Source organism: Promicromonospora sp. NPDC023987 (assembly GCF_040639055.1).
Taxonomy (GTDB): domain Bacteria; phylum Actinomycetota; class Actinomycetes; order Actinomycetales; family Cellulomonadaceae; genus Promicromonospora.
The window spans coordinates 1-114,490 of sequence record NZ_JBEZZF010000004.1; the positions used below are offsets into that span (position 1 = coordinate 1).

General features: G+C 70.9%; 99 protein-coding genes (1 of these 99 cut by a window edge). 48 read left to right on the top strand and 51 right to left on the bottom strand.

What is annotated here, in order from left to right; all coding sequences use genetic code 11:
• The first annotated feature begins 228 nt into the window (after positions 1–228).
• A complete protein-coding gene (locus tag AB0F40_RS03190) occupies positions 229–693 on the top strand; it encodes an NfeD family protein (protein WP_357464071.1) in 465 nt (154 codons plus the stop codon).
• A gap of 95 nt (positions 694–788) precedes the next feature.
• The gene (locus tag AB0F40_RS03195; RefSeq protein ID WP_357464074.1) at positions 789–2,258 is read left to right on the top strand and encodes an SPFH domain-containing protein; all 1,470 of its coding nucleotides are present in this window, start codon (positions 789–791) and stop codon (positions 2,256–2,258) included.
• Between the two features lie 133 nt (positions 2,259–2,391).
• Here AB0F40_RS03195 and AB0F40_RS03200 read toward each other — a convergent pair whose 3' ends face one another.
• The 4 genes from AB0F40_RS03200 to AB0F40_RS03215 form a co-directional block, all read right to left on the bottom strand.
• A complete protein-coding gene (locus AB0F40_RS03200; RefSeq protein WP_357464077.1) occupies positions 2,392–3,702 on the bottom strand; it encodes an MFS transporter in 1,311 nt (436 codons plus the stop codon).
• Positions 3,703–3,988: 286 nt separating this feature from the next.
• Entirely contained in the window at positions 3,989–5,167 is a 1,179-nt protein-coding gene (locus tag AB0F40_RS03205; RefSeq protein ID WP_357464080.1) for a hypothetical protein, read from the bottom strand.
• A gap of 81 nt (positions 5,168–5,248) precedes the next feature.
• Positions 5,249–6,742 carry a hypothetical protein gene (locus AB0F40_RS03210; protein ID WP_357464083.1) on the bottom strand — a complete coding sequence of 498 codons (1,494 nt, stop codon included), beginning with the start codon at positions 6,740–6,742 and terminating at the stop codon, positions 5,249–5,251.
• Positions 6,743–6,981: 239 nt separating this feature from the next.
• Positions 6,982–8,109, bottom strand: coding sequence for a VIT1/CCC1 family protein (locus AB0F40_RS03215; protein WP_357464395.1), 1,128 nt, complete (start codon positions 8,107–8,109; stop codon positions 6,982–6,984).
• A gap of 231 nt (positions 8,110–8,340) precedes the next feature.
• Here AB0F40_RS03215 and AB0F40_RS03220 point away from each other — a divergent pair, with 231 nt between their 5' ends.
• Positions 8,341–8,943 (top strand): ribonuclease H, encoded by a 603-nt coding sequence (locus AB0F40_RS03220; RefSeq protein WP_357464086.1) that lies wholly within the window; start codon positions 8,341–8,343, stop codon positions 8,941–8,943.
• 80 nt (positions 8,944–9,023) lie between these two features.
• On the opposite strand, the gene AB0F40_RS03225 is transcribed toward AB0F40_RS03220, so the two are convergent.
• The 10 genes from AB0F40_RS03225 to AB0F40_RS03270 all read right to left on the bottom strand — a co-directional run bounded on the left by AB0F40_RS03225 (position 9,024) and on the right by AB0F40_RS03270 (position 20,061).
• Positions 9,024–10,478 carry an adenylosuccinate lyase family protein gene (locus AB0F40_RS03225; RefSeq protein WP_357464089.1) on the bottom strand — a complete coding sequence of 485 codons (1,455 nt, stop codon included), beginning with the start codon at positions 10,476–10,478 and terminating at the stop codon, positions 9,024–9,026.
• A gap of 529 nt (positions 10,479–11,007) precedes the next feature.
• Positions 11,008–11,148, bottom strand: a complete 141-nt coding sequence (locus tag AB0F40_RS03230; RefSeq protein WP_357464092.1) for a hypothetical protein — start codon at positions 11,146–11,148, stop codon at positions 11,008–11,010.
• A gap of 163 nt (positions 11,149–11,311) precedes the next feature.
• The gene (locus AB0F40_RS03235) at positions 11,312–12,367 is read right to left on the bottom strand and encodes a branched-chain amino acid ABC transporter permease (RefSeq protein WP_357464095.1); all 1,056 of its coding nucleotides are present in this window, start codon (positions 12,365–12,367) and stop codon (positions 11,312–11,314) included.
• Complete coding sequence (locus AB0F40_RS03240; RefSeq protein ID WP_357464098.1) at positions 12,364–13,287, bottom strand: branched-chain amino acid ABC transporter permease; 924 nt, start codon at positions 13,285–13,287, stop codon at positions 12,364–12,366. Before AB0F40_RS03240 ends, AB0F40_RS03235 begins: the two co-directional genes overlap by 4 nt.
• The gene (locus AB0F40_RS03245; protein WP_357464101.1) at positions 13,287–14,018 is read right to left on the bottom strand and encodes an ABC transporter ATP-binding protein; all 732 of its coding nucleotides are present in this window, start codon (positions 14,016–14,018) and stop codon (positions 13,287–13,289) included. Before AB0F40_RS03245 ends, AB0F40_RS03240 begins: the two co-directional genes overlap by 1 nt.
• A complete protein-coding gene (locus AB0F40_RS03250; protein ID WP_357464104.1) occupies positions 14,015–14,824 on the bottom strand; it encodes an ABC transporter ATP-binding protein in 810 nt (269 codons plus the stop codon). The genes AB0F40_RS03245 and AB0F40_RS03250 overlap by 4 nt, the downstream gene beginning before the upstream one ends.
• Positions 14,821–16,128, bottom strand: coding sequence for an ABC transporter substrate-binding protein (locus AB0F40_RS03255; protein WP_357464107.1), 1,308 nt, complete (start codon positions 16,126–16,128; stop codon positions 14,821–14,823). The genes AB0F40_RS03250 and AB0F40_RS03255 overlap by 4 nt, the downstream gene beginning before the upstream one ends.
• Before the next feature lie 112 nt (positions 16,129–16,240).
• Positions 16,241–17,149, bottom strand: a complete 909-nt coding sequence (locus AB0F40_RS03260) for an intradiol ring-cleavage dioxygenase (RefSeq protein WP_357464110.1) — start codon at positions 17,147–17,149, stop codon at positions 16,241–16,243.
• A complete protein-coding gene (locus tag AB0F40_RS03265; RefSeq protein WP_357464113.1) occupies positions 17,142–19,001 on the bottom strand; it encodes an FAD-dependent monooxygenase in 1,860 nt (619 codons plus the stop codon). The genes AB0F40_RS03260 and AB0F40_RS03265 overlap by 8 nt, the downstream gene beginning before the upstream one ends.
• 64 nt (positions 19,002–19,065) lie before the next feature.
• Entirely contained in the window at positions 19,066–20,061 is a 996-nt protein-coding gene (locus AB0F40_RS03270) for an AraC family transcriptional regulator (protein ID WP_357464116.1), read from the bottom strand.
• Between the two features lie 349 nt (positions 20,062–20,410).
• On the opposite strand from AB0F40_RS03270, the gene AB0F40_RS03275 reads away from it, so the two are divergent.
• The 3 genes from AB0F40_RS03275 to AB0F40_RS03285 all read left to right on the top strand — a co-directional run bounded on the left by AB0F40_RS03275 (position 20,411) and on the right by AB0F40_RS03285 (position 22,319).
• Positions 20,411–20,986, top strand: a complete 576-nt coding sequence (locus AB0F40_RS03275) for a GrpB family protein (RefSeq protein WP_357464119.1) — start codon at positions 20,411–20,413, stop codon at positions 20,984–20,986.
• A gap of 72 nt (positions 20,987–21,058) precedes the next feature.
• Positions 21,059–21,793, top strand: coding sequence for a histidine phosphatase family protein (locus AB0F40_RS03280; RefSeq protein WP_357464122.1), 735 nt, complete (start codon positions 21,059–21,061; stop codon positions 21,791–21,793).
• Positions 21,794–21,827: 34 nt separating this feature from the next.
• The gene (locus tag AB0F40_RS03285) at positions 21,828–22,319 is read left to right on the top strand and encodes a PH domain-containing protein (protein WP_357464125.1); all 492 of its coding nucleotides are present in this window, start codon (positions 21,828–21,830) and stop codon (positions 22,317–22,319) included.
• Here the strand turns inward: AB0F40_RS03285 and AB0F40_RS03290 are convergent.
• A complete protein-coding gene (locus AB0F40_RS03290) occupies positions 22,306–23,127 on the bottom strand; it encodes a MerR family transcriptional regulator (protein WP_357464128.1) in 822 nt (273 codons plus the stop codon). The two genes, AB0F40_RS03285 and AB0F40_RS03290, sit on opposite strands and share 14 nt — an antisense overlap.
• Before the next feature lie 42 nt (positions 23,128–23,169).
• Between AB0F40_RS03290 and AB0F40_RS03295 the strand changes: the two genes are divergently transcribed.
• Positions 23,170–23,661 (top strand): DUF6194 family protein, encoded by a 492-nt coding sequence (locus AB0F40_RS03295; RefSeq protein WP_357464131.1) that lies wholly within the window; start codon positions 23,170–23,172, stop codon positions 23,659–23,661.
• A 78-nt stretch (positions 23,662–23,739) separates the two neighbouring features.
• On the opposite strand, the gene AB0F40_RS03300 is transcribed toward AB0F40_RS03295, so the two are convergent.
• The 4 genes from AB0F40_RS03300 to AB0F40_RS03315 form a co-directional block, all read right to left on the bottom strand.
• A complete protein-coding gene (locus AB0F40_RS03300; protein WP_357464134.1) occupies positions 23,740–24,432 on the bottom strand; it encodes an MOSC domain-containing protein in 693 nt (230 codons plus the stop codon).
• Positions 24,433–24,514: 82 nt separating this feature from the next.
• On the bottom strand, positions 24,515–25,282 hold the full coding sequence (locus AB0F40_RS03305; RefSeq protein WP_357464137.1) for a nucleotidyl transferase AbiEii/AbiGii toxin family protein: 768 nt from the start codon (positions 25,280–25,282) through the stop codon (positions 24,515–24,517).
• Positions 25,221–26,030: a type IV toxin-antitoxin system AbiEi family antitoxin gene (locus AB0F40_RS03310; RefSeq protein ID WP_357464140.1), complete on the bottom strand. Its 810-nt coding sequence runs from the start codon at positions 26,028–26,030 to the stop codon at positions 25,221–25,223. Before AB0F40_RS03310 ends, AB0F40_RS03305 begins: the two co-directional genes overlap by 62 nt.
• 141 nt (positions 26,031–26,171) lie before the next feature.
• A complete protein-coding gene (locus tag AB0F40_RS03315) occupies positions 26,172–27,404 on the bottom strand; it encodes a metallophosphoesterase family protein (RefSeq protein WP_357464143.1) in 1,233 nt (410 codons plus the stop codon).
• 547 nt (positions 27,405–27,951) lie between these two features.
• On the opposite strand from AB0F40_RS03315, the gene AB0F40_RS03320 reads away from it, so the two are divergent.
• From AB0F40_RS03320 to AB0F40_RS03330, 3 genes are all read left to right on the top strand, one after another.
• Positions 27,952–28,680, top strand: a complete 729-nt coding sequence (locus AB0F40_RS03320; protein ID WP_357464146.1) for an ABC transporter ATP-binding protein — start codon at positions 27,952–27,954, stop codon at positions 28,678–28,680.
• Positions 28,677–30,044 (top strand): FtsX-like permease family protein, encoded by a 1,368-nt coding sequence (locus tag AB0F40_RS03325; protein ID WP_357464149.1) that lies wholly within the window; start codon positions 28,677–28,679, stop codon positions 30,042–30,044. Before AB0F40_RS03320 ends, AB0F40_RS03325 begins: the two co-directional genes overlap by 4 nt.
• A gap of 96 nt (positions 30,045–30,140) precedes the next feature.
• The gene (locus tag AB0F40_RS03330) at positions 30,141–30,611 is read left to right on the top strand and encodes a hypothetical protein (RefSeq protein ID WP_357464151.1); all 471 of its coding nucleotides are present in this window, start codon (positions 30,141–30,143) and stop codon (positions 30,609–30,611) included.
• Between the two features lie 31 nt (positions 30,612–30,642).
• Here AB0F40_RS03330 and AB0F40_RS03335 read toward each other — a convergent pair whose 3' ends face one another.
• A complete protein-coding gene (locus AB0F40_RS03335) occupies positions 30,643–32,022 on the bottom strand; it encodes an amino acid permease (RefSeq protein WP_357464154.1) in 1,380 nt (459 codons plus the stop codon).
• Between the two features lie 82 nt (positions 32,023–32,104).
• Here AB0F40_RS03335 and AB0F40_RS03340 point away from each other — a divergent pair, with 82 nt between their 5' ends.
• The 4 genes from AB0F40_RS03340 (at position 32,105) to AB0F40_RS03355 (ending at position 35,954) form a co-directional block, all read left to right on the top strand.
• Positions 32,105–33,475 carry an FAD-dependent oxidoreductase gene (locus AB0F40_RS03340; RefSeq protein ID WP_357464158.1) on the top strand — a complete coding sequence of 457 codons (1,371 nt, stop codon included), beginning with the start codon at positions 32,105–32,107 and terminating at the stop codon, positions 33,473–33,475.
• Between the two features lie 86 nt (positions 33,476–33,561).
• Entirely contained in the window at positions 33,562–34,620 is a 1,059-nt protein-coding gene (locus AB0F40_RS03345) for a metalloregulator ArsR/SmtB family transcription factor (protein ID WP_357464161.1), read from the top strand.
• Positions 34,621–34,674: 54 nt separating this feature from the next.
• A complete protein-coding gene (locus AB0F40_RS03350) occupies positions 34,675–35,103 on the top strand; it encodes an arsenate reductase ArsC (protein WP_357464164.1) in 429 nt (142 codons plus the stop codon).
• Entirely contained in the window at positions 35,100–35,954 is an 855-nt protein-coding gene (locus AB0F40_RS03355) for an MIP/aquaporin family protein (protein ID WP_357464167.1), read from the top strand. The genes AB0F40_RS03350 and AB0F40_RS03355 overlap by 4 nt, the downstream gene beginning before the upstream one ends.
• A gap of 345 nt (positions 35,955–36,299) precedes the next feature.
• Here the strand turns inward: AB0F40_RS03355 and AB0F40_RS03360 are convergent, their stop codons facing one another.
• Positions 36,300–37,886, bottom strand: a complete 1,587-nt coding sequence (locus tag AB0F40_RS03360; RefSeq protein ID WP_357464170.1) for an FAD-dependent oxidoreductase — start codon at positions 37,884–37,886, stop codon at positions 36,300–36,302.
• Positions 37,887–38,027: 141 nt separating this feature from the next.
• On the opposite strand from AB0F40_RS03360, the gene AB0F40_RS03365 reads away from it, so the two are divergent.
• From AB0F40_RS03365 to AB0F40_RS03375, 3 genes are all read left to right on the top strand, one after another.
• On the top strand, positions 38,028–38,390 hold the full coding sequence (locus AB0F40_RS03365; RefSeq protein ID WP_357464173.1) for a metalloregulator ArsR/SmtB family transcription factor: 363 nt from the start codon (positions 38,028–38,030) through the stop codon (positions 38,388–38,390).
• A gap of 48 nt (positions 38,391–38,438) precedes the next feature.
• The gene (locus AB0F40_RS03370) at positions 38,439–39,524 is read left to right on the top strand and encodes a low molecular weight phosphatase family protein (protein WP_357464176.1); all 1,086 of its coding nucleotides are present in this window, start codon (positions 38,439–38,441) and stop codon (positions 39,522–39,524) included.
• A gap of 109 nt (positions 39,525–39,633) precedes the next feature.
• Positions 39,634–40,380 carry a VOC family protein gene (locus AB0F40_RS03375; RefSeq protein ID WP_357464179.1) on the top strand — a complete coding sequence of 249 codons (747 nt, stop codon included), beginning with the start codon at positions 39,634–39,636 and terminating at the stop codon, positions 40,378–40,380.
• Positions 40,381–40,387: 7 nt separating this feature from the next.
• Here the strand turns inward: AB0F40_RS03375 and AB0F40_RS03380 are convergent, their stop codons facing one another.
• Positions 40,388–41,059 carry a uridine kinase gene (locus AB0F40_RS03380; RefSeq protein WP_357464182.1) on the bottom strand — a complete coding sequence of 224 codons (672 nt, stop codon included), beginning with the start codon at positions 41,057–41,059 and terminating at the stop codon, positions 40,388–40,390.
• A gap of 189 nt (positions 41,060–41,248) precedes the next feature.
• Between AB0F40_RS03380 and AB0F40_RS03385 the strand changes: the two genes are divergently transcribed.
• Both AB0F40_RS03385 and AB0F40_RS03390 read left to right on the top strand, forming a co-directional pair.
• Entirely contained in the window at positions 41,249–41,956 is a 708-nt protein-coding gene (locus AB0F40_RS03385) for a hypothetical protein (protein ID WP_357464185.1), read from the top strand.
• A gap of 95 nt (positions 41,957–42,051) precedes the next feature.
• Entirely contained in the window at positions 42,052–45,531 is a 3,480-nt protein-coding gene (locus AB0F40_RS03390) for a S41 family peptidase (protein WP_357464188.1), read from the top strand.
• 33 nt (positions 45,532–45,564) lie between these two features.
• Here AB0F40_RS03390 and AB0F40_RS03395 read toward each other — a convergent pair whose 3' ends face one another.
• Entirely contained in the window at positions 45,565–46,308 is a 744-nt protein-coding gene (locus AB0F40_RS03395; protein ID WP_357464191.1) for a class I SAM-dependent methyltransferase, read from the bottom strand.
• 137 nt (positions 46,309–46,445) lie between these two features.
• A complete protein-coding gene (locus AB0F40_RS03400; RefSeq protein ID WP_357464194.1) occupies positions 46,446–47,450 on the bottom strand; it encodes a sugar-binding domain-containing protein in 1,005 nt (334 codons plus the stop codon).
• A gap of 134 nt (positions 47,451–47,584) precedes the next feature.
• Here AB0F40_RS03400 and AB0F40_RS03405 point away from each other — a divergent pair, with 134 nt between their 5' ends.
• The 13 genes from AB0F40_RS03405 to AB0F40_RS03465 all read left to right on the top strand — a co-directional run bounded on the left by AB0F40_RS03405 (position 47,585) and on the right by AB0F40_RS03465 (position 61,315).
• Positions 47,585–48,682: an alcohol dehydrogenase catalytic domain-containing protein gene (locus AB0F40_RS03405; protein WP_357464197.1), complete on the top strand. Its 1,098-nt coding sequence runs from the start codon at positions 47,585–47,587 to the stop codon at positions 48,680–48,682.
• A 5-nt stretch (positions 48,683–48,687) separates the two neighbouring features.
• Positions 48,688–49,521, top strand: coding sequence for a triose-phosphate isomerase family protein (locus AB0F40_RS03410; RefSeq protein WP_357464200.1), 834 nt, complete (start codon positions 48,688–48,690; stop codon positions 49,519–49,521).
• Positions 49,521–50,192, top strand: coding sequence for a DUF2291 family protein (locus AB0F40_RS03415; protein ID WP_357464203.1), 672 nt, complete (start codon positions 49,521–49,523; stop codon positions 50,190–50,192). Before AB0F40_RS03410 ends, AB0F40_RS03415 begins: the two co-directional genes overlap by 1 nt.
• Positions 50,189–51,829, top strand: a complete 1,641-nt coding sequence (locus AB0F40_RS03420) for a sugar ABC transporter ATP-binding protein (RefSeq protein ID WP_357464206.1) — start codon at positions 50,189–50,191, stop codon at positions 51,827–51,829. The genes AB0F40_RS03415 and AB0F40_RS03420 overlap by 4 nt, the downstream gene beginning before the upstream one ends.
• Positions 51,826–52,965 (top strand): ABC transporter permease, encoded by a 1,140-nt coding sequence (locus AB0F40_RS03425; RefSeq protein WP_357464209.1) that lies wholly within the window; start codon positions 51,826–51,828, stop codon positions 52,963–52,965. The genes AB0F40_RS03420 and AB0F40_RS03425 overlap by 4 nt, the downstream gene beginning before the upstream one ends.
• Before the next feature lie 74 nt (positions 52,966–53,039).
• Positions 53,040–54,014 carry a D-ribose ABC transporter substrate-binding protein gene (locus AB0F40_RS03430; RefSeq protein WP_357464212.1) on the top strand — a complete coding sequence of 325 codons (975 nt, stop codon included), beginning with the start codon at positions 53,040–53,042 and terminating at the stop codon, positions 54,012–54,014.
• 4 nt (positions 54,015–54,018) lie between these two features.
• Entirely contained in the window at positions 54,019–55,767 is a 1,749-nt protein-coding gene (locus AB0F40_RS03435; RefSeq protein ID WP_357464215.1) for a dihydroxyacetone kinase family protein, read from the top strand.
• Positions 55,767–56,306, top strand: a complete 540-nt coding sequence (locus tag AB0F40_RS03440; protein ID WP_357464218.1) for a ribose-5-phosphate isomerase — start codon at positions 55,767–55,769, stop codon at positions 56,304–56,306. The genes AB0F40_RS03435 and AB0F40_RS03440 overlap by 1 nt, the downstream gene beginning before the upstream one ends.
• Before the next feature lie 101 nt (positions 56,307–56,407).
• Entirely contained in the window at positions 56,408–57,979 is a 1,572-nt protein-coding gene (locus AB0F40_RS03445) for an FGGY-family carbohydrate kinase (protein ID WP_357464221.1), read from the top strand.
• Positions 57,980–57,983: 4 nt separating this feature from the next.
• On the top strand, positions 57,984–58,910 hold the full coding sequence (locus tag AB0F40_RS03450) for an AraC family transcriptional regulator (protein WP_357464224.1): 927 nt from the start codon (positions 57,984–57,986) through the stop codon (positions 58,908–58,910).
• 77 nt (positions 58,911–58,987) lie between these two features.
• Positions 58,988–59,785: an amino acid ABC transporter substrate-binding protein gene (locus AB0F40_RS03455; protein WP_357464227.1), complete on the top strand. Its 798-nt coding sequence runs from the start codon at positions 58,988–58,990 to the stop codon at positions 59,783–59,785.
• A 44-nt stretch (positions 59,786–59,829) separates the two neighbouring features.
• A complete protein-coding gene (locus tag AB0F40_RS03460) occupies positions 59,830–60,489 on the top strand; it encodes an amino acid ABC transporter permease (RefSeq protein ID WP_357464230.1) in 660 nt (219 codons plus the stop codon).
• Positions 60,476–61,315, top strand: a complete 840-nt coding sequence (locus AB0F40_RS03465; protein WP_357464233.1) for an amino acid ABC transporter ATP-binding protein — start codon at positions 60,476–60,478, stop codon at positions 61,313–61,315. The genes AB0F40_RS03460 and AB0F40_RS03465 overlap by 14 nt, the downstream gene beginning before the upstream one ends.
• Positions 61,316–61,430: 115 nt before the next feature.
• Here the strand turns inward: AB0F40_RS03465 and AB0F40_RS03470 are convergent, their stop codons facing one another.
• Both AB0F40_RS03470 and AB0F40_RS03475 read right to left on the bottom strand, forming a co-directional pair.
• Positions 61,431–62,411 carry a Gfo/Idh/MocA family oxidoreductase gene (locus AB0F40_RS03470; RefSeq protein ID WP_357464236.1) on the bottom strand — a complete coding sequence of 327 codons (981 nt, stop codon included), beginning with the start codon at positions 62,409–62,411 and terminating at the stop codon, positions 61,431–61,433.
• A 124-nt stretch (positions 62,412–62,535) separates the two neighbouring features.
• Positions 62,536–64,845 carry an immune inhibitor A domain-containing protein gene (locus AB0F40_RS03475; protein WP_357464238.1) on the bottom strand — a complete coding sequence of 770 codons (2,310 nt, stop codon included), beginning with the start codon at positions 64,843–64,845 and terminating at the stop codon, positions 62,536–62,538.
• 256 nt (positions 64,846–65,101) lie between these two features.
• Between AB0F40_RS03475 and AB0F40_RS03480 the strand changes: the two genes are divergently transcribed.
• On the top strand, positions 65,102–66,319 hold the full coding sequence (locus AB0F40_RS03480; protein WP_357464240.1) for an MFS transporter: 1,218 nt from the start codon (positions 65,102–65,104) through the stop codon (positions 66,317–66,319).
• Here AB0F40_RS03480 and AB0F40_RS03485 read toward each other — a convergent pair.
• Positions 66,300–66,920, bottom strand: coding sequence for a septum formation family protein (locus AB0F40_RS03485; protein ID WP_357464242.1), 621 nt, complete (start codon positions 66,918–66,920; stop codon positions 66,300–66,302). The two genes, AB0F40_RS03480 and AB0F40_RS03485, sit on opposite strands and share 20 nt — an antisense overlap.
• A 303-nt stretch (positions 66,921–67,223) precedes the next feature.
• Between AB0F40_RS03485 and AB0F40_RS03490 the strand changes: the two genes are divergently transcribed.
• Positions 67,224–68,558 carry an endonuclease/exonuclease/phosphatase family protein gene (locus tag AB0F40_RS03490; protein ID WP_357464244.1) on the top strand — a complete coding sequence of 445 codons (1,335 nt, stop codon included), beginning with the start codon at positions 67,224–67,226 and terminating at the stop codon, positions 68,556–68,558.
• Positions 68,559–68,650: 92 nt separating this feature from the next.
• Positions 68,651–70,951 (top strand): S9 family peptidase, encoded by a 2,301-nt coding sequence (locus AB0F40_RS03495; protein WP_357464246.1) that lies wholly within the window; start codon positions 68,651–68,653, stop codon positions 70,949–70,951.
• A gap of 30 nt (positions 70,952–70,981) precedes the next feature.
• On the opposite strand, the gene AB0F40_RS03500 is transcribed toward AB0F40_RS03495, so the two are convergent.
• From AB0F40_RS03500 to AB0F40_RS03530, 7 genes are all read right to left on the bottom strand, one after another.
• Entirely contained in the window at positions 70,982–72,097 is a 1,116-nt protein-coding gene (locus AB0F40_RS03500) for a beta-eliminating lyase-related protein (protein ID WP_357464248.1), read from the bottom strand.
• Between the two features lie 99 nt (positions 72,098–72,196).
• A complete protein-coding gene (locus AB0F40_RS03505) occupies positions 72,197–72,982 on the bottom strand; it encodes an ABC transporter ATP-binding protein (RefSeq protein WP_357464250.1) in 786 nt (261 codons plus the stop codon).
• The gene (locus tag AB0F40_RS03510) at positions 72,979–73,980 is read right to left on the bottom strand and encodes an ABC transporter ATP-binding protein (RefSeq protein ID WP_357464252.1); all 1,002 of its coding nucleotides are present in this window, start codon (positions 73,978–73,980) and stop codon (positions 72,979–72,981) included. Before AB0F40_RS03510 ends, AB0F40_RS03505 begins: the two co-directional genes overlap by 4 nt.
• A complete protein-coding gene (locus AB0F40_RS03515) occupies positions 73,970–74,956 on the bottom strand; it encodes a branched-chain amino acid ABC transporter permease (protein ID WP_357464254.1) in 987 nt (328 codons plus the stop codon). Before AB0F40_RS03515 ends, AB0F40_RS03510 begins: the two co-directional genes overlap by 11 nt.
• 13 nt (positions 74,957–74,969) lie before the next feature.
• Positions 74,970–76,406: a branched-chain amino acid ABC transporter permease gene (locus tag AB0F40_RS03520; RefSeq protein WP_357464256.1), complete on the bottom strand. Its 1,437-nt coding sequence runs from the start codon at positions 76,404–76,406 to the stop codon at positions 74,970–74,972.
• Between the two features lie 319 nt (positions 76,407–76,725).
• The gene (locus AB0F40_RS03525; RefSeq protein ID WP_357464258.1) at positions 76,726–78,009 is read right to left on the bottom strand and encodes an ABC transporter substrate-binding protein; all 1,284 of its coding nucleotides are present in this window, start codon (positions 78,007–78,009) and stop codon (positions 76,726–76,728) included.
• Positions 78,010–78,267: 258 nt separating this feature from the next.
• Positions 78,268–79,122 carry an aldo/keto reductase gene (locus AB0F40_RS03530; protein WP_357464260.1) on the bottom strand — a complete coding sequence of 285 codons (855 nt, stop codon included), beginning with the start codon at positions 79,120–79,122 and terminating at the stop codon, positions 78,268–78,270.
• Between the two features lie 226 nt (positions 79,123–79,348).
• On the opposite strand from AB0F40_RS03530, the gene AB0F40_RS03535 reads away from it, so the two are divergent.
• Together AB0F40_RS03535 and AB0F40_RS03540 are read left to right on the top strand one after the other, a co-directional pair.
• Positions 79,349–79,552: a cold-shock protein gene (locus AB0F40_RS03535; protein ID WP_036971009.1), complete on the top strand. Its 204-nt coding sequence runs from the start codon at positions 79,349–79,351 to the stop codon at positions 79,550–79,552.
• Positions 79,553–79,744: 192 nt separating this feature from the next.
• Positions 79,745–80,509: a hypothetical protein gene (locus AB0F40_RS03540; protein WP_357464263.1), complete on the top strand. Its 765-nt coding sequence runs from the start codon at positions 79,745–79,747 to the stop codon at positions 80,507–80,509.
• A gap of 5 nt (positions 80,510–80,514) precedes the next feature.
• On the opposite strand, the gene AB0F40_RS03545 is transcribed toward AB0F40_RS03540, so the two are convergent.
• The gene (locus AB0F40_RS03545) at positions 80,515–84,603 is read right to left on the bottom strand and encodes a TM0106 family RecB-like putative nuclease (protein WP_357464265.1); all 4,089 of its coding nucleotides are present in this window, start codon (positions 84,601–84,603) and stop codon (positions 80,515–80,517) included.
• Between the two features lie 144 nt (positions 84,604–84,747).
• Between AB0F40_RS03545 and AB0F40_RS03550 the strand changes: the two genes are divergently transcribed.
• Positions 84,748–85,950 (top strand): excalibur calcium-binding domain-containing protein, encoded by a 1,203-nt coding sequence (locus AB0F40_RS03550; protein ID WP_357464267.1) that lies wholly within the window; start codon positions 84,748–84,750, stop codon positions 85,948–85,950.
• A 122-nt stretch (positions 85,951–86,072) separates the two neighbouring features.
• Here the strand turns inward: AB0F40_RS03550 and AB0F40_RS03555 are convergent, their stop codons facing one another.
• The 4 genes from AB0F40_RS03555 to AB0F40_RS03570 form a co-directional block, all read right to left on the bottom strand.
• Positions 86,073–87,410, bottom strand: coding sequence for a hypothetical protein (locus tag AB0F40_RS03555; protein WP_357464269.1), 1,338 nt, complete (start codon positions 87,408–87,410; stop codon positions 86,073–86,075).
• 2 nt (positions 87,411–87,412) lie between these two features.
• Positions 87,413–88,249 (bottom strand): SigE family RNA polymerase sigma factor, encoded by an 837-nt coding sequence (locus AB0F40_RS03560; RefSeq protein ID WP_357464271.1) that lies wholly within the window; start codon positions 88,247–88,249, stop codon positions 87,413–87,415.
• A gap of 167 nt (positions 88,250–88,416) precedes the next feature.
• Positions 88,417–89,829: a hypothetical protein gene (locus AB0F40_RS03565; protein ID WP_357464273.1), complete on the bottom strand. Its 1,413-nt coding sequence runs from the start codon at positions 89,827–89,829 to the stop codon at positions 88,417–88,419.
• Positions 89,826–90,401, bottom strand: a complete 576-nt coding sequence (locus tag AB0F40_RS03570) for a SigE family RNA polymerase sigma factor (protein WP_357464275.1) — start codon at positions 90,399–90,401, stop codon at positions 89,826–89,828. The genes AB0F40_RS03565 and AB0F40_RS03570 overlap by 4 nt, the downstream gene beginning before the upstream one ends.
• Positions 90,402–90,605: 204 nt before the next feature.
• On the opposite strand from AB0F40_RS03570, the gene AB0F40_RS03575 reads away from it, so the two are divergent.
• The gene (locus AB0F40_RS03575) at positions 90,606–91,418 is read left to right on the top strand and encodes a response regulator transcription factor (RefSeq protein WP_357464277.1); all 813 of its coding nucleotides are present in this window, start codon (positions 90,606–90,608) and stop codon (positions 91,416–91,418) included.
• Entirely contained in the window at positions 91,415–92,452 is a 1,038-nt protein-coding gene (locus AB0F40_RS03580; protein ID WP_357464279.1) for a HAMP domain-containing sensor histidine kinase, read from the top strand. The genes AB0F40_RS03575 and AB0F40_RS03580 overlap by 4 nt, the downstream gene beginning before the upstream one ends.
• A gap of 64 nt (positions 92,453–92,516) precedes the next feature.
• On the opposite strand, the gene AB0F40_RS03585 is transcribed toward AB0F40_RS03580, so the two are convergent.
• From AB0F40_RS03585 to AB0F40_RS03630, 10 genes are all read right to left on the bottom strand, one after another.
• Positions 92,517–93,332: an amino acid ABC transporter ATP-binding protein gene (locus AB0F40_RS03585; RefSeq protein ID WP_357464281.1), complete on the bottom strand. Its 816-nt coding sequence runs from the start codon at positions 93,330–93,332 to the stop codon at positions 92,517–92,519.
• Positions 93,329–94,306 (bottom strand): amino acid ABC transporter permease, encoded by a 978-nt coding sequence (locus AB0F40_RS03590; RefSeq protein WP_357464283.1) that lies wholly within the window; start codon positions 94,304–94,306, stop codon positions 93,329–93,331. Before AB0F40_RS03590 ends, AB0F40_RS03585 begins: the two co-directional genes overlap by 4 nt.
• Positions 94,307–94,337: 31 nt before the next feature.
• Positions 94,338–95,264, bottom strand: a complete 927-nt coding sequence (locus AB0F40_RS03595) for an ABC transporter substrate-binding protein (RefSeq protein WP_357464285.1) — start codon at positions 95,262–95,264, stop codon at positions 94,338–94,340.
• A 279-nt stretch (positions 95,265–95,543) separates the two neighbouring features.
• Positions 95,544–95,720, bottom strand: coding sequence for a methionine/alanine import family NSS transporter small subunit (locus tag AB0F40_RS03600; protein ID WP_357464287.1), 177 nt, complete (start codon positions 95,718–95,720; stop codon positions 95,544–95,546).
• A complete protein-coding gene (locus AB0F40_RS03605) occupies positions 95,717–97,279 on the bottom strand; it encodes a sodium-dependent transporter (RefSeq protein ID WP_357464289.1) in 1,563 nt (520 codons plus the stop codon). The genes AB0F40_RS03600 and AB0F40_RS03605 overlap by 4 nt, the downstream gene beginning before the upstream one ends.
• Before the next feature lie 76 nt (positions 97,280–97,355).
• Positions 97,356–98,651 carry an FAD-binding protein gene (locus AB0F40_RS03610; protein ID WP_357464291.1) on the bottom strand — a complete coding sequence of 432 codons (1,296 nt, stop codon included), beginning with the start codon at positions 98,649–98,651 and terminating at the stop codon, positions 97,356–97,358.
• Between the two features lie 43 nt (positions 98,652–98,694).
• The gene (locus AB0F40_RS03615) at positions 98,695–99,075 is read right to left on the bottom strand and encodes an STAS domain-containing protein (RefSeq protein ID WP_253878273.1); all 381 of its coding nucleotides are present in this window, start codon (positions 99,073–99,075) and stop codon (positions 98,695–98,697) included.
• A 264-nt stretch (positions 99,076–99,339) separates the two neighbouring features.
• Positions 99,340–99,807, bottom strand: coding sequence for a YbaK/EbsC family protein (locus AB0F40_RS03620; protein ID WP_357464293.1), 468 nt, complete (start codon positions 99,805–99,807; stop codon positions 99,340–99,342).
• Between the two features lie 71 nt (positions 99,808–99,878).
• Positions 99,879–100,223: a DUF2087 domain-containing protein gene (locus AB0F40_RS03625; protein ID WP_357464295.1), complete on the bottom strand. Its 345-nt coding sequence runs from the start codon at positions 100,221–100,223 to the stop codon at positions 99,879–99,881.
• Positions 100,224–100,233: 10 nt separating this feature from the next.
• Positions 100,234–102,246 carry a D-alanyl-D-alanine carboxypeptidase family protein gene (locus AB0F40_RS03630; RefSeq protein WP_357464297.1) on the bottom strand — a complete coding sequence of 671 codons (2,013 nt, stop codon included), beginning with the start codon at positions 102,244–102,246 and terminating at the stop codon, positions 100,234–100,236.
• A gap of 315 nt (positions 102,247–102,561) precedes the next feature.
• Here AB0F40_RS03630 and AB0F40_RS03635 point away from each other — a divergent pair, with 315 nt between their 5' ends.
• The 3 genes from AB0F40_RS03635 (at position 102,562) to AB0F40_RS03645 (ending at position 104,428) form a co-directional block, all read left to right on the top strand.
• Positions 102,562–102,831 (top strand): hypothetical protein, encoded by a 270-nt coding sequence (locus AB0F40_RS03635; RefSeq protein WP_357464299.1) that lies wholly within the window; start codon positions 102,562–102,564, stop codon positions 102,829–102,831.
• Positions 102,832–103,008: 177 nt separating this feature from the next.
• A complete protein-coding gene (locus AB0F40_RS03640) occupies positions 103,009–103,536 on the top strand; it encodes a hypothetical protein (RefSeq protein ID WP_357464301.1) in 528 nt (175 codons plus the stop codon).
• 268 nt (positions 103,537–103,804) lie between these two features.
• Positions 103,805–104,428 carry an HNH endonuclease family protein gene (locus tag AB0F40_RS03645; protein WP_357464303.1) on the top strand — a complete coding sequence of 208 codons (624 nt, stop codon included), beginning with the start codon at positions 103,805–103,807 and terminating at the stop codon, positions 104,426–104,428.
• A 24-nt stretch (positions 104,429–104,452) separates the two neighbouring features.
• Here AB0F40_RS03645 and AB0F40_RS03650 read toward each other — a convergent pair whose 3' ends face one another.
• The gene (locus AB0F40_RS03650; protein WP_357464304.1) at positions 104,453–104,995 is read right to left on the bottom strand and encodes a hypothetical protein; all 543 of its coding nucleotides are present in this window, start codon (positions 104,993–104,995) and stop codon (positions 104,453–104,455) included.
• Between the two features lie 241 nt (positions 104,996–105,236).
• Between AB0F40_RS03650 and AB0F40_RS03655 the strand changes: the two genes are divergently transcribed.
• From AB0F40_RS03655 to AB0F40_RS03675, 5 genes are all read left to right on the top strand, one after another.
• Complete coding sequence (locus tag AB0F40_RS03655; protein ID WP_357464306.1) at positions 105,237–106,817, top strand: glycoside hydrolase family 76 protein; 1,581 nt, start codon at positions 105,237–105,239, stop codon at positions 106,815–106,817.
• 122 nt (positions 106,818–106,939) lie between these two features.
• On the top strand, positions 106,940–111,772 hold the full coding sequence (locus tag AB0F40_RS03660; protein WP_357464308.1) for a DUF3418 domain-containing protein: 4,833 nt from the start codon (positions 106,940–106,942) through the stop codon (positions 111,770–111,772).
• Positions 111,773–111,897: 125 nt separating this feature from the next.
• Complete coding sequence (locus tag AB0F40_RS03665) at positions 111,898–112,092, top strand: PspC domain-containing protein (protein WP_357464310.1); 195 nt, start codon at positions 111,898–111,900, stop codon at positions 112,090–112,092.
• 130 nt (positions 112,093–112,222) lie between these two features.
• A complete protein-coding gene (locus AB0F40_RS03670) occupies positions 112,223–112,414 on the top strand; it encodes a PspC domain-containing protein (RefSeq protein WP_357464312.1) in 192 nt (63 codons plus the stop codon).
• Between the two features lie 157 nt (positions 112,415–112,571).
• Entirely contained in the window at positions 112,572–114,020 is a 1,449-nt protein-coding gene (locus AB0F40_RS03675; protein WP_357464314.1) for an alpha-amylase family protein, read from the top strand.
• Positions 114,021–114,137: 117 nt separating this feature from the next.
• Here the strand turns inward: AB0F40_RS03675 and AB0F40_RS03680 are convergent, their stop codons facing one another.
• Positions 114,138–114,490: the final stretch of an esterase-like activity of phytase family protein gene (locus tag AB0F40_RS03680; RefSeq protein WP_357464316.1), read on the bottom strand. Its footprint extends 2,065 nt past the window's final position; only the last 353 of its 2,418 coding nucleotides appear in the window; the start codon falls outside the window, past its right edge; the stop codon is at positions 114,138–114,140.

Sequence of the window (114,490 nt, forward strand, 5' to 3'; positions counted from 1 at the left end):
CTCGCCGGGGCCCGCGTCGAGGTGGCGGGTGCCGATGCGGGCTTCCTCGTCACCGTGGGAGCGGCCTGGTTCGCGACCCTGCTGACCCTCGCCGCCAGCCGTACCCTCCGGCGCCAGTCGGCTGCACGGTAGCCGGCACGGAACTTTCACCCCTTTGACACCCGGATGGCAAGCGGCCGCCTGATACGTTGCATCCGACTTTTCAAAATCTTCACGAACGGACGCGGGATGCTCGTCTTCATCATCATCGGACTTCTCGGGCTCGCGCTCGCCGTCACCTCGCTCGTCCTCGGCGACTTCCTGGAGCTGGCCGACGGGGCGCTCTCGGGCACCTCGCTGGGCGCCGGCGGGATGCTGTTCGGCGCGACCGGGATGGTGGTGCTGTCCTCCGGGCTGGAGCCGTGGGTCGCCTACCCGGCGGGCCTCGTGGTCGCGATCCTGGTGATCCTCCTCGTCAACGTCATGCTCAAGCGCCTCAAGGCAGGTGACGACGGCGCCCCCGTCTCGCTCGTCGGCGCACAGGGCTCCGTCACGTCCGACGTCGACACGGGCCACGGCGAGGTGTCGCTCGACGCCGTCACGGAGCTCGAGACCCGGCTCGCGTTCTCCGACGAGCCCATCGGTCAGGGCACGCGGATCGTCGTCGTCGAGCAGCACGGCGCGCGCGTGAAGGTCGAGCCCGTGCCGCGCTGAGACGCGTCCCGACGTCAGCAGTCCCCCACCCCGCACCACCACTTGTCCGGCCGGGACCGTCCGCGTGCCTGGCCACCCCTACCCCAGGAGCCGACATGGAAATGACTGGTCAACTAGTAGGCGTCATCGCCGTCGTGGTCATCGCGCTGGCGATCTTCCTCGTCCTCGCGTTCGTCGCGAGCCGTATCCGCCGCGTGCCGCCGAACGAGGCCCTGATCATCGTGGGCCGCGGCGCAGGAAGGTCCGAGGCCCAGCTGTCGAGCCAGCGCGTCGTCGTCGGCGGCCGGGCCTTCGTGTGGCCGGTGCTGCAACAGGGCTTCGCGATCTCTCTGGAGCAGCGGCAGATCGGCATCACCGTCGAGGGTGTCGACAAGAACCGCATCAAGATCGCGATCAAGGCGTCGATCAACTTCAAGGTGCGCGGCGACGAGGAGGGCGTGCGGCGGGCGGCCCAGCGCTTCCTGTCCCAGCAGCACCTGCTGACCGAGATCATCAAGGAGTCCCTCGAGGGCTCGCTGCGGTCGATCGTCGGTGACATGACGATCGAGCAGATCATCTCGGACCGCAAGGGCCTGTCCGACCGCGTGGTCCAGTCCACGAAGACCGACCTCTCCGAGCAGGGCCTCCAGGTCGACCTCCTCAACATCTCCGACATCTCGACGCCGGGATCGGACTACCTCGCGAACCTCGGTCGCGCCGAGGCCGCCAACGCCCGCCAGCTCGCGGAGGTCTCGGAGGCGGAGGCCAACCGGGCGTCCGAGTTCGCCGTGATCGAGGCGGCCGAGCAGATCGCCGAGCGCAAGAAGGCGCTCGACCTGAAGCAGGCCACCATCAAGGCCGTGACGGACAAGGCGAACGCCGAGGCCGAGGCCGCCGGCCAGCTCGCCCGTGCCGAGCAGGACCGGCTCGTTGCCCAGCAGGAGCGCGAGGCCATGGCCGAGAAGGCACGCGTGGAGCAGGAGCGGCTCGACATCGAGGTCCGCAAGCCTGCCGAGGCCCAGGCCTACGCGGAGGTGCAGAACGCCAACGCCCGTCGTGACGCCGAGAACGCGGCCACCGAGGCCGAGGCGTTCAAGCGCACCACCATCGCCCAGGCGAACAAGACGGCGGCACTGCAGGACGCGGAGGCGTCCGCCGAGTCGGTGCGCCGCGCCGGTGAGGCGGAGCGGGACAAGCAGGTGGCGCTCGCCGCAGGTATCGAGGCAGAGGGCCGCGCGCGGGCAGCCGCCGTCGAGGCGGAGGGCCTCGCCGAGGCCGCCACCATCGACGCCAAGGCCGAGGCGCTGCGCAAGTACGGCGAGGCCGCCCTGGTGCAGGAGCTCATCGAGCGGATGCCGGACATCGTCCGCGCCGCCGCCGAGCCCATGGCCTCGATCCAGGGGATGACCGTGATCTCGACGGACGGCGCCTCCGCCATCACGAAGAACGTGGCCTCCGTGATCGGCGAGGGCCAGGGCGTCATCAAGCAGCTCACCGGCGTGGACATCAACCAGCTCATCTCAAACCTGGCCGGGCCGACCAACGGCGTCGCCCCCACTCCGCCGGCCCCCGTCGAGGAGAACTGACCCACGACCCTGACCGTTGAGTGCTGCCTCGTCGGTCGAGCCGGTCCTCGTTGGTCGAGCCTGCCGAGACCTGTTGCGAGCTCTCGACAGGCTCGACCAACGGGGCGGCACTCGACGGGGCGCCACTCAACGGTCAGGGGGTCGGGTGGTGAGCGTCGTAGCGCCAGAAGCGGGGGGTCAGGCGGACGACCAACCAGAGCAGCACCAGGCACGTGAGACCGCCGACGACGGCGGCCCAGCCCTCACCGAACCACGTCGCCTCGACGCCGAGGACCATCTCGCCGAGGCGCGGCCCGCCGGCCACCACCACGATGAACACGCCCTGCAGGCGCCCGCGCATGTGGTCCGGCGTAGCGGTCTGCAGGATGCTCTGCCGGAACACCGACGAGATGCTGTCGGACCCGCCGGCGAACGCGAGCGCGACCCCCGCCGCGACGACGGCCCAGACGATCGGCCCGTCCGGTGCGCCCCGGCCCACGAGCACGAGGACGAGCCCGAAGGCGGCGATCGACACGCCCCACGCCGTGATCGCCCAGATGATCACCTGCCCCTGCATGCGCAGGCGCGTCAGCCCGCCGGAGAACACGCTCGCGAGGATGCCGCCGACGGCGAAGGCGGCCGCGAGCACCCCCGTCGTCGTCTCTCCGCCGCCGAGGTAGATGACGCCGGCCGCTGGCCACAGGACGCGCGGGAAGGACAGGACCATGGCGCAGATGTCGACGAGGAACGTGGTGCGCACGTTGGGCTGGGTGGCCAGGTAGCGCAGGCCGTCCAGGACCGATCGCAGCCCGACGGCCCGCACCCGGCCCCGCTTGTTCAGCACGACGCCGACGGCGGCATCGCGCTCGGGCGGCACGGGCGGCAGCCGGAACACTGACCAGAGCGCCGCGAGGAACAGCACCATGTCCAGCGTGTACGCCCAGGCGTAGCCGAGCTGAGCCACCAGCACGGCACCGATCAGCGGCCCTCCGGTCAGCGCGACGTTCATGGAGAGCGTCGCCAGCGCGTTGGCCGCGGGCAGGAGCTCCTTGGGGAGCAGGCGCGGGATGATCGCCGACCGGGCCGGGTTGTTGATGGCGAACGCCGCGCTCTGCAGGGCGACGAGCCCGTAGAGCAGGTGCACCGACTCGACCTCGAGCCAGGCCTGTGCCGCGATGCCTGCTACGACTACCCACAGCACGGACGAGGACAGGAGCGAGACCTTGCGCCGGTCGTAGTGGTCCACGAGCGCCCCGCCGTACAGGCCGAGCGCCACGAGCGGGACCAGCGAGAACAGGCCCAGCAGACCCACCGCGAGGGTCGATCCGGTCAGGGCGTAGATCTGCAGGCCCACCGCCACGATGGTCACCTGCGTGCCGATGTTCGAGATCGACAGCCCGAACCACAGACGCCGGTAGTCCGGTGACACCTTCAGCGGGGTGGTGTCGGCGAGCAGATGGCGCATGGTGCCCCGATCGTAGGCCTCGTCCGGTACCTGGCGGGCTGCGCCGGAGTGCGAGGTTCCTCCCGGACATGACAGAGCGGGCGCTCAGGACACCCCCCGATGTCCCGAGCTCCCGCTCTGTACTGTCCTGGTCCGCGGGCCGGGGCGCCCCCCAGCGGCGCCCCGACCCTCGAACCTGCCGACCCGGGCCTGGATCGGTCCTCGGTCGTGAGTCACCTTGATGGCTCACGAACGAGGGCCGGACCCGGATCGTTTGTCGACCGGCAAAGCGTGGTCAAGCCACGCTCTACCGGCGACGCATTCGGAGCGCCGCGATCCCCAGCCCCAGAAGGAGCGAGACCAGCGAGAGCTGCCCCGTGATCATGTGGCCCGTCTCAGCGAGGGTTGCATCGGGCACGACCTGCTGTGCCGGCTCCGCCTCCGCCTCGGGCTCGGTCGAGATGGCGCGCCGGCGCCGGTCCAGGTCGTCGCTCGCCAGCATGGTCCCGCTGCTGGACGTCGGGACAGGACCGGCCGTGCCGCCCCACGCGAGGTCGACTCCCTCGGCGGGGAGGTACTCGCCCGGACGGGGCGCGGCAGCGGGCGTGCCATGGTTTTCCTGGGCACCCGGCACGGAGTCGGGCGTCCCCGGGGTGCCGGAGCTGCCCGGGTCGCCTGCACCATGGCCGACGGCGATCGGCTCGGCCGACGCCCCGCTGGGCAGCTCGCCGCCGGAGTGCCCGGTGCGCGGCTCAGTGGTGCGCGGTTCGGTGGTGCGCGATTCGGTGGTGCGCGATTCGGTGGTGCGCGGTTCGGTGGCGTCCTGTCGGTCGGTCCCCGGCTTGCCGGTGCCCGGACGGTCGGCGCGAGGTCCGGCGTCGTAACCGCCGGAACCTGGCCGCTCTGCTCCAGAGCCATCCGTTCCAGGCTCGTCCGTTCCAGGCTCGTCCGTTCCAGGCTCGTCCGTTCCAGGCTCGTCCGTTCCAGGCGGGTCGACGATCCCGGGGCTGCCAGTAGCGGGGTCAGTGCCCGGCTCCTCAGTATCCGGCTCGACGGTGCCCGGCTGACCCGTGTCAGGCCCCTCCGGCAGCGGTCCCTCGACGCCGCCCGGCGTGTCACCCGTGACGAGGTCGTCGACCAGGCCCTCGTCGCCCAGCGTTCCATCGACCACCGCTGCGACGTCGGCGCTCAGGAGCGACCGGACGATGCCCTCCGGCCCGACGAGCTCGTCCACCACGCCTGCCTCGCCGTTCGTGCCGACGGCGTCGGCCCCTGCCGCATCGGCTCGCGCGCCCGCTTGAGACACGCCGTCGGCCGCGTCGAGGCCACCGCGCGCAGCGGGTGCTTCCTCGGTCGTGCCGGTGGTCTCCTGAGTGACTGGATCCAACAGGCCGTCCCCTGCGGCGTACGCGGAGGAAGCGCCGACGACCACGAGGCCGCCCGCAACAAGTGCCGTGTACAGCACCCGCCGGATGTTTCTGTCCATGGGTCTCTCCTTGCCTGGCGTGGAGCCGACGACAGATTCGCCGTCGGGAGGTGCCGCACGCGAAGGCGCGGCCCAGCCAGGTCAGGCAGGAGAGACAGGAATATCCGTGTAGCTGCTCGACAGCTTGCCGCGCGACTCGTCGGTCGCCACGCGCCAGGAACGCGCCCGGAAGACGAGCAGCGCGGAGAGCACCGCGAGGACCTCGCCGCCCAGCACCTTGAGCTGCGGCGCGCCGCCGCCGAGGAGGCCGCCCGCACTCGCGACGACCGCGTTTCCGGCACCCCCTGCGGCGAGCGGGAGGCCAGCACCGAGGGAGGCAGCGCCACCCGCGTGGACGACACCCGCCGTCGCGACACGCAGGGCGAGCGCGGTGTCCGCCGCGGTGGCGCCCCGGGGCACGTTCGTGCGCATCAGGTCGAACGTCGCGGGCTGGGCTCCGGTGGAGGTCCAGACCACGACCCCGACGTCACCGGGAGCCTGCAGCGCTCCCGGGTACGTCGACCCGGCGTTCGCGACCTGCTTGGCCGGGACCACCGTGCTGAACCCACCGGGGACCAAGGGCTGGGCGGAAGGCTCCGGCACCAGGACACCGGGCACCGGGGCAAGCGGCTCGACGACCGGTGCGAGCACCTCACCGACGGGCGTGAGGGCGGGGGCGAGCGTGTCCGCGACAGGAGCCGTCGCGGGTTCGAGCGCCCCCACGATCGGTGTGGTCACGTCGCCCACGACGTCGGTCACCGGGGAGACCAGGCCGACGACGGGCTTGAGCAGGCCGTCTGTCACAGGTGCGAGGGGCCCGGTCACCGAGCCGAGCACCGGGGCAAGAGGTGAGACGACCTGCCCGACCAGACCCGTAACCGGCGCCAGCAGCCCGCCCAGCAACCCGGTCACCGGCTTGGCGACCTCGCCGGCCTGCTCGGTGACGGGCTTGATGACCGGGTCGGAGACCTGCTCGACGACCTCGGCGGTGTGCGCGACGGGCTTCTCGGTGAGCTGCGTGACAGCCTCGCCCACCGGCTCGGTCACCCTCGTGCGGACCTGGTCTGTCACCGGCTTCAGCAGGCCGTCGGTGATCGGCGTCAGCGTGTCCACGACCGGCTTGGTCGCCGGCTCTGCCACGGTCCCTGCCGGCTCGGCGGCCGGCTCGGCGGCCGGCTCTGCGGCGGGCTTCGGCGGAGCGGCCGGCTCCGGCGTGGCTTCCGTCGGCTCGGCTCCCGTCGTGGCCTCCGGCACGGCCCCCGTCGGCTGTGTCGGCGCCGACTGTGTCGGCGCCGGCGGCGTCGGCGGCGTCGGCACCGCAGCGGACTCCCGGGCGGGCTGCTCCGACACCGCCGGACCGGCGGCCTGGTCGGCCCCATCGGCCGCGGACCCGGTCAGCCCGAGCATGTCGGTGGTTCCCGTGACGGCCTGCGCCGTCGCCTCCACCGTGTCGCCGAGAGCAGAGCCGAGCGGGCCGCGCTCCGCCGCGCCCGAGGGGGCGGCGAGCGTGACTCCGAGGGCGAGGCCCGCCGCACCGAGGGCGACGGTTCCGACGGCGCGCGCGACGGCGCGACGGAGGTGGTCCCCCGTGCTCATCAGCGCGTCCTTCGACATCGGTCTCCCGCTCTCCAGCCCGAAGCGGGCCAGCAGACATGCATTCACATTTAATCTGCTTGGGGTTCCGGAGTTCGGCAACCGCACACCTGCGGTTTGCGGATCGGGAATTTTGTGCTCAGGAACAGCGACATGTCCGAAGACACCCGCTATCTCGCTTATTCCGTACCAATCAGCACGATCACCGCCGGGGTCTCACGCCTGGGGTGAACTGTCAGGCGTCAGCCGACAGTAGCCCCGAAGACGAGCCCGAGCACGTACGTGACGCCCGCCGCGCCGAGGCCGATGGCGACCTGGCGCAGCGCCCTCGTGAGCGGCGAGGTCCCCGACAGCAGGCCGACGACGGCGCCCGTCACCAGCAGCGCGAGCCCGACGAGAGCTGTCGCGACGACCACCGCGACGAGCCCGTCGAGGCCGAACAGATAGGGCAGCACAGGAACCACCGCGCCCGAGGCGAAGAAGCAGAAGGACGAGATGGCAGCGCCCCACGCGGTCCCGTGCGTCTCGAGCTCGTCCTCGGTGGCGCCGTCCGCAGGGCGGTCCTGGACCGGCGCCTCCTGCACCCGCAGGAGCGGCCCCTGGTGCTCGACGGGCGTGACCGCGAGCCGGGCGAGCACCGCGTCGGCGTGTGCCGTCGCGTCCTCGATGGTCATCCCCCTGGCGCGGTACACGAGCGCGAGCTCGTTCGCGTCGACGTCCAGGTGCGGCAGTGCCGCGCCCGCCGCGGGTGACGGCGACGACGCCTCGAGCAGCTCCCGCTGCGACCGCACGGACACGAATTCCCCAGCGCCCATCGAGAGCGCGCCCGCGAGGAGGCCCGCGAGCCCGGACAGCAGCACGGTGCTCGTCGCCACACCGGAAGCGCCGATGCCGAGCACGAGAGCGAGGTTCGACACCAGCCCGTCGTTCGCACCGAACACCGCGGCACGGAAGGTGCCGGACAGCCGGTTGCGGCCTCTGGTGGCCAGCGCACGCACCACCTCTTCGTGGATCTGCTCGTCGGCCGCCATGGTCACGGTGGCGTCGGCGTCGTGCGCGTACGACGACCTGGCCTCGGCACGCTGGGCGAGCGCCAGCACGAAGACACCGCCGAAGCGGCGGGCGAGGAACCCGAGTGCCCGGGTGCGGAGATCGCCACGCACGGGCGCACCGACGTCGGTGCCGAGGAGCGCGAGCCAGTGCGACTCGTGTCTCTTCTCCGCGCGCGCGAGCGCGAGCAGGATGTCGCGCTCCTCACCGGTACGCCGGCCGGCCAGGTCGCGGTAGACCGCCGCCTCGGCCCGCTCGTCCGCGAGCAGCCTGCGCCACCGCCGGATGTCGGCCCGTGTCCGACGGCGGGCCGGGTGCAGCTCCTGCGCCCGCTCGGCGGGCGTGGGCGTGCGGCGGGACGAGCGTCGGGCCGGGTCGGACGGCGAGTCGGCGGATGGCTGAGGCACTACGCCATCATGCCCACGGATCGCGGGCCGTGGGTTTCGTGGCTCCAGGGCTCGGGGTTCGACCTGCCGAACTCTCTGCCGGCCCGGGGCCGAACGTGCCGTTCCCCGGCCTGCCGTACGGATTCACGAGCGGAAGGATGCACAATGGACGCCGTGATCATCGTCAGCACGCACGGGTCGGCCGCACCCGGCGGCGCGATCGGATGGGCGTGGATCAACCACGCGGGTGGCCAGTTCGACTCGGGCGGCGCTGCCCGGGGAAACGACCAGGTAGCCGCGCTCTCCGCGTTGCTGCGCGCGGTCGAGGCCCACCCCGGGGACGAGCCCCTGCTCGTCGAGTCCGGCTCGCAGTACGCCATCCGGTCGGTGTCCGAGTGGTCCGACGGATGGAAGCGCAACGGCTGGCGCTCCCCGTCCGGCGACCCGGTCCCGAATCTCGACCTGGTACAGGGCATCGACGCCGCCGTCACGGAACGTACCGGGCCGGTCCGGTTCCATTGGGTGCGGGGGCACGTGGGCAACCCGTACAACGAGCGGGTCGACCAGCTCGCCGGCTTCGCCGCCGAGGAGTGGGACGCGGGGCGCGGCGGCGTCGGCGAGATGCTGGTGCCCGACGCCGGGATGATCCCCGACGCCGAGCTGCGCGGCAGCGTCCTCGTCGCCGGACCACGGGAGCCCGAGGCTCCCAAGCCGTCCCCGGCACCGGCGGTAGCCGGCGCGACGTGGGAGTCGGGCACCCTCTTCTGATCGGCTGACAAAGGCCTGCGGCCCTGACGCGGCGTACCTGGTACGCCGGGTCAGGGCCGCAGGCCTCGTTCTGGGACGCCTCAGCGGCCGACGAGGAGCAGATCCTCCGTGGCGTCGCGACCGGCGGTGACCGGGTCGTCGTCGACGTCGTCGTCCCCCGTCGCGGCCGCCCGCACGAAGAGCGGGACGGGCGGCGCCGTGCGGGCGCTGAACTCGAGCCGGTCGGCGACGGCACGAGCGTGCTGCGCCATCTCGTGCGCGATGGTGATGCTCTCGCCCAGGTAGGCGCTCGGGTCGATCAGGCGACGGATCTCGTCGCGGTCGAAGTACGCACTGACCGTCGTGTTCCGCACCAGCAGGTCGAGGAACTGCGCGTCGCCGACCGCCGACTCCTGCGCCACCTCGTACACGACCTCGTGCGCTTTCTGCCGGCCGATGCGCTCCCCTAGCTCCATCATGAGCGACTCCGAACCGATGAGCCCCTCGCTCAGCGCGAGGTTGGCGCGCATGCGCTGCTCGTCCAGCTCGAGACCGTCGAGGATGACGTCGAGCCGGGTCAGGATGTCGCCGCCGAGCACGGTGGCGCGCTTGGCCGTCTCCTCCAGGAGGTCGGTCATGCCCCCGTTGGCCTCGTGGTCGTGCTGCATCGACTCGAGCGCCGGTGCGGCGAGGGCACGGAGCTGAGCGCTCATCGACAGCAGGTCGAGGGCGAGCTGCGGGTTGCGCTTGTGCGGCATGGTCGAGCTGCCGACCGTTCCGTCGGGAATGGGCTCGAACGCCTCGCCGAACTCCGGCTGCATCATCGAGTAGATGTCCTTGCCGATCTTGCCGGCGGTCCCGGCGACCGAGGCGAGGACGAGCACCAGCTCGACGATGCCGTCGTTGATCGCGCGTGACGGCACCGGCATGGTGCCCAGCCCGAGATGCTTGGCGACGCGGCACTCGACCTCACGCCCGGCAGGTCCGAACGACGCGAACGTACCGACGGCGCCGCCCATGAGGACCCGGAACAGCCGGTCCTCGAGGCGCTCCAGCCGGTCGGTGTGGGCCGTCAGCTCGTCGATCCAGACCGCCACCTTGAACCCGAACGTGACCGGCACCGCGTGCTGGCTGTGCGTGCGGCCGGCCATCGGCACGGCCGCGGAAGCGTCCGCCAGCTTGGACATGCCGCGCAGCACCTTGGCTAGGAGGTCCTTGACGGCACGGTGCGCGTCCCGCAGCACGAGCACGTCGGCCGTCTGGGTGATGTTCTGCGTCGTGGCGCCCCAGTGCACCCAGCCGCCGTGCTCGCGCCCGACCACCCGCGCGAACTCCTCGATGAGCGGCATCAGGGGGTGGCTCGCCGACACCGTCTCGGCCGCCACCCGCACGAGGTCGAGCTTCTCGATCTGCGCCGCCTGCGCGATGGCCTCGCCTGCCGGCTCCGGGATCAGGCCGACCTCTGCCTCGGCCAGAGCGAGCGCGGCCTCGACGTCGAGCCTCGCCTGGAATCGGTTCTCGACACTGAAGAGGTGCGCGATCCCGGCGTCGGGCACGCGTCCGTCAGTAAAGTGTCGAATCGATTCGCTGTGCATTGCTGGTTCCCCACTCGGTTTTGTCGCCGTACGTGACCGGACGTGTTCTGGCAGACCAGTCCCTGATGCGGGGTAGACCTGCCGGCGAGTTCCTTCTCCACCGTGCACCGGCCGCCGCGGGGCCTTGCCCGCCTGCCTGCCGTGCTGAACGCGCTGTGCCGACTGCTGGAGGCACAGGCCTGCTGTTCCGAATCGTGGAAGAAGCCGCCTCCTCCAGATTAGCGGAACTGTTTCGGGAATGTAACGCGGGTGAGGTCCGTCACAGGGCCTCGCGGCGCCAGGATCGTCCTGACCTGCTGAGCCACACCAGGACACCACGTTCGGGTGAACTTTCGCGGTCCACGTTCCGTCTTGCATCGTGGACGATCCACCCGGGCCTGCTCAGGCCGGCCGGGCGGGTCGCACGCGAGAGCCCGGCCGCACGTGCCGCTTGGGGCGTGCGGCCGGGCTCCGGCCGAGGCACGAGCCGCTCGGGGCGAGTGCCGCGGAATCAGCCCGCAGCGGCTTCGTCCGCCGGGGCTTCGTGTTCCTCGTGCTGGGACACGTAGGTGTCGGCGACGCTCCGATGCAGGAGCGTGGTCCGGCGAGGGTTGGCGATGGAGTGGTACTGGGCGTCGTTGGCGTCCGTCATGATCCTCCTCCGGTGCAGGCGTACGGGCTACGGTGCACGTGGTTCACCGCTGATGTGCGGATCAACCATTTTGGTTGATACCGAGTCGCGCCGTCGACTGAAGCGGCTGTGATATGGGCCTCACCGCCCCGTCAGAACTTTGTCGTGGGCGCGATCGTTGCTGCTACCTGCCCGTGACAGGCGGAGCGGTCGCGCCCACAGCAGGGCGGCGGACGTGGTGGGTCAGGGGGAAGAGCTCGAACCGGGCCGGTGCCAGGCCCCAGAGGCCGCGCGGCGCGAGGAGCACCACGGCCACCGCCACCGCACCCAGCACCACCAGGTACCAGGTGCCGAGCGGCGCGAGAGCCTGCTGGAGCACCCAGTACAGGACCGCCCCGACGATCGGGCCCTCTATGGTCCCGATACCGCCGACCACCACGATGAAGATCATCGCGGCGGTCCAGTTCACGGAGTAGATCGACCCCGGGGTCACGCCCAGCGTGCTCAGTGCGATCAGGGCGCCCGCGAGCGCGGCACCGGCCGACCCGGCGACGTACACGAGGCGGCGTCCGCGGTCCACGGCCACGCCGAGACTGCTCGCGGCGACACGGTCGTCGCGGATCGCCGTGAGCCCGAGTCCCACCCGGGAGCGCATGAGCAGGCACGTCCCGAGCACGACGGCGACCATGAGGGCCAGCGCGAACCAGTAGACGAAGGCCACGCGCTCCACCGGGTCGGTGCCCCGGAACGCGCTGAGGGACAGGCCAGCACCGCCGCCCAGCCCGTCGATCTGCATGGTGACCAGCCGAAACACCTCGGCCACCACCCAGGTCCCTATCGCGAAGTACCCGCCGGCCAGGCGGAACACGAGGTAGCTCGTCGGCAGCGCGATGGCGGCGCCGACCAGGCCGGCAGCGAGGACCGCTGCCCAGGGCGGGGCGCCGACGGCATCGGCGAGCTGGATCAGGGCGTAACCGCCCACGCCGACGTAGGCCTGCTGGCCGACGCTCACCATCCCGCCGTACCCGGCGAGCAGATTCCAGGTGGTACCGAGTATCACGAGGGCGAAGAGCATCACCAGGCTGGACAACGCGCCGAGGGTCACCGCATACGGCACGACGGCGGCGAGCAGCACGACCACGAGCAGCATGGCTCCGCCGCCGGCCCAGGATCCACGGCCGCCCCGCGTGACGGTCGGGGCCGTGGTCGGCGGGGTCGCGGGCGGGGTGGGGCCCGTCATGCCGGCACGCTCCTCGGCATCAGGCCGCCCGGCCGGACCACCAGGACGGCGAGGAAGACGAGGTGCCCGGCGAGCACCCCGGACTGCGGGTCGATCTGCGCGCCGATCGTCTGGGCCAGGCCGAGGACCACGCCACCCGCGAGCGTGCCCCACAGCGAGCCGAGCCCGCCGATGATCACTGCCTCGAACGCGAACAGCAGCACCAGCTCCCCGTAGCCCGGCGAGAACTGTGTGCTCATCCCGACGAACACGCCCGCCAGCGCGAGGGTCGCGAACGCGAGGGCGGTCGCGACGGCGTACATGTGCTTCGGGTCGACGCCCATCATGGCCGCGGCCCCCGCGTCGTCGGCGACGGCACGCATGGCACGGCCTGTCGCGGTGCGCGCCAGGAAGAGCTGGACCAGCGCGATGACCGCCACCGCCACCGCAAGGGTGATCAGCGGCAGCACGCCGACCGAGAGCTCACCGAGGGGCACGCCCGCCGATGCGAGGCCGCCCGTGGGGATCTTGCGGGTGTCCGCGCTGAAGACCTCCTGGAGCAGGTTGGTGAGGGCGACGGCGACGCCGAACGAGACGAGCAGCGGCGCGAGCTCGCCCGCGCTGCGTGAGGCGCTGCGTGAGGCGCTGCGTGAGGTGCTGCGGTCACTCCCGCCCACCTGCGCGAGGGCGGGGTTGAACAGACCGCGCTGCATCGCGTAGCCGAGGGCCGCGAACACCGGGACCACCACCACGACCGCGAGCCAGAGCGGCAGCCCACGCTGCACCAGGACCAGCGAGAGGTACGCGGCCAGTACCGCGAGCACACCGTGCGCCAGGTTGACGATGCGCATCACGCCGAAGATCAGCGACAGGCCGCACGCCAGGAGCGCGTACTGCCCGCCGAGCAGCACGCCCTGCACGCCGGCGTTGAGCCAGTCCATCACGCCTCCGTGGGGTCCGGCCGAGGGCTCCGGGTGATCCCGAAGTAGGCGTCCGCGACGGTGTCCCGGTCGAGGCCGGCAGCCGGCGCCTCCAGCACCGTCCGTCCGCCGAGCAGGCACTGGACGCGGTCCGCCACGCTCAGCGCCTGGTCGAGGTCCTGTTCGACGACGAGCGCGGTGGTGCCCTCCGCCGTGATGCGCCGCACTGCGTCGTAGAGCTGTGCCACCACGGTCGGCGCGAGCCCGAGCGACACCTCGTCGAGCAGCAGCACACGCGGGTTCGCCAGGAGGGCCCTGCCGATCGCCACGGCCTGCTGCTGCCCGCCGGACAGGACGCCGCCTCGCCGGTCCTTCATCTCCGCCACCAGCGGGAACATGTCGTAGACGGCACGCAGGTCCCACGGGCCGTCGCGCTTGGGGAAGCGGCCCATGAGCAGGTTCTCCTCGACGCTGAGCGACCCGAAGATGCGCCGCCCCTCCGGGACGAGCGCGATCCCGCGCCGCACCCGCCGGTGGGCGGGCAGCCGGGTGACGGGCTCGCCGTCGAGCAGCACCTGGCCCGACGCCGGCAGGTGGGTGCCTGCGAGCGCCGCCAGCAGCGTGGACTTGCCCGCGCCGTTGGCGCCGAGCACTGCGAGCGTCTCCCCCTCCGCGAGCGACAGGGCCACGCCGTCGACGGCCGTCAGGTCGCCGTACCGGACCTCCAGGCCGGCCACCTCGAGGACGCTCATCTGGTCTCCCGGGCGGGCGTCGTCGTCGGGTCCGGAGGCGGGTCGGTCGCCGCGTCCGCCGCCGCGTCGACGGTCGAGCCCAGGTAGACCTCGACCACCTCGGGACTGCGGATCACGTCGTGCGGGTCGCCCTGCGCGATCACCTCACCGGCGGCGAGGCACATCAGCCGGTCCACGACGTCGAGCAGGGCGTGCAGCACGTGCTCGATCCAGACGACCGCCACGCCGTCGTCCCGCAGGCGGCGGACCAGGCGCACGACCTGGGGCAGCTCGCTGTCGGTGAGTCCGCCGGCGATCTCGTCCAGCAGGAGCAGCCGCGGACCGGTCGCGAGGGCCCGGGCGACCTCCAGCCGTTTGCGGTCCAGCAGGCGCAGGCTGCCCGACGGCGTGTTGGCCGCCTCGGTCATGCCGGTCACCTCGAGCGCATGCCAGGCGTGGGTGCGAGCGTCGCCCGCCGGTCCGGTCGTGGTGTGCCGCTGACCCGCGAACGACGCCCCGACCAGCACGTTCTCGTACACGGTGAGGCCGCCGAAGGGCCGTGGCACCTGGTACGACCGCGCGATGCCCCGGTCGGCGCGCGCGGCGGCGCCGAGCCGGGTGACGTCCCGGCCGTCGAGCACCACGGTCCCGGCGTCGGCCCGCTGTGTGCCCGCGACGATGTCGAGCAGCGTGGTCTTGCCCGCGCCGTTCGGGCCGACGAGGCCGAGGGCCTCGCCGGCCGCCACCTCGAACGTCACGTCGCGGGCTGTGACCACGTGTCCGAAGCGCTTGGCGATGCCGGACACCCGCAGCAGGGAATCGCTCACCGGAGCGGCTCGACCTCGCCGCCCGTCGGGATCTCCGGGGCGAGCTCGTTGGAGACCACCACGAGCTCGTAGGGGTTCTCCTCCTCGCCCTGACCCTCGTCCAGCCGCCACTGGCCGCCGACCAGCGGCGTCTTCGCCACGTACGGCGGGACGCTGTCGTCGACGCCCCAGGCGATGTCGCCGACCACGGTGGAGACCTCGAGCGTGGACAGCGCCTCGGTGATCGCGTCCGGCTCGGTGGAGCCGGCCTGTTCGACGGCGGCGACCGTGATCTCGAACAGTGCCTCCGCGAAGCCGAGCGGCTGGGTCCACTGCTTACCGGTGTCGGCCTCGTACTGGTCGGCCAGCTCCTGCGCGGTCTGTCCCGTCAGCGAGGATGTGAACGGCGCGGTCGGGTGCCACCACACCTCGGAGGTGAGGCCGTCCCCCGCGTTGCCCAGCGCCTCGACCGCCGACGGGAACAGCAGCGCCTTGCCGATCGTCGCGATCTTGGGCTGATAACCCTGCTGGCCGGCCTGCTGCCAGAACGTGGTGAAGTCCGGCGGGATCGGCACGCCGACCAGGATGTCGTGGCCCTTGAACGCGGAGAGCTGTGCCGAGAAGTCCTGGGTTCCGTTGGGGTACAGCCCGGGGTCGTCGATGGTGACGCCGGTGTCCGCCGTGAGGGCGGGGAAGTTCGCGCTCCACGCCTGGCCGTCCGGGTCGTTCGGGAACAGGCCCGCGGCCTTCTGGTTCGTGTCGACCTGGCTCCACATGTCCGCGTACACCGCGGACACGTCCTCCAGGCCCCAGAACGCGTGATAGCTGTACTGGAGGTCGGCGGGCTCGTCACCCTCCCGGATGGCGAACGGCTGCCACGGCGCGACCGTCGAGATGCACGGCACCGAGTTGGCCTCGCACTGCTCAGAGACCGGGTTGGTGATGTCCGGCGTGGACGAGGTCAGCACCAGGTCGACGCCGTCGCTGTTGATCAGCTCGGCCGCTACCTCGCCGGCGCGCGCCGAGCTGGACTGCGAGTCCTTCGCGATGATCTCGACGGTGTGCTCCACGCCGTCGATGGTCACCGGGTTCCCGGCGAACCACTGCTCCATGGCCTCGATCACGTAGGTGTTGGCCTCGCCGAACGGCGCCGACGGGCCGGTCTCGGTCGACACGAAGCCGATCTTGAGGACGTCGTCGTCCCCACTCCCGCCGACCGTGCCGCCGCCGACCTCGCCGCAGCCCGCGAGGGCTCCGGCCAGTGCCGCCGTCGACGCCCAGGCCACTGCTGCTCGTGCCGTGCGGGACCGTCCGTTGCGAACCATCGTCGTCACTCCAAGTCTGTCGTCGAGCCGGTAGCTGTCAGACCTACGCGTCACCGGAGTGACCTGGAGGTCTGTGACTTTCAGGTGGTGCCGTGACTTTCGGGCGGTGCAGTCAGTCGGCCGGGGCCAGGACGATGTCGAACCTCGTGCGGGACCACGTGGTGCCGACCGCGCGGCCGTCCGGCGTCGGCGTACTCGCCGGCAGCTCCTCGAAGTCCATGACGAGCGACTCCTTGACCCCGAACACGGAGTCGGAGCCGAGCAGCTCGTCGCCGCGCACGAAGATGTGGGTCACCAGTGTCCGCAGACCCGGCGCCGTCACCATGAAGTGCAGGTGCGCGGCGCGCATCGGCGAGCGGCCCGACGCGGCGAGCAGCGCACCCACCGGCCCGTCGTGCGGGATCGGGTACGGCGTCGGCGTGACACCCCAGAACCGGTAGCCGCCGTCGTCGTCCGAGTAGAGGTGCGCGCGGCCGGCGGTGCGCTCGTCGCCGTACTGGACGTCGTAGAAACCGTCCTCGTCCGCCTCCCACACCTCGATCCGCGCTCCCGGCACCGGTCGGCCCGACGTGTCGGTGACCGTGCCCTCGACCCAGCACGGCCGGCCCGTGGCGCCGCCGGCGATGTCGCCGCCGTTGTCGACGTGCGGGGCGTCGTCCACGAAGAACGGGCCGAACACCGTGGCCTCGGTGGCGTTCGCGAGGGCCTCGTTGTTGATCGCGATGGTCTGCATGGAGGCGCCCAGCACGTCCGACAGCAGGATGAACTCCTGCCGCTTGTCGTCGGTGAGGTGCCCGGCGGCGGTGAGGAACTCGATGCCCTGGTGCCACTCGTCCTCGGTGAGGCGCACCTCGCGCAGGAACGCGTGCAGGTGCCGGGTCAGGGACTGCATGACCGTCTTCAGCCGCTCGTCGCCGGCGCCGTCGAACGACGCCGCCACCCGGTCGGTGAGCTCCTGCTCCCGGGCCGTCTGCTCCGGGGCCACCTGCTCGGCCGCGCCGTCCGGGGCCGGCTCAGCCATCGTGCTCGCCCCGGCCGAGCACCGACCGCAGCGCGTCGCCCAGCGCCCCTGCCGGGTCGCCGGGAAGCGTCTGTGCGCGCCACGCCACGTGCGAGTCCGGGCGGACGAGGATCGCGCCCGACTCCTCGACGCCCCGGATCTTCGCCCAGTCGTAGTAGGTGTCGATGACGTCCCTGCCAGGCCCGATGACCACCGCCTCGAGCGGCACACCGACCTCCTCGGCGACCTTCGCCGCCGCGTCGGCCCATGCCTCGCCCGCGATGCCGGTGACCAGGGTGAACTGCCCGTACGGGGCGAGGTCGTGGGTCGAACGCTTGTGACCGGCCGGGTCCGCCACCCACACGTGCGGGAACCGTGCCCCAGGAACCGTGGACTGCTTGTAGTACAGCTCGGGGTCCCGCTCGTCGACCGGCTCGGGCGACCCGTCCGGGACGACGGCGGCCGACTCGTAGAACTGACCCATGTCCACGCCGTGCGCGTTGAACTCGTAGTTCTTCAGGTCCATGGCCTCGACGAGGGCCTTGCGCTTGGCCTCACCTGCCGGGGTGTTCGCCTTGCGCTCGTCGATGGCGGCCTGCATCGCCTCCGGGGTCTGCGCGTCGAGGACGCCGAGCACCTCCATGAACCGGAACTCGCCGCCGGACTTGTTGGCCCGCAGCACTATCTGCTCGGCGATCGGCGCACGCTCGGTCGAGTACGTGTCCAGCAGCGAGGGTGCCGCCTGACCGCCCAGCACAGCGGCGATCTTCCACGCCAGGTTGTACGAGTCCTGGACCGACGTGTTGGAGCCCAGGCCGTTGCTCGGCGGGTGCCGGTGCACGGCGTCGCCGGCGCAGAAGACGCGCCCCTTCTGCAGGTGCGTCGCGTACATCTGGTTGTTACCCCACAGCGAGTAGCCCGTGATCTCGACGTCGAGGTCCTCGACGCCGACGAGCTGGCGCACGATCTCGGCCGCGGCGTCGTCGTCGAGCTGTGGCGGCTCGCCCGCGATGTCGTAGCCCCACACGATGAGCCACTCGTTCCACGGCCGGACCATGCGGACCAGGCCCGCGCCGATGCCGCCGACGTCGGAGCCGGGCTGCAGCACCCAGTACAGGACGGACGGGCGATGGCCCACGAGGTGCGTGAGATCGGCCGTGAACGTGATGTTCATGGAGCCCGCGATGTCCATGGCGCCCTCGAACGGGAGGTCGAGGTCGGCGGCCACCTGGGAGCGGGCGCCGTCGCCGCCGATCAGGTACCTGGACCGGATCGTGTACTCCGTGCCGGTGACCCGGTCGAGCACGCGTGTGCTGACGCCTTCGTCGTCCTGGGTGTGGCTCAGGTACTCCGTGGAGAACCGCGACTGCGTACCGCGCTGGGTGGCGTTCTTGACCAGGATCGGCTCGAGGTAGGTCTGCGGGATGTCCACCGTGAGCGACGGAGAGGCGAGCCGCGCATCCGCCTCGCGCGCCGGGTGCGTCTCCCATGTGAGGATGCGGCCGATCTCCTCGCCCGCGATCGTCGTGCAGAACACGGTGTCGCCCACCAGCTCGTGCGGCGTGGCGTCCGCGAGCACCTGGTCCTCGACGCCCAGGTCCCGGAAGATCTCCATGGTCCGCTGGTTGGTGATGTGCGCGCGGGGTGTGTTCGCGGTCCAGCGGTACTTGGTGATCATGATGTTGCTGATCCCCAGGCTGGACAGGAACAGGGCAGCGGAGGCGCCGGCGGGCCCGGAGCCGATGACCAGCACGTCCGTCTCGACGACGACAGCTGTAGGTGTGGCTGTGGGTGTGGGTGTGGCGCCGGCCGCGTCGCCGGCGGGGCTGCTGGGGAGAGCGGTCTTGGTCTGACCGTCGTCGAACTCGGGCATGCGCACAGCGTTCCGTGCCCGCTGACCTGGGGAAAGAGCAGGCCATGAAAGTCGGCGGAAAGTCTCAAGCAGTGGCGGAGAACGCGTACCGGCGGGCCTCCGACGGCGACATCCCCGCCTGCTCCCGGAAGACGCGCGAGAACTGCGGAGCCGACGAGAACCCGCAGCGCAGACCGATGCTCTCGACACTCTGCTCGGCGTACGACGGCATGCGCAGCATGCGGCCCGCCATCTCGACGCGGCACCGGGCGACGAACCGCGGCACGCTCGTGCCCCGCTCGGCGAACACCCGCGACAGCTGTCGCTCGCTCAGCCCTATGGCATCGGCGATCCGACGCGCGGACAGCGTGGGATCGCGCAGCCACTGCCGCACGTACTGCTCGGCAGCGGCGAAGTGCGCGCCGGCCGCCGGCGCCACGGCCGTCGCCGGCGCCACGGCTACCGCGAGCAGGCCGAGCGCCGCGTCCTCGTCGATCACGCCGTCGCCGTCCGGCCCCACCGCGTGCACGACCAGGGCGGCCAGTGCGGCCGCGTAGCTGCTGGGGCTCGACGACGGTCCCGTACCGCCCCCCGGGCTCCCGAAGTCGATCACCTGCACGGTGCGCGGCATCGTGCCGCCGAGTGAGCGGAACACGTCGTAGGGAACCTTGACCGCCAGCTCTTCCAGGCCCTGGGAGAACCCCCGCAGGAACGGCCGGTCGGCGTCGCACACGAGGAGCTGGCCGGGACGCAGCTTGCGGACGCCGCCGTCGTCGTAGAAGTACGCCTCGCCCCGGAGCGAGAAGTACAGCGCTACCGCTTCCGTGGGACGGCTCCGTACCGTCTGCGCCGTGCGCTCGACGGCGTGCGGGTTGGCCTCGACGTGCGCCAGGTGCAGCCGGTCCAGCTGGAGGTTCGCCTCGGTCGCCTCGAGTATCGACGTGTCGAGCATGCGGCACTGCAGCGCCACCAGGGCATCGGCGTTGTGCTCCTCCCACCGCTCGATCCGCCGCGCTGTGGGCAGGCCTCGCGTGGAGAAGCGGTCGACGGCGCCGTGCGACGCCGGTGTGGCACGGGTCACGCTGCTCAGCGTAGATGTAGCGGTCGGCGCGCACCAGGAATCCGGGTGATCGACCGGCGTGTTGGTCTGGCGTGTTTGGCCAGGTCAGGGAGCTCGGTGACTGGTCCGCCTCTGGCCCCGGGAGTGAGGTGGACCCGATCGGAAGGTGCCAGGTCTGCTGAATTTCGTTCGGCCTGGCCCTGCCTGATTCACCCTGGCTGAACTATTCAGCACAGCCCGGGTATACGGGCTACAGCTGAACACAGTTCAGCCGACCCGGCACCTACTGAAAGAGCCATACGCACCCCGCCGGGGTGTCCGCCCCACGTATGTTCAGCACGCAGACATAGACGTCATGAGGAGACAGGCGATGCCGTTCGACGATGAGGTCAGCGATGACGGAGTGCAGGTGCACGCCTACCGTGCGAGCTGGGCCGCGGAGGGGGCCGCTCTCGCGGGCACGTTGAATGAACTCGTGTCAACGGCAGCAGCGGTCGAGCACATCGGGTCGACGTCCGTTCCCGGCATGGCCGCAAAGGACTGTCTGGACATGATGGTTCTGGTGCACGACCTCAGGGACAGCGGTGCAGCGCAAGCCCTCGGCAGCGCGGGGTATCGCCGACGTCCCGAACCGTGGAACAACGTCGAGCAGGCTTACGGCCGGGACTGGCAGAAGATGGTCTTCGCGCCGCCGGTTGGCGCTCGAACCATGAATCTGCATGTACGAGTCACGCCGAGCGGTCCCGAGCGCCTTTCCCTGCTGTTCCGTGACCACCTTCGCGCACGCCCCGACCGTGCAGCCGAATGGGCGCTGTTCAAGATGAGGGCGGCGGAGAGCGCAGCTGACCTGGCGGCCTACGGACAGCTCAAGGCCCCGGCGTGGCGACTGCTGATGCAGCTGGCCGAGGCGTGGGCAACGGAGACCGAGTGGGTTCCGCGCGGCTAGTCGGTACCCGGCCGAGTGTCCATGGCGTCCGGGCGGGGTGCGGGCGACCGCCAGGCGCGGGATGCTCCACCTATGCCTGAGGAGACGATGCACACGACCCAGCCCGGCTCACCCGCCGAATCACAGACCGACCAGCACACCGAGTCACCGCCGACAGTCCTGAAGCCCTCGCGCGACCCGCAGCTCGTGCTCCTGCGGCACGGCCAGACCGAGTGGAGCGCGAGCGGGCAGCACACGGGACGCACCGACCTTCCGCTCACGCCGGCGGGCGAGAAACAGGCGAGGGTCGCGGGGGCAGCCCTTTCCGACTATGAGTTCGAGGCCGTCTACACGTCCCCGCTGCTGCGGGCCCGGCGGTCGGCGGAGCTGGCGGGCTACCCCGACGCCGTCGTCGACGAGGACCTCGCCGAGTGGGACTACGGACCCGTGGACGGCCGCACCTCGGCCGACGTCTCCGAGGAGCTCGGGCGGGAGTTCCTCATCTTCGACGACGGTGTGCGCATCTTGCCGCCGTCGGCGGAGCACGGCGACGGGCGGGCCGGCGAGACCCTGGACGAGGTCGCCGTGCGGGCGGCGCGGATGGTGGCCCGGGCGGAGGTAACGCTCGCGGGCCGGACCGGGTCGGACGGTGGCGGGAACGTGCTGCTCGTCGCGCACGGCCACCTGCTGCGGGTGCTCGTCACCGTGTGGCTCGGCGCCGACCCGCGGCTCGGCTCCCGGTTCGAGCTGGGTACCGCCGCCGTCTGCCTGCTGGGCTACGGACACAACCTGCGCACGATCGAGGGATGGAACCTGGCCGCGCAGTAGATCCCCGGTCGCGCAGTAAGGCAGTATTCGCGGAATGAGGGAAGAGCACCTCGCCGACGGCGAGACCATCGTGATGCAGCTGCGCACCCACCCGAAGAAGGTCGTCAAGCCGATCCTGGTGCTCGTGCTGCTGCTGGTGGTCCTCGCCGCACTGTGGATAGTGCCGCTGCCCGTCGACGGGATAGTGCTCTGGTTCGCGACGCTCGTGCTGGTGGTGCTCGGCCTGGCCGCGGCGGCGGGACCGTTCCTGCGCTGGCGCACCACGCGCTACATCATCACCAACCAGCGCGTCGCGCTGCGCACCGGCATCCTGACACAGACCGGCCGGGACATCCCGCTCTACCGGATCAACAACGTCACCTTCGAGAAGCAGCTCAGCGACCGCTTCTTCGGGTGCGGCACCCTCGTGATCTCCGACGGCACCGACCAGCCGGGCATGGTGCTCGACGACGTGCCCGACGTCGAGGCGGTCCAGCGTGCCCTGCAGGACCTGGTGCGTCAGGGCAAGCAGCTCAGCGACGACTGAGCTCCGTCCGAGGCGAACTGCGCGGGCGGTCCGGACGAGCGGGCTCCAGGACGGCGGCGAGGTCCGCGCCCGCCCGCAGCAGGGCGACGGTCCGGGCGGCGATCTGATCGAGTCGCGCACCGAGGATCCGCTCGGCCTCGGCGACCCCCTCGGCGGCCCCGTCGACCCGGCGCAGCGTCGACACGACCTCGCGTACGGCCGGGATGCCGTACCCGCTGCCGCGCAGGGCGGCGACGATGCGTGCCTCCCCGATCGCCCCGGCCCCGTACTGGCGGGCACGCAGGGTGGTCACCCGCTCCGGGACGGCGAGCCCCTCCTGCTCCCAGAACCGGAGCGTGGAGGTACGCACGCCGAGGGCTGCGGCGAGCTCCGTGATGGTCATGGTGTCGGCGGCCGCGTCGGCCGGCTCGTCGGGTGCGGTCTCGCCCTGGATCACCCGCAGCGCATGCTGTGCCCGGAGCGCCTCGTCGCGCTCGCGCGCGAGCTCCACGTGCACGGCGCCGATCGAGGCGGCGGCGTCGGCGAGGCGCGTCGTCCGGGGCGCCGGCCCGTCCTTCCCGTCGTACCGGCCCCCGGCGAACAGGTCGGTCAGCAGACGCCGCGCGACCACCGGCCCGGCCGCGCTCGCGAGACCTCGGTACGCGCGCAGCGCCTGGACGTGACTCGCCCGATAGGCGCGGTAGCCGTTGGCCGCGCGATCGGCGGGCGGGATCACGCCCAGCCGCTCCAGGTCGCGGACCTGCTGGACGGAGTACCCGGACTCCCGCGCGACGTCGGCCGTGCGGAACTGCCGGCTCTCTTGTGTCATTCGCTCAACCCCACACAAGCACTTGAAGGTGATGCTTGAACCATGAGCACCGACCTGAGTATCGACCAGATCATCGCCGCCGTGCAGCACCTCGAGGGATCGCTCGTCGTGGCGCCCGTCGTCGGCGACGCCGACTTTCCGGAGCTGGCCTGGGGCGATGCGTTCTTCTACTACGCGCCGGACGGCGTGCTGCCACGGACCGTGCAGCCCTACGGGACCATCGTCACCAAGAACTACCCGGATGACACGGCCTCGGACCTCGACCCTGCCGAACGCTGGCGCGTGAATATCCACGTCGGCCGCGGGACGTTCCGGGAGCTCACCGAGCACGACGCCGCCGGGCGCGGTGCCGAGGCCCAGGCCAGCGTCACTGTGGACCTCGCGGCCGCCGACGTCGTGCTGCCGCACCCGGTCTACGGGGCCGCCGGCTGGATCGCCGTCGTGAACCCCGGGCCAAGGACCGCAGACACGGTCCTGCGCCTCCTGCACGACGCCCACGACGCCGCGCGCGCCAGGTTCGACCGTCGGCGCTGAGGCGAGAACGGGGTTGTGTCCACGACGTCCGCCCGGACGAACACATGCCCGTTCTCGACGGGCCTGCTCCTGGGACAGTCAGACGACAGCCTGCTCGCTGCGGCAGAGCATGGTGGCGCTCAGGCGGATCTCACCGATCGCGTGCGCGTCCAGCAGACGGCGGGCCAGCTTCTCGAGCCTGTTCGGGTCGGTCGGGCGCGGCTCGTCGGCGCCAGGACCCACGGGGGCGACGCCGTAGCGCGCGCCGAACCATTCCGCGATGGTGACCCCGTGCACCGGCGTCTGCACGAGCTCGACGGTGTCGCCGGCGCCGATCTCGCCGTTCTCGATCACGCGCAGGTAGGCACCCGTGCGGTTCGCCTGCGTGAACCGGCGCACCCAGCGCTGCTCGCCGAGCCGGCGGCCGAACGTCTGGCAGGGCACGCGTGGCTGCGTCACCTCGAGCAGCGTCGAGCCGATCCGCCAGCGCTCGCCGATCACCGCACCGTTCACGTCCAGTCCGCGAACGCGGAGGTTCTCGCCGAACAGGCCGGGCGGGACGGGGCGGTCCAGCTCGGCCGACCAGAAGTCGGCGTCCTCCTGCGCGTAGGCGTAGACCGCCTGGTCGGGGCCGCCGTGGTCCTTACGGTCCGCCTGGATGTCCGCGTACAGCCCGAGGGGCCGGACCTTGACGCGCCCCTCGACGGGGCGCTTGTCGATCGCGGTGACTCCTACGGTGCCGGCGTCGGGAAGCAGGACGTGGACGCGACAGACCGCGAGGAGTTCAGCCATGCGCACATGCTCTCATCCGCGCGAGCGCGGTCCTCAGACCCGACCGGCCTTCTCACCCCTACGCCATGGAGTCCTACGCGGTTCAGTACGTGGATCCTGCGAGCCTGCCCCCGGGAAGGTCCGCGAGCATACGCAGAACCAGACCACGGTCCGCGGCCGAGATGCACGCCACCGTCCGTTCGTCGGGATCGAGATCCCGCAGGAACGCGTAGCCGTCAACCAGGGCGCCAGCGAGCTCGTCGAGGTCTGGGGCGGGTACCGAGAGCTGGCCGATGTCCTCCTGGTCGAACTCTGCCGCAGGACGGAGGCGCAGCCACGCTTCGGGGTCGAACGCGCTGCTGTCGTGTCCCGGCTTCCAGTGCGCTCCTTTGGCTCTGACGCCGTGCTTGTCGACCCAGATCTTCAGAACTGCCAGCCGGCGGACGAGGTCAGTGTCGAGGCCGCCGTCGTCGCGGTAGTGACGCCATAACCACACCAGGTCGTATACGTCTCGCGCGGTAGTCGTCCGGTTGAGGCGAGCGATCTTCTCCGCGACGTTCTCCTCAAGTCGAACGGTCGTGATCTGGGATACGGAGAAGTCGAGGTCAGGGAGAAGCGTCCCTCGTTCCCGGCGTAGAGCTTGCGCAAGGCTGTGCCCCCCTTGAACGCAAGCTCCGCCAGCAGACCGACGTCGTCCAGATGCCGCAGCAGCAGGTCCTGAGCGATGTCGATGATCGCGGCGTCTCGCCCCTGTGCGGACGCAGCGTGCCGGACCACACGGGCCGGGGTGATGTTGACGTCGTAGGTGATCATGTCGGCGTGACCTCTGTGAGGCCCGCGGGATCGACTTGCAAGAGCGCGTCCAGGACACGCCAGGAGGGATCGTGCCGACGCACCTTGGCTGCCCGCGGACCAAAGCGCACAGGCCCGCTGACATCAGCGCGCAAGGGCTCGGCGAGGTCGGGTCGCAGACCGGACATGAGATAGCCGGTGCGCACGCGCACCGCGGTTGGACGATCACGCAGTTCAAGATCCAGCCGTTCCGCGGAGAGGTCTGCTGCGAGATCCGGAAGCCATTCCAGTACCGCAGACCACGATCGCACCGTCGTGGGGACACTTGCCAGGTGCACCACGATGCTCTCCGAACGGTGCGTCGGGGCACCCTTCGCGCTGACCGTGTCCAGGCTTGGGCCATAGGTAGTCACATTGGTATTCGCAGCAAGCGACTGCGGTACCCGTGTGTGGGGAGGCACCGCGACGTCCAGGCGAGCCGGGACTCGGTCTGCGTATCCGAGCGCCCAAGCCGCTGTGTTCAGGGAAAGGGCCGCCGGAAGACCAGGTCGGGCTGCGAGCGCCGCCTGGAGAGGCAGTGTGGGTTCGCCGTGACCGTACGGGCCGGCGTGGGCGCCGGGCGCGAACTCCCAGACCCCTTTGGTCCCAGTGCTGAGCAGCCAGCCGCGTTCCCGGAGACGTGCCGCGACCACCTTGGAGGCAGTGCCGAGGCGGTGGCGCGCGACAATCTCAGCGAGCATCTCAGCCGTGACCACCTTCGGCTGATCGAGCTCAAGATCTTCGACGATCGACGCGAGGGACGGCGGTAGCGAACGCGCGAGTGGCATGGGACCTATCCAGGTATCTGATTCGGCAACCAAGGCGTTTGGCTGCCACTATCGTCCCACCGGATCGGCGCAGTGGCAATCCGGCCGCGCTGGTATCCGATGTGGATACCAGCGTGGCCGGGTACCACTTCAGGCAACCGCTCACTTGCCCTTCGGCAGCGGCAGCGGCTCCATCCACTGGTCGTTCGCGGTGAGATCGATACCGAACTCCCCCGCGAACCGCATGCGCGTGCCGGTCAGCACGCCGTCGGCCGACTCGTCGAGGTCGTAGACCCGGGCGCCGCGCAGCCGGTTCCGTTCCGCCCCCGACAGGCCGTAGGTGCCGAACCCGGTGTTCCCCGCGTACCCGAGCAGCACGCCGTAGTAGTCGCCCGAGTAGGTGTTCACGTGGTCGTGACCGCAGAACACGCCGCGCACGTCGCCGCGGTGCTGGATCGCCGAGAACATGCCCGAGTTGAACGGTCCGGGGCACTCGTCCTCGTTCCGCTCGCCCTCGATGCGGTGCCGGGCCTTGCCGCGCTCGTGGTCGGCGTCGGTACGCCCGTCAACCGAGCCGAACCACATGAACCGGTACTCCCACAGGGGGATATGGATGAACATGAGGGCCGGGACGACGTGCCCTGCCCGGCGCTCGACCTGCACCGACGTGTCGTAGTACCACTTGACCTGGTCCATGCGCAGCCAGTCCCAGGTGGGGTAGCCCTCGAAGTCCTGGCCGGCCAGCTCCTCGGGGGCGTACCGCCCGGAGTCGAGCAGCCAGAGGTTGAACGCCGGCCGGCCGTTCGTGCCGTCGATCAGCAGGTTCGAGTTGCCCTGCCCGGTGACCCCGCGCGCCGTCGGGCCGTTCACGTTGTAGCGGTAGGACCGGTAGAAGGCCAGCATGTCGGCCTCGTCGAGGCCGCTGTCGGGCGTCGAGTCCTCGTCGTGGTTGCCGAAGGTGATGGCCCACGGCACCGCCCGCTCCTCCATCGGCTGCACCACGTTGTTCATCGCCTGGCGCATCTCGAGCGGGGTGTCGCAGCCGCCGGTGATGTTGTCGCCGTTGAGGATCACGAGGTCGGGGCGCTCGTCGTCGAGCACTGCCCGCATCAGCTCGAGGGTGCGGCGGTCGACCTTCTCGTCGTCCTGCGTGTCATTGAACTGGACGATCTTGAACTTCCCGTCCCGCCCGAACCGCAGCGAGCGCTGCGGGTGCCGCGTGAGCTGGGCGGCCCCGGCCGGAGCAGCGGCCGCCACCGTCGCTGCACCTGCCGCGCCGAGGCTGCTCAGGGACAGGAACGTCCGGCGGTCGACGCCGGACACGGCGCTCTCTGCCGGGTCGCCTCCGGCCGGGTTGGTCTCGCTCGGCAGGTCGCCGGCTGTCTTCTCACTCATGCCGACGACGATCGGAGGCCCGGCTGGCGACAGCCCGACCGGAGGATGGCCCTCCGATGACGGTCTGCTGAACGACTACCGCTGCGTTCGAGAACGGGGTTGTGTCTCAAGCGTGCGCCCGGACGAGCACAAGCCCGTTCTCAACGGACCCGGCCATCGACCGCGGGGCCCCCGGTGGCGGGGCGTTAGGGTCGGGGGGTCATGGTGAGGATCGCGTCGCGTGTGCGGGGGCTCGGAGCGCTGACCACTGTCGTACTCGTGGTCACGCTGGCGATCGCGATCTCCTCGGCACATTCGCTCCTTGTCGAGAGGTCACCCGCAGCGGCAGTGGTCGACCTCCTGATCGCCGCTTCCGTCCTGGCGAGCGCTCGGCTGCGCAGGACCGCGTTGATGCTGGCTGTCGCGGCTTTCGCCGGGCAGCTTCTCCTGGGGACCGACTTCACCGTGACGATGGTGGGGCTGAGCGTCGTCTATCTCTCCGTCGGGCGGAACGGCGACAGAGCGCAGCGCGCCCTCGGTGGAGCGTCCGTGGTCCTACACGACCCCCTTGCCTCGAGCGGTGCTCGAGGCCCGGCACGTGCATCGCTCCTACGGGACCGGGCCCGCGGCGCTGACCGATGTCAGTGCCGACTTCCACGCGGGCCGCCTTACTGCCGTGATGGGCCCGAGCGGGTCCGGGAAGTCCACCCTGTTGCACCTGCTGTCGGGGCTCGACGACGCGGACCGTGGAGAGATCCGCCTCGGCGGGACAGCGATCCACGACCTCGACGAGGATGCCCGCGCCGAGCTGCGTCACCAGCGGATGGGCTTCGTCTTCCAGGGCTTCAACCTCCTGCCCGGGCTGACCGGTCTGGAGAACATCAGGCTTCCGCTCCGTCTCGGCCGGTGTCCGGTCACCGCCGATCCGCACTGGGAGACGCACCTGATCGATCTCCTGGACATCGCCGATGCGCTGGACCGTTCACCGACGCAGCTCTCGGGCGGCCAGCAGCAGCGGATCGCCATCGCCCGTGCACTGCTGCACCGGCCGGACGTCGTCTTTGCCGACGAGCCGACCGGGAGCCTGGATGTGGCCACGGGCCGGAACGTGCTCACGCTGTTCTCCTCGCTGGTGCGAGAGCACGGCATCTGCATGGTGATGGTCACGCACGACCCCGTCGCGGCGAGCATGTGCGACCGGATCCTGGTCCTGCGCGACGGGGAGATCGAGCACGACCTCGCCACGACGGCACCAGAAGAGCTCGCGCGGCTTCTCATCGGGCACGTGACCGCATGAGGGCACGACCGGCCGGTCAGCGCGCGACGGGTGCCGCGATGCTGATCTCGGTCACGGGAACCGTGATGACGACCGTCGTCCCGGGCATCCAGGCAGACGTCGCCCAGAAGGTCGCCGAGACCCTCTTCGGCGGCATCCCACTGGTGCAGCTGATTCTCCAGCTGCTGGCCTGGGCCTTCCTCGCCATCGCAGTCGCCACGGCGACCTCGACCGCGACGAACTCGTTCCGGATCGTGCTCGACGCGCGCCTCGAAGAGATCGCGCTACGGCGCGTGCTCGGCTCGTCAGCTACGCGAGAACGCCGGCGGCTGACGCGGTTGAGCAGCAGGATCGGCGTCATCGGTGCTCTGCTCGGCATGGCCCTCGGCACGCTGATCCTGCTCGCTGTCGCCCCGGGCGTGGTCACCGAGCCCTTCACGGTCCTGTCGATCGTGGTCGGTGCGACGGCGATGGCTCTGGCCACGGTGACCGCTGCAGGCCGAGCCGCACGGGAGGTACTGAGCACGACGGCCATCACAGGCCTACGCCTGACCCGGGTCGACGAAGCCGAGCGGGCGCCGCACGCACGGAACGAGGCCGGGCGAGCCCTGTTCGTCGGCGGGCTGGTCATCGTCCTCGGCAGCGTCGTCGCCAGCCTCTTCAGCCCGTTCGCGATCCTGGTCGGGGCGTTCGGTGGCGTCGCCATGATGTTCGGCGCTCTCTCCGTCATGGATGTCCTGCTGCCCGCGGTGCTGACGTTCATCGCCCGCCGCGGCATCGTGCACGGAGCCGCGGGTGTTGCGATCCAGTCCCTCAGGACGCGCTCAGCCGGGGCGGCACGCGGGGCGACCGGTGTCTTCACCAGCACGGCGGCGGTCACCACGTTCATCGTCGCTCTTGCGACGCTCACGGGCTCGCTCGAGGACTCCTACGCGGGAACGTCCCACGAGGACGCGGCGGTCCGCGTGCTGCACGAGGTCACGACGCAGTTCGGGCTCGCGACCTCGCTGCTCGTGGTGCTCTGCGGCATCGGGCTCTACACGTCCATCACCCACTCGATCCGGCAACGCACGAGGGAGATCGCGACCATCCGCGTACTCGGCCAGCGTCCCGACGACACCCGCAGGATGCTGCTGGTGGAGGCCAGTGTCCTCACCGCCGTCGCGGCAGTTCCCGGGCTCGCGCTGGGAGCCTTCACCGGCTGGGCCGGTGCACAGGACGTCCTGGGCACCGTAGGCGAGCTCGGGCTGCTCGTTCCCGTGCTGCCATGGCCCTACCTCCTTGCCTGCGCTGTCGGCGCGGGTCTGCTCGTCCTCGTGTCGATGCGGTCCGCAGCGCGGTTCGTCATCGAGCCCCCTCCCGTACGCGCCCTCGCCACCGCCTGACTGCCCGTCCGCAATCACGCCCGCGCCCGCCGCAGTGCCGGTGTCCGGCGTGGCCACGAACAACCCCTCGATGATCAACCAGACAAGGAATCCTCTATGTCCACGTCCCAGTCCCCTGCTGTCCCCCGACGTCGTACCCGCACCTGGGTGGTCTTCTCCGTCATCGTGGCGATCGGCCTCCTGATCGCAGCCACGCCACCGGTCATCGAGCAGATCGCGGGGCGCAGCATCGGCGCTCTCGTGAACGAGTCACAGGGCAACAGCACGTTCGGCCGCTACGACAGCGCAGCCGAGCTCCCCGAGGACGTCGCGCCGTCGTGGCTGCCTCGCGACGCACGCGACATCCAGGTCGTGGGCGCCGGGCCGAACTCCGGAGTACGTGGGGTGCGGATCGACGCCGGCGTCGCCTCGGCGTCGACACCGTCCGCATGTGTTCCCGCCACGACCCGGACCATCCCCTGGGACGGCGGCGGCGACTGGCCCGACCTCAGCTCCGCAGAGACATACACGTGCGACCCGTCCTGGACCCTGGCCGTCATCGGAGGCCACTGGTACCTCTGGAGCTGAACGGCGGCCGGGGCAGGGCGTGGGACCCTCGTCAGCTGTGTCGCCTGACGGACTGCCGGACGATCGCGTAGACCGTGAGGATCACGACGACGAGTCCGGCGGTCGCGGCGATCTGTGACCGGGCGGCGGTGTCGGACAGCATGAGGCCCACCACTGCCAGGAGCGCCGCCAGCGTGGCCCACGAGAGCCACGGGTAACCCCAGGCGCGCAGGCGCAGGGTCTCACCGCGTTCCGCGGCCGCGGCCTCCAGCTGCGGCCGCAGCCGCAGCTGCGAGACGACGATCAGCAGCCACACCACGAGCAGCGCAGAGCCGACGGCGTTGAGCAGCACCCCGAGCAGCGACTCGGGCAGCAGGTAGTTCAGCAGCACGGCGACGACGCCGAAGAACACCGAGACCAGCACCGCCACCCACGGCACGTCGCGGCGCGAGACCCGGGTCGCGACCGCCGGCGCGTCACCGCGGCCGCCGAGCGAGAACAGCATGCGCGACGTCGCGTAGACGTTGGCGTTGAAGGCGCTCAGCAGCGCGAGCACCACGACGACCTCCATGAGCCGGGCCGCGCCGTCGAACCCCGCCATCTGCAGCACGGACACGAACGGCGACTCGAGGCGGGCGGCGTCGGTCCAGGGGATCAGCGCGACCATGATGGCAACGGAGCCCACGTAGAAGAGCAGGATGCGCCAGAGGATGGTGCGGGTGGCCGTGGCCACCGCCGACCGCGGGTCGCGGGCCTCGGCCGCCGCGATCGTGACGATCTCGATGCCACCGAAGGCGAACACGACGGTGAGCAGGCCGGCGGCGATCCCGGGCAGGCCGGCCGGCGCGAAGCCGCCGTTCGCCGCCCAGTCCCCCAGGACGCTCCCGGTCACCGGCACGACGCCGATCACGATGAAGAGGCCCAGCACCAGGAACCCGACGATCGCCGCGATCTTGATGGTCGCGAACCAGAACTCGGCCTCGCCGAACTGCCGGACGCCCACCAGGTTGATCGCACCGAACACCGCGACGATGACCGCGGCGACCGCCCACTGCGGCACCGCGGGCCACCAGCCGTGCACGATCCCGGCCACGCCGGTCACCTCGACGCCGAGCACCATGACGATGGTGAACCAGTAGAGCCAGCCCAGCAGGAACCCGGCCCAGCGCCCCAGCGCGGCCTCCGCGTAGACGGAGAAGGAGCCGCTGGACGGCAGCGCCGAGGCCATCTCCGCGAGCATCCGCATGACGAGCACCACTATCGCGCCGGCTATCGCGTAGCTGAGGAGGACGGCGGGCCCGGCCGCCGCGATGCCCAGGCCGGAGCCCAGGAACAACCCCGCCCCGATGGCGGAGCCCAGGCCCATCATCGTCAGGTGACGGGGGCGTAGTCCGTGGGCCAGCTTCTGGCTCTGGTCGTCGGTGGTGCTCACGACCGACCACGGTAACCCGAGCCGCCGGCTGCCGGACCACAGCGGATGTGAGTGCGGCACCTCCGGTGAGAGAATCTGGCACGTGACCGAATCCGCGCACACCCCCGGCCACGCTGGTGAAGACCACACCGTGGAGGACGCCGACTACGGCCTCGAGACACCGCTGACCGGGCACCCCGAGCCGCTGCCGCACGTCGTCGTCGTAGGCGGCGGGTTCGCCGGCATGGCCGTCGTGAAGGCGCTGCGGAACGCGCCGGTGCGCATCACGCTGATCGACCGTCGCGTCTACAACACCTTCCAGCCGCTGCTCTACCAGGTGGCGACGGGCGGGCTGAACCCCGGTGACGTCACCTACTTCCTGCGTGGCCTGCGCCTGCGCCAGAAGAACGTGCACGTGGTGCACGAGCACCTCGTCGAGGCGGACCACCAGGCGAAGAAGATCCGACTGCTCAACGACCACTGGGTCAGCTACGACTACCTCGTGGTGACCGCGGGCGTGACCACGAACTTCTTCGGGACGCCCGGCGCCAAGGAGCACGCGTTCCCGATGTACTCGCGGTCGCAGGCCATGCGCATCCGCGACAACCTCTTCATCCGCCTGGAGAAGGCCGCCAAGTCGAAGCGGGTCGACGACGGCCTCCGCGTCGTCGTCGTGGGTGGTGGCGCGACCGGCGTCGAGGTCGCGGGTGCGCTCGCCGAGCTGCGGACCGCCGGCCTTGCGCCCGCCTACCCGGAGATCCACGGCGACGCGTTCGAGGTCAAGGTGGTGCAGCGCGGCGGCGAGATCCTCAAGGCGTTCGCGCCCGAGCTACGGACCTACGCCGCCAAGGAGCTGTCCCGGCGCGGGGTCTCGCTGCACCTGGGTGCCGGCGTCGCCGCCGTCGAGCGCGATGCGGTGGTGCTCGCCGACGGTACGCGCATCCACGCCGACCTGACCGTCTGGTCCGCGGGGGTGCACCCGCACGAGGAGGTCTCCGGGTGGGGCCTGCCGCAGGACGAGGGCGGTCGCATCAGGACCGGCGAGGACATGCAGGTCGAGGGGTTGCCGGGCGTCTTCGCGGCGGGTGACGTCGCGGTCTCGCCGTCGGGCCTCCCGCAGCTGGCCCAGCCCGCCATCCAGGGCGGCACCGTGGTCGGCAGGAACATCCAGGCACTGCTCGACGGCCGGCCCCTGCAGGAGCTGCGCTACGTCGACAAGGGCACGATGGCGGTGATCGGCCGTCGGGCCGCGATCGCCGAGATCAACCTGCCCGGCGGCAAGCCGCTGCGGATCACCAAGGGCCTGGCCTGGCTGGTCTGGCTGTTCGTGCACATCATGTCGCTGGTCGGCCCCCGCAACCGCGTCACGACGCTCGCCGGCCTGGTCACGCGCTACGGGTTCCCGTTCCACCGCAGGCCCATCCCGATCGTCGGCGACGTCCCCACGGTCCGCCCGCCCAAACCAGGGGCCTGAGGCCCGGCGCCGGGACGGCCGACCGCACGGGCACGCAGGCACGATGTTTGCTTGCACCTTGCATCGACGGATGTAAACATAGAGACATGTCGATACAGGGCCCGGATTCCGGACGAGCCTCCGCCGAGGCGCACGCGATCGGCGCCGACGCCGCCACCGATCTCGCGGCGACGCTCAAGGCGATCGCCGACCCGCTCCGGCTCCGCATGCTGTCGGCGATCGCCACCTCACCCACCGGCGAGACGACGGCGGGTGAGCTCGCGACCCTCACCGCCGTCTCGCAGCCCACCGTGTCCCACCATCTCAAGGTGCTGCGCGACGTCGGCCTGCTCACGTCGGACCGGCGCGGCACCTGGGTCTGGTACCGCATAGCCCCCGCCTACCGGGGTGCGGTCACCACGCTGCTCGACCGGTTCGCCCCCGCGGCCGTCGACGTGCACGCGGGAGGCACGCCGACGGGAACCGCGCACGGCGAGGTCGCCGAGCTCGGCAACGTGGACCCTGCCCTGGACCGGGTCGCCGCCTCGCTCGCCGAGCGCTTCACCGGGACGCCCGAACGCGAGTGCTACCGCGTGGTCCGGGAGTCCTACACGGCGCTCGCCCGTCGCGGCGGGAACGCGGCGCACCTCGTCCCGCTCACCGAGCACTTCGCGCGACAGCGCATCGTAGACGCCGAGCGGACGCAGCCGACGGGCGCCGAGCGCAAGCCGCAGGTGCTCTTCGTGTGCGTCGCCAACGCCGGGCGCTCGCAGCTGGCCGCTGCCCTCATGGAGCACTACGCCGGCGACCGGGTGGTGGTCCGGTCGGCGGGCTCGGCTCCGGCGAGCGACGTGCACGCGGCCGTACGCAGCATCCTCGGCGAGCTCACCGCCACCGCCGTCGACGACGAGGTCACGCGCTTCTACCCCAAGCCCCTCACCGACGACGCCGTCCGCGCCGCCGACGTCGTGGTGACCATGGGCTGCGGCGACGCCTGCCCGGTGCTGCCCGGCAAGCGGTACGAGAACTGGATCGTCGGGGACCCCGCGCTCGCCTCGCCTGCCGGAGTAGCCGCCATCCGTGACGAGCTGGACCGGCGGGTGCGCGGCCTGCTCGCTGCGCTGCTGCCGGCCGAGGACGCCCTGACCCCGGGAGGAGCCCGATGAACACCCTGCGCATCTTCCTGAACAGACGCCACGAAACCCCACTGGAGAGAGCCCATGTCCGAGACCTCGACGCCGACCAAGCCGTCCGCCCTGTTCGTCTGCGTGCACAACGCGGGCCGCTCCCAGATGGCCGCCGGCTTTCTCCGGGCGCTGTCCGACGGAGCCGTCGACGTGCGCTCCGCCGGGTCCATGCCCGCGGAGCAGATCAATCCCGTCGCCGTGCAGGCCATGCTCGAGGTGGGCATCGACATCCGCGGCGAGAAGCCCAAGGTGCTGCGGCCCGAGACGGTCGAGGCCTCGGACGCCGTCATCACCATGGGCTGCGGTGACGCCTGCCCGTACTACCCCGGCAAGAACTACCAGGACTGGGAGCTCGACGACCCGGCGGGCCAGGGCATCGACGCGATCCGCCCGATCCGTGACGAGATCGAGCGGCGCGTGCGCGGCCTGCTCGCAGAGCTCGGCGTCGAGCCGGTGGCATGAGCGCTCCGGCGAGCGTGCGGGGAGGAGCGCCGGAGAACCCGGTCCGGGGCACGCCGGGCGCGGTGGAGGGTGCGGTGGTCGGCGGGGTGGTCGGTGCGGTGGTCGGTGCGGTGGTCGAACCCTCGGCGAGCGAGGTGGCGGGTGCGGCGGCAGGTGAGCGCGCCGGCCTGTGGCGCCGGGCCCTCGCCGAGTTCGTCGGGACCGGGCTGCTGGTCGCCGTGGTGGTCGGGAGCGGGATCGCGGCCGCGAACCTGTCCCCCGACGACGTCGGGCTGCAGCTGCTGGAGAACTCGCTGGCCACGACGCTGGGGCTAGCCGTGCTGATCGCCGTGCTCGGGCCGGTGAGCGGCGCGCACCTCAACCCGGTGGTCACGCTCGTCGACCTGCTTCTCGGGCGGCAGGACCCGGCAGGGCCGCGCCTCGCCGACGTGACCGCGTACCTCGCCGCGCAGGTGACGGGAGGTATCGGCGGTGCCGTGCTGGCCAACGCGATGTTCGGCGAGCCGACGGCTCTCGCGACCACCGACCGGGCGTCCGGGGCGACGTTCCTCGCGGAGGTGGTCGCCACGGCAGGTCTGGTCCTGGTGATCTTCGGTCTGCTGCGTGCCGGGCGCGAGACGATGATCGCCCCGGCTGTGGGGGCCTACATCGGCGCCGCGTACTGGTTCACCAGCTCGACGTCGTTCGCCAACCCCGCGGTCACCGTCGGCCGCGTGCTCAGCGACAGCTTTGCCGGGATCGCCCCGGGTTCGGTGCTGCCGTTCGTGCTCGCGCAGCTGGTCGGCGGGGCGGTCGGTATCGGGCTGGTCGCGGTGCTGTATCCGGTGCGGGCGGCTCCGGTCAGGCGCTGACGGCTGACGGCTGACGGCTGACGGCTGACGGCTGCACGCGACACAGCCGCCGCCACCGACTGCCACCCACGGACAGTCACCCACCGGCGATCACCCGCCGACCGTCGCCACCACCGGCCGCCACCACCACCGACGGTCACCACCACCGGCCGCCACCCGCCGACTGCAGACTTGGTCGCGGTCCCCAGTGGTGACTGCAGAGTTGGTTGCGGTTGGAAGCCCGCAAACCGCAACCAACTCTGCAGTCGGCTACCCGCGGGGCGACCAAGTCTGCAGTCGGCGGCCAGAGAGCCGACCGGAGAGCGACCGGCACCGATCGGGGCTCCGACCAGGTCTGCAAGTCGGCTACTGGTCGCCCGAGCGACCGTGCACCACCCCGGTGCTGAACCCGACCGGCCCGACCGACCTGGCGTCGACCGGCCCGGCGCCCACAGGTTCGCCGCTGGCCGGCCCCGCCCCGGAGGGCGCCAACCCGATCGACACCTGCTGGGGCGCAGCGGGGACGGCGCAGCAGGAGCCGGCCCCGGACGTCGCCGGCTCGTCGGTCGAGACCTTGCCGTCCGCGTCGGCCGCCAGCGCGAGGTCCGACGAGCAGACGCCCGTCTCCGGCAGGTTCAGCTCGACGGCGTCGGCCGCCGCGCGGTCACCCGCGAGGGCCGCGGCGATCGAGCGGACCTGCTCGTAGCCGGTGGCGAGGAGGAACGTCGGGGCCCTGCCGTAGGACTTCATGCCCACCAGGTAGAAGCCGGCGTCGGGGTGGGTCAGCTCGGCCTCACCGTGCGCGGGGACCGTGCCGCACGAGTGGAAGTTCGGGTCGATGAGTGGCGCGATCTGCCGTGGTGCCTCCACCACAGGGTCGAGGTCGAGGCGGACCTCCCGCAGCATCTCGAGGTCGGGGCGGAAGCCGGTGGCGGCCGCGATGTGGTGCACCGTCAGGTCGAGCGCCCCGTCGTCGCCGTCGCGGCGGGCCGATCCCAGGACGCGCACGGTGTCGCCGGCCGGGTCCGTCGACGGCTCCAGCCGGTCGATCGCCACGCGGGTGAGCAGCTCGATCCGCCCGGCCTCCACCGCATCCCGCAGCCGGGTCCCGAGCAGGCCGCGGGCCGGCAGGTCGTCACCGGATCCGCCGCCGTAGAGCCGGCGGGGCGATCCGCCGCGGATGGCCCAGGTGATCCGGGTGCCGGGCGTGCCCTGTGCTGCCTCCTGCTCGGCGAGCTCGACCAGGCTCAGCAGGGTGTTCGCCGCCGAGTGCCCCATGCCGACCACCAGCGTGTGCCGCCCGGCGAACCGTTCGCGGTCGCGGCCGAGCACGTCGGGCAGCGCGCCCGCGAGGAATCGCACCGACTCGGGTTCGCCAAGCGTCGGCAGGCCTGACGTCCCCAACGGGTTGGGCCGGCCATAGGTCCCGGAGGCGTCGATCACCGCCCGCGCGCGGATCTCCTCGACGGTGCCGGGCCCGCCGGAACCGTCCACGGGCCCGGTAGCCAGCCGGACCAGGTACGGCAGTCGCTCGCGCCCCAGCGATCGGGACCGGTCGGCTCCGTCCTTGGTCACGGCGAGCACCTGTGTCCGGTACCGGATCTGCACCCCTGCCCGGTTCACGAGCGCGTCGGCCAGTGGCGCGAGGTACTGCTCGACCAGGTCGGCGCCCGTGGGCAGCACGTCCGGCTCGGGCTCGGACCACGGCTCGCCGCGCCCGGCCCCGGCCCCGGCCCCGGCGGAGGTGAGCAGGCGACGGGCGGCGGCGTCGACGTCGTACCGCCACGGCGAGAAGAGGCGCACGTGGCCCCACCGCGCGACGGCGGCGCCTGCGCCGTCCCCTGCCTCGACGACGAGGGGTTCGAGCCCACGCTCGGTGAGGTGCGCCGCGGCGGCGAGACCTACGGGCCCGGCACCGATCACTACGACCGGAAGATTCTGCGCTGTCGTCATGTTTCCCGTCCCCATCTTCGCTGTCGTCTCCGCTCATCTTCGCCGTCATCGTCGCCGGCGGCCAGATCAGATCGAAGAACCTCGATACGTTGTGTCGGAGCGAACATATCCAGAAACTTCGATGCGTGGCAAGATGGGCGCATGACGACCGCACTCGAGCTCGCACCGGCCGCACCGACGTCCGGCACCTGCTGCGCCCCGCTCGTGCGGGAGGCAGCCGACCCTGCCGCCGCCGCCGTCCTCGCCCGCTCCTTCAAGGCGCTGGGCGACCCCACGCGGGTCAGGCTGCTCTCGATCGTCGCCGCGCACGACGGTGGTGAGGCCTGCGTGTGCGATCTCACCGAGCCCGTCGGCCTGAGCCAGCCCACCGTGAGCCACCACCTGAAGATCCTGGTCGACGCCGGGCTCCTCGCTCGGGAGCAGCGCGGCAAGTGGGCCTACTACTCCGTCGTGCCGGGTTCGCTCGACCGGCTCGGTGCTCTGCTCAGCGAAGCGGCGCGGTAGCCTCGCTCCTGGCGCCGGCCACCCCGCCGTCGGCCAAGGAGAACTCCCATGACACCGGACGAGCTGCGCTCCGCGCAAAAACTCACCATGGCGAACCCTGAGCGGTTACGCCTGCTGGCCCGCATGCTGACGCATCCCGGAGGCGGCTCGACCGCCGAGGACCTGGTGCACGGTCCCGCACCGACCGTCGCGGACGTCGAGCAGGATCTCGAGGCGCTGGTCGCGGTGGGTCTGGTCGCGGCCGTCGGCCCGGTCGACGTCCCCGTGCCGGAGGAGCCCGTGCCGGACGGGCTGGTGCCGAACGGGCCGCTCGCCGGAGCCGGACGCCCACACCTGGGCGCCTCGCTGTACCGGGTGTCGTCGCGGGGCATAGCGCGCTTCGGGGCGGCTGCCCTCGCGGCGCCCCGCTACCCGGGCGAGGCGCAGCTCGAGGTGCACGACCACGAGGCGCTGCTCGCCCGGCTGACCGAGACCCTCTCCACCGGGTTCGCCACGAACGCCGGCGCCGGGACGGTGGACCGGCTCGTGCACGAGTGCTACTCGTCGCTGAGCAAGCAGATCAGGTCGTACGCGCACCTGCCCGCGCTCACCGCCTGGCTCGCGACCGACCGCCTCGCCGCGATGACCGAGGTGACGTACGGCTCCCCGCGCGACGTGCTGTTCGTCTGCGTCCACAACACGGGCCGCTCCCAGATCGCCGCAGCGGTCACGCGGCGCCTCGCGGGCGACCGGGTCCGAGTGCGCACCGCGGGGACCAGGCCGGTGTCCGAACCGGACCTGCTGACCGAGACCGTCCTGGCCCGGCGCGGGCTCGACGGGCTCATCGAGTTCCCCCGCGAGCTCACGGACGACATCGTGCGCGCGTCCGGCGTCATCGTGACGATGGGCTGCGGTGACTCGTGTCCCGTCTACCCGGGACGCCGCTACCTCGACTGGCCGCTCGACGACCCCGCGGGCCGCCCGATCGAGGAGGTCGAGCGGATCGTCGACGACATCACCGCCCGGGTGCGGGCGCTGCTCGCGGAGCTGGACGCCGCGGAGCCGCCGGGTCTGGTCGAGACCGGAGCGTCCGACGGCTCCCCGGCCTGGCTGCCGCACCCGACCCGGGATAGTTATTCACAGGGTTGTGGATAACTGCTGTGCACAACCGGGGTGGGCGACTGCCCGGTGGGGAGTGTCAGTGGCTCGGTGCAAGGTGGGAGTACGCGCATTTCTCGTGCCACACCTCATGAAGGGCTGAGTCATGACCGAACCATCTTCCGTCGGAGCCGCACGGTCCACCTCCGGCCGGGTAGGCACCGTGCACTCCGTGGTCCTCGACGTCCCTGACCTCACCGCCGAGGCAGACTTCTGGACGGCGCTGACGGACGGCAGCGTGACCAAGGCGGACGACGACTGGATCACCGTCGTGACCCCCGACCGGTGGGGCATCGCCTTCCAGCTCGCACCCGACCTCGTGCCGCCGCAGTGGCCGGGCCAGGAACACCCGCAGCAGGCGCACCTCGATCTCTATGTCCCGGACCTGGCGGCGGCCAGCACCCGGGCGGTGGAGCTCGGGGCCACCGTGCTGCGAGAGGGCGAGCAGTGGATCACGCTCGCCGACCCCGCCGGGCACCCCTTCGACGTGTGCCTCGACGAGAAGGCGGACGGCGTCAGCGTCATGGGTGCCACCTTCGACTGCGCTGACGCGTCGGCGCTCGCGCAGTTCTGGTCGGGCGTGATGGGTGAGCCGGTGACCTATGACGCCGACGGCGTCGCCATGCTCGGCGGCTCCCGGCCGCTGCTCTTCCAGACCGTCGAGGGGTACAACCCGCCGCAGTGGCCGGATCCCGCGTACCCGCAGCAGCTCCACCTCGACATCGAGGTGCCCGACCTCGATGCCGGCGAGGCGGCGGTCCTCGCCCTGGGCGCTACGCGACTGCCTGGTCAGGGCGATGACTTCCGGGTGTTCGCCGACCCGGCGAGCCACCCCTTCTGCCTGGTGCGCTGAGTACCCGTCAGGCGCGTTCGAGGGCCGGGTGGTCCGGGTGGTCGATCCGGACCACCAGGTCCGGTACGCCGTCGATCTCCTGGGCGTACCGCTCGTAGGCGGGGACTGCCCACGTCTCGCCGGACGGCGTCCGGCGGCGGAGCGTCGCCGGTTTGAGCGCGAGATGCACGGCGATGTCGACGGCGAGACCACGGCCGATGGCAAGCGCACCGTCGAGCACGACGACGGTGCCCGCCGCAGCGTCCAGATAGTCGGCCCGCGTGGCACGGTCGGTGTCGGGATCGCGCAGGCTGGGTAGGTACTCCCGCCGGTCGACGACGCGCGTCAGCACCTCGCGGTTCAACGCTCCGACGTCGATCCAGTCGTCGAGCAGGCTGTCCGGGTCCTCGCGTCCGCGTTCGAGCCGCAGGGACCGCGGGCGGAGAAAGTCGCTGACGCTCACCCGTGCCGCAGGGCGGCCGGCGGCTTCGAGCGGTACGACGAGGGCGTCGGCGAGCCGCTCGGGGTGCGTGGACGGGTGCCCGTCGACGAGCAGCCGGACCGGCACGCCGTTCTGCTGCTCTCCGGCCGCCTGCCCTCCGGCCGCCGCCGCGGTCAGCAGCTCCGCACGGGCGAGGACGAACCCGGCGACCCGCTCGGCCAGGAGCTGCGCACTGACCGGTTCTATGCGTGTGCTCATCGTGGAACGACTCTATGGCGTGAGCCGGGTCCGACGGCGGCGCAGCCGAATGAGCGCGACCACAGGGCGCCGTTCTGGCCCTTCGTCCACAGATCGCGGATCACCGCCCCGCGGGCACGTCCGACCGGGCCAGGATCGTGACGCGGACACGCGCCGCCACGATCACCCGCCGCCCCGGAAGCAGGACACATGCCACGACCGCCCAGAGGCCACCGAGCACCGGTCATCGATCTGGCCTCGCGCCGTCGGGAACGCGACGGGCGCAAGGCCGTCGCTGCTGCCGCCACGACCGCCACGACCGCCACGACCGCCACGACCGCCACGACCGCCACGACCGCCACGACCCAAGAAGACGCACCCGGCTGGCTTCTGCGCTCCCCCGCGTACCGGGTCGTGGACAACCTCGTGTCCTGGGCAGGCCTCGCCGACGGCGGCAGCTTCGCCGCCCTGCTGGGTGACCCGATCGACGCGCACCTGATCCTCACGACGTTCCCGCGGCACGCCCTTGCGCGCAGCTTCTGCGGCGGGCCGACACTCGAGCAGGTCGCGCGTGCCATCACCCGAGAACCACGGAGGATCAAGGCACGCGTGTGGGTCGGCGGTTACGGGACACCGGACGAGGGCGTCAGCGTCGCCGCGGTCTATGTGCGGTTCGAGAGCGGACCCGCCGACACGGACACCCGGGCCGGGCAGCATCCCGCGCTCTGGGCATGGATGATGACCCGGCTCGGGCGCGAAGGTGCCGCACCGTGCTGGCCGGAGCCCGACGAGATCGCGGCGGACCGAGTGGACGTCCGCGAGCCAGGCAGCTGGTGGCGCCTGCGGTGGGGCCCCTCACGCGCCCCCTACGCCGGACCGGCGAGGTCCGGCTCTCGTGGTCCGGTCGGCGGGAGCTGAGCGTGTCCTGCCGAGACCTGCCGAGACCTGCCAGGCCGCCCTGCCCTCAGCGATTTCCGATGACGGGTGTCAGACCGCGCGAGTACGTTGAACCGGTGACCCAGCCCTATCTCCGGTACCCCCACATCCACGGCGACCAGGTCGCGTTCGTGGCCGACGACGACGTCTGGCTCGCCCCGGTGACCGGTGGCCGCGCATGGCGCCTGACGAACGACCATGCGCCGGCCACCACCCCGCGCTTCTCCCCCGACGGCACGCGTCTCGCCTACGTGTCGCACAAGGACGGCCATCCCGAGGCCTACGTGGTCGAGCTGACCGACGGCGCGACGCGGCGCCTCACCTGGTTCGGCGGCAGCACGACCATGGTGCTCGGCTGGGCGGACGCCGACCGTGTCCTCGTCTCGTCCAACGGCGGTTCGCACGAGTCGTCGCTGACCGTGGTGCGCACGGTGGGTCTCGACGGTTCCGTCGAGACCCCGCGCTACGGCACCTCCTGGGGCGTGGCCGAGCACCAGGGAACCGACGGTTCCCGCACGACGGCCCTCGTGTCAGCGGGCTACCGCACCCCCGCGTACTGGAAGCGGTACCGCGGCGGCACGGCCTCGGTGCTCTGGCTCGACCGTGGTGCGGGCGACTGGCAGCGTCCCCTGCCCGACGACGAGGCCGGGATCTACGACCCGCTCTGGATCGGCGACGCGCTGGTGTTCACGTCCGACCGCGGGGCGACGTTCCCCGACCACGCCGACGAGCAGGCGAACCTCTGGGTGCTCGACGGTCTCGCGACCACGACGGAGACCCCTGAGCCCCGGCAGCTCACCGCCCAGGCCGAGGCCGATGGCTACGTCCGCGACGCGGCCTCTGACGGCTCGCGCATCGTGTGGCACAGCCGTGGCGACCTCTGGCTGCTCGACAGCCTCGGCGGCACCCCGCGCCGCATCGACATCACGCTCACCGGCGCGCTGCCGCAGCCGTACTCGGTCGACCCTGACTCGACGGAGGCGGGCATCGACGGCCTGGCCGTCGACAGGACCGGCGACGCGAGCGTCGTCGGCTGGCTCGGCACCGCGTACTGGGTGACCCACCGCGCAGGCCCGGCCCGGGCGCTCGTCGCCGACCCGTCGGTCCGTGTCCGCGAGCCCGTGCTGCTGGGCGACACCGGACGTGCGGTCGTCGTGACGGACGCGCCGCGCACTACGCCGGGGGGTGAGAGCAGGGAGGACGCGCTCGAGATCCACGCCCTGCCCGGCACCTCCGACGACGACGGCACCGCGGACACCGAGCCGCAGCGCCTTGCGGGCGGCGAGCTCGGCCGCGTGCTGCACCTCGCCGCGAATCCAGCGGGCGACGCGGTAGCGGCCATCTCGCACGACGGCCGGATCAGCCTGGTCGCCGTACCGGCCGACACGGAGCAGGGCGCGGCCAGCACCGCCGACGCCGTAGCGCCGGGGACGGTGACTCTGCTGGGCCGGTCCGAGAACGGCGAGGCGCAGTCCCCGACGTTCTCCCCGGACGGGCGGTATCTCGCGTGGTCGAGCCCCACGGGCAGCACGGGCGACTACCACCAGATCCTGGTCGCGGACCTGCATGCCGAGAGCCCGACGGTCACCGCCCTGACGTCCGGCCGGTTCCATGATTTCTCACCGGCGTTCAGCGACGACGGCAAGTACCTCGTGTTCCTCTCCGACCGCACGTTCGACCCGTCCTACGACTCCCACGAGTTCGCCCTGTCGTTCAGCGCCGCCACCCGGCCCTGGCTCATCCCGCTGTCCGCTACCGAGCCGGCGCCGTTCGGTCCGAGCGCCGACGGCTGGCGCCTGGGCAAGCCGGACGACAAGGCGCACGGCAAGGACGACGGCAAGGACGACGGCAAGGCCGGCGGCGAGGCCGGCGGCGAGGCGACCGACACGTCCGAGGACGGGCCCGACGGCGAGGCAGGCGACAAGCAGCAGAAGCACGACGAGGCCTCGCCCGACATCGACTTCGACGGCGCCGAGGAGCGCGTGGTGCCGTTCCCGGTCACGTCAGGCCGCTATCGGCGCCTGCTCGCCGCCAAGGGCGGCGTGCTCTGGGTGCACGAGACCGACGACGCGGGCGTGCTCGGCTCACGGCACGCCGGCACCGAGGCCGACCCGGCACCCAACGTGCTGCAGTTCTGGTCGTTCGAGGCCCGCAAGGCCACGGACATCGCCGAGAAGGTGCGCACCTACGCGGTGTCGGGCGATCGCGAGCGCGTGGTGATCCGGTACGGGTTCGGCCTCAGCACGCAGTCGGCGACGAGCAAACCCGGTGACGACGACCCCAGCGCGTTCGACGTCGACCTGTCCCGCGTCCGCTACGAGGTGGACCCGCGCGTCCAGTGGCACCAGATGTTCGACGAAAACGCCCGCATCATGCGCGACCACTACTGGCGCGCGGACATGAACGGTGTGGACTGGGACGGCGTCGTGGCGCGGTGGCGTCCGCTGGTCGACCGGGTGGCCACCCACGACGATCTCGAGGACGTGCTCTGGGAGACGGTCGCCGAGCTCAACACGTCGCACGCGTACGTCCGCGGGCCGCACGCACCGGGCGACACTTCCCGCAGGCTCGGTCTGCTCGGCGCCGACCTCACCCGGACCGCCGACGGCTGGCGGATCGACCGCGTGCTGCCGAGCGAGTCGTCAGACCCCGGAGCGCGGTCGCCGCTGCGCGCGGCGGGGGTCGATGCGCGGCCCGGCGACCTGATCGTCGCGGTGGACGGGCGGCCGGTGCATCCGGTGGCCGGTCCCGCGGCAAGCCTGGTCGGCGCCGCCGAGATACCCGTCGAGCTCACGCTGCGGCGCCCCGCGGGAACGACGGAGGGCAGTGGACCGAGCACTGCCGACCGCCGTGTCGTCGTCGTGCCGCTCGCCAGCGAGTCCGACCTGCGCTATCAGGACTGGGTGCGGTCGCGCAGGGAGTACGTCGCCGAGAGGTCGGGCGGCCGGCTGGGCTACGTGCACGTGCCGGACATGATGAGCACCGGGTGGGCACAGCTGCACCGCGACCTGCGGCTCGCCACCGACTGCGAGGGCATCGTCGTGGACGTGCGGTTCAACGGCGGCGGGCACACCTCCCAGCTCGTGATCGCGCGCCTCGCTGCCCGCGTCGCCGGCTGGGGGCTGAACCGGCACTACGAACGGCCCAGCACCTACCCGGAACGCGCCCCACGTGGGCCGGTGGTGCTCGTCACCAACGAGTACGCCGGGTCCGACGGCGACATCGTGAACGCTGCGGCACAGGCGCTCGGCGTCGGGCCCGTGGTCGGTGTGCGGACGTGGGGCGGCGTGGTCGGTATCGACGGCCGCTTCAGCCTCGTGGACGGCACCGGGATCACCCAGCCGCGGTATGCGTTCTGGCTCGACGGGGCGGGCTTCGACGTGGAGAACCACGGTGTCGACCCCGACATCGAGGTGCGGCACACGCCGGCGGACTACTTCTCCGACGTCGACCCGCAGCTGGAAGCCGGCATGGCCGAGGCGTTCCGGCGGCTCGCCGAACGTCCCGCGGCGGTGCCGCCGGCACTGCCCGAGCCGAGGGTGCGCCACCGGCGGTAGCCCCCTGGCCCCGCCAGTGGGCTCCGTGCCCGGTCAGCCGCGCGTGGCCTGCACGAAGGCGAGCGGTCCGAAGCGGTGCTCCACGCGCTCCACCTCGCGGGCGTCGGTGAACCCGGCGTCCGCGAGGAGGCGCACCAGGCCGCCCTCCAGGCTCCGGGCGGTGTGCGGCTCGCCAGCCGGGGTGGACCGGTCGTGACCTGCGTGGCCGTGTCCGGACCGGCCGTGCCCACGTGCGCCGTGACCACCCGCGCCGTGACCATGCTGACCGTGCCCGTCCGAGTCCGCGAAGTCCACGATCGTCACCCGGCCGCCCGGACGGAGCACACGGAAGGCCTCGGGCCCGAAGCGGATCCGGCCCTCCTCGGGCACGTGGTGCAGCGCGAGCGCGGACACGACATGGTCGACCGACCCGTCGCCGACCGGGAGCCTGTCGGCGAAGCCCTGGACGAGCGTGAGCGGCACCCTGCGCCGCGAGGCCTTGCGGGCGGCGGTGCGCAGCGCACTACCGTCGGGGTCGAGGCCGGTCGTGATCGCGGCCGGCTGCGCCCGCAGCACGGCGAGCGACAGGTTCGCGGTGCCGCAGCCGACGTCGAGCACCGACTCGCCGGGCGCGATGTCCGCGAGCGCCGCCACGCGGTCGTGCAGGGCACGCACACCGGCGAGACGCGAGTGCAGGTCGTAGAACGGCAGCAGCCAGGACCTGCCCATCCCCGGCAGGAACTCGCGATCACGCTCCTCTGGGGTGCGCTGGTCGAGGATCTGCACTGTCGTGTTCATCCGTTCGCCTTCCGTCCGGGTGGTGGAGCTCGCGCGCCCGCGGTGCCGGCCTCGCTCTCGCACCAGGGTGGTACATCCTGCGGTTGGTCGGCCGGACGTATTTCGGTGGCGATGGCACGATCCTTGGCTCCGGTGCGCTATGGGTGCCTTCCCGTGGCGAGCGAGTCGAGCACGTGGGCCGCGGTCTCCTCGTCGGTGACGAGGGTGTTGAACCAGCCGGCTCGGGCGCCGGCCACGATGCTGGGCACCTTCGTCGCGCCGACCGCCACCGCGATGGTGTGCGGGATCGCATTGAGGGTCTCGAAGCTCGTGGCGATGAGGTATTCCACCTCGGGGTACGGCAGCGGCCGCCCGTCCTCGTCGAAGAACCGGGTGCAGATGTCGCCTGCCGCCGTGCCGAGCCAGGGGGCCTCGCGGGGTACGTAGCCGGGCATGGACTCCCGCGTGAGTGGCGGCGCGCCGACCCCGAGCACCGCTACCTTCGCCCGGTTCCAGAGATCGAGCACGCGCCGGGTGCCGGGGTCCTGCACCAGCAGGCCGTGCAGCTCCGCGCCCGGTTGCGCAGGGGCGTAAAGGAAGACCGGACGACCGTCGAGCTGGTCGGCGAACATCCGGGTGATCTCGTTGGTCTGGTACCAGGCCTCTGGCTCGTCCTGCCCCCCGACGGTGGGCGTCACCACCACACCGGGGATGGACGGCAGCGCCTCCTGGCTGACCTCCCACACCGTGCGCCCGGAGGAGACCAGCAGGACGTCCCCTGCTTTCAGCCCGACCTCGGTCAGGGCCTCGCCGAGGCGGGCGGCGAGCGCTGCGCCGACGAGTGACGGATGGAAGCCCGTCGCCGCGAAGACCCGGTTGAGGCCGAGCGCGTCGCGCAGCTCTTCCTCGAGCCCGGAGGCGCTCCGGGTCGCCGGATCGACCACCTCGATGCGGACGATGCCAGTCCGGCGCGCCTCGGAGAGCACGCGGCTGACGGTCGCGCGACTGATGCCGAGCTGCTGGGCGACCTGCGCCTGGGTCGCCTCCTTGAGGTAGTAGAGCGTTGCCGCCGCATGCATGACCTCAGGGGTGAAGCGGGTCCTGCCGGCCCCGTTGACCTCCGGCTTCGGCTGCTGACCAGGCTCTCCGGCTGTGTACTCCACGGCACCACTCTTCCATAGCCGGGCCACCCTCCGACGTCGGCTGAGAATCTGTTCTGGACATATGTGCTGCACTGTGGCACGGTGGCGTGAGCTACAGCGATCACCGCAGATCATCACCGCAGTAGGAGACTCCAATGACGCAGGCATCTTCTGAATCCGTCCCGAGCACCATGCAGGCGGTCGTCAGCCACGGCCCCGAGGACTACCGCCTCGAGGAGGTTCCCGTCCCCGTACCAGGGCCCGGCGAGGCCCTGGTGAAGGTCGAGGCCGTCGGCATCTGCGCGAGCGACCTGAAGTGCTACCACGGCGCCGCGAAGTTCTGGGGCGACGAGAACCGCCCCGCCTGGGCCGAGACCGAGGTCATCCCCGGGCACGAGTTCACCGGCACCGTCGTCGCACTCGACGACGCCGCCCAGGAGCGCTGGGGCGTCACGGTCGGCGACCGGGTCGTCGCGGAGCAGATCGTGCCCTGCGGAGAGTGCCGCTACTGCCGGCGCGGGCAGTACTGGATGTGCGCGCCGCACGACATGTTCGGCTTCAAGCGCCGGACGCCCGGCGCCATGGCCGACTACATGGTCTTCTCCTCCGCCTCGCTGGTGCACCGCATCAGCAAGGACCTCCCGCCCGCGCACGCGGCGTTCGCCGAGCCGCTGTCCTGCTCGCTGCACGCGGTCGAGCGGGCCCAGATCACCTTCGACGACGTCGTGGTGGTCGCGGGCTGCGGCCCGATCGGCCTCGGCATGATCGCCGGTGCCGCAGCCAAGTCACCGGCCCGCGTGGTCGCGCTCGACATGGCACCCGAGAAGCTGGAGCTGGCCCGGAAGTGCGGCGCCACCGACGTGGTCAACATCCGCGAGGAGGACCCGGTCGAGTTCATCCGTTCGATCACCGAGGGCTACGGCGCCGACGTCTACCTCGAGGGCACCGGCCACCCCTCCGCGGTGCTCCAGGGTCTGAACGTGCTGCGCAAGCTCGGCACCTACGTGGAGTACGGCGTCTTCGGCTCCGACGTGACGGTCGACTGGAGCATCATCAGCGACGACAAGGAGCTCGACATCCGCGGCGCCCACCTCGGCCCGCACTGCTGGCCGGCCGCGATCCGGATGCTGGAGTCGGGCGCCCTGCCGCTGGACGAGATCTGCACCCACCAGCTGCCCCTCGCCCGGTTCCAGGACGGCCTCGACCTGGTGTCCCGTGGCACCGAGTCGATCAAGGTCTCGCTGATCCCGTGACCAGCATGCCCACCACGACGACGACGTCGCCCTTCTGGCTCGGCACGAGCTGGAAGATGACGAAGACGCTGGCCCAGGCCGGCGACTACGCCGACGAGCTGCGCTCCGCCGCCCTGGCGGAGCGGGTACCGCCGGAGCTGCGCCTCTTCGTGCTGCCGGCTACCACCACGCTCGCGGCCGTCCGCGAGCGGCTCGGCGTGGTTCCGCAGGTGTTCGTCGGCGCACAGAACGCCTATCCGGGCCCCGAGGGCGCCGTCACCGGCGAGGTCTCCATGGGCATGGTGCGGGACGCCGGCGCGCGGATGGTCGAGATCGGGCACGCCGAACGTCGCACGCTGCTCGGCGAGACCGACGAGCTGGTCGCCGCCAAGGTCGCCGCTGCGGTCTCGGCGGGGCTGATCCCGCTGGTGTGTGTCGGTGAGACGGCCGCCGAACGCGAGCGCGGGAGCACCGCGTCGGTGATCGCCGGCCAGGTGCACGCCGCGCTCGGCGGTCTGGGCCGCCTCGCACCGGTCGAGCTGCTGGTCGCCTACGAGCCGCACTGGGCGATCGGCGCCCAAGGCCGGGCCGCCGCGCCCGACGACGTCGCCGAGGGGCTCGCCGCCGTCCGCCAGGTCCTCGACGACGAGCTGCCGGACGTCCACACCGGTGTGCTCTACGGCGGCAGCGTCGATGCAGGCAACGCCGCCGGCCTGGCAGGCGGCCTCGCCGTCGAAGGCCTCTTCGTCGGCCGAGCCGCATGGACGGCGTCCGGCCTCCTCGAGATCGCTCACCGCTGTGCCGACGCGGTCCGCGCGCGCAGCACCACCGACCAGGCAATCGTTCGAAAGGACCGGTGATGGGACGCACCCGCCGCTCGACCCCGTTCCGCGTCGCCGGAGCAGCGGCCGTCGCCGCGCTCCTCGTCGCGATGACCCTCAGTACCCGCTTCGTCACGCCCGAGGAGCTCGCCTCGATCGGTCCGGAGGTCTTCGACCCGAAGCAGGTCGCCGACGAGCTCTTCGCCGAGGCGAACGAGACCCTCCCCGAGGCAGCGACCCCGCTCCCCGAGCTGCTGACCGGCCTGGAGCAGGACGTGGCCGCGACCGCGGACAGCCTCGAGGCGATCCGACCGAACGAGACGACCTACCTGTTTCCCGTCACCGGCGAGGCGACAGTGGTCGCGACGCAGGAACAGGCCGTCGAGATCACCGTGGACGGCGTGTCCGAGGAGACGCCGCTCAGCATCGCGGCCGGGCCCGCCGTCAACGGCACCGTGCTGCGCGACGCGCTCGGCTTCCAGTTCGGCGACGCCTCGAACCAGTCCACCTACCAGCAGGTGGGCGACGAGCTGAAGACACTCATCCAGGACCAGCTCGCCGAGGGCACGGGCGACGAGGGCGCGACCGGGCTCGCCAAGGGTACGAAGCTCAGCTTCACCGGGATCGTGACCGTGACCGACGCCGGCATCCCGCAGGCCGCTGCCAAGCCGGTGCAGGTCCAGCCGCTGACGATGGAGGTCGACCGGTGACCGCCGTCGCGCCTGCCCCGGCCGAGACCACGGAGATCGGGCAGGTCGTGCTCCAGGCCGTCGGGATCGCCAAGACCTACGGCGTCACGAAGGCCCTCAAGGGCGTGGACTTCGACGTCCGCGCCGGCCAGGTCACCGTGCTCTTCGGGGAGAACGGTGCGGGCAAGTCGACACTGATGAAGATTCTCTCCGGGGTCGAGCAGCCCACCGCCGGCCACCTGGTCCTGCGCGACGAGCAGGTCACGCTCCAGAACACCGTGGACGCGGTGGAGCGGGGCATCTCGATCATCCACCAGGAGACGAACCTCTGCTCGAACCTCAGCGTGCGGGACAACATCTTCCTCGGCCGTGAGCTGCACACCCGCACGGGCAGTGTCGACTACGGCCGCGAGGCCGAGATCACCGCACGGCTGATGCGTCAGCTCGAGGAGGAGATAGCGCCGGGCACGCTGGTGGCCGACCTCCGGATGGGCCAGCAGCAGATCGTCGAGATCGCTCGTGCACTGGCCGCCGATGCCCGGATCCTGATCATGGACGAGCCCACCTCAGCACTCAGCGCCAGCGAGATCGAGGTGCTCTTCAAGATCATCCGGGAGCTCACCGCGAACGGCGTGGCGATCGTCTACATCTCGCACCACCTGGAAGAGGCGATCAGCATCGCGGATCACGCGGTGGTCCTGCGCGACGGCGAGATGGTGGCGCACGAACCCGTGTCCGAGATCGATCTGCCCTGGGTCGTGCACCGGATGACCGGCCGCCAGGCGGAGTACGACTTCCGCGACGAGCCGAGGGAGTTCGGCGACGTCGCGCTCTCGGTCCAGCACGTCACGGTGGCCGACCTCGACACCGGACGGGTCATGGTCGACGACGTCTCGGTCGAGGTACGCAGCGGCGAGATCGTGTGCGTCTACGGCCTGATGGGGGCTGGGCGCACCGAGCTCATGGAGGCCCTGGCCGGCCGTGACCCCATCGCGGCCGGCCAGGTCCTCCTGGACGGCGCGGACATCGCAGGCCTCACCATCGGCGAGCGCATCGGCCGTGGCCTCGGGCTGGTCCCCGAGGACCGGCAGCGCGACGGCGTCGTGCAGATGCTCAGCGTCGGGAGCAATCTCTCGCTCGCCGGCCTGCGGTCCGCCATCCGCAAGGGACTGGTCTCTCGAGGCGCCGAGTCGAAGCGGATCAAGCACGGCATGGCAGAGGTCCGCGTCAAGGCCTCGGGTCCTGGCGCCCCGATCACCTCGCTCTCGGGCGGCAACCAGCAGAAGGTCGTGATCGGAAAGCTCCTGATGACCGACCCCAAGGTCCTGCTCCTCGACGAGCCGACCCGCGGTATCGACGTCGGCGCGAAGGGCGAGATCTTCGCGCTGCTCTTCAAGGAAGCACGCAAGGGCCTCGGAGTGCTCTACGTCACCTCGGAGATCGGCGAGGCCATGACGGCCTCGCACCGCGTCGTCGTGATGAGCAAGGGCCGGATAGTTCGCGAGTTCGACCCGCGCACGGCCACCCGGGCGGAGGTCATGGCGGCGTCCGGCGAGTCCGACGGGCCGGCACCCGTGGCCGTCGAACCAGACGCGCCCGCCGACCCGAACCCCACCGAACCCACCCGCACCGACGGAGCCAACGGAGGCCCGCGATGACCGCCACCGACGCGCCGACCAAGCCGACACCGATCGGCCCGAACTCCGCTGGACCGGACCGGACGAGCCTTGCCTCCCGGCTGCGCTCGGTCAACGTCGGTTCCGTCCTCGTGGAGGGCCGGGCGCTCGTCGCGCTCGTCCTCATCATCGCGGTGTTCGCGCTGCTGAGCGACAACTACCTCGACCCAGGGAACCTGGTGACCATCACCAAGCAGGTGGCCTTCAACGCGATCATCGCGCTGGGCATGCTGATGGTGATCCTGAACGGCGGGATCGACCTCTCGGTCGGCTCGACCGTCGGCCTGACGGGCGCAGTCGCCGGCAACTTGTTCCGCGGCATCGACATGCCGCTCACCCAGGCGATCATGTTCCCGAAGGTCTGGGTGATCGTCGTCCTCTCCGTGGCCGTCGGTGCCCTTGTCGGGTACCTCAACGGCCTGCTGATCTCACGACTACGCCTGGCACCGTTCATCGTCACGCTGGGGATGCTCTACGTCGGACGCGGCCTCACCGAGGTGCTGCTCGACGGGCAGAACATCACCAACGAGCTGCGCGGCCAGGAAGGGCTGGGCAACACCGGCTTCTTCGAGGTCTTCGCCAGCCGCCCGCTCGGGCTGCCGATCTCGGCGTGGGTCATGGTCGCGCTGGCGGTCCTCGCCTCGATCCTGCTGGTCCGCTCGCCGTTCGGCCGCTGGCTCTACGCCAGCGGCAGCAACGAGCGCGCGGCGGAGCTGTCCGGCGTCCCGGTCACCCAGGTCAAGACCCGGATCTACGTGATCGCCGGAGTGTGCGCGGGCATCGTCGGCGTGCTCCAGATCGCCAACATCAGCTCCGCCACCGCTGACCTCGGCCAGTTCTACGAGCTGAACGCCATCGCCGCTGTCGTCATCGGTGGCGCGGCGCTCTCGGGCGGCCGCGGCACGGTGAAGGGCACCATCATCGGTGCCTTCGTCATCGGGTTCCTCGCCAACGGCCTGGTCATCGTCGGCGTCTCGCCGTTCTGGCAGCAGGTCATCACCGGTGCCGTGATCATCCTCGCGGTCGCCGTCGACCAGATCCAGCAGATCGCCCAGCGCCGGGGCGCCGCGAAGCGCGCCGTCGCCGAAGCACGTACGGCCGCCGCAGGAGCGGCGTGAGCACCACCCGTCCGACCAACCCTCCCCGCACCCCGGGCCGTGGCATCTCCGCGGCCGATCGAGAGGAAAACACCATGAAGCGAATTCTCGCCGGCACCGCCGCCGCCGGGCTCGCCCTGAGCCTGTCCGCCTGCGGAGCCTCGCAGGAGACCGGCGCCAGCGCGGCCGACGCCGAGGGTGGTGGCACCATCGCCATCATCACCGTCGACCCGTCCAACCCGTACTGGAAGGCGGAGGTCGACACCGCCGAGCAGGCGGCGGCGGACCTCGGCTACGAGTCCTACACCGCAGCGCACGAGAACGACCCGGACGAGCAGAACACGCTCATCGAGACGGCCATCAACGACGACGTCGACGGCATCCTGCTCGACCCGGCGGGCGCCGACGAGTCCATCGCCGCCGTCCAGAAGGTCGTCGACGCCGAGATCCCGATCGTCCTCATCAACGCGGAGATCTCCGAGACAGGTCTCGCCTCCTCGCAGATCGTCTCCAACAACGCCCAGGGTGCCACGGTCGGCGCAGAGGCCTGGGCAGCGGCGATGGACTACAAGGGCACGTACGTCGAGCTCTTCGGTGCACCCAGCGACAACAACGCCCAGGTCCGCTCCGACGGCTACGCGCAGGTCCTGGCCCAGTACCCCGACCTGAAGAAGGTCGGCACGGAGATCGCGAACTGGGACCGGCAGGAGGGCCAGGAGAAGATGGAGGCGCTGCTGGCGAAGAACCCCGACATCGACGGGGTCGTCGCGGGGAACGACGAGATGGCGCTCGGCGCCGTCAATGCGCTCAAGGCCAAGGGCAAGCTCGACCAGGTCAAGGTGCTCGGGTTCGACGGCAGCCAGGACGCCGTCAACGCCGTGCGGGACGGCGACCTCGTCGCGACGGTCGTCCAGCCCATCGTCGAGGGCACCACCATGGCGATGAACCAGCTCGACAGCGTGATCCGGACCGGCGAGACGGGCGTTTCCGAGGAGAAGCAGGCGCTCGACTGCATCCTCGTCACCGAGGAGAACGCCGACTCCGTCCAGAACTTCGTGATCAGCGAGTGACGCGATGACACACGTCTACAACGACTCAGACACCTTCAAGGACGGCGTGCTGACCGGCTTCGCGGCCGCCCACCTCCGGTACGTCCAGCGCGTCCCCGACGCCTCGGGCTTCGTCCGCGCCGGCGGACCGCTGGCCGGCAAGGTATCGCTCGTCATCGGCGGCGGTTCGGGCCATTACCCCTCGTACAACGGGGTGGTCGGCCCGGGGTTCGCCGACGGCGCGGTGCTCGGCGACATCTTCGCGTCACCGTCCGCCGAGCAGGTCTACCGCATCGCCCGCGCCGCCCACGGCGGCGCCGGACTGGTGCTGGCCTTCGGCAACTACGCGGGCGACCGGCTCAACTTCGGGGTCGCGGCGGACCGGCTGCGCGCCGAAGGGATGGACGTGCGCGTCGTCTGGGTGACCGACGACGTCGCCTCCGCACCGCCGGAGACGGTGGGTGACCGCCGAGGCATCGCTGGGACTTTCACCGTCTACAAGATGGCGGGCGCCGCTGCCGAACGAGGTGACGACCTCGACGAGGTCGAGCGGCTCATGCGGCACGCCAACGCCTCGACCTCGTCCTTCGGGGTGGCGTTCGACGGCTGCACCCTGCCCGGGGCGAGCGACGCCCTCTTCCACGTGGAGCCGGGCCGGATGGACTTCGGCCTCGGCATCCACGGGGAGCCGGGGATCAGCAGCACGGACTGGATGTCCGCGTCCGGCCTGGCCGCGCAGCTGGTCGACCGGGTGCTCGCCGAACGGCCGGCGTCGGCCGACGGGCGCGCCGCCGTGCTGCTCAACGGCCTGGGCGCCACCAAGTACGAGGAGCTCTACGTGCTCTGGAGCGAGGTCGCGCCGCGGCTCCACGCCGCGGGGCTCGACGTGGTCGAGCCCGAGGTGGGTGAGCTGGTCACGAGCCTCGACATGGCGGGCTGCTCGCTCACCGTGACGTGGCTCGACGACGAGCTCGCCCCCCTCTGGCGTGCCCCGGCCGACACGGCGGCCTACCGCCGCGGCGAGGCCACGGCCAGCACGCTGTTCACCGAACGGGCCGTCGCCGCGGACGCGACTGTCGCGGCAGCGGAGGAGGTGGCGAGCGAGGAGTCTCGCCGGCACGCGGAGGTCGCGCAGCGACTCGTCGCGACCCTCGCCGCCACCGTGGACGAGCACAAGGAGCGGCTCGGCGAGATCGACGCGGTCGCCGGCGACGGCGACCACGGTATCGGCATGAGCCGTGGGTCCCGAGCCGCCCACGAGGCGGCCGACGCGGCAGCCACCGCGGGGGGCGGTGTCCACTCGGTCCTGCGCGCGGCGGGCACCGCGTTCGGGGACCGGGCCGGTGGCACCAGCGGGATCCTCTGGGGCCTGCTCCTCGAGACGGTCGGACGGGATCTGGGCAACCAGGAGGCGGTCACGCTCGACCGGCTGTCCGGCGCCGTCCGGACGGGCGCCGCCCGGCTGCGGGAGTTCGGCCGCGCCGAGCTCGGTGACAAGACCATGCTCGACGCGCTCCTGCCCTTCGCCGACGAGCTCGGCAGGGGTGCCGACGCCGCGCTCCCGCTGGCCAAGGCCTGGCAGGCCGCGGCGGACGTTGCCACCTCCGCCGCCGAGGCGACCGCCCCGATGGTGCCCCGAGTCGGCCGAGCCCGCCCGCTCGCCGAACGCAGCGTGGGCACCCCCGACCCGGGCGCCGTGTCGTTCGCACTGATCGTCACCGCGATCGGCGAGCAGCTCACCCAGACCAGTTCCCCCACTTCCGAGGAGTCCTGATGACCGAGCCGGAACCAACCACAGCACAGGCGGCAGGGCACACCGGTGGCGGGCTGCGCATCGCCATCGGCTGTGACGACGCGGGCGTCACCTACCGGGACACGATCAAGGCCGACCTGGAGGCCGACCCCCGGGTCGCCTCCGTGATCGACGTCGGCGTCCTGCCCGACGAGCACACCGCCTACCCGCACATCGCGGTCTCCGCCGCACAGCTGGTGGCCGACGGGCGGGCCGACCGGGCCCTGCTCGTGTGCGGCACGGGCCTCGGCGTCGCCATCAGCGCCAACAAGGTGCCCGGCATCCGTGCCGTCACCGCGCACGACAGCTTCTCGGTCGAGCGCGCGGTGCTCAGCAACAACGCCCAGGTGCTCTGCATGGGTCAGCGCGTGGTGGGCATCGAGCTCGCCCGCCGGCTCGCGAAGGAGTGGCTGGGCTACGAGTTCGACCCGGAGTCGGCGTCGGCGGAAAAGGTCGCGGCGATCGACGGGTACGAGCCCACCGACCGGACCCGAGCGCAGGAGCAGCCCTCGAGCTGCTGACCCAGCGGCTCGGCGCCGGGCACCACCGAGGCAGTTAGGATCGACCGGGCCGGCCGGTGCGGCCGGGGGACACAGCGGTCCGACACGACTCGGGAGGGTGCATGGCCGCCTTGGTCGTGGGTGTCGACGTCGGCACCGGAAGCAGCAAGGGCGTGCTCACCACTCCGGACGGGGTGGTGCTCGCCCGGACGTCCAGGCGCCACCAGATGTCGCTGCCGCGGCCGGGTCACGCGGAGATGGACGCCGAGGCCATCTGGTGGGGCGACGTCGTCTCGATCTGTCGCGAGCTGGCGCTGCACGCCCGGGGCCGGTCGATCGCCGGGCTGTGCGTCAGCGGCATCGGCCCCTGCGTGCTGGTCACCGACGGCGACCTGGTCCCGCTCCGGCCCGGGATCCTCTACGGGATCGATACCAGGGCCTCCGCGGAGATCGACGAGCTCACCGAGCGGTTCGGGGCCGAGGCGATCCTGGCCCGCGCCGGCTGCGAGCTCAGCTCCCAGGCGGTCGGCCCCAAGCTGCTCTGGCTGCGTCGCCACGAGCCCGAGGTGTGGGCACGTACTCGGCGCTGGTTCGGCTCGAGCTCGTACGTCGTGGCCAGGCTGACCGGGGAGTACGTCCTCGACCACCACACCGCCAGCCAGTGTGCGCCGCTCTACGACCTCCCGGCCAGGGACTGGGCGACCGACTGGGTCGAGGAGACCCTGGGCGACCTGGAGATGCCCCGCCTCGCCTGGCCGGGCGAGGTGGTCGGCACCCTGCGGGCCTCCGCCGCCGACTCGACCGGCCTGCCCGCAGGCACCCCCGTCATGGCCGGCACCGTGGACGCCTGGGCCGAGGCGTTCAGCTGTGGTGTGCGGCAGCCCGGCGACCTGATGCTCATGTACGGCTCCACGATGTTCTTCGTGCAGACCGGTCGCGACCTCAAGCCCTGTCCCCCGATGTGGACGACGATGAGCGTGGAGCCGGGCATGATGACGTTCGCCGGCGGGATGGGTACCTCGGGCAGCCTGCTGTCCTGGGTCCAGGAACTCACCGGGAACGTCGACATCGCGACGCTCGCCGAAGAGGCGGCGCGGACGCCGCCCGGCTCGGAAGGCCTGTTGCTGCTGCCCTACTTCGCCGGTGAGCGGACGCCGATCTTCGACCCGCACGCCCGCGGCGTCGTCGCCGGGCTCTCCCTGCGCCACCGACGCGGCCACCTGTACCGCGCCATCTATGAGGGCATCGCCTACGGCGTGCGCCAGATCCTCGAGCTCCTCGAGGAGGCCGGCGGTCCAGCGTCCCGGGTGGTGGCGGTCGGTGGAGGGACGCGGAGCGGCCCGTGGACCCAGATCGTCAGTGACGTCAGCGGGATCAGCCAGCTCGTCCCGGAGCAGACGATCGGGGCGTCGTACGGCGACGCGCTCCTCGCGGCCATCGGCTCCGGCCTCGTGCCGCCGGACACCGACTGGACCCGGATCGTCGGGGAGGTCGTGCCGAACCCCGAGAACCGGGCGATCTACGACGAGCTCTTCGAAGCGTTCACCACTCTCTACCCCACCACCCGCGACCACGTGCACCAGCTTGCCGAGATGCAGGAGGCGGTGGGCGGACCTGGGCCACCCAGAACCGTGGACGGAGCACCACAGCACCTGCCGCCGGGCGCGGGCCGCCGCCCTTGGGACGGAACATAGTCCCGTGCCCGAACAGCAGCCCGCCAGGGGTCGGCTCCGTACCGTGCGCCCGGACGGCATCCCGGTCTACGGGCATCCGACCCGCCTGGGTGTGCCACCGGTGCTGGTCAACCGGATCGACCTCGAGGCCGACCACCCGCACCTACCGCTGAGCCACCAGCACGCGCACGACTTCCTCGTGCTCGTCTACGTCGAGCGGGGCGAGGGCACCGTCTCGCTGAACGGCCGGGAAACGCCGCTGCGCGACGGTGACGTGCACGCCGTCCCGCCGGGGCAGGTGATCGACTCGGCGACGCTCGCCGACCTCCACCACTGCCAGGCCTGGAGCGTTGCCTTCATGCCGGACGCCGTCCCGTCGCTCGTCTCGGTGTCGCCCCTCGCCTGGGGGCACCACCCGATCCTCGCGCTGTTCGCGCTCGCGGACCTGCCGGCGGGGGCGAGCGCCAACGTCCCCGCCGGCGAGCGCGCACGCTGGTCGGCGTGGCTGACGGAGCTCTCCGATGAGCTGTCGGCGCCGGACCGGCTGGGCGCACGCGACGCCGTCTCGGCCTTGCTGACGCGGATCCTCATCGGGGCGGCGCGGCTGGCGCCGTCGGCCCCCGCACCGCCGGACCCGCTGGTGACGCGGGTCTTCGACGAGATCGAGGCGACGTTCCGCGAACCGGTGTCGGCGGCCGATGTCGCCCGCTCCCTGGGCTACACGGCCGGCTATCTGACGACGGTGGTCCGCGAGCGCACGGGCCGCACGCTGCTCGAGTGGATCACCGAGCGCCGTATGACGGAGGTGCGCCGGATGCTCCGCGACACCGATCTGCCGCTCGGCGTCGTGGCCGCACGAACCGGCCTGCGCGACGCGACCTACCTCGTCCGGCGGTTCAAGGAGCGGTACGGGATCACGCCGGACCGCTGGCGACGGAGCGAGCGGGTGTGAGTTCACCTCGTATATCAGTTAGTTTTGGGTCGCGCATCGGCAATGCCGATGTGTGCCACTCACCGAACGGAGCCCCCATGTCTCGCAACCGCGCCCTCCTCACGGCCGCCGCAGCCTCTGCTGCCCTCCTGGCCCTGACCGGCTGCGGCAGCTCGGGCGAGTCCGGCGGCGCGGGCGAAGAGCTCGGGCTGGTCTCCGGCGACACGCTCACCGTCGCCACCGAGGGCACATACCGGCCGTTCAGCTACCACGACGAGTCGGGCAAGCTCGTCGGCTACGACGTCGAGGTCGCCGAGGCCGTCGCCGAGAAGCTGGGCGTGGAGATCAAGTTCCAGGAGACCCAGTGGGACGCGATCTTCGCCGGGCTCGACGCCGGGCGCTTCGACACCATCGCGAACCAGGTGTCCATCACCCCGGAGCGCGAGGCCGACTACGTCTTCTCGACGCCGTACACCGTGTCGAACGGTGTGCTCGTGGTGAGCGCCGACAACGACGACATCAAGGGCTTCGACGACCTCGAGGGCAAGACCACGGCCCAGTCGCTCACGAGCAACTGGAACACGCTCGCCAAGGAGAGCGGCGCCGAGGTCGAGGCCGTCGAGGGCTGGGCGCAGGCGGTCGCGCTGCTCGAGCAGGGTCGGGTGGACGCCACGATCAACGACAGCCTCACCTACCTCGACTACGCCAACACCGAGGACGCCTCGGGCATCAAGGTGGCCACGGAGACGGACGAGGAGTCGCAGTCGGCCTTCGTCGCCACACCGGAGCGCGAGGCGCTCACGGAGGCCATCGACGGCGCCCTCGAGGAGCTGCGCACCGACGGGACGCTGGCCGAGCTGGGCGAGAAGTACTTCGGCGAAGACGTCTCCGAGTGACCCGCCGGGCGACGTCTCTCGGCCGAGCGTAGCGAGAGGGACACATGGACTGGCAGCTCATCGCCGACTCGTTCTGGCCGCTCCTGCGCGGCGGACTCACCGGCACCATCCCGCTCGCGCTCGCGTCGTTCGCGATCGGGCTGGTGCTGGCGCTCGTCGTCGCGCTGCTGCGCCTGTCGCCGAACCGGCTGCTGTCGTGGATCGCCGGCGCGTACATCTCGCTGATCCGGGGCACCCCGCTGCTGGTGCAGCTCTTCGTGATCTTCTACGGCATGCCTTCGGTGGGCATCCTGCTCGACCCGTGGCCCAGCGCGATCATCGCGTTCTCCCTGAACGTGGGCGGCTACGCGGCCGAGGTGATCCGTGCGGCGATCCTGTCGGTCCCGAAGGGACAGTGGGAGGCGGGCTGGACGGTCGGCATGTCCCCCGCCCGATCGCTGCGCCGGATCATCCTGCCGCAGGCCGCACGTGTGTCGGTGCCACCGCTCTCGAACACCTTCATCTCGCTGGTCAAGGACACGTCGCTCGCGGCGCTCATCCTGGTCACCGAGATGTTCCGCAAGGCGCAGGAGATCGCCACGTTCTCGAACGAGTTCATGACGGTCTATCTGGAGGCGGCCCTGATCTACTGGCTGTTCTGCACGGTGCTCTCCACCGGCCAGAACGTACTCGAGAAGAGGCTGGACCGGTATGTCGCGCACTGACCGCACCGACCGTCCCGGATCCGGGAGCCTGCTGACCGCGCGGGGCATCGAGAAGTCGTTCGGCACCAACCACGTGCTGCGCGGGGTGGACCTGGAGGTCCGGCGCGGTGAGGTGGTCGCCCTGATCGGAGCGTCCGGGAGCGGCAAGACGACGGTGCTGCGCTCACTCAACGGGCTCGAGACGCCAGATGCCGGGCTGCTCGAGCTCGAGGGCGGCCCGGCGGTCGACTTCGCGGCCCAGGCCGCCGCCAGGACCGGCGGCTGGGCCGGCCGACGCGCCGGTGCGCGCCGGGCGAAGGCGGAACGTGCGGCCCTGCGTGACCGGTCGGCGATGGTGTTCCAGCACCACAACCTGTTCCCGCACCGCACGGTCCTCGAGAACGTGATCGAGGGCCCCACGCAGGTCAAGCGGATCCCCCGCGCGACGGCGATCGGCCGCGCCGAGGAGCTCCTGGCCCGCGTCGGCCTCTCCGACAAGCGCGACGCCTACCCGCACGAGCTGTCCGGCGGCCAGCAGCAGCGCGTCGGCATCGTGCGCGCACTCGCGCTCGGGCCGGACCTCCTGCTGTTCGACGAGCCGACGTCGGCCCTCGACCCCGAGCTGGTGGGCGAGGTGCTGACCGTGATGAAGGAGCTCGCGGACGAGGGCTGGACCATGGTCGTGGTGACGCACGAGCTGCAGTTCGCGCGCCAGGTAGCGGACGAGGTGCTGTTCCTGGACGGCGGCGTAGTGATCGAGCGCGGCGCCCCGGCCCAGATCTTCAGCAACCCGGCGGAACCCCGCACCCGCCGCTTCCTCGACCGCATCCTCCACCCCCTGGACTAACTCACCTTCGAGGCCTAAGTTTCTTCGCTTTGAGGCCGCTCAAAGCGAAGGAACTTAGGCCTCGAAGGGAAGGGGGCGGGGGTTGGGGGGACGGGTGGGGCGGAGGGCGGGCGGGTTATTCGCCCGGGTAAGTTAGGCCTATCTGGGTGCGGATCTCGTCCAGGGTGGCCATGATCGCTACCGTCTCGGCTCGGGGCAGCAGCGGGCTGTCCAGCTCGCCGGTCGCGACGAGGCGCTCCGCCTCAGCGGCCTGGAAATGCATTCCGCGGCCCGTCACCTCGGTCGAGAAGGTCTCCGTCTCGGTGCCGGCGGCGTCGTACACGTGGACCGTCGTCGGGTTGTACCAGACGGCGTCGATCTCGATGCGGCCCTCGGTGCCAAGGATCGATGCCCGGTTGGGGCCCTTCGTGTCCGACGCCGAGACCGTGGTGGCGACGCGGGCGCCGTCGTACCCGAAGATGGTCGCGATGGTCGCGTCCGCGCCCGTCTCCTTGAACGTCGCGTGCGACTGCACCGTGAGCGGCTCGCCGAACACGTCCCAGGCGAACGAGACCGGGTAGATGCCGAGGTCGAGCAGGGAGCCGCCACCCAGGGCGAGGTCGTTGATGCGGTGGGCCGGGTCGTCGGGCAGGTCCTGGGTGTGGTCCACCATCAGGGTGCGCACCTCGCCGAGCACACCCGAGGCGATGATCTCGCGCACGCGCGCCATGTGCGGCAGGAACCTGGTCCACATGGCCTCCAGCGCCACGAGGCCCTTCTGCTCGGCCAGCTCCGCGATCTCCCGTGCCTCGGCGGCGTTGAGCGTGAACGGCTTCTCGACCAGGACGTGCTTACCTGCCTCCAGCACGAGCCTCGCGGCCGCCACGTGCATCGGGTGCGGCGTGGCCACGTAGACGATGTCGACCTCGGGGTCGTTCACGAGGTCCTCGTACGAGCCGTGCGCCGTCGGGATACCGAAGCGCTGCCCGAAGTCCTGCGCCTTCTCCAGCGATCGCGACCCCACCGCCTGCACGGTGAAGCCGTTGTCGTTCAGGTCTGATGTGAAGGCCGAGGCGATCCCGCCGGCCCCCAGGATTCCCCATCGCAGGTGTGTCATGCGCCCGAGCGTAGTGCCCGGGCCGGGCCACACCGTTTTCGGTCATGGAAACGGCGTCGGCCGAACTCGCCGAGACTGGTCTCGGCGAGCTCGGCCAACGCCGAGCGAGGTCAGCTGGTCGAGGTCAGTTGACCAGGATGGTCATCTGACCGCTGCGGGTGTGCTGCGACAGCACCTTGATGGTGGTGCCGGTACCGCCGACCTTCACGGAGTGGCCCGGGTTGGCCGGGTCGTAGTAACGCTCCGGGTCGCTGTCGTCGAAGGTCCGGACGGGCCACTGCTTGTGCTGGAACAGTCGCGTCATCTCGGTCTCCGACACCTCACGGTGCAGCGAGATCCGGTCGGTCCGCTGGAGGCCGAACGTCGCGTCGAACGACTGGATCCGGTTGCGAGCGATCGAGGTGTCCGACCACCGCAGAGCCTCCGGACGCGCGTCGACCGGCAGGGCCTGACCGCCACCCGGGTGCTGCGACGTGTTGTTGTCGCCGTACAGGCTGTTCACGTACCAGATCAGCAGGCCGTCCTGGTACGGGAAGTGCTCCACCCGGTTGCTGTTGCTGAAGCCCCAGCCGAAGTTGTACGGACCCTCTCGCAGCGTCTCGTCGTACCCGCCGTACACGCGGTTCTCCGCCACGTAGTAGTGCGAGTACTCGACCTCGTAGGTGCCGTCGGCACCGACCGTCACGAAGCCGTCGGTGGTCCAGTCGGCCGAGTCCTCGAAGTCCTCGGTGAGCGCGGTGCCCACGGCGACGTCGTCGACCATGAGGCCGGTCTCGCTGACGCCGCCGTCGCTCGAGTAGCGGAACCGGACCGAGGCCGTCTCGCCCGCGTAGTCCGCCAGGTCGGCGGTGAGGTCGACCCAGGCGCCGTCCGAGCTACCGGTGATGCCGTTGCCCGGGTTGGTGCCGTTCGGGTCCTCGTCCGACGCGAGGTTGTTCGGCAGCGCGGTCCACGACGCACCGTCGTCGGTGGAGATCTCCGCGAACGCGTAGTCGAAGTCGAGCTCGATCGCGTACTGGACCTTCGCGGTCAGCGACGCGGCGTCCGGCACGGTGAACGACGGCGACGCGAACGTGTTGTTCAGGTTGTTGCCCGTGCCGGAGTATGCGAACGAGCCGTCGAGCGGCTCGACGCCCAGATCGATCTGCTCGACGCCGTCGGGCAGGTTCACGATCGCGGCCTGGTCCCGGGTGGTGGCGTGGAACGCCGGGCCGAGCTTGACCCGCTCACGCTCCCCCGCCTCTACCGTCTCGTAGTCGAGCCAGCCCAGGAAGAGCTTCTCGGTGGCGCCCATGTGGTTGGGCGTGGTGCCGATGGTGCCGTCACCGTGGCCCAGCCACGAGCCGGAGCTCATGAGGTTCCAGAAGCCGGTGCCGTTCTCGCCACCGTTGGTGTCGTAGTAGTCCGGCAGGCCGAGGTCGTGGCCGAACTCGTGCGCGAAGACACCGAGGCCGCCGTTCTCCGGCTCCGTGGTGTAGTCACGGATCCAGAGGTCGGAGTCGCCGATCTTGATGCCGCCGAGCTTCTCGAAGTCGGCCGGACCGTCGGTGCCCAGGCCGCCCTGGTTGACCGACCAGCGGTGCGACCAGATGGCCGACTCGGGTGCGCCGGCCTCCTCGCCCTCACCGGCGTGGATCGCCTGGAAGTGGTCGATGTACCCGTCGGCCTCGGCGGTGATGCCGTCGCCGTCCATGTCGTAGCGGTCCCAGACGTCGAACGACTTGAGGTAGGCGTCGATCTCCTCGGCGGTCTTGCCCGCCGCGACCTGCTGCTCGTACCAGGCGTCAGCGGTGTCCTGGATGAACCGCGTCATGTCCTCGCCGGACTCGGTGGTGCCGTAGGACGCCGAGCTGTACGGCACGGTGACCCAGTCGGACACGTCACCCTGCAGGTCGAACCGGCCCGACGACATCTCGTCGTAGACACCGGCGAACGACTCGCCGTTCTGGTCCTCCAGCCCGGTGAAGAACATCTCCATGAAGTGGTCCCGGGAGAAGTCCGGCTCCCAGTAGGTGGAGTTGTCGTCCTCCGCAGGCTCGGGGATCTCGTTGTGCCCTGGGCCCGCCGCGGCGTCCGGGTAGCGGTCGTCCACCTGGTCACCGAAGTCCACGAGGATGCTGAACAGCTGCGCGGTCTCCTCGACGCCGTACTGCACGTAGTCGCGCGGGGAGATCTCCACGACCTTCGAGGCTCGGGAGCCCTTGCCCCGGGTCTCGACCTTGGCCTCTCCGGTCGCGACCATGTCGACGGCGAGCTGTCGCTTCTCGGTCTGCTTCTCGGCGAGGACGTCGGGACGGTTGTCCTCCTTCGCGGGCGCCGCCGCCTGCGGCGGCGCCTCCTCGGCATGGGGTGCTGCCGAGGCTGTCATCGGCACGGCAGCCGTGGAGAGCAGCAGTGCTGCCCCCGCGCCGACGGCACAGATGCGTGGATTCATTTTTCCTCCGTGAAGAGAGCGGCGTCCGGGACGAGGAGGTGATTCGGGTCGCCGGACCTACCGGGACACCAATGTCCCTGGATGAGGAAACCAGGGAAATATTACGACAATGTTGCCTACGACACAGGTTCCGTACATGCCGTATGCCGGAGTTGCCCGGCTAGAATCGATTCGAGGCCGCGTACGTTTGTCGTGTCCGCCGGGCCCCTTCCTGTCGTCCGGGTGAAACCAGCCCGCCGACCAGCCGGAGAACACCATGAGCGTGAGCACGAACGCCACCGCAGCGAGCTTCGCCGCGCCCCCCGTGAACCAGCGCCGGGCGGCCGTCGCGCTCCTCGCGCTCTCGGTCTCGGCGTTCACCTTCGTCACGGCCGAGAACCTGCCGGGCGGGCTGCTCACGCTCATCGCCCCCGACCTGGGCCGCACCACGTCCGAGATCGGCCTGCTGGTCACCGCCTACGCCGCCGTCGTCGTCCTCACGTCGTGGCCGCTCTCGCGCCTCACGCGCCGGTTCCCGCGTCGCTACGTGCTGGCGGCGACCACCGCGGTGTGCGCCGTCGGGACGCTCTGGTCGGCGGTTGCCATCGGCTACGCGGACCTGATGGCCGCGCGCATGGTCACAGCCCTCGGGCAGGCGCTGTTCTGGTCTGTCGTCACGCCGGCCGCCGCGAGCCTGTTCGCCCCCGCGGTCCGCGGCAAGATGATCGCGCGGCTCGCCATCGGCAACTCGCTCGCACCGCTGCTCGGCGTGCCGCTCGGCACCTGGGTGGGGCAGCAGACCAGCTGGCGCACCGCCTTCCTGGCGTTCTCCGTGGTCAGCCTCGTCGCGTGCATCACCATGGCGATCGCGATGCCGAACGTCGACGCCGAGCAGAGCGGCACGGCCCTCGGCACGCACCCGAGCATGCGCCACTTCCTGGTGCTCATGGCCGTCACCGTCCTGCTCGTGACCGGCGGTTTCATGATGATCACGTTCGTCACCCAGTTCCTGCTGGAGACGGCGGGCTTCCCCGACCGGTACCTCAGCGCGCTGCTGCTGGGCCAGGGCGCCGCGGGCCTGACGGGCACCCTCCTGATCGGCCAGGTGCTCGACAAGCGGCCGTGGCAGACGGTGCTCGTGGCCCTCAGCCTGCTGACCGGCGCGTTGCTGCTGCTCTGGGGGCTCGGGCACATCCCTGCCCTCGCCCTGGTCGGGCTGGCCCTGTTCGGGCTCGCCTTCAGCGCGATCCCGCCCGCGCTGTCGTTCCTGTCCATGCAGGTCGCCCCGGGCGCCACGGAGTCCGCGACCGCGATATCGAGCTCGGTGTTCAACATCGGGATCGGCAGCGGATCGGCGCTCGGGGCGCTCGTGGTGGCCACGGTCGGCGTCGGCACGGTGCCCCTGGTCGGAGCGGCTTTCGTGCTGGCCGCGCTGGTGGTTCTCGCGATGGACCTGCGGGCGACGAAGCGGCGCGCTACTTCGCTGCGTCCTTGAGGGTCCCCTTCACGGGCTCCTCCGAGCTGACGATGCACTGCAGGGTGCGGTCGTCCAGCAGCTCCCAGGTGTCCTTCGTCGGGTAGAAGCCGGTGTAGCCGTACACCGACTCGTCGTAGGAGATGCCGACGAACTTCTCGAACTCGGCGTAGCACCAGTGCTCGAACGTCTTGGCCATGCCCTTCTCGCCAGGGAACTTGTCGCCCTCCATGACCAGCTCGGCATAGACCTCGCCGGTGTGCGGCTCGGCGCAGGGCACCACCGGAACCGACTCGACCTCGTACTCCTCGCCCGCCGCGTGGTCGTCGTACCCGGCGAGGGCCGCCAGGTCGATGCAGTCGCCCTTCAGGATCTCGAAGGCGTCCGCCTCCGCCGAGGCGGTGATCTCGCCACCCGGCTCGTCACGCGGGGGCTCGCCGCCCGACATGATCTCGTCGAGAACCGCACCACAGCCGGTGAGCATCGTCAGCGAGACGGTCAGCGCGGCACTGGCCGCGAGCAGCCGAGCCGGTCGGGCGGACGTGCGGGGCTCGGACATCCGGCCGGCGCGGCCGACTGCGTTGCGGACGGCGTTGCGGACGGAACGGAAAGTGCGGTTCATCGACTCTTCCTCGGAGATCTGCACGACGACAGAGGCCGCCGTCACGGCCAGGACGGCCGTCCCGAAAACTACCGGCACAACCACCGTCGCCAGGCTCCGACGTGCAACTATTCGGTCACGACCTTCCTGGCGGCCGGGCGTTGTCGCCCGGCGCCGCTCGGTGTCGCCCGGCGCCGGGCTGTTCACGCGCCGTTCACCCCGGCGAACCGACTCGGCTCTACCGTGAGATCGCCGCGGACCACCGCGCACCACACCAACGCACCGAGCCGTGCCCTCCCCGGCACCGGCGAAGAAGGAGCAGCCATGCGAGCCAGCACCCCCGCGCGCCTGACCGCCGCCGCTGCGGCAGCAGCCCTGCTGGCCGGGGCGTTCGTCGCCTCGGCAGGCACGGCGGCGGCAGGCACGACGTCCGCAGGCACGACGTCGGCAGGCACGGCGACGACGTCGGCGGCGGACGGGCTCTCGGCGGGCACGTCGTCCGGGGCCGGCCGGCCCGGCAACGGGCACCGGACCCTGCGCGCCGCCACCTACAACCTGTCGCTCAACCGCGCGGAGGAGGGCGAGCTCGTCGCCGACCTGTCCACGGGCGACGACGCCCAGGCGGCGGCGGTGGCCGAGGTGATCCAGCACGCCGACCCCGACATCGTGCTGCTCTACGAGTTCGACTACTCCGGCGACGCCGACCCGTACGCCGCCGCGGACCTGTTCCGCGAGAACTATCTCGAGGTGCCGCAGGGCACCGGTGAGCCGGTCGAGTACCCGTACGCGTTCGTCGCGCCGGTGAACACGGGCGTCCCGAGCGGCTTCGACCTGAACAACGACGGGGCGGTGGGCGGGGGCGACGACGCGCTCGGCTTCGGCCTGTTCCCCGGGCAGTACGGCATGGTGGTGCTGTCCAAGTACCCGATCCAGCACCACCGGGTGCGCACGTTCCAGGACTTCACGTGGCAGGACATGCCCGGTGCACTGCTGCCCGACGACCCCGCCACCGACGCGCCGGCCGACTGGTACTCGGCCGAGGAGCTGGCGGTCATGCCGCTGTCGAGCAAGTCGCACTGGGACGTCCCGGTGCGCGTCGGCCGCGACATCGTGCACGTCCTGGCGGCGCATCCGACACCGCCGTCGTTCGACGGAGCCGAGGACCGCAACGGCCTGCGCAACCATGACGAGATCCGGTTCTGGGCCGACTACGTGCGCGGTGGCCGCGCCGCCCGCTACCAGTACGACGACGAGGGCCGGCGCGGCGGGCTGCGTCCCGGCTCGTCGTTCGTGATCGTGGGCGACTACAACGCCGACCCTGTCGACGGCGACTCCGTGGACGCGGCGATCGACCAGCTGCTGCGCCATCCCCGGATCAGCGACCCGCGGGCGACGTCGGCGGGCGCACCCGAGGCTGCCGCGCTCCAGGCCGGGGCGAACCTCGACCACCGGGGCGACCCCGCGCTGGACACCGCCGACTTCGCGGACACGACGCCGGGCAACCTGCGCGTCGACTACGTGCTGCCGTCGCGCGACCTGCGGGTCCGGGACGCCGGCGTCTTCTGGCCGACCGCCGCCGACCCCCTCTCCCGCCTCACGGGCACGTACCCGTTCCCGACCAGCGACCACCGCCTGGTCTGGGCGGACCTGAAGCCCTGAGACCGCTGAGTGCGGGATCTTCGCCCCTCCAGCTCCGTCTGGAGGGCGAGAATCCCGCACTCAGCGGTGGTCTTCGCGGATAGGCTGACGCGGTGTCCGATCCCCTGACCCCCGCCACGATCGACCCCGCCACCACGCCCCCGTCCACGCCGCGCCGCCAGAGCGAGCGCACGTTCCACGGGGACACCGTCACGGACGACTACGAGTGGCTCCGTCGCAAGGACGACCCCGAGGTCGTCGCGCACCTGGAGGCGCAGAACGCGTGGGCCCTCGCCCAGCAGGAGCATCTCGCGCCCCTCCGGCAGACCTTGTTCGACGAGATCAAGGGCCGCACCCTCGAGACCGACCTCTCCGTCCCCTCGCGCGACGGAAACTGGTGGTACTACGCCCGCACGGTCGAGGGTCAGCAGTACCCGATCCACGCGCGGTACCCCGCCGCCGGACCTGACGACTGGACCCCCCGGCTGCTCGAGCCCGGCGAGCCGGTACCGGGCGAGCAGGTGCTGCTGGACCAGAACGTCGCGGCCGACGGCCACGACTTCTTCGCCCTGGGCTCGCTCGATGTGTCCGACGACGGCTCCCGGCTGCTCCACGCTTCCGACACGGCCGGTGACGAGCGCTACACGCTGCGCGTCCGGGACCTGGCCACGGGCGAGGACCTCCCGGACGAGGTGCGGGACACCGCGCCCGGCGCACTGTTCGCGCCCGACGGCGAGCACATCTTCTACCTCACCGTCGACGAGGCCTGGCGCCCGTGGCGGGTCTGGCGGCACCGGCTCGGCACGCCGGCGTCCGACGACGTGCTCGTGTTCGAGGAGCCCGACGAGCGCTACTGGGTGGGCGTAGGGCTGTCGCGGTCGAAGAAGTACCTGCAGATCGAGCTCGGCTCCAAGGTCACGAGCGAGTCGTGGCTGCTGGAGTCCGACGACCCGACCGGTGAGTTCCGGGTCGTCTGGCCGCGTCGCGAGGGCGTCGAGTACACGGTGGAGCACGCGGTGCTGCCCGTGTCGCTGGTCGAGCCGGCTTCGCTGCCGGAGCCCCCCTCGCTGGTCGACCCGCCCTCGCCGGTCGAGCCGGCCGAGAGTACCCGTGACGTCCTCCTGATCCTGCACAACAAGGACGCGCTGAACTTCGAGCTGGTCAGCTCCCCCGTCCCGGCGCGCGGCGACACCGTCACCCCGGAGGCGGCGACCGTCGTCGTGCCGCACGCTCCGGACGTACGGCTGGAGGGCGTGAGCGCGAGCGAGCGCTACCTGGTCCTCTACTACCGCCGAGAGGCGATCTCCCGGTCGGCGGTCCTGTCGTTGGTCGACGAGGGCGGCCAACGGACGGCCTGGGACTTCCAGGAGATCTCGTTCGGTCAGCCGCTGGAGTCGGTCGGCGCGGGCGTGGGCGTGTGGGAGCAGCCCAACCTCAAAGCCGGCTACACCTCGTTCGTGACACCGCAGTCGCTCTACCTGTACGACGTCGCTTCCGGCGAGCGCACCCTGCTCAAGCAGCAGCCGGTGCTCGGCGGCTACGACCCCGGCGACTACGACCAGCGCAGGGAGTGGGCGGTTGCCGAGGACGGGACGCGGATCCCGATCTCCCTGGTCTGGCGCAAGGACAAGGTGAGGTTCGGGGTCTCGACAGGCTCGACCACCGAAACAGGCTCGACCACAGGCGTCCCCGCCGAGCCCGCGCCCCTCCTCCTCTACGGGTACGGCGCCTACGAGATGTCGATAGACCCCTATTTCTCGGTGCCGCGCCTGAGCCTGCTGGACCGCGGCGTCGTGTTCGCCGTCGCGCACGTGCGGGGCGGCGGCGAGATGGGTCGTGCCTGGTACGACGACGGCAAGCTGTCCGCCAAGCGCAACACCTTCACCGACTACGTGGCCTGTGGCCGGCACCTCGTCGGCACCGGCTGGACGTCGTCCGACCGTATGGTGGCCGACGGCGGCAGCGCCGGCGGGCTGCTCGTCGGGGCCGCCACCAACCTGGCGCCCGAGCTGTTCACGGGCGTGCTGGCCGGGGTGCCGTTCGTGGACGCGCTGACGTCGATGCTCGACCCGACACTCCCCCTGACGGTCACCGAGTGGGACGAGTGGGGCGACCCGCTGCACGATCCCGAGGTGTACGCGTACATGCGCTCGTACACGCCGTACGAGAACGTGGCCGACGACGCGTCGCACTACCCCCGGATCCTCGCGACGACCAGCTTCAACGACACCCGCGTGCTGTACGTGGAGCCCGCGAAGTGGGTGGCCCGGCTGCAGGCCGCCGGCGCGCCGGCGATGCTCAAGATCGAGATGTCAGCGGGACACGGCGGCGTCTCGGGGCGCTACTCCGCGTGGGAGCAGATCGCGTTCGAGCACGCGTGGGTGCTCGACGTGCTGGGCCTCGCCGACCACTGACCGGTACCGACCAGCGGAGGCGGCTCGACCTCAGAGGGCGTCGGTGAGCGCCCGGACGAACCCGTCGACGTCCGCCTCCGTGGTGTTCCACGCGCACATCCAGCGCACCTCGACGCGGTCCGCCGTCTCGCCCGGTGCCCAGTCGTAGAAGCGCGTGTGGGCACGTGCCCGGTCGGCAGCGGCGCACGGCAGGGTCGCGAACACCACGTTGGCGTCGGTCGGACAGGTTATCCGGACGGTCCCGGCCAGGCCTGCCGCCTCGACGCCCGCGCGCAGCCGCGCTCCCATCGCGTTGGAGTGCGCGGCGTTGCGCAGCCACAGCGGCGCGCTCTCCCCGGTGCCGGACGTCGGTGTGCCTGGCTCACCGAGCAGCGCCAGGAGCTGCGCCGACACGAACCGGGTCTTCGACGCGAGCTGCATGGTGGCCTTGCGCAGGTACGGCACGGCCTCGACGAGCCCGGCCGATGCGCCGCCCGCCCCGCGCGCGCCCACCACGCCGTCGGCCAGCACCACTACCGCCTCGCCGAGCATGCCGCCGTTCTTCGCCGCGCCGAGGGACACGATGTCCACGCCGACGTCGGTGGTGATCTCCCGCAGCCCGACGCCGAGCGTGGCCGCCGCGTTCGCCAGACGTGATCCGTCGAGGTGCACGCGCAGGCCGGCGGCGTGAGCGGTGTCGGCGAGGAGCTTGAGGTCGGCAGGCGAGTAGACGGTGCCGAGCTCGGTGACCTGCGTGAGGCTCAGGACGGCCGGCTGCGCGCGCTGCACGTTGCCGATGTCGCCGGCGTAGCGGTCGACGGCGTCGGGCCCGATGCGGCCCTCCACGCTCGGTGCGGCGAGGACCTTGAGGCCGCCGACGCGTTCGGGGGCGCCGTTCTCGTCGGTGTGGACGTGCGCGATGTCGCTGGCGATCACGCCACCCCAGCGCGGTGCGGCGGCCATGAGGCTGATGACGTTCGCGCCCGTGCCGTTCAGGACCGGGAAGATGCGGGCCTGGTCGCCGAACACCTCCGTGGCGCGCTCCTGGAGACGGGCCGAGACAGGGTCGTCACCGTACGAGACGGCGGCCCCGAGGTTGGCCGCGCCGATAGCGGCCATGACCTCAGGATGAACGGGGGCGTAGTTGTCGGAGGCGAGCTGCAGCACCCGACCATTCTCCCCCGCCCCTTCCCGTTGAGTGCTGGGTATTTGTCATGCGAAACCGATTCCGGCGGACAAATACCCAGCACTCAACGGAAGGGCGGGTCAGGAGGCCTTGTTCACGTCCTCCGCCAGGGTGCCCAGGTACAGCGAGATCACCTTGGGGTCGGCCTGGAGCTCCCGGCCGGTCCCGGTGTGCGCGTCCCTGCCCTGGTCCAGCACGTAGCCCCGGTCGCAGATCTGCAGGCAGCGCCGCGCGTTCTGCTCCACCATGATCACGGAGACGCCCGCCTTGTTGATCATGCGGGTCCGCAGGAACGTCTCGTCCTGCCGCACGGGCGACAGGCCCGCGGACGGCTCGTCGAGCAGCAGCACCGACGGGTTCATCATGAGCGCACGAGCCATCGCGACCATCTGGCGCTCACCGCCCGACATGGCTCCGGCTCGCTGCGAACGCCGCTCCCCCAGGGTCGGGAAGAGGTCGGTGATGAACTCGAACCGCTCCTTGAACGTCTTGGGGCGCAGGAACACGCCCATGCGCATGTTCTCCTCGACGGTGAGCGAGGGGAACACGTTGTTGTTCTGCGGCACGAACCCGACGCCGCGCTCCACGAGCCGGTTCGCTTTCATGCCCGTGATGTCGTCGCCCTCGAGGGTCACCGTGCCGCTGTGGATCTTCACGAGCCCGAACAGTGCCTTGAGCAGGGTCGACTTGCCGGCTCCGTTGGGGCCGATGATGCCCACCAGCTCGCCCTTGGCCACCTCGATGGAACACTCCTGGAGGATGTTGACGCCGGGTACGTAGCCCGCCACCAGGTTGTCCGCGCGCAGGAGCTGCTCGGGGGCCTTTGCCTCGGCCTTCTGCGCCTCGGAAACAGTCGCCTTGCTCATCGCTTCTCCTCCTCGGCCTCGAGCCGGGCCAGCACTGCGGGGTCGAGCAGCGCGTCGTCCCCGAGATCCGTGTCGTGGTGGGCGCCGAGGTAGGCGTCCACGACCGCCTGGTCCTGCATCACGCTCTCCGGCGGGCCCTCCGCGACGATACGGCCCTCTGCCATGACGACCACCCAGTCGGAGATGTGCCGCACGGCGTGCATGTCGTGCTCGACGAAGAGCACGGTCATGCCCTCGTCCCGCAGCGCCTGGACGTGCCCCAGCAGGGACTGCACCAGGGCAGGGTTCACGCCGGCCATGGGCTCGTCGAGCATGATCATGGTCGGGTCGGTCATCAGCGCCCGCGCCATCTCCAGCAGCTTGCGCTGGCCACCCGAGAGCGACCCGGCGAAGTCGTCCTTCTTCGCGGCGAGGTTGAACCGCTCCAGGATCTCCATCGCCTTGATCGTGTTGCGCTTCTCGACGCCCGACCACAACGGCCGGAAGAGGGAGCCGAACAGGTTCTCACCGGGGTTGCCCGGCGCGGCGAGCAGCATGTTCTGCAGGACCGTCAGGCGCGACAGCGCCTTGGTGAGCTGGAACGTGCGGACCATGCCGGTGCGGGCCAGCTTCGCGGCACTGGTGCGAGAGATCTGCCTGCCCTCGAACTCCCACTTGCCCTGGTTGGCCTGGTCGAACCCGGTCAGCAGGTTGAAGAACGTCGTCTTCCCCGCACCGTTGGGACCGATCAGCGCGGTGATCGCGCCGCGCTGGACCTCCAGGTGATCCACGTCGACGGCGGTCATGCCGCCGAAGCGACGCTGCACGCCGGTGGCCCTGAGGATGGTGTCCGGCTTGGCGACGCCGACCTTGGCGTCCACGCGGCTCAGCGTCTCGGTCACCTTCTTGGCGGCGTCGCTACGGTCGTCGTCCGACGTCGCCGCAACCGCCTCGGCGGCAGCCACGGCCCCGATCGGCTCGACGGGCTCGTTCTCGTTCTTCGTCTTCTCAACGGACATCGAAGGCGAGCTCCTTCTTGTTTCCCAGGATGCCTTGCGGCCGGAAGATCACGATGCACATCAGCGCGACGCCCACCATGAGGCCGGCCAGGTGCTCCACGTTCTGCGCCGGCATGATCTCGCTGAGCCCCGCCCGCATGCCCGTGCGGAGCAGCATGTAGACGAAGAAGAACAGCATCGAGCCCAGCACCGGCCCGAACAGGGTGGCGGCACCGCCCAGCAGCATGACGGTCCAGACGAAGAACGTCAGGGTGCGGCCCATGTTGTCGGGGGCGACGGATATGGGTAGCACGAACAACATGCCCGCCAAGGATCCGGCGATACCGCCGAGGATCAGGGCCTGCATCTTGTAGGAGAAGACGTTCTTGCCGAGGGCGCGCACTGCGTCCTCGTCCTCACGGATCCCCTTGAGCACCCGGCCCCACGGGCTCCGGGTGATGAGCCAGACCAGGAGGACGGCGACCAGCACGACGCCCCAGGCGAAGATGCGGGTCCACCAGGAGTCCGACCCGTTGTGGATGTACTCGAGCGGCCCGATCGCGGTCCGCCCGTCCGGCAGCGGGGACAGGTCCTGGAAGGTGCCCTTGTACGAGCTACCAGCAAGTCCCGATGCGCCGCCGGTGTACTCGGCCCAGAGGGTGGACCGGCCGGCGAACCGGATGATCTCCGCCGCGGAGATGGTCACGATCGCGAGGTAGTCCCCGCGCAGCTTCAGCGTGGGGATGCCGAGCACGAGGGCGAGCAGAGCGCCCGCGGCCGCCGCGACCAGGAAGGCGAGCCAGAACGGCGCGCCCTCGATGGTGGCGATCGCGAACCCGTACGCCCCCATCAGCATGAAGCCGGCCTGGCCGATGTTGAGCAGCCCCGTGTAGCCGAAGTGCAGGTTGAGGCCGATCGCCGCGAGAGCGTAGGCGGCGGTGGCGGGCGCGATGAGCTGGCCAAGCGCCAGGATGAGGATTCGACTCAGTTCGTCCATGACGATTCTCCTTTCAGCCGACCCGCACGGCGCGACCGAGCAGGCCCTGGGGCCTGAACAGCAGCACGAGGATGAGGATCAAGAGGCCCGAGGCGTACCGAAGGCTGCTCGGCATACCGGGGATGAGGGTGGACATCTCGACGACGAGGCCGATCACTATCGATCCGGCCAGGGCGCCGAAGGCCGTGCCCATTCCGCCGAGCGTCACCGCCGCGAACATGAGCAGCAGCAGGATCATGCCGAGCGTCCACGTGAACGAACCGAACGAGATGGCGAGCAGCATGCCGGACAGGCCGGCCAGGCCGGTCGACACGGTCCAGACGATCCGCACGATGCGGTCCGGGTTGATCCCCGTCGCCGCAGCCAGCGCGGGGTTGTCGGACACGGCACGGGTCGCACGGCCGATCCGGGTCTGCGTGAGGAACCAGGCGATGACGCCGATCACGGCCAGAGCGACGAGCATCGAGAGCCAGGACGCGGCGCTCAGGGTGATGCCGGCGATCTCGACCGATCGAGCGTTCGACGACAGCACCCGCTGGGAGCGGCCGCCGATGACCATCTGGATCAGGTACTGCAGCGCCATCGACAGGCCGATGGTCACGATCATGAGCTGCATGACGGGTGTGCCACGTCTGCGCAGCGGGCCCCACAGGACCACGTCCTGGAACCACCCCGTCCCGGCGCAGACGACGATCGTGACGAGCACGGCCGCCCAGACCGGCAGACCCCACCAGTTGATGGACACGAACCCGAGCAGGGCACCCAGCGTCACCTGCTCGCCGTGCGAGAAGGTCGAGATGCCGGTGGTGCCGTAGATCAGACTCAGGCCCACCGAGGCGAGCGCGAGCAGCAGGCCGAACCGGATGCCGGAACCGAACTGCTGCCAGACCTGGCTGAACGCCGGCCAGCCCGAGACGTTCTCCGTGGATCCATCGGCACCGATGCCGCTGGCCTCCGCTTCGTCCTCCGCGTCGGCGTCGCCGGCGGTCTCCGACGGCTCCGTCGCCGATCCGGTCTCCGCGGGTGCCGAGCCCGGCGTGATGCTGAACGCACCGCGGGCCGTCGAACCCAGCTGGGCCGTGACCTGTTGTTCCGGGGCGTCCGGCTGCATACCGTCCGGCACCGTCGCCGGATCGAGGGTCAGCGTGTAGCGGCCGACCTCGGGGACCTCGACGGACACCGGTCCGTCGGTGGAGGTCACTACCTCCTCGAAACCCGGGCCGGTGATCGTCACGTCGATGCCGGGCAGGGGTTCGTTGTTCTCGTCGAGCACGATCGGGGAGACACACGCGGTGGTCCCGTCAGGGGTGCATTCGGTCGCGACGTCCGTCGTGGAGGCGGCGGCGGGGGCGGCGAGCATCGCCGCGCTCGCGGTCAAGGCCGCGAGTACCGCCACGACGACGGCGAGGATTCGCCGCGCCGCGGACGCGATCTGTCGGTCGGCTGTCATGTGCCGGGTCCTCCGTGGTGTCTGGGGCTGGCCAGAGGGCTGAGCCTCCGAGCCACCGTTCTCCCCGTGATGTAGCAGCCCTGAACGGGCCGTGTATCGCAAGGTTTTCGCGAGCGTGCCGGAAGTGTAGCCGTGGTTTGTGTCACATTCGGCGCCGCCGGTGTCACACGAAAGGGTTACGATCCGCCTGCATTTGTCTACAGGACACATCAATCCAGGCAGGGCGACGGCCCGGTCACCCTCCGCGCGGAAGGCGATCGGGCCGTCGTCACAAGCGGCTGACTCCCGGCCGTGGCCGGCGGGTCACCCGGTTCGCGGGTTACTCCGCGACCTTGCCCTCGATCGAGCGCTCGAAGACGTTCACGTTGTTCTCGTCGTACTTGTAGACGCCGATGAACGCGGACGTCGGGTCGTTCTGCTCGTTCAGCGGGCCCACACCGGACTGACCGACGTAGTGGATCTCCTCGCCTGCCTCGAGGGCCTCGACGCCCTCCTCGAACGTGGTGACCTCGGTACCGCCGTCGGTACCGGAGACCGCCTTGATGTTCTCCGAGATGGTCGCGCCGTCGGTGCCGTCACCGCGGACGGCGGCGAGCGCGGCCAGGATGACGGCGTCGTACGACTCCGGCCCGTAGGAGTAGTCCGTGAGCTCTTCGCCCTCGTTCTCCTGGTACCAGGTGTTCAGGCGGTCCTTGAAGTCCTCAGGAGCCTGCGCGCCAGGAATCGTGCCGACGACGCCCTCGAGCGTGCCGGGGTCGAAGTCCGGCTCGTACGAGGCGGTGTTGCCGTCGCAGAAGTACGTGGTGCCGTTGAAGTCCCAGTTCTGCGCCGTGAGCTCGGACACGATCGCCTTGGTCTCCTCGAAGGCGATCACCGCGATGGCGTCCGGCTTGGCCGCCAGGGCGTCCGTGACGATCGAGGAGAAGTTGCTCTCCCCGGGAGGGAACTCGTCGCCCGCGTCGGTGGCGCCGTAGACGACCTCGCCACCGCCGGCCTCGACCGCCTGCTGGATGTTGTCGCGCAGGCCGGTGCCGTAGGCCTCGTCCTGGACGATCATGGCGACCTTCTGGTGACCACCGTCGAGGATCAGCGAGCCGAGCGCCGCACCCTGCACGGTGTCCGGCGGCGCCGTACGGGTGAAGAACTCGCTCGCGCCCGAGAGGTCGGTGGCCGTGTTGGCCGGGGAGATCTGCATGACGCCGGCCTCGGTGAACTGGTCCACCACGTTGAGGCTAACGGCCGACGAAGCAGCACCGATGACGACCTGTGCACCCTTGCTGATCAGGTCGGTCGCCGTCTGCTGACCGACGCTGGCGTCCGTGGTGTCACCCGAGTCGCCTTGCTCCAGAGTGACGTCGTTGCCGAGCACGCCGCCGGCCTCGTTGATGTCGGCGATCGCCAGACCGACACCAGCGACCTCGGGCGGACCGAGGAAGGCGAGCGTGCCGGTGAGCGGAAGGATGGTGCCGACGATGAGCGGATCCTGCGACCCGGCGCTGTCGCCGTCGCCGCCAGTGTCCGTGGTCGTGGAGCAGGCCGCGAGGCCCACGCTGAGGACAGCTGCGATCGCGAGACCGCGCGCCGCCGTGGAACGTCGAATCATTCTGCTGTTCCCCTTCGAGCGGGAGTGAACCTGACGCGGCGACTTGCCTCGTCGTGGCGATGAACGTAGCCACCTTGTGTGACACAAGTGTGTCTAGTGCATCACACCGACCGGATCGTTACGAGGATGTTACCCAGGCGCGCGGCAGCCCAAGAATTGGGGTGATATGAGGGCTCGAATAGGCAAGAAGAATGAGTCGGCCGCGCGCGTTGGGAGCCGTTTTCCGACCCGCTCCCACGCCGCCGTCGGGGCCCCGGCTCAGTTCCGGAACTGCGTGAACGCTGCGGTCGCCGGGTCGGCGCCGATCCGGCCGTCCTGCGTGTGCAACGCATTGATATCGGACATCTGCGCCGTACTGAGCGAGAACGAGAACAGGTCGATATTGGTCGCCATTCGCTCGGGATTCACCGATTTCGGAATCAGGATCACCCCGTGCTGAACCTGCCAGCGGAGGACCACCTGTCCCGGTGTGACGCCCAGCTCGTTCGCGATCCGGACGACCGCCGGCGCCTCCAGGTCGGCACCCTGACCCAGGGGCGAGTAGGCCTCGGGGACGATCCCGTGGGCTCGGCTGCGCTCGACCGTCGCTGGCTGCCGGAAGGTCGGGTGGAGCTCGACCTGGTTCACCGCCGGCGCCACGCTCGACTCGCTGACCAGGCGATCCAGGTGCTCCGGCAGAAAGTTGGAGACACCGATCGCGCGTACCGCGCCGTCGGCCAGCAACTTCTCGAAGGCACGCCAGGTCTCCACGTACAGGTCGCGGCCGGGCGTGGGCCAGTGGATGAGGTAGAGGTCGACGACGTCGAGGCCGAGCGCCCGCCGGCTGTTCTCGAAGGCGCGCAGGGCGTTCTCGTAGCCCTGGTCGCCGTTGCGGAGCTTCGTGGTGACGAAGATTTCCTCGCGTGGGACGCCCGTCGCCCGGACGGCCGCGCCGACGCCTTCTTCGTTGTAGTAGGCCGCGGCAGTGTCGATGTGCCGGTAGCCGAGCTCGATGGCGGTCTCGACACACGCCTGCGTGCCGTTGTCAGGCACCTGGAAGACGCCAAGACCCACCTGCGGGATCGCTACGCCGTTGTTGAGCGTGACGGACGGGATGTCGGTGGCTGCGTTCATGCCAACCGTTCTAACACCCGCTCCGGACACCGTCGACGGGGGCCCGAGAACCGGGCCGGAGACCCCTCCGATGCAAGTCACTCAAGATTGGTCGGGCTTTCCTTGCATCTGGCGGGTAGGGTAGGGGATGTTGCAGTGCCTCGATCGTTCTTCCGTGAGATGACGACGACACCGTGATTATGCGATCCCGACGGTCGGGGTCGTCGCCTCATGCAAGGAGCAGTACATGGCATTCGGAACCGTCAAGTGGTTCAACGCCGAGAAGGGCTTCGGGTTCATCGCACCCGAGGACGGTGGGCAGGACGTGTTCGCCCACTTCAGCGCGATCCAGTCGAGCGGCTACCGCTCGCTGGAGGAGAACCAGCGCGTCGAGTTCGACGTGAAGCAGGGCCCCAAGGGCCTGCAGGCGGAGAACATCCGCCCGATCTGATCCCTTCACAATCTTCGCAGCCTCCGTGCGAGTTCGTGAGATCTCGTCACCGGTTGTACGACGTCGGCCCGGCCACCTTTCGAGGTGACCGGGCCTTCGCCATTCCACCCGGTGGACCGGGGGACCGATCCGGAACCGTTGGACCACGCCAGGCGTTCCCCACCTGGACCGTCACCTACGAAGGACGAGATCATGGGCTTCCTCGACCGACTGCTGGGCCGCGAGCCGCGCGAGCAGATCCCCGGCATGTACCAGAGCGGCAGCACGCCCCGACAGCAGTACCGGCAGCAGCCAGGCCAGACCCCCGAGTACGGCACGGCGCCCGTCTACGGCTCGGCCGCGAGCACGGGTCGCAGCGAGGACGAGGTGGCGATCGAGCGGTACCGCTACCTGCTCCGCACCGCCCCGCCGGACCGGGTGGAGGAGGCACACGCCGAAGCGTTCGCACAGCTCACGCCCGAGCAGCGGCGGCAGGTCCAGGCCCAGCTCAGCGAGACCGTTCCGGCGAACGAGCGCGCGACGTCGGACGAGCCGCGTGACCTGGCCCGTATGGCGACCCGTGCGGAGATGCGCAACCCCGGCACGCTCGAGCGGAACTTCGGCTCGAGCCGCGGGCCGGGCTTCGGCTCGATGCTCGGTGCGAGCATGCTCGGCACGATCGGTGGCATGGTCATCGGCTCCGCCGTCGCGGACATGATGTTCGGCAGCTCTTTCGGAGACCCTGCCCAGGACTTCGCCGGCGGCGAGGAAGGCGGCGGTGCCGAGGGCGGTGGCGAGGAAGCCGGCGCCGAGGGCGGCGATCCGGGCGCGGAGGCCGGTGGTGAGCCGGTCGAGGCGTCAGGCGCTGACGCGGGAGGCGACGCAGGTGGCGACGCCGGCGGCGGCTTCTTCGGCGACATGTTCGGCGGTGGCGGCGACTTCGGCGGCGGGGACTTCGGCGGGGGCGGCGAGTTCTAGGCCCGTCACTCGCCGATGAGGCGCAGGAATCCGCCGAGCTCCATGAGACGGCGGACGCCGTCGGCGTCCAAGTCGCCCGGCAGGTAGTCGGTGAGCCGGGGTGACGAGATCACGACCGCGCGCCATTGCGCGCGCGAGACTGCCACGTTGATCCGGTTGCGCGACAGCAGGAATCCCATGCCGCGGGAGACGTCGTCGGGCGTCGAGGCCGCGAGCGTCAGGATCGCCACCGGTGCCTCTCGCCCTTGGAACATGTCGACGGTGCCGACGGGCACCCCGCCGAGGTCGACAGCCCGCAACGCCTGGCGCACCACGTGGACCTGGGCGTTGTACGCGGCGACGACCACGACGTCGTCGGGCCCGAGCGGGCGGGACGGCCGACCACCGCCCGGGTCCCACGCCCGGCCGAGCACGCCCTGCACCTGTCGCACCACCTCGGCAGCTTCCTCGGGGGACGACGTCGAGCGCCCCTCGTGCGTGACCGGGACGTGCACCACTCCGGGCTGTACGCCGTCGAGTGAGCGGGTGGTCGTGACGGGGTTGGCCGAGAGCCGGCCGGCGTAGGAGAGCTGGGACACGGCGGCACAGACGTCGGGGTGCATGCGCCACGACTCGGGCAGCAGATAGCCGAGCCCGTCGGGCAGCACGGACGAACCGGCTGCGAGCCAGGCGAGCGCCGACTCGTCGACCGGCTCGGGGTGTCTTCCCTGGCTGACCTGCGGAAGCTGCTGCGGATCGCCGAGCAGCAGGAGACGCTGCGCGGACCGCCCGACGGCGATCGTGTCGGCGAGCGAGAACTGTCCCGCCTCGTCGATGACCAGCAGGTCGAGCCCCTCGTCGGGCCAGCGTTCGTGGGCGAAGTCCCACGCCGTGCCACCCACGACACACCCGCCGGAGCTGCTCGCCGCGCAGTCCGCGAGCTGGGCGCTGGTCAGCTCCTGCCATGGTGGCGCGGCGCCCTTCTCGGTGACCTTCGCACGCTGCTTCTTCGCCACTTGCTCGACGGGCACCCCCGCCTTGTCGACGATGGCTCTCAGCATGTTCTCGACCGCCGCGTGCGACTGGGCCACGACGCCCACCCGCCACCCGGCGCCCACCAGCTTGGCGACGACGTGTGAGCCGACGTGGGTCTTGCCGGTACCGGGCGGCCCCTGCACCGCGAGGTAGGAACGGTCCAGCCGCTCGACGGCCGTGTACACCGCCGCCTCGAGATCGAGACCACCGTCAGCCTCGCCGCCGAGCTCCGGCAGTGCCCAGCCGTCCTGTCCCGAGCCAGCCAGGGGGCGCTGTCCTGAGCCTGTCGAAGGGCCCACCAGCCGCGGCGGCCGCCTGCGCAGGAGGTCGAGCGCGGCGCCGTCGGGCAGGGTGCGGTTCGCGTCCCAGGCGGCGAGCGCCGCGCGGGCGGCCTCCTCGACCGCGTGCTCCTGAGCGTCGTGGCCCGGTCCGTGCTGCGGCGCGAGCGCGACGGGTACCTGGTCGTGCGGCTCCGCTCCCCCGGACAGCCGCTCCCGCAGGACCACGATGTCCCGCCCCCGCGGGACGTCATCGCGCTCGCCGGCGGGCTCCCGGGCCTCCAGGATCACGCCGCCGGAGTGCTCACCTCGTACGGCCCGCGCCTCCAGCTCGCCGACGACGGGCGGCACCGGCTGGTCGTACAGCACGTGCACGGCCTCGCCGACGCCGAGGTCGGACCCGTCGATCCGGGAGCCGTCGAGCATGCGGCCCACCAGCTCGACCTCGCGGGAGGGGAGCCGATCGCGTCCCACCACGGCCCAGTCCCGCAGCACGGTCGAACGTTCCACGTGGAACGTCGAGCGCCGACCGGGCCATTCGTCGAGCGGTAGCTCGAGCCGGGCGTAGTGCTCCAGCCAGAACGGCTTGTCCTCGCGCTGGTAGTACCCGACGGCGGCACCCAGCAGCGCGAGCGCCTGCACCTCGAGCGAGCGCTCCCCCCGGTCCTCACCGACCCGCCGGGAGATCTCGTCGGCCAGCGCCAACCGCCGTTCCCGCCCCGCCCGCCGAGCCAGGACCCGCGGCGATTCCTCACTCGCCACGCCCACAAGCTCGCCCCCGGGTGACCCCGTCGGCACCTCCGCCTCAACAGCTCCCCCGACGCCACCCCCACCCACACGCGCGGCCGTCTCCCCACCCAAGTACGGTGCACCATCCCCAGAAGGCGAGCCACCAGCGGAGGCCGTGGGGAGCGAGAATGCGCGCGCGGATGTATCCGTTCCCGAAGTGGAGGGCCCCCTGGGGCCCGTGAACGCATCCGCGCGCGCGTTCTCGCTCCCCACGGCCGACCCAGCCGACCCGGCCGAGGGGGTCTCGACAGGCCCGACCAACGAGACTGACGAGACCGACGACCGCGCGAACCTCAACCACTGCAACAGCCGCAACGTCGACCGGCAGTCGTACTCGTTGTAGTCCAGGATCCGCTGCTTCAGCTCCGGTGCCCGGTCCGCGCCGTCAGCGGCCAGCTTCGCGTACTCCGCGTACTCCGTGACCGAGGCCGTCGCGCTCGTGACCCCCTCCCGCGCCGGGTCGTCCTGCATGTAGAGCGGTTCGAGCTTCTTGATCGACTTCGACCGGTTCGAGATGCGCAGGCATGACCGGACCACCGCGTACAGGTCAACCAGCACGCCGTCGCGCAGCAGCTGATCCACCTCGTCCTCGTACACCCCGTGCCGCGCCGCGATGGAGAGCAGGTGGGTCTTCTCGTAGGCCGCGTAGTGGTAGACGTGCAGGTCGGGGTACGTCCTCAGCCGAGCGTTGAGGTAGTCGACGAACCCGACGAGCGCGTCACGCTCCCCTGCCAGGTCGTCGGCCCAGAGCCCGTGGAACGGCGGGGTCTCGTCATCCGCGCCGGGGCGCTCGACCCAGCCGAAGAGGTAGTCGAGGCCCATGACCGGCGCCTGGCCGTCGCCGGGCAGGCGCGCCGCCTCCCACAGGGGGTCACCCTCGAAGTCGAAGAACACGTCGCCGGGGCTGGTGGGCGGGAGCCGGTCGATGGCGTCCGTGGCGACCAGCTGCCAGCGCAGCCGCGCGTCCGGCCCGTCCGGGTCGACACCGTCAGGCAGCTGGTCGAGTCCTACCGATCCGTCACCCTCGTCGAGCCCGAGCTGGAGGCGGGCCTGGGCGCGCAGCCCCTCGAAGCGGCCGGCGGCCATGCCCTCGGGCGGCTCCTCGGCCAGCGCGAGCGCGTCGATGGTGGAGATGCCTGACTCCGAGAGCTTCGCCCGTTGCCTCCCGTACACGCCACCGACGAGCAGGACGTCGCGGCGGGCAGCTGCCGCCTCCGCACAGTCCGGGCAGCTGCGGAGCTTGCCGCAGGCGAGGTAGCGGTCGTCGGTCCAGCTCACCGGGGCGTCGTCGGCCACATGGTTGTCGAGGACCTCGACGAGCCGCGCGTGCCGCTTGCGGAAGACGGGCAACAGGTCGGCGAGCCGGTGCGACGTGGTCTCCCCCGTGCCGAGCACGAGGTGCACCTCGGAGGTCGGGTCGATCCGCGCGTCCATGAGCTGGTTCGCGTACGCGGCGAGCTGGAGCAGCGCGCGGACCTTGGTGCGGCGCGCGAGCTTGGAGTCGTGCACGGCATACCGCGGCTGCGGTGTGAGGCTTCGAGCTCCGGAAAGCCGGGGGCCGGGATCTGTCGGCGGTCCGTCGCCCTGCTCCATCTCACCCAGTGGGTCGCGTACCAGGAAGTCGGCCCGGCCGTGGAACCTGCCGTCGAAGAACGAGGCCTGATAGACGACGTCGACGCCCTGCTCCATCGCGGCCAGCGTGCGGCCGTGCGCCTCGACGAGGTCGTCGCGGGCCATCCGGCGCGCGGGCGGGACCTCGAGCACACCGCCGGGGCGGCCGGCATCGGCCGGGCCGAAGGTGCGGAGGTGCCTCTCGAGGACGCTGCGCTCGTGGTCCTCGCCCAGCGCGGCGGTGCGGGCGAGCATCTCGTCCTCCTCCCGCACCCGGCGTGGGCTGCGGCCGAGGAGCTCATCGAGGCGTCTCAGCAGGCGAAACTCGCACTCGCCCGCGATCACGAGGTCGCTTGCCGAGTGCACGAGGGTGCCGGCGTCGTCGCGCTCCAGGAGGAACATGCCCCCAGGTCTATCAGTGACCCCTGACACGAGCGCGCTACTGTCGTCCTCGCAGGCGGCAGATATGTCCGGTTCGACCCCTTGTTCTGGCGCCAACCCGCCTGGATGGCCGATAGTGGGGCCGACCGTATCGAAGGAGCAACCATGCCCGTGCGCTTCAACCCGCCTCCGGGTTGGCAGGTGCCCCCGGGATTCCGACCCGACTCCACCTGGGCGCCCGACCCGTCGTGGCCCCCGGCCCCGCCCGGTTGGGACTACTGGGTCGACGGACCCGACGCGCCCCAGCCGGCGCCGGAGAACCGCGCCCCCGCGCCCCCGGCCCCGCCCGGGCCGCCACCGGCGCCCCCCGCACCAACCACCTCCGGTCCCGTCCCCACCTCGACGCCCGCCGACCAGGCGGACGCGGACACGAGGACCGTCGCGATCCAGGTGATCGACGGCGCGGCGGGCCGTCCGGCCCCCGGAGCTCCCAGCCTGTCCCCGGCGGACGCGATGGGCTCGACCATGACGATGGCGCCGATCAGTGCTCCGCCGGCTCCCGGCCCGCCCCGGCCCGGGTCCGGTCCGCAACCGGTCTACCCGCCGCAGCCGGGCATGGCGCCACCCCCACCACCCCCGGATACGCAGAAGAAGGGTCCCGTCGCGGGTGTCCTTGCTGCCTTCAAGGGTCTGGGCGGCAAGGGGGCGGCCCAGCCCGCTGACTCGCCATCGGCCACGGCGCCCCGTCCGGGACCCGGACCGCTGAGCATCGATGACGCTCCCCGCCCCGGTGCCGGTGCACCGATGGCCGCGGCCCCCGCGCAGGTGGCGCCGGTCAGACCACGCCCCGGCACGTCCGGGCGGCAGGGCGGCTCGCGCCCCCCCGGCGCCGGGCTCATGGTGGCCATCGCCGTAGCCGGGCTCGCGCTCGGCGTGATCATCGGTGTGGTCGTCACGGCTGGGCAGCAGGCCGACGCGAACCAGGCGATCACCGACGCCCAGGCCCTCCGGTCGGACATCGACTCGGAGCGTGCCGACATCGAGGCGGAGCGCACCCAGCTCAAGAAGCAGCGGGACGAGGTGGCCGAGCGCGAGCAGGCGCTGGGCGACCGGGAGGCCAAGCTCGACAAGCGCGAGGCTCAGCTCGACGAGCGCGAGACCGCGCTCGAGCAGCAGGAGCAGGAAAAGCAGGAGGAGCAGCACGAGGACGATGAGAACGGGAACGGTGACAACCCGGGCACCGTCTTCTACTGGAACTGCGACGCGGTCCGTGCCGCCGGTGCCGCCCCGCTCTCGAACGGCCAGCCGGGCTACCTGCCGCACCTCGACCGCAACGGCAACGGCGTCGCCTGCGAGGACGGCGAGTAACCTCTCCCGCGAGGTCCGGTGCAAAGAGAACGGACCGAGGCAGATCCCCAGAATCTGCCTCGGCCCGCTCGGGTGTTCCCAGCCCACGCCATCTCCCCAGACGAGACGTGGGCCGGGAAGTCCTACCCCCCGAAGAGTCCCTCCAGGAGGTCACCGAGACCGAGGGGATCCTCGTTCTCGGGAGATGTGGTCGGCTCCTTGCTCGGAGCCGGGTTGCGCGTACCGTCGCCGGGCGGCGCGGGCTCGTTCGCCGTGGAGGCGAGCTGCAGTGCCTCGCTCAGGTCGATCAGGCACAGCCGCCAGACGTCGGCGTCCACGCCCTTCGGCGTCTGCCAGAAGGACTCGCCCGTGAGCTGCGGAGGCGCCGTCCACTCGGTGCCGGTGCGCTGCGCGACGCAGGTCTCCATCGCGGGGACCTCGTTCGCCTGCGCGTCCTCGACCAGCATCGGGGTGAGCTCCGCGACCATCGGCGCGGGCTCGGCGGCCTTCGGCTCGTCCACGGACTTGCCGGCGACGTCGTGGATGACTGCACACTCCGGTGAGGTGCTGCGGCACCACGAGGCGCTCCACGTGTCCTCGTTCGAGTAGATGAACCCTCGCGGCTCCGCCGTCGTGCGGTCCACCTGCAGGACCCGCATCCACACGCTGCCGTCGCCGAGCACGTCGAACGGCGTGACCCGGAGCGAGGCGCCTGCCTCTGGAGCACCGGAGTCCGGTGCCGCGTGCGCCCCCTGCGCGCCCGCGGCATCGTCGGTCAGCGGATCGTCGAAGACGAGGAACTGGTCCCCGTCCGTCGCCGCGGACGAGAAGCCGAACACGAGTGCCGGCCCGCCGTCGGACGGCAGGACCATCGCGTCGGACGTGACGCCCCGCCAGAGCAACGTTCCACCGAGGTTCCCCTCGCGAAGGTTCTGGAGGGCGGTGTCGCCACCGGCCAGCAGCTCCAGGTCGGTGGCGCTGTGCCGCCCGTCGATCTTGGCCAGGGTCACCACCGCGAGATAACGGTCGCCACCACCGGCGGCCAGACCGAGATCAAGCACCACGGTGTCCCGGTCGACGCGGTACGACGCCGGCTCCGCCACCGTCCGCACACCGGGCGCGAGGTCGGCGAGCTCCGTCTCCGGCTCCGGTGACGGGATGTCCGTCGGTGACGGCGCCGGCGGGTCCACGTCGACCTCGCCCTCGAGGGTCGAGGGCGGCGCGTCGGTGGTCTCCACCGTGACCGGAGCGCTGCTCCAGAGGCCCGGGATACCCGGCAGCGCACCCGCGGCCCCCGCACCCGCGGTGGCGAGCGCCAGCGTGGAGGCCAGCGTCACGCCGGCCCGCCGGGTGGCGTGCTTGCGACGGCTCGACCGCAGGACCCCGTCGAGATCCAACGTCGACGCGGGTACCGCCGCGTGCGCCGACTCCCGGACCCGGGCGACGAAGTCGTCGTCGGGGGAACCGTGGGGGATGTTCATGTTCATCGGGTTCCGCCCAGTGGATCGACATCGAGGATCGCGCGCAGGTGGGCGAGGCCGCGCGACGCCGTGGACTTCACGGTGCCGAGAGGGATGCCGAGCTCGCTCGAGACCTCGGACTCCGACAGGTCCAGCAGGTGACGCAGCACCACGACACGGCGCTGCTTCAGGGGAAGTCGCAGGAGGGCGCGCACGACGGCGTCGCGGTCGTCCACGGTGCGCGTGGGCATCTTGGCCGCCGCGCGAGCGACGCGAGCGTCGTCCTGCGGCAGGTCGTCGGGGCCCGTCAGCACCTCGCGCCGCGTGCGGCGCCAGGCATCGATCCGCAGGTTGGCGAGCACCCGCCGGGCGTAGACCAGGGGGTCCCCCGCCCTGGCCTTGTGCCAGTGGCGGTAGCACCGCTCGAAGGTCTGCTGGGTGAGCTCCTCCGCACGGTGCGCATCACCGCTCAGGAGGAACGCCATCCGGTGGAGGGGGTCCTTCGCCTCCCGCATGAACACGGTGAACTCTTCGTTCTTCGAGATCTGTGCGTTCCTGCGCGCGTGAGTGGCCGTAGGCCGGTCTGTCCGCACGGGGAGCGAGGTTACGTCATCGGCGCCTGCCGACCCACCTCGGACCAGCCGGAGCGGCCGGGTCGCGGGGACGGGGTCGAGTTTCTCGGGGGTATCGCCCGACGCCGGTTCCGGCGTGGTGGTGGATAGGGAGTCTGGGGTGTTCTGCTCGGTGGTCACGGTCTCCAGGTCGTCCGCAGAGCTGGAGTCGGCGCGCACGACGTACAGCGTCACGGGCTCGGGGGCCCGGAACTCTGGCGCTGGTGCGCGCGGACTCGTGACTGTCACGAACGGAACACGGGCCAGCCGGGCCGAAGGTTCCATCCGGTTTCCCGGATTTCTTCGTCAGCTGGTGTGACCCGGGTCACCGGTGGCACGACGAAGGCACGGGTCAGGCGCGCAGGTCACTCGCGTGGCCTGCGCGTCTGACCCGCGCCCGAGGGTGAGCGGGCCGGTCAGCGCCGGAAGTCGAGCGTGCCCAGGAACGTGTGCAGGTCCGTCAGGCCCTGCTCCGTGCCGTCGAACTCGACCACCAGGAACAGGTTCTCGCCCCGGTCCTCCTGGTGCAGGTAGATCTGGGCCCAGTAGTAGTCGGCGGCACCGTCCTTGTTGTAGACGGTCGGCAGGACCTCGGCGTAGTCGGCGCCCGGCACCTCGATCATCTGGGACTGCGGCGCGTCCGCGCTCCGGGTCCACCAGAGCCCGCCGGGCTCGCCGCCCTGGACGTAGACCCGCTCCGGCGACTCCGTGTCCTCGGCCGCGCGCGCCTTCTCCTCCTCGGAGGCGTCCACCCACCGCTCGAGAGCTTCCGCGTCGACGCCGGGTTCCACGTGCGCGATCGTCGGCCCGGTCCACTCGACGCCCGGCGAGAACTCGCCCTCGGTCTCCTTGTCGGTCCAGCCCTTCGGCACCGCGAACCTCAGGCCGTTGTGCTCGGTCCTGGCCCAGTCGTCAGGGACCCGGTGCTCGATGGCGTCGAGCACCGGGGTCGAGAACGCGGGCTGGTACCAGTCCGGCTCCCCCGCGTCCTTGAGCCAGAGGTTGCCCACGAAGTTGCGCAGCATGGTCTCGCCCTGCTCGTTCGCCGCGAAGCGGGTCTCGATGACCCAGCCCTCGTCGCCGCTGCGGAGCGTGATGGTCGCCGGGCGGATGTCGCCCTCCCGCTCGTGCTGCTCGATGACGACGAGGTCCGCGCCCTCGACGTCCAGCGTCGTCGCGCCGGAGTCCTTCTCCGGAACGGTCCAGCCGCCGACGTCGAACACGTTCCGCAGCTCGATGGTGGCGTCCATGTCGTCGATCGTGCCGGTCTCGCCGAGACCGTCGGCCTCCGGATGCTCCGGGTCCAGCCATCCGGCGACCCCGCCCGCGTTGACGTCGCCGACGGCGATCCAGCCGCCCGGCGGCACCTCGTACCAGAGGCCACCGAGGATGTACGGGGCGTGCCCCCCGTTCTCGACGACGCCGCGCTCGACCCCCGGCAGCACCGGCAGCGTCCCGCCACCGGTCTTCAGGAACTCTGTCGGCGCGGCCCCCGGCTCTCCGCTCGGGCTCGCCGAGGGGCTCGGGGTGGCCGACGGCGCATCGCTCGCCGGGGCCGACTCGACGGACGTCCGGTCCGTGCCCGGCAAGGGTGCCTGCTGGTCGGCGTAGATGGCGCCCGCCGCTCCGATGCCCGCCCCGGTGAGAGCGAGGACCGCGACGCCGGCGGTCGCCGCGACCACTATCCGGCGCCGGCGCACGTTACGGACCGCCCGCGTCGCCATGGCGACAGCGTCCAGCGAACCCGGCGGCTCGATGGTGGAGCCGGCGGCACGCATGCCGGCCACCAGGGCCGCGTCCTGCTTCGCGTTGATGTCGTGCACGCTCATGACCGGGTCCCCCCGCCGTCGGACACCACGAGGGTGCGCAGGCGCGCCAGCGCTCGTGAAGCTGTGGACTTGACCGTCCCGGCGGAGATGCCGAGCTCCGCCGCGGTGTCGGACTCGGAGCGGTCGAGGAGATAGCGCAGGACCACCACGCGACGCTGCTTGACCGACAGCGCCATGAGTGCGCGGACCAGGCGGTCCCGCTCGGCGAGCCCGGCGTCCGACGCCGGAGCGCTCCGCTCCTTGGTGTTGCTCGCCGGGTCGTCGGTGAGCAGCTCGCGCCGGGTACGGCGCCACGTGTCGATGCGTGCGGTCGCCAGGACGCGGCGCGCATAGGCGAACGGGTCGCCGTCGCCGACCTTCTTCCAGGCCTTGAACGTCCGCTCGAGCGCGAGCTGCACCAGGTCCTGCGCGCGGTGCTGGTCCCCGCACAGCAGGTACGCGATCCGGTACAGCGCCGGGGTGTTGGCCTGCGCGAAGACCGTGAAGTCCGCGACGGGGTCCACGCCGCTCCGGACGACGGCGATCTCGCCGGTGCCCGGCTGTACGGCTGGACTCACCGCTACCTCGCTCATCCGGAACACCGCCCGGAGCTGAGGCCGGGAACGTGCCCCGGCGCTGGTTCGCGGCGCCGTGCGCGCCGCTTCGTGTACGTCATGCACCATAGACGCAGCCCAGGACCGCCGGGGTTCCGCTCTTTCCGAACGGGTTCTTACGAGATCCTGACGGCCCCACCCACGGCACCGGGTACACGCCGTCGCCGCCCGTACCCTTCAGAAGTGGCCAGAGTTCTCGTGATCGACGACGACGCCACCGTCGCCCAGGTGGTCGTCGCCTACCTGGAACGCGCCGGTGTGGTGGCCGAGCACGCCGCCGACGGCCCGGCCGCGCTGGCGGCCGCCGCCGCACACCCGCCCGACGCCGTGGTGCTCGACCTCATGCTGCCCGGCATCGACGGGCTGGAGGTGTGCCGGCGCCTGCGCACGACCCGCCCTGACCTGCCCGTCCTGATGCTGACGGCGCGGGGCGAGGAGGAGGACCGCGTGCTCGGACTGCAGATCGGCGCCGACGACTACGTCGTCAAGCCCTTCAGCCCGCGCGAGCTGGTACTGCGGGTGCAGTCGCTGCTGCGCCGCGCGGGGGCCGCCGTCGGACCCGCAGCGAGCGCCTCGGAGGCCCCTGCGGCGCCGTCACCACCGGCCGGGGGCTCCGCGCCCGCCCAGCGGGCGGCAGGGGCCCTGTACGACGGCGATCTACGCCTCGACCCCACGGCCCACCGCGTCGTCCGCTCCGGGACCGAGCTGCAGCTCACCGTGCGCGAGTTCGAGCTGCTGCGCTGGTTCCTCACCCATCCAGGACAGGTGCACGACCGGGAGGCGCTCATGCGCGGCGTCTGGGGCTGGGAGTACGGCGACCAGTCCACGGTCACGGTGCACGTCCGCCGGCTGCGCGAGAAGGTGGAGGCCGACCCGTCCCGGCCGAAGCGCCTGGTGACCGTCTTCGGCGTCGGCTACCGGTGGGACCCGACGCCGTCGGCCCCCGGGTCGCCCTCCCCCGCGTCGTCCGCCTCCGGGCCGGGAGGTGACGCGTGAACGAGCTCGAAGGTGTGGTCCTGTCCGTCTCCGTGGCCGCCGCGGTGGGTGCCCTGGGCGCCGTCGCGCTGTTCGCGCTGGCCCGGCGGAGGGTGGCGCTCGCCGCCACCCTCGCCCCGCTCGTGGTGGTGGGATCGGTGGCGGCGGGCGTCTACGCGAGCGCGCGGGCGATGTTCCTGTCCGACACCGACTCCACGACCGTCCTGCTGCTCCTGCTCGCGACGGTGCCGGTGGCGCTCGCCGTCGGCCTGGTGCTGACGGCCCGGATCCGGACGGTCACCACCGAGGCCGCGGCCGAGAAGGCGGCCGCGGAGCGCGACCGTGAGGTCGAGGTACGGCGCCGCGAGATGGTGGCCTGGGTCTCGCACGACCTGCGCACCCCCCTGGCCGCGGTCCGCGCCCTGGCGGAGGCGCTGGAGGACGGCGTGGGACCGGTCGACGAGCACGTGCCGCGCATCCTGGCGGAGAACCGGAGGATGGCCGCGATGGTCGACGACCTCCTGGCCCTCTCCCGCCTCCAGTCCCCCACGGCGACGCTGCGCCGCGAGCCGGTGGCGGTCGCGGACCTGGCCTCCGACGCGATCGCGGCCGCGCAGCCCCTGGCCGACTCGGGCGGCGTGACCCTCGCGTGGGACGTCACGGACCCGGTGGTGACGTCGCTGGACGCGCAGCAGGTCGGGCGGGCGCTGGAGAACCTGCTGGTGAACGCGATCCGGCACACGGGCCCCGGCGGCACGGTCCGCGTAGCGGTGGCGTGCGCTGAGGGCACCGCCGATTCGGCCCGCACCGTGGTGGTCGCCGTCGAGGACGAGTGCGGCGGCATCCCGGAGGCGGATCTCGGCCGCGTCTTCGAGGCGGGCTGGCGCAGCTCCGGCGCGCGCACGCCGGAGCGCGGCGACAGGCCGGGGAGCGGCGCGGGCCTCGGCCTCTCCATCGTTCGTGGAGTGGCCGAGGCCCACGGAGGCAAGGCAGAAGTCAGCAACACGCCTGACGGCACCGGCTGCCGCTTCACCCTCACCATCCCGACCAGTTGAGTGCGGGGTATCTGCGGAAAAATGATGCTCCGTGCCGCAGATATCCCGCACTCAACGGTGGGGGTCAGAGGACGTGGGAGAGGAAGTTCCTCGTGCGGTCCTCCTGCGGAGCGTCCAGGACCTCCGCCGGCGGGCCGCTCTCGACGATGATGCCGTCGTCCATGAACACGACGTGGTCGGCGACCTCACGGGCGAACCCGATCTCGTGCGTCACCACGATCATCGTCATGCCGGACTTCGCCAGGTCCTGCATCACCGACAGCACCTCGCCCACTAGCTCTGGGTCGAGCGCCGACGTCGGCTCGTCGAACAGCATGAGCTCCGGGTCCATCGCGAGCGCCCTCGCGATGGCGACGCGCTGCTGCTGGCCGCCCGAGAGCTGCGCCGGGTAGTGCTCCATCCGGTCGGACAGGCCTACGCGCTCGATGAGCTCCAGCGCGCGCTGCTTGGCCGCCTTCTTGGACATCCCCCGCACCTGCACCGGCGCTTCCATGATGTTCTCGAGCGCCGTCATGTGCGGGAACAGGTGGAACCTCTGGAACACCATGCCGATCCGCGAGCGCTGCTTGGCGACGGACTTGGGGTGCAGCCGGTGCAGCGTCCCCTTGGCGTCCTTGCGGTAGCCCATGAGCTCACCGCCGACCACCACGGAGCCGCCGGTGATCTCCTCCAGCTCGTTGATGCACCGCAGGAGGGTGGACTTGCCGGACCCGGACGGGCCGAGGATCACCGTGACCTCGCCGCGGGCGACGTCGAGGTCGACGCCCTTCAGGACGTGCACGGCGTCGTGCCCGTGCCCGAACACCTTGTGCACGGCACGCACGGAGACCATGTCGGTGGAGTCCGCCGGAGCGGCAGCGGAGTCGGCGCCGACGCTCATGGCGTCACCTCCTTGTTGACGTCTTGTCTCACGGTCCCGGCAGCCGCGATGGCGCCCTGCTTGCCACCGCCGGAACCCTTGCCGCCGTTCCTGCGCCGGGTGACCGTCCCGAACCCGCGCCCGTAGTACTGCTCCAGGTAGTGCTGGCCCACCATCAGGATCGAGGTGATCAGCAGGTACCAGAGCGCCGCGATGACCAGCAGCGGGATGGGCAGGAAGGTGCGGTTCCCGATCGCGCCGGTCGCGTAGGTCAGCTCGAAGCTGAGCGGCACGGCGACCACCAGGGAGGTGGTCTTCAGCATCGAGATGGTCTCGTTGCCCGTCGGCGGCACGATGACGCGCATGGCCTGCGGCAGGACGACGCGGCGCATGATCTTGCCGTCCTTCATCCCGAGCGCCTTGGCGGCCTCGGTCTGCCCCGGGTCCACCGAGGTCAGGCCGGCGCGCATGATCTCGGCAAGGTAGGCCGACTCGTTGAACGCCAGGCCGAACAGCGCCAGCCAGAACGCGGTCAGGACGTCTTCGGTGCGGAACACGAAGAACTCCGGACCGAAGGGGATACCCAGCGACAACCGCGGGTACAGCACGGCGAGCAGCCCCCAGAAGATGAGCTGCGTGTAGATCGGCGTGCCCCGAAAGAACCAGATCCAGGCCCAGCTCACCCAGCGCATGACGGGGTTGTCCGACCGGCGCATCATCGCGAGCGTGACGGCCAGCGCCACGGCGATCGCCATCGACCCGAACGTCAGCACCAGGGTCCACATCACGCCGCGCAGCACGACGACGTCGCGCAGGTACAGCCAGACGATGTCCCAGCGGAAGTTGTCGTTGGTGATCAGCGCGTTGGCGGCCATGGCGGCCAGGACCAGCACGACGACGGCCGCGACGAGGCGACCGGGCCGCGGCACGGGGCGCGCGTGGATCCGGTTCGGTACCGGGTCGCGGCCCGACGCCGGAGCATTGCTGGAGCTCATCTGACCCCTCTTCTCGTTCCTGGGGGGCAGGTCACTCGGCCGGGTTGAGCTCGGCCTCGTCCACGACGACGTCCTCGCTGCCCCAGCCGGCGAAGATCTCCTCGAGCGTGCCCTCGTCGATAAGCTTCTGCACGGCGGCCTGCACGGCCTCGGTCAGCTCCTTGTCGTCCTGCGCGACGACGATGCCGTACGGCGCCGCGTCGTTGATCTCGCCGATGGTCTCGACCTCACCGGACGTCTGCTCGACGGCGTAGGCGGTGATCGGGGAGTCGGCGTACATGGCCTGCAGCTTGCCGCCCACGAGGTTGGTGGTCACGTCGGCCTGCGACTCGTAGCGCACGAGCTCGATGGGCTCCTCGCCGTCCTTCTCGCAGTCCTCCGTGGCCGCGGTGAGCTCCTCGTCCTGGATGGTCGAGGTCTGCACGCCGATCGTGGTGCCGCACAGGTTCTCGGGGTCGAAGTCCTCCGGGTTGCCGGCGGCGACGCCGAACTGCGAGCCCGCCACGGCGTAGCTGATCATGTTGACCTCGGCCATGCGGTCGTCCGTGATGGTGAACGCGGAGACACCCAGGTCGTACTTGGAGCCGATGGCGGGGATGATGCCGTCGAACGCCGCCGACTGGACCTCGGCCTCCAGGCCGAGCACCGCGGCCACGGCGCTCACCATGTCGATGTCGAACCCGACCGGCGTCTTGCCGTCGACGTCGATGAATTCCGCCGGCGCGTACGCCGTGTCGGAGCCGACGGACAGCGTGCCCTTGTCGGCGATCTCCTGCGGGAGCATCGCGGCGATCTCTTCGTCGGCCTCGATGGCCGACGGGTCGAATGATGCCTCGGCGCTGGCCTCGTCGGTGGCGGCATCGCCGGCGGTCTGCTGCGACGCGTCGGTGCATGCGGTGAGGACAAGTGCGGCAGCGGTCAGTGCCGAGGCAGCGGTGAGGGCGGGAAGCCTGCGCATCAGGGGTCTCCTGGGTCGGATCGTTGGTGTGTCACGAGGCGGTACGACCCGGCAGATCTCCCGTCGTCAGGGAGCAGAGGACCCGACGGCGCACTTGGCGCCTCGTGTGCGAGTCTCACCTAACCGTGACGTTCCGCTGACGTAAACCCGGAAGATCGAGACCGATGTCACATTGTGATGTATTACCTGCTTCGTGAACGTTTCACCCACGTCTGTGTGGAGTGACCTGCGTAAACACCCCGGCAAGCCGACCGCTGGGCCGACTTGCCGAGGTACCGCTCACGTGTCGTGCTCGACCGGCTCGTCCGGCCGGTCCTCCTGACCACCCTCGTGCTGCCAGCCCTGGGGCCAGTCGGTCCGCTCCGGTCGCCTCACCAGGGCCGCGATGCTCACGGCCAGGCCGCCCCACACCACGACGAGCGAGACGACCAACAGTGCGATTGCTTCGCCGCTCATGACTTGTCTCCGATCCTGGGCCACGCATTGAACACGTCAGGTTCGACGCGCCACCGCATCCGGGTCAGCACGATCGCCGCGACGACGATCAGGGCGATGGTGCCCCAGCCCGCGACGCCGAGATAGGTCGCGGCGTACCCCTCGTACCCGTCCACGACGAGGCTGACGATGCGGGAGACGAGCATGTAGGTGAGGACCACGGGGCCGAGCACGATGATGCAGAACGACCACCAGCGGCCCACCCTGATGGTGGAGACCGCGTTCAGGTGGAACCGCATCTCCTCGGTCCGCCGCAGCACCCAGCCGATGACCACGGTGGTCACGACCGCCGAGGTGACGATGCCGATGTTGTTCGCCCACTGGTCGACGGTGTCGAGCGCGATCAGACCGGTGGTCGTGGAGAACGCCAGCACGGAGAACACCGCGGCGACCAGGCCGATCCGGAGGGCGGCCTGCGCCCGCGTCCAGCCGAACTTCTCCTGGAACGACGCCGAGACGACCTGCAGGATCGACAGCAGCGACGTGAACCCGGCCATGACCAGGGACCCGAAGAACAGGGCTCCGAAGAGCCCACCCGCCGGCATCTGGGAGACGAGGGCGGGGAACGTGACGAACGCGAGGATCGGGCCGCTGAGCCCCTCCATCTCCGCGATGGCGACACCCTGCTGGTTCGCGAGGAAGCCGAGCGCCGCGAACACGCCGATGCCCGCGAACACCTCGAAGCCCGAGTTGGCGAACGCGACCACGAAGCCGGGGGACGTCAGGTTGGCACGGCGCTTCCGGTAGGAGGCGTACGTGATCATGATGCCGAACGCGATGGACAGCGAGAAGAAGATCTGGCTGTAGGCGGCGATCCAGACGTTCGGGTCGGTCATCGCGCCCCAGTCGGGCGTGAACAGCGCGTTGAGCCCGTCGGCGGCTCCCGGCAGGAACAGGGCCCGCACCACGAGCGTGCCGAACGCGAGCAGCAGCAGCGGCATGAAGACGAAGTTGACCTTCTCCAGGCCCTTGGCGACGCCGGCCGCCAGCACGACGATCGTGGCGACCCACACGAGGACCAGCGGGATCAGCACGGCCGGCACGAAGTCGAGGGTGAACCACGGGTCCGCGCCGCCGACGTCGGCGAGCTGCAGGTAGGTGCCGGTGAAGAAGCCCGCCGTGTCGTCGCCCCACTGGAGGCCGAACGAGTACACGAAGTAGCTGAGCGCCCACGCGATGATCACCGCGTAGTAGACGGCGATGACGAAGCAGATGGCCACCTGGAACCAGCCGAGGGTCTCCAGCCAGCGCTTGACCCGCCGCAGGGCCAGCGGTGCCGAACCTCGGAACCGGTGACCGATCGCGTAGTCAAGGAACAGGATCGGTATGCCAGCCGTCAGCAGCGCTATCAGGTAGGGCACCATGAACGCGCCCCCACCGTTCTCGTATGCCACCCCCGGGAAGCGCCAGATGTTCCCCAGCCCGACAGCGGAGCCGATCGCGGACAGGATAAATCCCAGCTGTCCGCTGAACTGCTCGCGCTTCTCGGGCTCCGCGGTAGTTCTCTGCGCGTCGCTCATACCCTGATCTTCTGAGGAGATCCCCCCGAACGCGAAATCGGCTCGCCGTAAACTTCACCGAAGTTTCACGGCGCGCTCACCGGGAGGCTCGCTCGGCGAGCAGCTCTGCCACGTAACCGCCGCGGAACTTGCCTGTCGGGTCGAGGCGCGCGGCCAGCTCCGCGAAGTCGGCGAACCGCGGGTACAGGCCCGGGAGGTCCGCCACGGGGACCGTGAACAGCTTGCCCCAGTGCGGGCGCGCGCCGAGCGGTAGGAGCGCCGCCTCCAGCTCGGGCAGCGCGGCGCGCACGGCCGGCCAGTCCTGCTTCCACGTGAAGTGGAACGCGAGGCTGTCCTCGGGTGTGGTGCTGAGCCACTGGTCGTCGCCGGCGATGGTCCGGATCTCCGACGTGAGCAGCAGCGGACCCATTCGGTCCCCGAGAGCCCGCACGGCGCGGACGGCGTCGGGCCCCGCGGTGCGCGGCAGCAGGTACTCCGACTGCAGCTCCTCGCCCAGGGACGGCGTGAAGTCCAGCCGGAAGTGCGGCAGCCGCTCGAACCACGGCCCGGGCACCCCGCCCTGCTCCGTGCACGCCACCGCTGCGACGTCGGGCAGGGGATGCATCGGCCCGACGGCGGGCCGGGCGCCCAGGCGCGTCAGCAGACCGGCGGCGGGGCCGCTGGTCGAGCCTGTCCCTCCGCTGGTCGAGCCTGTCGAGACCCTCGACTTGCACCACACCATACGCACGTCCGGCTCGTACCAGCTGGTGAAGACGCTGACGGAGTAGGCGCTGCCCATGACGGCGTCGAGGTTCTCGAACAGCGCGTCCCACGGCAGCCCGGTGAAGACGTCCTGGCGCACGTCGAACGTCGGCACGGTGGCCAGCTCCACGCGCGTCACGACGCCGAGGACCCCGAGCGCCACCACGGAACCGGGGAAGTCGGCATCGCCCCTGCGCAGGGTCAGCAGCTCACCGGTGGCGGTCACGAGCTCCACGCCGACGACGTCACCCGCCAGCGAGCGCGTCCCGTCACCTGAACCATGTGTGCCCGTCGCGACGGCACCGGCCACGGAGATGTGCGGCAAGGAGGCCATGGCGGTGAGGGCCCGGCCCTCGGCGTGCAGGTCGGCCGCGACCTCGCCGTAGCGCAGGCCGGCGCGGACCGAAGCCACCCCCGTCCTGGGGTCGACCTCGAGAGGCGGCCGTCCGTCGTCGAGCAGGTCGAGCTGTACGTGCACGCCCGTCGTGTCGGCGACGTCGCAGAACGAGTGGCGCGAGCCGAGGGCCCGGACGCGGGGCTCACCGGCGACGATGCCGGTGAGCTCCGCGAGGGTCCGGGGGCGCTCCGTGCGCGCGGAGGAGTAGGTGAGGTTCGCTGCCCAGTTCTTCACCGGACAAGGGTGCCACTCCTTCTTCGGATCGGACGCGGCCGGCTCAGGCGCTGGCTGCGGCCTTGCGGACCACTGGGATCCGCTGGCTGATACCGACCATGTCCAGGACCTCCATCACCACGGCGGACGGCTCTCGGAGCAGGACGGGCGAACCCGTCTCCTCGCCGAGCACGAACACCTGCAGGATGAAGGCCACCCCGGAGGAGTCGATGAACGTGACATCCCGCGCGTCGACGATGACGGGCTCGGGATCGGGTCGTGCGGCGAGCGTGGCCATCGCCTCGCTCGCGTTCTCGCGCAGCAGCGCGTCGATGTCGCCCCAGAGGGTCAGCACCGTGCCCTCGTAGGTGTTCCGGCAGGCGATACCCGAGCCCGGGCGTCCGGGAACCAGGTCCTGCGCTGAGTCTGACGGGAGAGGGTCCATGGGGTCATTCGCTCCGTCCTGCATTGGTCGAGCCTCGACTTCGCTAGACACTGACTTCTACACACTGACTTGCACTCTGACTTGGACGCTTCTTGGTGCTCTCTGACCGCTCCTTGGTCCGGAGGGGCAAGAATTGCCTAGGGCGAGTGTTCACCCGAGACCCGACTTCCGTCCACCCCCAGGGCGTTACGGTCACATTGCACGGAGGAGAATTGCCGGCCTCCGCACCATCGCGGGCCTGCTCGGCACCCGTCCGAGGAGGCCTCAGGCAGGGTCGGTCACGTCCGCAACCGTGGCATCGAGCGCCGCCGTGAGATCGACGGCGTCAACCGTTGCGCCCACACCGTGCGCGCCTCCGCCGATCGACACCGGACCCGGCTCACCGAGCCGGGAGTCCGCGACGACGGGCCACCTGTGGAACGACCCGAACGGGGTGATGGTTCCCCGCTCATAGCCCGTGACCTCGAAAGCCACCTCCTTGCTCGGCATCGACAGCCGAGAGACGCCGAGCAGCGCACGCAGCTTGGGCCACGAGATCTGCCGGTCACCGGGGACGAGCACGAACAGGTAGTCCTCGTCCGCCCGACGTACGACGATCGTCTTGATCAGCTTTGCCGGTTCGACCCTGCGAGCGGCAGCGGCCTCAGCGAGGGTAGCGACCTGGCCGTGCCGCGTCACCTCGAACGGGATACCCGCCGCCTCGAGCGCGGCCACGGCGCGTTCTTCGCTCATGAAATTTCCTATCCTGAAAACGCGAGTCTTCGTTGTCTCGCAATATGGTCAAGACATCGCCCGGAGGCAACTCAGACCCCGTGCTGGTTGCCCGGGTCGTACTCGGTGCGCTCGGTGCGCCAGTACTCGGCGCCGTCACGCGTGCGTCGCACCAGGCCCTGGTCCACCATGGCACGCCGGAGGCCGACCGGGTCGTGAGCCAGCCCGCGGAGCCGGTCGGTGAGCTCACGCTCCGTCATCGGTTCCAGCAGCGTGGGCATCGCCTGGGTGGCCAGGTACCGCGTCACAGCCAGCTTGTCGCGCCATCTCCGCGGCATCGACTCCAGGCGCCCGGAACGCAGGAAGCGCCGCGGGTCCTCCTTGGACCCCGCGGCGCCTGCCGTCGCCGGCTCGGGCGGCGTCTGCTCAGCTGTCATGAACCGCTGGTCATTCCTCCGGCTGGTCGTCGACCGGCGCGAGCTCGTCGTCGCGGACGGTCGCCGTCGGGCTGGACGACGGTGCGGCACTCGGCTCCGGATCCCCGTCGGTCCCGTCGCTCGCGCACGGGTCAGGCTCTTCGGTCTCCGACTTCGTGTCGGCCTCCGCCGCAGAGTCGTCAGCAGCCGCTGAGTCCGCGCCGTCCGACTCGGTGCCGTCGGACTCGGTGCCGTCGCTCGACGGGCACGTCGGCTCCTCTGTGCCCGGCTCCTCTGTGCCCGGGTCGGTCGGCTCCGGGTCGGTCGGGTTCGACGGCTCCGGCTCCGGGTCGGTCGGATTCGACGGCTCCGGCTCCGGCTCCGTCGGATTCGACGGCTCCGGCTCCGGCTCCGGCTCCGTCGGGTTCGACGGCTCCGGTTCGGGGTCGGTCGGGTTCGACGGCTCGGGGTCCGGTTCCGGGTCCGTCGGGTTGGACGGTTCGGGGTCGGGGCTCGGCTCCGTCGGCTTGTCCGGCTTGTCGCCATCCGGCTTGTCGCCATCCGGCTTCGGGTTGGGCTTCGTCGGCTTCTGCGAGGGCGGGTTGTCGCTCGGCCGGTCTCCCGGCTTGCGCGGGCCGTCGTCGGAGCTGTTGTCCTTGGGCTTCGGGTCGAGCGCCGGCTTGTACCGCGGGCTCGCGGAGTCCGTCGGTTCCCAGGTGCCGACGTCGGACGGGTCGATCGCGCGGTTGGGGATCGAACCCGCCGCGAAGAACTCGAAGTGCCACGGCTCCGGCTTCGAGCCGCCGAGCTGCGCCCACGACGGGTTCTCCCAGCCGTAGTCCGGGCCGTTCAGCCGCAGCCAGACGTACTCAGGGGAGTTGCCGCCGGCGATCGGGTTGCCCAGGTCCACGGCGAGACCCCAGCCATGGTTCGAGGTGCCGGGGATCGCCGCGAGGTGCGGCTTGGCGCTGGCCACCGCCACCTGGAGCTCGTAGGACCGGTAGGAGTCGGTGATCGGGATGGGGTAGCCGAACTCCTGCTCGAACTGCTCGTTGAGCGCCGTGAACCGCTCGGCCGCGTCACAGCGCAGCATGTGCCCGGGGGCGAAGTCCAGGGGGCACAGGACGTCGGCCGGGATGCGGCCGTTGGCGTAGCCGGTGGTGGTGCCGCCGAACCTGCTCACGACGTCGAGCAGGTCGTCCCGCAGCGAGAAGCCCCGGTGCCGCCCGGCTTCCTGGCCCCCGCCCTGCACCTCGACCAGGGCGTTGGGCACGGAGGGGTCCAGCATGTTCGCGAGGCGCACGGCCGCGATGACCACCTCGTCGTAGGTGATGTAGCCGGCCTGCGGGTCGTCGTCGTGCGGGTCGATCACCGACGTGCGCTCGTTCGACACCTGCACGGCGGGTGAGCGGTCATCGTCCGGGTCGCGGTCGGGGTCGGCGTCCTTCTCGGCATCCTTCTCGACGTCGTCCCGCTCGGGGTCGGCGTTCTTCTTGCTGGTGCCGTCCTTGGCGTCAGCACCGTCGCCGTCACGCTTCTCGGCGTCGTGCTTCTCGCCGTCGTCTTCCTTGTCGCTGTCGTCCGCGTCGTCGCCGGCCTCCTGAGCATGGCGCGCCACCGGCGCGTCCTCGATGCGGAGGCCCTCGTTGTTCTCGCCGAACGCCAGCTGCTGCATCTGGTACGTCGTGTAGAGCATGCCGAGCTCGGCGGCAGCCTGCGCGACGGTGGGACTGAAATCGGGGCCCTGCTCCTGTGCCTGCTCCTCGGCCCGTTCGAGCACCGCGACGATCTGGCTCAGCGTGACGCCGTCCGGGGCGGTGTCGGTCTCACCCACCGCGACACTCTTGATCAGGCCATAGAGCCGGATCGGGAGCTCGCCGTCGTTGCCTCCGGACGGGTGCGAGGCCGGGACGCTCGCCGAGGCGGTGAACAGCACGCCCGCGGCGATCACCGTGGCGACCACCCCGGTCCAGGCGGGACGGAGGAGCTTCCGCAGGCCGGAACGGAAGTTCTGCGGAACGAGCTTCTTCGCCTGGTCGTTCACGCGTCGCCCCCTCGGTCGGTGCGCCATGTCACGGTGCAGTACGTGCCCTTCGGATCCTCGCACAGGACTATCACGACGAGGTGAACTCAAGCGGCGTAATTTTCAGCGCTGGGATGAACCGCACTTCCCCGCTGAAGACCGGACGCTTCCGACATCGGTGACATCCCACGATCGTCAAGGGTAACGATTCGGGCGTACAGCGCAATGAAGGCTTCCAGGTACATCTCGGATGCTTCACACTTGCCCGCGTCCGTACGGGCGCACCCGCGCCCGCAGTCGAGCGGCCGGAACAGTGGCCGTGAAAGGAAGTCCCTCATGACCGAGACCACCAGCGCGCCTGCCGTCCAGGGCGCGGTCCAGGACCCGCAGGCGAACACCCTGGCCATCGTGGGCTTCATCCTGGCTTTCATCGCGCCGCCGATCGGGATCGTCGTCTCGGCGATCGCCACCTCGAAGGCCGGCAAGGCGGGTTTCGACAGCAAGCTCGCGAAGTGGGGCCTCGGCCTCTCGATCGTCTTCACGGTGCTGTACCTCGCACTGGTCGCCGCCGGCATCTGGGCGGCGATGGCCGTGCCGACCATGTGACCGAGCCGGGGGCGGGCGTCCGCACGAAGCCCGGCAACGTCACCAGCAGCACCGAGGCTGCCGCTCCCCAGGGGCGGCGGCCTTCGCGGCTTCAACAGCCGGTACTGGTCTATCCAAGACCATTCGGATACTCCACAATATGGCCTGACATTTCCCACCACCTCCAACCAGGGGAGCATGACCACCATGACCACGCCCGACACCACGACGCCCGAGGCCACTGTCGACGAGAACGCGGCAGTGACCGCCACCAAGGTCGTGGAGGCCGAGCCTGCCGCGTCGGAGGTGACGTCCGGGGCGACGGCCGGTACCGAGGCATCGGCTGCTGAGACACAGGCCGTGGCCACGGAGACCGTGGCCAGCGAGACCACTGCGGCGGTGACCCCCACGGAGGCCGTCACCGAGGCCGCCGTGGCCGTGGCCACCCCCGCCCCCGAGACCGCCGTCGTAGCGGGCGCCTCTGCGGCCGTGGAGGAGGAGGACCCGCAGACCACGGTCTTCAGCCTCCTCACCTTCTTCCTCGCCGCGCTGCCGGTCATCGGCGTCATCCTGAACGCGATCGCCGTCGCTCGCGCCGGCAAGGAGGGCTTCGACCTGTGGCTCGCTCGCTGGGGCCTGGCGCTCGCCATCATCGAGACCATCGGCGCCCTTGCCCTGGTCGGCCTCGGCTACTACCTGGGCATGCTGACTGCCGGCACGGTCTGAGCCGGCTGAGCCGGCTGAGCCGGCTGAGCCGCCTGAGCCGCCTGGCCATCCCCGCGCGTGTCAGACCCTCAGGCCACTCCGACGACCTGAGGGTCTGACCACATTGGACGGGCAGAGCGGGTGAAATTTCGCTAAACGTCACATCGTGGTCATTCGGCCGACACCGCCCACATCGACGATGAACGCGTCCAGGTCGTTCTCGTGGAAGGTCTGTCCGATGTCGCAGCTCATCCAGCGAGGTCTCCGGCGGGGGCTTCGAAGCCGCCACTTGATCGCGTCGGTCACCACGTTGGCGCTCGTCGCGCTGCTGACCGTGGTGCTTCCGCAGCCCGCAGGCGCCTACCCGCCGGACCTCCCGTCCAAGGCGGTGACACAGTCCGAGCTCGACGCTCTCACCGTGCGGGCGGAGAACTCCTCTACCCCGTACGACCGGGACCTGTTCCCGCACTGGATCACCATCGACGGGTGCACCACTCGCGAGACCGTCCTGCGGCGCGACGGCGACGGCGTCGAGGTCGGTAGCGACTGCTATCCGACGGCGGGCAGCTGGTACAGCGAGTTCGACGGCGAGACCCGGACCGCGCCGGCCGACCTGCACATCGACCACGTGGTGGCCCTGTCCGAGGCCTGGGACTCCGGCGCCAGCGAGTGGACGACGGACCGCAGGCAGGACTTCGCGAACGACCTCACCGGCCCGCAGCTGATCGCCGTCACGGCCGAGGTGAACATCTCGAAGAGCGACCATGACCCGGCCGAGTGGGTCCCCCCGCTCGCGAGCAAGCGCTGCGCCTACGCGAAGATGTGGATCCACACGAAGTCTCGCTGGGACCTCAGCGTGGACACGGCGGAGAAGACGGCGCTGCAGCCGCTGCTCGACGCCTGCTCGTACTGACCGGCTCTCTCGTACCGAGCCGCGTCAGACCCTCAGGTCACTCCGGTGACCTGAGGGTCCGACACGGACGTACGAGAGCGCCGCGTAGAGGGCTTGTTCCGCGTCGCGCACGGCCTCGTAGGCGTCCTGACAGGAGGCGTACCCCGCGCAGGCGACGTCGAGCACGGCGATCGCGGCCCTGGACGTGACTTCGGCCCGGTCCGGGTCGGCGTCGCGGACCTCCGCGAGTCTCGCAGCCCGCTGCCGGGCGGCGCGAAGCTGCGACGCCCCCACCGCATGCCGGGCCTGCCCCGACTCCAGCGCCGAGGCGTAGGCCTCGAGCGTGTCGGCCACCGCGCCGAAGCCCGGCACACCGTCCCGGACGGTCCGCGCGCCGACCCGGAGCGCCACGGGATCTCCTTCCGGCGGCCGGCTGACCGCCGTGTCCCAACCGGACGCCGTGACGCGCAGGTCGTCGATCAGGCCGTCGACGTGCTCCGGCGCGCCACTGTGCTCGAACGCCTGGCGGGTACGGCTCAGAGCGTTGATTCGGCTCTCGCACAGCGCGATGAGCTCACGAGCTGTCATACCGCTCCCCTCGGGCATCCTGATGCGCGTCACAGGAATCTCGCAAGCCTACGGAGGCGCCGCCCATCGCGACATGGGGAGCCATCCCCATGTCGGTGGGATCCGCTCCGCCCAACTATTGACGTGCCATCGGTTTCCGGGTGAATCTTGACGGGCCGCGACCCAGGTCGTGCCGTGTTCTGGCCGCTCCATCGCTCCACCCCTCCGATGACGGAAGCAAGGACGAGCACAAGGAGTTCCGATGACATCGCTGTCAGCACCCTCCGCCCCTGCGCGTAGACCCGCCCGCTCACCACGGCGCGCCGTCGGCTCGGCGACGGCTGTCGCCCTCACCTGTCTCCTGGCCGCGTCCCTCTCCCCGGTCACGCGGGCCGACGCCGCTCCGGCCGAACCCGGCACGCGGACGGCGACCACCACCCTGGGCGGTGCCGCGCCGCAGGCGGCGGCCGCGCCGGCGGCCGAGATCTGCGACATCTACTGCGATGCCAGGGATCCCGGGGCCGCGACCGGCGACCGCATCCCGGTGAGCACCACGATCTACGGCCGCACGATCCAGCTGCACGTCTCCGACCCCGACGTCATGGGCTGGGGGTCTCTTGACAACGGGCAGCCGGGTGACGAGGTCTGGCTCGACCGGTCGTTCGACGGCGGCAGGACCTGGTCGTCGGGCAGCAGGCTCGGCGGCACGACGGTCCCCGGCGGATCAACGGGTTGGCGCACCCAGATGTACAACGTCGACGACTGGAACAACCTCGGCGTCGGTGCGCTGCGCGCCTGCGGCAAGGCGGGCGACCGGGCCGAGATCGCCTGCACCGGCTGGGCGCGCAACGACCGCAACGCCGGCAGCCGCTCCACGGAGGCCGCCACCGCGCTGATGATGCTGTGGGACCGGAACACCGGCCTGTTCGAGACCAACGGCTGGTGGACGGGTGCGAACGCGCTGACCGCCGTCATCGACAACGCCCGGATCAGCGGGATGGGCAGCTACCGCTACGCGATCACGCAGACCTACGACAAGAACGTCAACGCGCGCGAGGGCCAGTTCCGCAACGAGTACCTGGACGACACCGGCTGGTGGGGCCTCGCCTGGATCGCCGCCTACGACCTGACCGGCGACAGTCGATACCTGAGCACGGCGCGCGCCGACGCCGACCACATGCGCGCCTACTGGACCGACAAGTGCGGCGGCGGCGTCCAGTGGAACACCGGCATCGCGTACAAGAACGCCATCACCAACGAGCTGTACATCCAGCTCAACGCGGCGCTGCACAACCGCATCCCGGGCGACACCACCTATCTCCAGCGAGCGCAGCAGGGGTGGGACTGGTTCCGGGCCAGCGGCATGATCAACTCCGACAACCTGATCAACGACGGGCTCAACGACTCCTGCGTCAACAACGGGCAGCCCACGTGGACGTACAACCAGGGCGTGATCCTCGGCGCCCTGGCCGAGCTGCACCGGGCCACGGGAGACGCGGGGCTGCTCAGCACCGCACGCGCGCTGGCCGACGCCTCGACGAGCTCCACCTACCTCAACCCGGGCGGCGTGCTCCGCGAGGTGAACGAGGGCGACGACTGCGACAGCGACGGCGCCTCGTTCAAGGGTGCCTACGTCCGTGGCCTGGGCAAGCTCAACGTGGCGCTGGGCGACCGCCCGTACAGCGGCTACCTCGACCGGCAGGCCGACGCCGCGTACACCAACGATCGTGACTCGCTCGGCATGTACGGCCCGCACTGGAACGGCCCGCGCGTCCCGGTGACGGCGGGACACGGCTGCCAGCACGGTGCGCTGGACCTGTTCAACGCGGCGCAGGCGAGCTGATCCCTCCACCCAGCGGTTCGACCCCTACACACGGCACGCGACACGCGACACGCCGAGGATTCCATGCAAGGTGTAGGGGTCGAACGGTGGAACGGGCCACCGCTCGGCGACGTGGGTGGTAAATGACCTTGCCGGTGCTGGGAGAATGGGGGGTTGTGAGTACCGAGCCTTCCTCCACCCCAGTGTCCGACGGCGATGGCGGCCGCCCGGGCGGAGGCCGGGACCGCCGGCGCGGCGCACGCGGGAGGTCGGTCCGACAGCCCGGCCAGGAGCCTGGTCAGCAGTCCGGTCAGCGCGGCCGACGGCAGGACGGTCGGCGGGGACACGCCGGCCCGCGACGCGTCTCGACGGCCCAGCTCGAGGCGGCGGCCGCCAAGCGGGCCGCCGTCGAGGTGCCGCCCATCACCTACCCGGCGCAGCTGCCGGTCTCCGCGCGCCGCGCGGACATCGCGGCCGCGATCCGCGACAACCAGGTGGTGATCGTGGCCGGCGAGACCGGCTCCGGCAAGACGACGCAGATCCCGAAGATCGCGCTCGAGCTGGGCCGCGGGCGCCAGGGTCAGATCGGGCACACGCAACCCCGCCGGCTGGCCGCGCGCACGGTCGCGGAGCGGATCGCCGAGGAGCTCGGCACGCAGCTCGGTGGCGTGGTGGGCTACCAGGTCCGGTTCACCGACCAGTCCAGCGAGGACACGCTGGTCAAGGTCATGACCGACGGCATCCTGCTCGCCCAGATCCAGCGCGACCCGCAACTGCTCGCCTACGACACGATCATCATCGACGAGGCGCACGAGCGGTCCCTGAACATCGACTTCCTGCTCGGCTACCTGTCGCGGCTGCTCCCCCAGCGGCCCGAGCTCAAGCTGATCATCACGTCGGCCACCATCGACTCGGAGCGGTTCGCCGCGCACTTCTCCCCCGCCGCCCTGGCCGGGCGGGGCGGTGCACCGGACTATGTCACCGACGCGCTCCCGGGCCTCGCGCCGATCGTCGAGGTGTCCGGCCGCACGTTCCCGGTCGAGATCCGCTACCGCCCTCTGTCTCCGGACGAGGATCCCGCGCAGGGCGATCGCGCCTCGCGGGTCGAGCCCTCGTCGTCGCGGGTCGAGCCTGTCGAGACCAGGGGAGCGAAGGGGTCTCGACAAGCTCGACCACCGGGCAGCGCCCGACCATCGGGCAGCGGCCGAGGCCCGAAGGGGGCACGGGACGAGAAGGACCTCGTCACCGGCATCATCGAGGCCTGCGACGAGCTGTTGCGCGAGGGCAACGGCGACATCCTCGTGTTCCTCTCGGGTGAGCGCGAGATCCACGACACCGCCGACGGGCTCGCCGGGCACCTCAAGGAGCGCGCCAGGGACCCGAAGCACCCGCAGCACGTCGAGATCCTGCCGCTGTACGCGCGGCTGTCGAGCGCCGAGCAGCACCGGGTGTTCCAGCAGCACTCCTCGCGACGCATCGTGCTGGCTACCAACGTCGCCGAGACGTCTCTGACCGTCCCGGGAATCCACTACGTGGTGGACCCCGGAACGGCCCGCATCAGCCGCTACTCCAAGCAGACCAAGGTGCAGCGGCTCCCCATCGAACCGGTGTCGCAGGCCTCCGCCAACCAGCGCAGCGGCCGTTCGGGCCGGGTCGCCGACGGCATCGCGATCCGCCTCTACTCGGAGGAGGACTTCAACGGCCGTCCCGAGTTCACCGAGCCGGAGATCCTTCGCACGTCCCTGGCGTCGGTGCTGCTGCAGATGATCTCGGTCGGCGTCGTCAGCACGCCAGACGACGTCGCCCGCTTCCCCTTCGTCGAGCCCCCGGACACGCGCGCCATCCGCGACGGCGTCCAGCTGCTCACGGAGCTCGGTGCACTGGAGGAGGCCGACGGCGTCACCCGGCTCACCGACGTCGGCCGCACGCTCGCGCAGCTCCCCATGGACCCGCGCCTGGCGCGCATGGTCCTCGAGGGCTCGCGGCACGGCGTGGCGCGCGAGGTAGCGATCGTCGCGGCGGCGCTGTCGATCCAGGACCCCCGCGAGCGCCCGGCCGAGCAGCGTGCGCAGGCCGACCAGCAGCACGCCCGGTTCGCCGACCCGCGGTCCGACTTCCTCACGTACCTCAACCTCTGGGAGTACGTACGGGAGCAGCAGCACCTGCTGTCCGGCTCGGCGTTCCGCCGCCAGTGCAAGGCCGAGTACCTGAACTTCCTGCGCATCCGCGAGTGGCAGGACGTCGTTGCCCAGCTCCGCGAGATGTCGAAGCCCCTGGGTATCGAGATGTCGTTCCAGCCCCGCCGCCGCGGGTCGAGCTTGTCGAGACCAGGTGAGGTCTCGACAGGCTCGACCACCGGTGGCTCGACCACCGATGGCTCACCCGCTGAGGCCGAACCGGCGTCGTACCGGCAGACCTGGGACGACGACACGATTCACAAGTCCCTGCTGGCCGGCCTGCTCTCGCAGCTCGGGATGCAGGACACCGGCGAGGTGAAGGCCTCCGCCGTCGCGCACCTGCGGGGGGCCCAGCGCGAGATCGCCCTGAAGCGGGCGAAGAAGCAGGCGCGCAACGAGTACATCGGTGCCCGCGGGGCGCGGTTCGCGATCTTCCCCGGGTCTCCCCTGTCGAAGAAGCCGCCGGCGTGGATCATGGCCGGCGAGCTCGTCGAGACCAGCCGCCTGTGGGCGCGCGACGTGGCCCGCGTCCAGCCCGAGTGGGCCGAGGACCTCGCCGGGTCGCTGGCGAAGCACACCTACTCGGACCCGCACTGGTCGTCCAAGCAGGGCGCCGCCATGTGCACGGAGAAGGTCCTGCTGTACGGGGTGCCCATCGTGTCCGACCGCCGAGTGCTCTATGCGAAGGTGGATCCAGAGGCTGCGCGCGAGATGTTCGTGCGGAACGCGCTCGTGGAGGGCGAATGGACCACGCACCACCGGTTCTTCCACGACAACCGCGCGCTCCTGGAGGAGGCCGGCGAGCTCGAGGCCCGCTCCCGGCAGCGCGGCCTCGTCGCGGACGAGGACGACCTCTTCGCCTTCTACGACGAGCGCGTCCCCGACTCCGTGGTGTCCGCCGCGCACTTCGACCGCTGGTGGTCACGCGCGCGCAAGGAGACGCCGGACCTGCTCGCCTTCACGATGGAGCAGCTCGTCGGCGACGCGTCCGTCGACGCCGCCGAGTTCCCCGAGAAGTGGCCCCAGGGTGAGCTCTCCCTTCCGCTCACCTACCAGTTCCAGCCCGGGTCCGACGCCGACGGCGTCACCGTGCACATCCCCATCGCCGTGCTCGCGCGCGTGGTGCCGGACGGGTTCGACTGGATGGTGCCAGGTCTCCTCGAAGAGCTGACCGTCGCGACCATCAAGTCGCTGCCCAAGGCGGTGCGGCGCGAGCTGGTGCCCGCACCGGACGTCGCGCGCGAGGTCGTCGCCTGGATCCGCGCGGAGTGCCCGGCCTGGGACGACGTCGTCCGGGCCGGCGACATGGCGGAGCCCTATGTCGGCGCGTTCACGCGAGCGGTCCGGGTGCTGCGCGACGTCGTGGTGCCGCCGGAGGTCTGGGACGAGGAGCGGGTCGCGCGTCTGCCCGGCCACCTTCGGATGACCTTCCGGGTCATCGAGGAGCGCGGGCGGGGTCGTGACGCGTCGTCGATCGTGCTGGAGGAGTCGAAGGATCTGCTGCTGTTGCAGCGCAAGTTGGCGGGGCGGGCTGAAGCTGCTGTGCGGTCTGCGGTGAAGGGTGCGGTCGGTCGGGCTCTTGCGGAGGCTCGGGCGGTTTCGGGCGGGGCGGGTGCGGAAGGCGAAGACCCTCGCGCGGACGCGTTCACGGGCCCCGGGGGGCCCTCCACTTCGGGAAGGAATACGTCCGCGCGAGGGTCTTCGCCTTCCGCACCCTCCGTAGGCCCGTCGCCTTTGGAGGTGGGCAGCAGCTCCAGTCGGGGGGTGGTTGGCGGGGGTGTCGGCGTCGGAAGCTCCGCTGGTGCTGGTGTTGTTGGTGCTGGTGGTGTTGTTGGCGAGCAGAGCGGTCTGACTTCTTGGCCCTCCGGGTTGCCCGGGGGCGGGGTGCTGCCGCTGTCCGTGTCTACCGATGTGGGGGCCGGGGTTGTCGTGCGGGGGTTTCCTGCACTGGTGGAGGAGCGTTCTGCCAAGGTGAAGGGGCAGGCTCGGTCTGTCGGGGTGTCACTTCGGATCCTGGCTGATGAGAACGCCCAGGCCTCCGTGCATGCTGCGGGGGTGCGGCGGCTGCTGGTGGCCGAGGCCGGTCTTGGTGCCGGACGGATCACGTCGCGGTGGACCGGGACGCAGTCGCTGACCATGGCGGCATCACCGTATGGGAGCACCGAGGCACTGGTGGCCGATCTGCAGCTGGCGGCCGTCGTCTCGTTGACCTCCGCTGGTGACTCCGTGCGGTACGACACGCCGGCGGGCGGGCCGGACGCTGCTTCGATCCGTTCCGCTGCGGCGTACGCCGACGCGCTGGCGTTCGTGCGGAAGCACCTGGAGGACGAGGTGCACCGCGTCGTCGGGCACGTGGTGGCCGCACTGTCGGCGAGCCGGACGCTCGAGTCGGAGATCCGCGCGTCGAGCAGCCTGGCGCTGTTGAACACGCTGCAGGACCTCCGTGAGCACCGCGCGGCCCTGGTCCACGACGGCTTCGTGTCGGCGACACCGCCACGGCGGCTGCCGCACCTGGCCCGCTACCTGCGGGCGGACTCGCACCGGCTGACGAAGGCCACGGAGAACCCGGCGCGGGACGCCGACCTCGCCTGGCGGATCGGTGACGTGTCGGCGGCGTACGAGAAGGCGCTGGCCGCTCACGCCGCGGGCTCCCCCGACGCCGCGCGGGCCGCCGAGCTGGCCGACGTGCGCTGGATGCTCGAGGAGCTGCGCGTCTCGCTGTTCGCGCAGCAGCTCGGCACGGACGGGCCGGTCAGCGAGAAGCGGATCCGGAAGGTGCTGGCGCCGAACGGCTGGTGAGTTCCGACCAGCTTGATGCGCGCACGGCTGGTGTCACGGTCCCCCGGCTCTACCCTAGCCAGATCAGGGGCAGGCCGGGGGATCACCCGATGGCTCTGGGCTCGCGCCACGAATACCGTCGAGGCATGAGCACACCGAAGCTGTCCCGTCCTCGTCAGGGCCGCGTGATCGCAGGCGTCTGCGCTGGTATCGCCCGCCGCTTCGGCTGGGATCCTACGGTCGTACGAGTCATCGCGGTCGCCTCGATCTTGATCCCCGGTCCGCAGGTCCTGGCCTACGTGATCTGCTGGGTCTTCGTCCCGAACGAGCGCACCGCCTGAACTACACGCACTGGATCGTCCGGCTCTTGCGAGCCCGGATCTCACCCTGGGAATTCCCAGGACAGGATCAGGGACCGACCCGGGCATCACCGGATACCCCGAGGTCGGCAACGAACGTACCGTCGATGACATGAGCACACAGACACTTTCCCGTCCGCGCCGGGGGCGCATGATCGCCGGCGTCTGCGCCGGCGTCGCCCGCCGATTCGGTTGGGACCCCACTCTGGTGCGGGTCCTCACCGTCGCGTCCTTCCTGATCCCCGGACCGCAGTTCATCGCGTACATCGCGTTCTGGATCCTGATGCCGAACGACCCCGAGTAGCTCGACCCCGACTCTCCGACACGCCAGGCTCCGGGTGGTTTTCACCCGGAGCCTGGCGTGTCGCCGTATACCTCTGCAAGACTTGCAGCAAGAGCCGGAAACGGGCGTGCAACGCCGCACGTACCGCAACCCGGGACCGACGCCGCAAGGAGCCGCAATGACGCGCGATCCGAACGTGCCCAGACGTCTGCTCGCCACCCTCACGACCTTTGCCACCGCCCTCGTCCTGGGCCTGGTCGCCACCACGGCCGCGCCAGCGGCGGAACCCGCCCGGGCCGCGACGCCTGAGCACGGCGACGGGGACGTCATCCTCAACCTGTTCCAGTGGACCTGGGACTCCGTCGCCGCGGAGTGCGCCGACGTCGTCGGCCCTGCCGGGTTCGGGTACGTGCAGGTCTCCCCGCCGATGGAGCACGTCCGCGGCTCGCAGTGGTGGACGTCGTACCAGCCGGTGAGCTACCGGATCGACTCGAAGCTGGGCACCCGCGCCGAGTTCGCGAACATGGTCGCCACCTGCGACGCCGCAGGGGTGGGCGTGATCGCCGACGCGGTCGTGAACCACATGGCGGGGGCCGGACGGTCCGGCACCGGCGTGGCCGGCACCGCGTACTCGGAGGACAACTTCACCGGCACGTACGGCGCGCAGGACTTCAACGACTGCCGCACCGACATCGCGGACTACACGAACCGCTACGAGGTCCAGCACTGCCGGCTGGTCGCGCTGCAGGACCTGCGCACGGGTTCCGACTACGTCCGCGGCCGCCTCGCCGCCTACCTCGACGACCTGGTCTCGCTCGGCGTCGACGGGTTCCGGATCGATGCCGCGAAGCACATCCCGGCGTCGGACCTGGAGGCGATCAAGTCACGGATGAGCAACCCGAACGTGTTCTGGGTGCACGAGGTGATCGGTGCCGCCGGCGAACCGATCCAGCCGTCCGAGTACCTGGGCAGCGGCGACTCGCACGAGTTCGACTACGCACGCCAGCTCAAGGCCGACTTCGACGGGCAGATCAAGAACCTGCGGTACATCGGTGACGGCAAGCTGCCGTACGACCGGGCCGGCGTGTTCGTGGACAACCACGACACCGAGCGCAACGGCGAGTCGATGAACTACAAGTGGGGCGCCAAGTACGTGCTGGCCAACACGTTCCTGCTGTCCTGGCCGTACGGCTCCCCCACCGTGTACTCGGGCTACGAGTTCTCGAACCACGACGCCGGGGCACCTGGTGCCACCGAGACCAGCGTCCCGGACGCGACCTGCGGCGCCGGACAGTGGACCTGCACGCAGCGCTGGACGGAGATCCGCGGCATGGTCGGCTTCCACAACGCGGTGGCCGGCACCCAGGTCACGAACTGGTGGGACGACGGCGGCAACCTCGTGAGCTACGGCCGGGGCGACCGGGGATACGTGGTGCTGAACAACACCGCGTCGAGCGTGCAGCGCTCGTTCCAGACGTCGCTTCCCGCCGGCACCTACTGCGACGTCGTCGCGGCCGCGGACTGCTCGGTGACGCGGACGGTCAACGGGGACGGCTGGTTCACTGCGTCGGTCCCGGCTTACGGAGCGCTGGCGATCCACGTGGGTGCGTGGCCCGCCGCCGGCTGACCGTGTCGAGACCCCACTGGCGAGACCCCCGTTGGTCGAGCTCGTCGAGACCTGGTCTCGACAAGCTCGACCAACGAGGCGGGACGACGAGCGGGAGACGTCGACGACCGCACCCGCTCAGCGGAACAGCCCGCGCGCCCTGCCCAGATCGAGGAACACGGTCTCGCCCGTCGCGTCCTGCACGCCGTCGTTGTCCGTCACGGCGTACACACGGCCGTCGCCACCGATCGTGAGGCCCTCGAGCTTCTCCTGCGTCCAGCCGTTGGTCGTGCGCAGCGCGGGCAGGACGTCGATCGCGAGCTCCTTGTCGAGCATCGAGACCGTCCCGGGACGCGGGTCGCGCCGCGGCAGGTCCACCGTGTAGACGGCCTTGAGCTGCGCGGCCGGGCCGTTGAGCTTGTCCCGCTCGATGACCGCGAGCGTGTCCCGGTCCACCATCGTGATCTCGGACAGGCCCACCCAGTCACCGT

What these genes read in the sequence shown, in the direction of transcription:
- AB0F40_RS03190 (WP_357464071.1), top strand. Translation starts at nt 229, where the DNA reads ATGCTCGTCTTCATCATCATCGGACTTCTCGGGCTCGCGCTCGCCGTC.
- AB0F40_RS03195 (WP_357464074.1), top strand. Translation starts at nt 789, where the DNA reads ATGGAAATGACTGGTCAACTAGTAGGCGTCATCGCCGTCGTGGTCATC.
- AB0F40_RS03200 (WP_357464077.1), bottom strand. Translation starts at nt 3,702, where the DNA reads ATGCGCCATCTGCTCGCCGACACCACCCCGCTGAAGGTGTCACCGGAC.
- AB0F40_RS03205 (WP_357464080.1), bottom strand. Translation starts at nt 5,167, where the DNA reads ATGGACAGAAACATCCGGCGGGTGCTGTACACGGCACTTGTTGCGGGC.
- AB0F40_RS03210 (WP_357464083.1), bottom strand. Translation starts at nt 6,742, where the DNA reads ATGAGCACGGGGGACCACCTCCGTCGCGCCGTCGCGCGCGCCGTCGGA.
- AB0F40_RS03220 (WP_357464086.1), top strand. Translation starts at nt 8,341, where the DNA reads ATGGACGCCGTGATCATCGTCAGCACGCACGGGTCGGCCGCACCCGGC.
- AB0F40_RS03230 (WP_357464092.1), bottom strand. Translation starts at nt 11,148, where the DNA reads ATGACGGACGCCAACGACGCCCAGTACCACTCCATCGCCAACCCTCGC.
- AB0F40_RS03235 (WP_357464095.1), bottom strand. Translation starts at nt 12,367, where the DNA reads ATGACGGGCCCCACCCCGCCCGCGACCCCGCCGACCACGGCCCCGACC.
- AB0F40_RS03240 (WP_357464098.1), bottom strand. Translation starts at nt 13,287, where the DNA reads ATGGACTGGCTCAACGCCGGCGTGCAGGGCGTGCTGCTCGGCGGGCAG.
- AB0F40_RS03245 (WP_357464101.1), bottom strand. Translation starts at nt 14,018, where the DNA reads ATGAGCGTCCTCGAGGTGGCCGGCCTGGAGGTCCGGTACGGCGACCTG.
- AB0F40_RS03255 (WP_357464107.1), bottom strand. Translation starts at nt 16,128, where the DNA reads ATGGTTCGCAACGGACGGTCCCGCACGGCACGAGCAGCAGTGGCCTGG.
- AB0F40_RS03260 (WP_357464110.1), bottom strand. Translation starts at nt 17,149, where the DNA reads ATGGCTGAGCCGGCCCCGGACGGCGCGGCCGAGCAGGTGGCCCCGGAG.
- AB0F40_RS03265 (WP_357464113.1), bottom strand. Translation starts at nt 19,001, where the DNA reads ATGCCCGAGTTCGACGACGGTCAGACCAAGACCGCTCTCCCCAGCAGC.
- AB0F40_RS03275 (WP_357464119.1), top strand. Translation starts at nt 20,411, where the DNA reads ATGCCGTTCGACGATGAGGTCAGCGATGACGGAGTGCAGGTGCACGCC.
- AB0F40_RS03280 (WP_357464122.1), top strand. Translation starts at nt 21,059, where the DNA reads ATGCCTGAGGAGACGATGCACACGACCCAGCCCGGCTCACCCGCCGAA.
- AB0F40_RS03285 (WP_357464125.1), top strand. Translation starts at nt 21,828, where the DNA reads ATGAGGGAAGAGCACCTCGCCGACGGCGAGACCATCGTGATGCAGCTG.
- AB0F40_RS03290 (WP_357464128.1), bottom strand. Translation starts at nt 23,127, where the DNA reads ATGACACAAGAGAGCCGGCAGTTCCGCACGGCCGACGTCGCGCGGGAG.
- AB0F40_RS03295 (WP_357464131.1), top strand. Translation starts at nt 23,170, where the DNA reads ATGAGCACCGACCTGAGTATCGACCAGATCATCGCCGCCGTGCAGCAC.
- AB0F40_RS03300 (WP_357464134.1), bottom strand. Translation starts at nt 24,432, where the DNA reads ATGGCTGAACTCCTCGCGGTCTGTCGCGTCCACGTCCTGCTTCCCGAC.
- AB0F40_RS03310 (WP_357464140.1), bottom strand. Translation starts at nt 26,030, where the DNA reads ATGCCACTCGCGCGTTCGCTACCGCCGTCCCTCGCGTCGATCGTCGAA.
- AB0F40_RS03315 (WP_357464143.1), bottom strand. Translation starts at nt 27,404, where the DNA reads ATGAGTGAGAAGACAGCCGGCGACCTGCCGAGCGAGACCAACCCGGCC.
- AB0F40_RS03325 (WP_357464149.1), top strand. Translation starts at nt 28,677, where the DNA reads ATGAGGGCACGACCGGCCGGTCAGCGCGCGACGGGTGCCGCGATGCTG.
- AB0F40_RS03330 (WP_357464151.1), top strand. Translation starts at nt 30,141, where the DNA reads ATGTCCACGTCCCAGTCCCCTGCTGTCCCCCGACGTCGTACCCGCACC.
- AB0F40_RS03345 (WP_357464161.1), top strand. Translation starts at nt 33,562, where the DNA reads ATGTCGATACAGGGCCCGGATTCCGGACGAGCCTCCGCCGAGGCGCAC.
- AB0F40_RS03350 (WP_357464164.1), top strand. Translation starts at nt 34,675, where the DNA reads ATGTCCGAGACCTCGACGCCGACCAAGCCGTCCGCCCTGTTCGTCTGC.
- AB0F40_RS03355 (WP_357464167.1), top strand. Translation starts at nt 35,100, where the DNA reads ATGAGCGCTCCGGCGAGCGTGCGGGGAGGAGCGCCGGAGAACCCGGTC.
- AB0F40_RS03360 (WP_357464170.1), bottom strand. Translation starts at nt 37,886, where the DNA reads ATGACGACAGCGCAGAATCTTCCGGTCGTAGTGATCGGTGCCGGGCCC.
- AB0F40_RS03365 (WP_357464173.1), top strand. Translation starts at nt 38,028, where the DNA reads ATGACGACCGCACTCGAGCTCGCACCGGCCGCACCGACGTCCGGCACC.
- AB0F40_RS03370 (WP_357464176.1), top strand. Translation starts at nt 38,439, where the DNA reads ATGACACCGGACGAGCTGCGCTCCGCGCAAAAACTCACCATGGCGAAC.
- AB0F40_RS03375 (WP_357464179.1), top strand. Translation starts at nt 39,634, where the DNA reads ATGACCGAACCATCTTCCGTCGGAGCCGCACGGTCCACCTCCGGCCGG.
- AB0F40_RS03380 (WP_357464182.1), bottom strand. Translation starts at nt 41,059, where the DNA reads ATGAGCACACGCATAGAACCGGTCAGTGCGCAGCTCCTGGCCGAGCGG.
- AB0F40_RS03385 (WP_357464185.1), top strand. Translation starts at nt 41,249, where the DNA reads ATGCCACGACCGCCCAGAGGCCACCGAGCACCGGTCATCGATCTGGCC.
- AB0F40_RS03395 (WP_357464191.1), bottom strand. Translation starts at nt 46,308, where the DNA reads ATGAACACGACAGTGCAGATCCTCGACCAGCGCACCCCAGAGGAGCGT.
- AB0F40_RS03405 (WP_357464197.1), top strand. Translation starts at nt 47,585, where the DNA reads ATGACGCAGGCATCTTCTGAATCCGTCCCGAGCACCATGCAGGCGGTC.
- AB0F40_RS03410 (WP_357464200.1), top strand. Translation starts at nt 48,688, where the DNA reads ATGCCCACCACGACGACGACGTCGCCCTTCTGGCTCGGCACGAGCTGG.
- AB0F40_RS03415 (WP_357464203.1), top strand. Translation starts at nt 49,521, where the DNA reads ATGGGACGCACCCGCCGCTCGACCCCGTTCCGCGTCGCCGGAGCAGCG.
- AB0F40_RS03425 (WP_357464209.1), top strand. Translation starts at nt 51,826, where the DNA reads ATGACCGCCACCGACGCGCCGACCAAGCCGACACCGATCGGCCCGAAC.
- AB0F40_RS03430 (WP_357464212.1), top strand. Translation starts at nt 53,040, where the DNA reads ATGAAGCGAATTCTCGCCGGCACCGCCGCCGCCGGGCTCGCCCTGAGC.
- AB0F40_RS03435 (WP_357464215.1), top strand. Translation starts at nt 54,019, where the DNA reads ATGACACACGTCTACAACGACTCAGACACCTTCAAGGACGGCGTGCTG.
- AB0F40_RS03440 (WP_357464218.1), top strand. Translation starts at nt 55,767, where the DNA reads ATGACCGAGCCGGAACCAACCACAGCACAGGCGGCAGGGCACACCGGT.
- AB0F40_RS03445 (WP_357464221.1), top strand. Translation starts at nt 56,408, where the DNA reads ATGGCCGCCTTGGTCGTGGGTGTCGACGTCGGCACCGGAAGCAGCAAG.
- AB0F40_RS03455 (WP_357464227.1), top strand. Translation starts at nt 58,988, where the DNA reads ATGTCTCGCAACCGCGCCCTCCTCACGGCCGCCGCAGCCTCTGCTGCC.
- AB0F40_RS03460 (WP_357464230.1), top strand. Translation starts at nt 59,830, where the DNA reads ATGGACTGGCAGCTCATCGCCGACTCGTTCTGGCCGCTCCTGCGCGGC.
- AB0F40_RS03465 (WP_357464233.1), top strand. Translation starts at nt 60,476, where the DNA reads ATGTCGCGCACTGACCGCACCGACCGTCCCGGATCCGGGAGCCTGCTG.
- AB0F40_RS03470 (WP_357464236.1), bottom strand. Translation starts at nt 62,411, where the DNA reads ATGACACACCTGCGATGGGGAATCCTGGGGGCCGGCGGGATCGCCTCG.
- AB0F40_RS03475 (WP_357464238.1), bottom strand. Translation starts at nt 64,845, where the DNA reads ATGAATCCACGCATCTGTGCCGTCGGCGCGGGGGCAGCACTGCTGCTC.
- AB0F40_RS03480 (WP_357464240.1), top strand. Translation starts at nt 65,102, where the DNA reads ATGAGCGTGAGCACGAACGCCACCGCAGCGAGCTTCGCCGCGCCCCCC.
- AB0F40_RS03485 (WP_357464242.1), bottom strand. Translation starts at nt 66,920, where the DNA reads ATGAACCGCACTTTCCGTTCCGTCCGCAACGCCGTCCGCAACGCAGTC.
- AB0F40_RS03490 (WP_357464244.1), top strand. Translation starts at nt 67,224, where the DNA reads ATGCGAGCCAGCACCCCCGCGCGCCTGACCGCCGCCGCTGCGGCAGCA.
- AB0F40_RS03505 (WP_357464250.1), bottom strand. Translation starts at nt 72,982, where the DNA reads ATGAGCAAGGCGACTGTTTCCGAGGCGCAGAAGGCCGAGGCAAAGGCC.
- AB0F40_RS03510 (WP_357464252.1), bottom strand. Translation starts at nt 73,980, where the DNA reads ATGTCCGTTGAGAAGACGAAGAACGAGAACGAGCCCGTCGAGCCGATC.
- AB0F40_RS03515 (WP_357464254.1), bottom strand. Translation starts at nt 74,956, where the DNA reads ATGGACGAACTGAGTCGAATCCTCATCCTGGCGCTTGGCCAGCTCATC.
- AB0F40_RS03520 (WP_357464256.1), bottom strand. Translation starts at nt 76,406, where the DNA reads ATGACAGCCGACCGACAGATCGCGTCCGCGGCGCGGCGAATCCTCGCC.
- AB0F40_RS03525 (WP_357464258.1), bottom strand. Translation starts at nt 78,009, where the DNA reads ATGATTCGACGTTCCACGGCGGCGCGCGGTCTCGCGATCGCAGCTGTC.
- AB0F40_RS03530 (WP_357464260.1), bottom strand. Translation starts at nt 79,122, where the DNA reads ATGAACGCAGCCACCGACATCCCGTCCGTCACGCTCAACAACGGCGTA.
- AB0F40_RS03535 (WP_036971009.1), top strand. Translation starts at nt 79,349, where the DNA reads ATGGCATTCGGAACCGTCAAGTGGTTCAACGCCGAGAAGGGCTTCGGG.
- AB0F40_RS03540 (WP_357464263.1), top strand. Translation starts at nt 79,745, where the DNA reads ATGGGCTTCCTCGACCGACTGCTGGGCCGCGAGCCGCGCGAGCAGATC.
- AB0F40_RS03545 (WP_357464265.1), bottom strand. Translation starts at nt 84,603, where the DNA reads ATGTTCCTCCTGGAGCGCGACGACGCCGGCACCCTCGTGCACTCGGCA.
- AB0F40_RS03550 (WP_357464267.1), top strand. Translation starts at nt 84,748, where the DNA reads ATGCCCGTGCGCTTCAACCCGCCTCCGGGTTGGCAGGTGCCCCCGGGA.
- AB0F40_RS03555 (WP_357464269.1), bottom strand. Translation starts at nt 87,410, where the DNA reads ATGAACATCCCCCACGGTTCCCCCGACGACGACTTCGTCGCCCGGGTC.
- AB0F40_RS03565 (WP_357464273.1), bottom strand. Translation starts at nt 89,829, where the DNA reads ATGAGCGTGCACGACATCAACGCGAAGCAGGACGCGGCCCTGGTGGCC.
- AB0F40_RS03570 (WP_357464275.1), bottom strand. Translation starts at nt 90,401, where the DNA reads ATGAGCGAGGTAGCGGTGAGTCCAGCCGTACAGCCGGGCACCGGCGAG.
- AB0F40_RS03585 (WP_357464281.1), bottom strand. Translation starts at nt 93,332, where the DNA reads ATGAGCGTCGGCGCCGACTCCGCTGCCGCTCCGGCGGACTCCACCGAC.
- AB0F40_RS03590 (WP_357464283.1), bottom strand. Translation starts at nt 94,306, where the DNA reads ATGAGCTCCAGCAATGCTCCGGCGTCGGGCCGCGACCCGGTACCGAAC.
- AB0F40_RS03595 (WP_357464285.1), bottom strand. Translation starts at nt 95,264, where the DNA reads ATGCGCAGGCTTCCCGCCCTCACCGCTGCCTCGGCACTGACCGCTGCC.
- AB0F40_RS03600 (WP_357464287.1), bottom strand. Translation starts at nt 95,720, where the DNA reads ATGAGCGGCGAAGCAATCGCACTGTTGGTCGTCTCGCTCGTCGTGGTG.
- AB0F40_RS03605 (WP_357464289.1), bottom strand. Translation starts at nt 97,279, where the DNA reads ATGAGCGACGCGCAGAGAACTACCGCGGAGCCCGAGAAGCGCGAGCAG.
- AB0F40_RS03615 (WP_253878273.1), bottom strand. Translation starts at nt 99,075, where the DNA reads ATGGACCCTCTCCCGTCAGACTCAGCGCAGGACCTGGTTCCCGGACGC.
- AB0F40_RS03620 (WP_357464293.1), bottom strand. Translation starts at nt 99,807, where the DNA reads ATGAGCGAAGAACGCGCCGTGGCCGCGCTCGAGGCGGCGGGTATCCCG.
- AB0F40_RS03625 (WP_357464295.1), bottom strand. Translation starts at nt 100,223, where the DNA reads ATGACAGCTGAGCAGACGCCGCCCGAGCCGGCGACGGCAGGCGCCGCG.
- AB0F40_RS03635 (WP_357464299.1), top strand. Translation starts at nt 102,562, where the DNA reads ATGACCGAGACCACCAGCGCGCCTGCCGTCCAGGGCGCGGTCCAGGAC.
- AB0F40_RS03640 (WP_357464301.1), top strand. Translation starts at nt 103,009, where the DNA reads ATGACCACCATGACCACGCCCGACACCACGACGCCCGAGGCCACTGTC.
- AB0F40_RS03650 (WP_357464304.1), bottom strand. Translation starts at nt 104,995, where the DNA reads ATGACAGCTCGTGAGCTCATCGCGCTGTGCGAGAGCCGAATCAACGCT.
- AB0F40_RS03655 (WP_357464306.1), top strand. Translation starts at nt 105,237, where the DNA reads ATGACATCGCTGTCAGCACCCTCCGCCCCTGCGCGTAGACCCGCCCGC.
- AB0F40_RS03660 (WP_357464308.1), top strand. Translation starts at nt 106,940, where the DNA reads ATGACCTTGCCGGTGCTGGGAGAATGGGGGGTTGTGAGTACCGAGCCT.
- AB0F40_RS03665 (WP_357464310.1), top strand. Translation starts at nt 111,898, where the DNA reads ATGAGCACACCGAAGCTGTCCCGTCCTCGTCAGGGCCGCGTGATCGCA.
- AB0F40_RS03670 (WP_357464312.1), top strand. Translation starts at nt 112,223, where the DNA reads ATGAGCACACAGACACTTTCCCGTCCGCGCCGGGGGCGCATGATCGCC.
- AB0F40_RS03675 (WP_357464314.1), top strand. Translation starts at nt 112,572, where the DNA reads ATGACGCGCGATCCGAACGTGCCCAGACGTCTGCTCGCCACCCTCACG.